94 protein-coding genes (1 of these 94 running past the window's edge) are annotated in these 115,343 nt (G+C 54.1%); 62 read left to right on the top strand and 32 right to left on the bottom strand.

The window, feature by feature from the left end:
• Positions 1-265: 265 nt before the first annotated feature.
• On the top strand, positions 266-1,564 hold the full coding sequence (locus VSR74_RS17820) for an MFS family transporter (protein WP_347795962.1): 1,299 nt from the start codon (positions 266-268) through the stop codon (positions 1,562-1,564).
• A 2-nt stretch (positions 1,565-1,566) separates the two neighbouring features.
• Here the strand turns inward: VSR74_RS17820 and VSR74_RS17825 are convergent, their stop codons facing one another.
• The 5 genes from VSR74_RS17825 to trxC all read right to left on the bottom strand — a co-directional run bounded on the left by VSR74_RS17825 (position 1,567) and on the right by trxC (position 7,283).
• Complete coding sequence (locus VSR74_RS17825) at positions 1,567-1,893, bottom strand: YfiM family lipoprotein (RefSeq protein WP_347795963.1); 327 nt, start codon at positions 1,891-1,893, stop codon at positions 1,567-1,569.
• A 45-nt stretch (positions 1,894-1,938) separates the two neighbouring features.
• Positions 1,939-3,294 carry a CDP-diacylglycerol--serine O-phosphatidyltransferase gene (pssA, locus tag VSR74_RS17830; RefSeq protein ID WP_347796161.1) on the bottom strand — a complete coding sequence of 452 codons (1,356 nt, stop codon included), beginning with the start codon at positions 3,292-3,294 and terminating at the stop codon, positions 1,939-1,941.
• A gap of 108 nt (positions 3,295-3,402) precedes the next feature.
• Positions 3,403-6,054 (bottom strand): bifunctional acetate--CoA ligase family protein/GNAT family N-acetyltransferase, encoded by a 2,652-nt coding sequence (locus VSR74_RS17835; protein ID WP_347795964.1) that lies wholly within the window; start codon positions 6,052-6,054, stop codon positions 3,403-3,405.
• A 35-nt stretch (positions 6,055-6,089) separates the two neighbouring features.
• Positions 6,090-6,788 (bottom strand): tRNA-uridine aminocarboxypropyltransferase, encoded by a 699-nt coding sequence (locus VSR74_RS17840; protein ID WP_347795965.1) that lies wholly within the window; start codon positions 6,786-6,788, stop codon positions 6,090-6,092.
• A gap of 69 nt (positions 6,789-6,857) precedes the next feature.
• The gene (gene trxC / locus VSR74_RS17845) at positions 6,858-7,283 is read right to left on the bottom strand and encodes a thioredoxin TrxC (protein WP_347795966.1); all 426 of its coding nucleotides are present in this window, start codon (positions 7,281-7,283) and stop codon (positions 6,858-6,860) included.
• Positions 7,284-7,487: 204 nt separating this feature from the next.
• Between trxC and VSR74_RS17850 the strand changes: the two genes are divergently transcribed.
• Positions 7,488-8,546: a tRNA/rRNA methyltransferase gene (locus tag VSR74_RS17850; protein ID WP_347795967.1), complete on the top strand. Its 1,059-nt coding sequence runs from the start codon at positions 7,488-7,490 to the stop codon at positions 8,544-8,546.
• 46 nt (positions 8,547-8,592) lie between these two features.
• Here the strand turns inward: VSR74_RS17850 and ung are convergent, their stop codons facing one another.
• Entirely contained in the window at positions 8,593-9,282 is a 690-nt protein-coding gene (ung, locus tag VSR74_RS17855) for a uracil-DNA glycosylase (protein WP_347795968.1), read from the bottom strand.
• 319 nt (positions 9,283-9,601) lie between these two features.
• Between ung and grcA the strand changes: the two genes are divergently transcribed.
• A complete protein-coding gene (gene grcA / locus VSR74_RS17860) occupies positions 9,602-9,985 on the top strand; it encodes an autonomous glycyl radical cofactor GrcA (protein WP_347795969.1) in 384 nt (127 codons plus the stop codon).
• A 48-nt stretch (positions 9,986-10,033) separates the two neighbouring features.
• Here the strand turns inward: grcA and srmB are convergent, their stop codons facing one another.
• Entirely contained in the window at positions 10,034-11,362 is a 1,329-nt protein-coding gene (gene srmB / locus VSR74_RS17865) for an ATP-dependent RNA helicase SrmB (RefSeq protein WP_347795970.1), read from the bottom strand.
• Between the two features lie 117 nt (positions 11,363-11,479).
• On the opposite strand from srmB, the gene trmN reads away from it, so the two are divergent.
• Positions 11,480-12,217, top strand: coding sequence for a tRNA(1)(Val) (adenine(37)-N(6))-methyltransferase TrmN (gene trmN, locus VSR74_RS17870; RefSeq protein ID WP_347795971.1), 738 nt, complete (start codon positions 11,480-11,482; stop codon positions 12,215-12,217).
• On the opposite strand, the gene nadB is transcribed toward trmN, so the two are convergent.
• Positions 12,202-13,821 (bottom strand): L-aspartate oxidase, encoded by a 1,620-nt coding sequence (gene nadB, locus VSR74_RS17875; protein ID WP_347795972.1) that lies wholly within the window; start codon positions 13,819-13,821, stop codon positions 12,202-12,204. The two genes, trmN and nadB, sit on opposite strands and share 16 nt — an antisense overlap.
• Positions 13,822-14,105: 284 nt before the next feature.
• Here nadB and rseD point away from each other — a divergent pair, with 284 nt between their 5' ends.
• The 12 genes from rseD (at position 14,106) to acpS (ending at position 23,770) form a co-directional block, all read left to right on the top strand.
• Positions 14,106-14,276, top strand: a complete 171-nt coding sequence (rseD, locus tag VSR74_RS23270) for a rpoE leader peptide RseD (protein ID WP_411914266.1) — start codon at positions 14,106-14,108, stop codon at positions 14,274-14,276.
• Positions 14,242-14,817 carry an RNA polymerase sigma factor RpoE gene (gene rpoE, locus VSR74_RS17880; protein ID WP_347795973.1) on the top strand — a complete coding sequence of 192 codons (576 nt, stop codon included), beginning with the start codon at positions 14,242-14,244 and terminating at the stop codon, positions 14,815-14,817. Before rseD ends, rpoE begins: the two co-directional genes overlap by 35 nt.
• A 31-nt stretch (positions 14,818-14,848) precedes the next feature.
• Positions 14,849-15,499, top strand: coding sequence for an anti-sigma-E factor RseA (gene rseA, locus VSR74_RS17885; RefSeq protein WP_347795974.1), 651 nt, complete (start codon positions 14,849-14,851; stop codon positions 15,497-15,499).
• Positions 15,499-16,452: a sigma-E factor regulatory protein RseB gene (rseB, locus tag VSR74_RS17890; protein ID WP_347795975.1), complete on the top strand. Its 954-nt coding sequence runs from the start codon at positions 15,499-15,501 to the stop codon at positions 16,450-16,452. The genes rseA and rseB overlap by 1 nt, the downstream gene beginning before the upstream one ends.
• Complete coding sequence (rseC, locus tag VSR74_RS17895) at positions 16,449-16,925, top strand: SoxR-reducing system protein RseC (protein ID WP_347795976.1); 477 nt, start codon at positions 16,449-16,451, stop codon at positions 16,923-16,925. Before rseB ends, rseC begins: the two co-directional genes overlap by 4 nt.
• A 185-nt stretch (positions 16,926-17,110) precedes the next feature.
• Entirely contained in the window at positions 17,111-18,910 is a 1,800-nt protein-coding gene (gene lepA / locus VSR74_RS17900) for a translation elongation factor 4 (RefSeq protein WP_347795977.1), read from the top strand.
• Positions 18,911-18,926: 16 nt separating this feature from the next.
• Positions 18,927-19,901, top strand: coding sequence for a signal peptidase I (gene lepB / locus VSR74_RS17905; protein WP_149464830.1), 975 nt, complete (start codon positions 18,927-18,929; stop codon positions 19,899-19,901).
• A 216-nt stretch (positions 19,902-20,117) separates the two neighbouring features.
• Positions 20,118-20,798: a ribonuclease III gene (gene rnc / locus VSR74_RS17910; RefSeq protein WP_015963393.1), complete on the top strand. Its 681-nt coding sequence runs from the start codon at positions 20,118-20,120 to the stop codon at positions 20,796-20,798.
• Positions 20,795-21,700, top strand: coding sequence for a GTPase Era (era, locus tag VSR74_RS17915; protein ID WP_276223675.1), 906 nt, complete (start codon positions 20,795-20,797; stop codon positions 21,698-21,700). The genes rnc and era overlap by 4 nt, the downstream gene beginning before the upstream one ends.
• Positions 21,701-21,833: 133 nt before the next feature.
• Complete coding sequence (gene recO, locus VSR74_RS17920) at positions 21,834-22,541, top strand: DNA repair protein RecO (protein WP_347796162.1); 708 nt, start codon at positions 21,834-21,836, stop codon at positions 22,539-22,541.
• Between the two features lie 117 nt (positions 22,542-22,658).
• A complete protein-coding gene (gene pdxJ, locus VSR74_RS17925) occupies positions 22,659-23,390 on the top strand; it encodes a pyridoxine 5'-phosphate synthase (RefSeq protein ID WP_231826490.1) in 732 nt (243 codons plus the stop codon).
• Positions 23,390-23,770: a holo-ACP synthase gene (gene acpS / locus VSR74_RS17930; RefSeq protein ID WP_347795978.1), complete on the top strand. Its 381-nt coding sequence runs from the start codon at positions 23,390-23,392 to the stop codon at positions 23,768-23,770. The genes pdxJ and acpS overlap by 1 nt, the downstream gene beginning before the upstream one ends.
• Here acpS and VSR74_RS17935 read toward each other — a convergent pair.
• The gene (locus VSR74_RS17935) at positions 23,767-24,027 is read right to left on the bottom strand and encodes a YfhL family 4Fe-4S dicluster ferredoxin (RefSeq protein ID WP_015963398.1); all 261 of its coding nucleotides are present in this window, start codon (positions 24,025-24,027) and stop codon (positions 23,767-23,769) included. The genes acpS and VSR74_RS17935 overlap by 4 nt on opposite strands.
• Positions 24,028-24,064: 37 nt before the next feature.
• Positions 24,065-24,988 carry a LysR family transcriptional regulator gene (locus VSR74_RS17940; protein ID WP_347795979.1) on the bottom strand — a complete coding sequence of 308 codons (924 nt, stop codon included), beginning with the start codon at positions 24,986-24,988 and terminating at the stop codon, positions 24,065-24,067.
• Positions 24,989-25,103: 115 nt separating this feature from the next.
• Between VSR74_RS17940 and VSR74_RS17945 the strand changes: the two genes are divergently transcribed.
• Both VSR74_RS17945 and VSR74_RS17950 read left to right on the top strand, forming a co-directional pair.
• A complete protein-coding gene (locus VSR74_RS17945; RefSeq protein WP_347795980.1) occupies positions 25,104-26,312 on the top strand; it encodes an L-lactate MFS transporter in 1,209 nt (402 codons plus the stop codon).
• Between the two features lies 1 nt (position 26,313).
• Complete coding sequence (locus VSR74_RS17950) at positions 26,314-27,231, top strand: oxidoreductase (RefSeq protein WP_347795981.1); 918 nt, start codon at positions 26,314-26,316, stop codon at positions 27,229-27,231.
• Between the two features lie 29 nt (positions 27,232-27,260).
• On the opposite strand, the gene VSR74_RS17955 is transcribed toward VSR74_RS17950, so the two are convergent.
• Positions 27,261-28,109 (bottom strand): MurR/RpiR family transcriptional regulator, encoded by an 849-nt coding sequence (locus tag VSR74_RS17955; protein ID WP_347795982.1) that lies wholly within the window; start codon positions 28,107-28,109, stop codon positions 27,261-27,263.
• Positions 28,110-28,339: 230 nt separating this feature from the next.
• On the opposite strand from VSR74_RS17955, the gene yfhb reads away from it, so the two are divergent.
• Both yfhb and tadA read left to right on the top strand, forming a co-directional pair.
• Positions 28,340-28,975, top strand: coding sequence for a phosphatidylglycerophosphatase C (gene yfhb, locus VSR74_RS17960; protein ID WP_347795983.1), 636 nt, complete (start codon positions 28,340-28,342; stop codon positions 28,973-28,975).
• A gap of 27 nt (positions 28,976-29,002) precedes the next feature.
• The gene (gene tadA / locus VSR74_RS17965) at positions 29,003-29,542 is read left to right on the top strand and encodes a tRNA adenosine(34) deaminase TadA (protein WP_347795984.1); all 540 of its coding nucleotides are present in this window, start codon (positions 29,003-29,005) and stop codon (positions 29,540-29,542) included.
• Here tadA and mltF read toward each other — a convergent pair.
• Entirely contained in the window at positions 29,536-31,092 is a 1,557-nt protein-coding gene (mltF, locus tag VSR74_RS17970; RefSeq protein ID WP_347795985.1) for a membrane-bound lytic murein transglycosylase MltF, read from the bottom strand. The genes tadA and mltF overlap by 7 nt on opposite strands.
• A gap of 256 nt (positions 31,093-31,348) precedes the next feature.
• On the opposite strand from mltF, the gene purL reads away from it, so the two are divergent.
• The 5 genes from purL to glnB all read left to right on the top strand — a co-directional run bounded on the left by purL (position 31,349) and on the right by glnB (position 39,661).
• Complete coding sequence (gene purL / locus VSR74_RS17975; RefSeq protein ID WP_347795986.1) at positions 31,349-35,236, top strand: phosphoribosylformylglycinamidine synthase; 3,888 nt, start codon at positions 31,349-31,351, stop codon at positions 35,234-35,236.
• A gap of 571 nt (positions 35,237-35,807) precedes the next feature.
• Positions 35,808-37,199 (top strand): two component system sensor histidine kinase QseE/GlrK, encoded by a 1,392-nt coding sequence (qseE, locus tag VSR74_RS17980; protein WP_411914267.1) that lies wholly within the window; start codon positions 35,808-35,810, stop codon positions 37,197-37,199.
• Complete coding sequence (gene qseG / locus VSR74_RS17985) at positions 37,196-37,921, top strand: two-component system QseEF-associated lipoprotein QseG (RefSeq protein ID WP_347795988.1); 726 nt, start codon at positions 37,196-37,198, stop codon at positions 37,919-37,921. The genes qseE and qseG overlap by 4 nt, the downstream gene beginning before the upstream one ends.
• A complete protein-coding gene (glrR, locus tag VSR74_RS17990) occupies positions 37,918-39,255 on the top strand; it encodes a two-component system response regulator GlrR (RefSeq protein ID WP_347795989.1) in 1,338 nt (445 codons plus the stop codon). Before qseG ends, glrR begins: the two co-directional genes overlap by 4 nt.
• A gap of 67 nt (positions 39,256-39,322) precedes the next feature.
• Entirely contained in the window at positions 39,323-39,661 is a 339-nt protein-coding gene (glnB, locus tag VSR74_RS17995) for a nitrogen regulatory protein P-II (protein ID WP_003860685.1), read from the top strand.
• Positions 39,662-39,784: 123 nt separating this feature from the next.
• On the opposite strand, the gene hmpA is transcribed toward glnB, so the two are convergent.
• On the bottom strand, positions 39,785-40,975 hold the full coding sequence (hmpA, locus tag VSR74_RS18000; RefSeq protein ID WP_347795990.1) for an NO-inducible flavohemoprotein: 1,191 nt from the start codon (positions 40,973-40,975) through the stop codon (positions 39,785-39,787).
• Positions 40,976-41,290: 315 nt separating this feature from the next.
• On the opposite strand from hmpA, the gene glyA reads away from it, so the two are divergent.
• A complete protein-coding gene (gene glyA / locus VSR74_RS18005) occupies positions 41,291-42,544 on the top strand; it encodes a serine hydroxymethyltransferase (RefSeq protein ID WP_347795991.1) in 1,254 nt (417 codons plus the stop codon).
• A 63-nt stretch (positions 42,545-42,607) separates the two neighbouring features.
• Here glyA and VSR74_RS18010 read toward each other — a convergent pair whose 3' ends face one another.
• The 6 genes from VSR74_RS18010 to hcaE form a co-directional block, all read right to left on the bottom strand.
• Positions 42,608-43,030 (bottom strand): DoxX family protein, encoded by a 423-nt coding sequence (locus VSR74_RS18010; protein WP_347795992.1) that lies wholly within the window; start codon positions 43,028-43,030, stop codon positions 42,608-42,610.
• Positions 43,031-43,151: 121 nt separating this feature from the next.
• Positions 43,152-44,354, bottom strand: a complete 1,203-nt coding sequence (gene hcaD, locus VSR74_RS18015; RefSeq protein WP_347795993.1) for a phenylpropionate dioxygenase ferredoxin reductase subunit — start codon at positions 44,352-44,354, stop codon at positions 43,152-43,154.
• Between the two features lie 9 nt (positions 44,355-44,363).
• Complete coding sequence (hcaB, locus tag VSR74_RS18020) at positions 44,364-45,176, bottom strand: 3-phenylpropionate-dihydrodiol/cinnamic acid-dihydrodiol dehydrogenase (protein ID WP_347795994.1); 813 nt, start codon at positions 45,174-45,176, stop codon at positions 44,364-44,366.
• Positions 45,173-45,493 carry a 3-phenylpropionate/cinnamic acid dioxygenase ferredoxin subunit gene (gene hcaC / locus VSR74_RS18025; RefSeq protein ID WP_347795995.1) on the bottom strand — a complete coding sequence of 107 codons (321 nt, stop codon included), beginning with the start codon at positions 45,491-45,493 and terminating at the stop codon, positions 45,173-45,175. The genes hcaB and hcaC overlap by 4 nt, the downstream gene beginning before the upstream one ends.
• Entirely contained in the window at positions 45,493-46,011 is a 519-nt protein-coding gene (gene hcaF / locus VSR74_RS18030) for a 3-phenylpropionate/cinnamic acid dioxygenase subunit beta (protein WP_347795996.1), read from the bottom strand. Before hcaF ends, hcaC begins: the two co-directional genes overlap by 1 nt.
• Positions 46,008-47,369: a 3-phenylpropionate/cinnamic acid dioxygenase subunit alpha gene (hcaE, locus tag VSR74_RS18035; RefSeq protein ID WP_347795997.1), complete on the bottom strand. Its 1,362-nt coding sequence runs from the start codon at positions 47,367-47,369 to the stop codon at positions 46,008-46,010. The genes hcaF and hcaE overlap by 4 nt, the downstream gene beginning before the upstream one ends.
• Before the next feature lie 133 nt (positions 47,370-47,502).
• On the opposite strand from hcaE, the gene hcaR reads away from it, so the two are divergent.
• On the top strand, positions 47,503-48,387 hold the full coding sequence (gene hcaR, locus VSR74_RS18040) for a DNA-binding transcriptional regulator HcaR (protein ID WP_347795998.1): 885 nt from the start codon (positions 47,503-47,505) through the stop codon (positions 48,385-48,387).
• On the opposite strand, the gene VSR74_RS18045 is transcribed toward hcaR, so the two are convergent.
• Positions 48,379-49,590, bottom strand: coding sequence for an ROK family protein (locus VSR74_RS18045; protein ID WP_347795999.1), 1,212 nt, complete (start codon positions 49,588-49,590; stop codon positions 48,379-48,381). The genes hcaR and VSR74_RS18045 overlap by 9 nt on opposite strands.
• 112 nt (positions 49,591-49,702) lie before the next feature.
• Here VSR74_RS18045 and VSR74_RS18050 point away from each other — a divergent pair, with 112 nt between their 5' ends.
• The 4 genes from VSR74_RS18050 (at position 49,703) to VSR74_RS18065 (ending at position 56,522) form a co-directional block, all read left to right on the top strand.
• The gene (locus tag VSR74_RS18050; protein WP_347796000.1) at positions 49,703-52,969 is read left to right on the top strand and encodes a DUF5107 domain-containing protein; all 3,267 of its coding nucleotides are present in this window, start codon (positions 49,703-49,705) and stop codon (positions 52,967-52,969) included.
• Between the two features lie 70 nt (positions 52,970-53,039).
• Positions 53,040-54,479 carry a sugar porter family MFS transporter gene (locus VSR74_RS18055; protein WP_347796001.1) on the top strand — a complete coding sequence of 480 codons (1,440 nt, stop codon included), beginning with the start codon at positions 53,040-53,042 and terminating at the stop codon, positions 54,477-54,479.
• Positions 54,479-55,312 carry an aldose 1-epimerase gene (locus tag VSR74_RS18060; RefSeq protein ID WP_347796002.1) on the top strand — a complete coding sequence of 278 codons (834 nt, stop codon included), beginning with the start codon at positions 54,479-54,481 and terminating at the stop codon, positions 55,310-55,312. Before VSR74_RS18055 ends, VSR74_RS18060 begins: the two co-directional genes overlap by 1 nt.
• A gap of 73 nt (positions 55,313-55,385) precedes the next feature.
• On the top strand, positions 55,386-56,522 hold the full coding sequence (locus tag VSR74_RS18065) for a 3-phenylpropionate MFS transporter (RefSeq protein ID WP_347796003.1): 1,137 nt from the start codon (positions 55,386-55,388) through the stop codon (positions 56,520-56,522).
• On the opposite strand, the gene csiE is transcribed toward VSR74_RS18065, so the two are convergent.
• Positions 56,519-57,796, bottom strand: coding sequence for a stationary phase inducible protein CsiE (gene csiE / locus VSR74_RS18070; protein ID WP_347796004.1), 1,278 nt, complete (start codon positions 57,794-57,796; stop codon positions 56,519-56,521). The genes VSR74_RS18065 and csiE overlap by 4 nt on opposite strands.
• Positions 57,797-57,918: 122 nt before the next feature.
• On the opposite strand from csiE, the gene VSR74_RS18075 reads away from it, so the two are divergent.
• Both VSR74_RS18075 and VSR74_RS18080 read left to right on the top strand, forming a co-directional pair.
• Entirely contained in the window at positions 57,919-58,557 is a 639-nt protein-coding gene (locus VSR74_RS18075) for a DUF1007 family protein (RefSeq protein ID WP_347796005.1), read from the top strand.
• Positions 58,548-59,528 (top strand): nickel/cobalt transporter, encoded by a 981-nt coding sequence (locus tag VSR74_RS18080; protein ID WP_347796006.1) that lies wholly within the window; start codon positions 58,548-58,550, stop codon positions 59,526-59,528. Before VSR74_RS18075 ends, VSR74_RS18080 begins: the two co-directional genes overlap by 10 nt.
• A gap of 81 nt (positions 59,529-59,609) precedes the next feature.
• Here VSR74_RS18080 and suhB read toward each other — a convergent pair whose 3' ends face one another.
• Positions 59,610-60,413: an inositol-1-monophosphatase gene (gene suhB / locus VSR74_RS18085; protein ID WP_108473385.1), complete on the bottom strand. Its 804-nt coding sequence runs from the start codon at positions 60,411-60,413 to the stop codon at positions 59,610-59,612.
• Between the two features lie 121 nt (positions 60,414-60,534).
• Between suhB and trmJ the strand changes: the two genes are divergently transcribed.
• From trmJ to sseB, 11 genes are all read left to right on the top strand, one after another.
• A complete protein-coding gene (trmJ, locus tag VSR74_RS18090) occupies positions 60,535-61,266 on the top strand; it encodes a tRNA (cytosine(32)/uridine(32)-2'-O)-methyltransferase TrmJ (RefSeq protein WP_347796007.1) in 732 nt (243 codons plus the stop codon).
• A gap of 241 nt (positions 61,267-61,507) precedes the next feature.
• Entirely contained in the window at positions 61,508-61,999 is a 492-nt protein-coding gene (gene iscR, locus VSR74_RS18095) for a Fe-S cluster assembly transcriptional regulator IscR (RefSeq protein WP_347796008.1), read from the top strand.
• Between the two features lie 135 nt (positions 62,000-62,134).
• The gene (gene iscS, locus VSR74_RS18100) at positions 62,135-63,349 is read left to right on the top strand and encodes a cysteine desulfurase (protein ID WP_015963424.1); all 1,215 of its coding nucleotides are present in this window, start codon (positions 62,135-62,137) and stop codon (positions 63,347-63,349) included.
• Between the two features lie 24 nt (positions 63,350-63,373).
• Positions 63,374-63,760: a Fe-S cluster assembly scaffold IscU gene (gene iscU, locus VSR74_RS18105; RefSeq protein WP_004866383.1), complete on the top strand. Its 387-nt coding sequence runs from the start codon at positions 63,374-63,376 to the stop codon at positions 63,758-63,760.
• A gap of 16 nt (positions 63,761-63,776) precedes the next feature.
• On the top strand, positions 63,777-64,100 hold the full coding sequence (gene iscA, locus VSR74_RS18110) for an iron-sulfur cluster assembly protein IscA (RefSeq protein WP_004104506.1): 324 nt from the start codon (positions 63,777-63,779) through the stop codon (positions 64,098-64,100).
• A gap of 69 nt (positions 64,101-64,169) precedes the next feature.
• The gene (gene hscB, locus VSR74_RS18115) at positions 64,170-64,685 is read left to right on the top strand and encodes a co-chaperone HscB (RefSeq protein WP_347796009.1); all 516 of its coding nucleotides are present in this window, start codon (positions 64,170-64,172) and stop codon (positions 64,683-64,685) included.
• Positions 64,686-64,700: 15 nt separating this feature from the next.
• Complete coding sequence (hscA, locus tag VSR74_RS18120) at positions 64,701-66,551, top strand: Fe-S protein assembly chaperone HscA (RefSeq protein WP_347796010.1); 1,851 nt, start codon at positions 64,701-64,703, stop codon at positions 66,549-66,551.
• A gap of 1 nt (position 66,552) precedes the next feature.
• Positions 66,553-66,888, top strand: coding sequence for an ISC system 2Fe-2S type ferredoxin (gene fdx / locus VSR74_RS18125; RefSeq protein WP_347796011.1), 336 nt, complete (start codon positions 66,553-66,555; stop codon positions 66,886-66,888).
• A gap of 11 nt (positions 66,889-66,899) precedes the next feature.
• Positions 66,900-67,100: a Fe-S cluster assembly protein IscX gene (iscX, locus tag VSR74_RS18130; RefSeq protein WP_015963428.1), complete on the top strand. Its 201-nt coding sequence runs from the start codon at positions 66,900-66,902 to the stop codon at positions 67,098-67,100.
• Between the two features lie 53 nt (positions 67,101-67,153).
• Positions 67,154-68,440 carry an aminopeptidase PepB gene (gene pepB / locus VSR74_RS18135; protein ID WP_347796012.1) on the top strand — a complete coding sequence of 429 codons (1,287 nt, stop codon included), beginning with the start codon at positions 67,154-67,156 and terminating at the stop codon, positions 68,438-68,440.
• Between the two features lie 118 nt (positions 68,441-68,558).
• Entirely contained in the window at positions 68,559-69,335 is a 777-nt protein-coding gene (gene sseB, locus VSR74_RS18140; RefSeq protein WP_347796013.1) for an enhanced serine sensitivity protein SseB, read from the top strand.
• A gap of 799 nt (positions 69,336-70,134) precedes the next feature.
• Here the strand turns inward: sseB and VSR74_RS18145 are convergent.
• Together VSR74_RS18145 and sseA are read right to left on the bottom strand one after the other, a co-directional pair.
• The gene (locus VSR74_RS18145) at positions 70,135-71,109 is read right to left on the bottom strand and encodes a tetratricopeptide repeat protein (RefSeq protein WP_347796014.1); all 975 of its coding nucleotides are present in this window, start codon (positions 71,107-71,109) and stop codon (positions 70,135-70,137) included.
• 101 nt (positions 71,110-71,210) lie between these two features.
• Positions 71,211-72,056, bottom strand: a complete 846-nt coding sequence (gene sseA / locus VSR74_RS18150; protein ID WP_347796015.1) for a 3-mercaptopyruvate sulfurtransferase — start codon at positions 72,054-72,056, stop codon at positions 71,211-71,213.
• A gap of 218 nt (positions 72,057-72,274) precedes the next feature.
• Here sseA and VSR74_RS18155 point away from each other — a divergent pair, with 218 nt between their 5' ends.
• From VSR74_RS18155 to VSR74_RS18220, 14 genes are all read left to right on the top strand, one after another.
• Positions 72,275-77,221 carry an alpha-2-macroglobulin family protein gene (locus tag VSR74_RS18155; protein WP_347796016.1) on the top strand — a complete coding sequence of 1,649 codons (4,947 nt, stop codon included), beginning with the start codon at positions 72,275-72,277 and terminating at the stop codon, positions 77,219-77,221.
• A 1-nt stretch (position 77,222) separates the two neighbouring features.
• Positions 77,223-79,547, top strand: a complete 2,325-nt coding sequence (pbpC, locus tag VSR74_RS18160) for a peptidoglycan glycosyltransferase PbpC (protein WP_347796017.1) — start codon at positions 77,223-77,225, stop codon at positions 79,545-79,547.
• Positions 79,548-79,703: 156 nt separating this feature from the next.
• Positions 79,704-80,135: a nucleoside-diphosphate kinase gene (gene ndk / locus VSR74_RS18165; RefSeq protein WP_347796018.1), complete on the top strand. Its 432-nt coding sequence runs from the start codon at positions 79,704-79,706 to the stop codon at positions 80,133-80,135.
• A 168-nt stretch (positions 80,136-80,303) separates the two neighbouring features.
• A complete protein-coding gene (locus VSR74_RS18170) occupies positions 80,304-81,470 on the top strand; it encodes a bifunctional tRNA (adenosine(37)-C2)-methyltransferase TrmG/ribosomal RNA large subunit methyltransferase RlmN (RefSeq protein WP_347796019.1) in 1,167 nt (388 codons plus the stop codon).
• Positions 81,471-81,747: 277 nt separating this feature from the next.
• Positions 81,748-82,761, top strand: coding sequence for a cytoskeleton protein RodZ (gene rodZ / locus VSR74_RS18175; RefSeq protein WP_347796020.1), 1,014 nt, complete (start codon positions 81,748-81,750; stop codon positions 82,759-82,761).
• A gap of 26 nt (positions 82,762-82,787) precedes the next feature.
• On the top strand, positions 82,788-83,906 hold the full coding sequence (ispG, locus tag VSR74_RS18180) for a flavodoxin-dependent (E)-4-hydroxy-3-methylbut-2-enyl-diphosphate synthase (RefSeq protein ID WP_347796021.1): 1,119 nt from the start codon (positions 82,788-82,790) through the stop codon (positions 83,904-83,906).
• A 239-nt stretch (positions 83,907-84,145) separates the two neighbouring features.
• Positions 84,146-85,420 carry a histidine--tRNA ligase gene (hisS, locus tag VSR74_RS18185; RefSeq protein ID WP_347796022.1) on the top strand — a complete coding sequence of 425 codons (1,275 nt, stop codon included), beginning with the start codon at positions 84,146-84,148 and terminating at the stop codon, positions 85,418-85,420.
• Between the two features lie 33 nt (positions 85,421-85,453).
• Entirely contained in the window at positions 85,454-86,074 is a 621-nt protein-coding gene (locus VSR74_RS18190; RefSeq protein WP_347796023.1) for a YfgM family protein, read from the top strand.
• Between the two features lie 10 nt (positions 86,075-86,084).
• Positions 86,085-87,263, top strand: a complete 1,179-nt coding sequence (bamB, locus tag VSR74_RS18195) for an outer membrane protein assembly factor BamB (protein ID WP_347796024.1) — start codon at positions 86,085-86,087, stop codon at positions 87,261-87,263.
• A gap of 134 nt (positions 87,264-87,397) precedes the next feature.
• On the top strand, positions 87,398-88,876 hold the full coding sequence (gene der, locus VSR74_RS18200; protein ID WP_347796025.1) for a ribosome biogenesis GTPase Der: 1,479 nt from the start codon (positions 87,398-87,400) through the stop codon (positions 88,874-88,876).
• Positions 88,877-88,927: 51 nt separating this feature from the next.
• Positions 88,928-89,146 (top strand): zinc ribbon domain-containing protein, encoded by a 219-nt coding sequence (locus tag VSR74_RS18205; protein WP_347796026.1) that lies wholly within the window; start codon positions 88,928-88,930, stop codon positions 89,144-89,146.
• Between the two features lie 246 nt (positions 89,147-89,392).
• Positions 89,393-91,582, top strand: a complete 2,190-nt coding sequence (gene sinH, locus VSR74_RS18210) for an intimin-like inverse autotransporter SinH (protein WP_347796027.1) — start codon at positions 89,393-89,395, stop codon at positions 91,580-91,582.
• 53 nt (positions 91,583-91,635) lie between these two features.
• The gene (locus VSR74_RS18215) at positions 91,636-92,631 is read left to right on the top strand and encodes a SinI family autotransporter-associated protein (protein WP_347796028.1); all 996 of its coding nucleotides are present in this window, start codon (positions 91,636-91,638) and stop codon (positions 92,629-92,631) included.
• Positions 92,632-92,792: 161 nt separating this feature from the next.
• Positions 92,793-99,980, top strand: coding sequence for an adhesion domain-containing protein (locus tag VSR74_RS18220; protein ID WP_459349928.1), 7,188 nt, complete (start codon positions 92,793-92,795; stop codon positions 99,978-99,980).
• A gap of 15 nt (positions 99,981-99,995) precedes the next feature.
• Here VSR74_RS18220 and xseA read toward each other — a convergent pair whose 3' ends face one another.
• A complete protein-coding gene (gene xseA / locus VSR74_RS18225) occupies positions 99,996-101,369 on the bottom strand; it encodes an exodeoxyribonuclease VII large subunit (protein WP_347796030.1) in 1,374 nt (457 codons plus the stop codon).
• A gap of 161 nt (positions 101,370-101,530) precedes the next feature.
• Between xseA and guaB the strand changes: the two genes are divergently transcribed.
• Positions 101,531-102,997 (top strand): IMP dehydrogenase, encoded by a 1,467-nt coding sequence (guaB, locus tag VSR74_RS18230; protein WP_149464784.1) that lies wholly within the window; start codon positions 101,531-101,533, stop codon positions 102,995-102,997.
• A gap of 69 nt (positions 102,998-103,066) precedes the next feature.
• Complete coding sequence (gene guaA / locus VSR74_RS18235; protein WP_347796031.1) at positions 103,067-104,644, top strand: glutamine-hydrolyzing GMP synthase; 1,578 nt, start codon at positions 103,067-103,069, stop codon at positions 104,642-104,644.
• 77 nt (positions 104,645-104,721) lie between these two features.
• Here guaA and VSR74_RS18240 read toward each other — a convergent pair whose 3' ends face one another.
• From VSR74_RS18240 to VSR74_RS18250, 3 genes are all read right to left on the bottom strand, one after another.
• Positions 104,722-105,261, bottom strand: a complete 540-nt coding sequence (locus VSR74_RS18240; RefSeq protein WP_347796032.1) for a DUF5384 family protein — start codon at positions 105,259-105,261, stop codon at positions 104,722-104,724.
• Between the two features lie 15 nt (positions 105,262-105,276).
• Complete coding sequence (locus tag VSR74_RS18245) at positions 105,277-105,795, bottom strand: outer membrane lipoprotein (RefSeq protein WP_347796033.1); 519 nt, start codon at positions 105,793-105,795, stop codon at positions 105,277-105,279.
• A gap of 261 nt (positions 105,796-106,056) precedes the next feature.
• Positions 106,057-106,248, bottom strand: coding sequence for a YfgG family protein (locus VSR74_RS18250; RefSeq protein WP_347796034.1), 192 nt, complete (start codon positions 106,246-106,248; stop codon positions 106,057-106,059).
• Positions 106,249-106,601: 353 nt separating this feature from the next.
• Between VSR74_RS18250 and VSR74_RS18255 the strand changes: the two genes are divergently transcribed.
• Positions 106,602-108,854 (top strand): sensor domain-containing phosphodiesterase, encoded by a 2,253-nt coding sequence (locus VSR74_RS18255; RefSeq protein ID WP_347796035.1) that lies wholly within the window; start codon positions 106,602-106,604, stop codon positions 108,852-108,854.
• Here VSR74_RS18255 and ppx read toward each other — a convergent pair.
• The 4 genes from ppx to purM form a co-directional block, all read right to left on the bottom strand.
• A complete protein-coding gene (gene ppx / locus VSR74_RS18260) occupies positions 108,831-110,375 on the bottom strand; it encodes an exopolyphosphatase (RefSeq protein ID WP_347796036.1) in 1,545 nt (514 codons plus the stop codon). The genes VSR74_RS18255 and ppx overlap by 24 nt on opposite strands.
• 3 nt (positions 110,376-110,378) lie before the next feature.
• Complete coding sequence (ppk1, locus tag VSR74_RS18265) at positions 110,379-112,439, bottom strand: polyphosphate kinase 1 (protein ID WP_347796163.1); 2,061 nt, start codon at positions 112,437-112,439, stop codon at positions 110,379-110,381.
• 205 nt (positions 112,440-112,644) lie between these two features.
• Positions 112,645-113,289: a phosphoribosylglycinamide formyltransferase gene (gene purN / locus VSR74_RS18270; RefSeq protein WP_347796037.1), complete on the bottom strand. Its 645-nt coding sequence runs from the start codon at positions 113,287-113,289 to the stop codon at positions 112,645-112,647.
• On the bottom strand, positions 113,289-114,326 hold the full coding sequence (gene purM, locus VSR74_RS18275) for a phosphoribosylformylglycinamidine cyclo-ligase (RefSeq protein WP_347796038.1): 1,038 nt from the start codon (positions 114,324-114,326) through the stop codon (positions 113,289-113,291). The genes purN and purM overlap by 1 nt, the downstream gene beginning before the upstream one ends.
• A 259-nt stretch (positions 114,327-114,585) precedes the next feature.
• Between purM and VSR74_RS18280 the strand changes: the two genes are divergently transcribed.
• Positions 114,586-115,343, top strand: the 5' portion of a protein-coding gene (locus VSR74_RS18280) for a 6-phospho-beta-glucosidase (RefSeq protein WP_347796039.1). It continues 673 nt past the right edge of the window; the window shows 758 of its 1,431 coding nt (coding positions 1-758); it begins with the start codon at positions 114,586-114,588; its stop codon lies off the right edge, out of view.

Here is a 115,343-nt window from a genome sequence, read left to right on the forward strand (position 1 = left end):
GCAGAAGGCCATCCGCAAGGATGGCCTTTTTGCGTTGCAGCGGGAAAAGCCCCGCCCACCGGGCAACACCGCGCACACAAATCCCTCACCTAAATACCCCCGCTACAGCTAATCCTAATTTGTTACCTTGCTAACAAAAAACGTGATAGATATCGCAAAATAATCAATAACAATTATATAACATTTCGTTCACTGAAAATTTATCTGCGTGACGAGTTGCGCCCGGTAAGACAGATAAAACACCTGTAGCAGGAGCATAATTATAATGACCGAAACCAGCGTAGCCGCCGAGCAGTCGCTCACCGATCATGATACCCGTCGCCGGGTCATGGCCATCGTCGGGGCCTCATCAGGGAACCTTGTCGAATGGTTTGATTTTTACGTCTATTCCTTCTGTTCTCTCTATTTTGCCCACATCTTTTTCCCAACCGGAAATACCACGACCCAGCTGTTACAAACCGCTGGTGTTTTTGCCGCAGGCTTTTTAATGCGCCCCATTGGCGGCTGGATGTTTGGCCGTATTGCGGATCGCCATGGACGTAAAAAGTCGATGCTGATCTCTGTTTGTATGATGTGCTTTGGCTCGCTGGTGATTGCCTGCCTGCCGGGATATGACACGATTGGAACCTGGGCTCCCGCGTTGCTTCTGCTGGCTCGCCTGTTCCAGGGGCTTTCTGTCGGCGGTGAATATGGCACCAGCGCAACGTATATGAGTGAAGTCGCAGTAGAAGGCCGTAAAGGCTTCTATGCCTCATTCCAGTATGTGACGCTGATTGGTGGTCAACTGATGGCGCTACTGGTCGTTGTGGTGCTGCAGAATGTTCTGAGTAGTGAGGATCTACATAGCTGGGGCTGGCGTATTCCGTTCGCGCTGGGTGCAGTATTAGCGATTGTAGCACTGTGGCTACGTCGTCAGTTGGATGAAACATCCCAAAAAGAGACCCGTACTTTGAAAGAGGCGGGTTCATTCAAAGGCCTGTGGCGTAACCGTAAAGCCTTCGTTATGGTGCTGGGCTTTACGGCTGGCGGATCGCTGATTTTTTATACTTTTACTACCTATATGCAGAAGTATCTGGTTAATACTGCCGGGATGGATCCGAAAGTCGCCAGTATCATTATGACCGCTGCACTGTTCGTCTATATGCTGGCTCAACCGCTGTTTGGTTTACTCTCTGATAAGATTGGTCGCCGTGCATCGATGCTCTGTTTTGGCTCGCTGGCGACGCTATTTACCGTTCCAATTTTATCCGCCTTGCAGAATGTAACCTCACCGTTTGCCGCATTCGCATTGGTGTTGTGTGCGTTGTTGATCACCAGCTTCTATACCTCCATCAGCGGGATCCTGAAAGCCGAAATGTTCCCGGCTCAGGTTCGTGCGTTGGGGGTTGGCCTTTCTTATGCGGTGGCAAATGCGCTGTTTGGTGGTTCAGCCGAGTATGTTGCGCTGTCGTTGAAGTCGATTGGCTTTGAATCGGCCTTCTTCTGGTATGTGACCGCGATGACGGCACTCGCCTTCCTGGTCTCCCTGATGCTACACCGAAAAGGTAAAGGATTGCGTCTGTAGGATTAGTGTTGCGCCAGTTGCCACACAGCATAGCCTGTTGTGGCACCGGCGACGTCCCACGCGAAATCTTTCCAGCTCCAGCCGCTCCCTTCTGGGCGGCTGTCCCAAAGTTCTTTTGATGCTCCAAGGCTCAGCGAAAACATCACACCCAGCATTGCGCTGCGATCGCGGTTCACTCCCTGATGTTGAAAGTATTCATTTCCGGCGGCAGAGAGCATGGCTGAACCCAGGAAATGCTGGGCTTTATCCTGTCCTGTCCAGTTGTCATTCGCCATATGGCTGCAACCACTCAGGGTCAAAAGCGAAAAGAGGAGAAAAAGGGAACGCATGAATCATCTCCTGAAAAAAAGCCCCGCACTGGACGGGGCGACTCTTTAAAGGATACGGCTGATCAAGCGGTCGATACGAATGCGTCGCAGACGGCGGATCAGTTTGCGTACTTTCACCGGGTAATCAGCAATGCTTTGCAAGTCACGATAGTGATTGACCACAGTGGTATGGGCGCGGATAAGTTTCAATTCCTTCTCGCGTTTTTCCCGCAGTTTGTGCTGTGGGTCATGGATCAGAATTGCATTTTCGAGATCCAGACGCCAGGCGCGTGGATTAAGATTGTTGCCGGTCAGCAGCATCCATTCATCATCAACCCACATCCCTTTCAGGTGATAGCTGTTATCGCCATCTTTCCACAGGCGCACAACTAACTGGTCAGTGTTGACGTAGTACTGTAAACGGCTCAGGAAACGACGTAGGTTGATTTCGTACAGATACGGCAGTGCACCGATAATTTTGAATGGTTCATTTTCCGGGATGAAGAAATCGTTCGCCGTTTTATCGCCAACGATAATTTCGACCTTTTTGCCTTCACGCAGCAGGCGAATGATATTGCGCACTAACAACGCAGGCAGGTTGAAATAGGGTGTGCAGATCGTCAGCTTATGCTCGGCGCACGGCATCAGATGGAAAATGGTTTTATTCAGCAAGCTGGTTTTACCCAGACCAACCAGCGGCGTAACGGAGAGCTGTTCGTCATCGGCGTTGCCCAGATAATGGTATCCCGTATCACGCAGTTCCTGGCGATAAAGGCGAATATCGTTTTTGATTTCCGGGCTTTTTGGTCGGCAACTGTCATCAAGGCGGTTAACACCGCGACCTTCCACTAAATTTTGCCCGACCCAGTCATACATGATGTCCGCCATTTGCGGATTACGAATGCACTGATAGCGGTCGTAACGGTATTTATCATGCTGATGGAGGTAGACATCATTGATGCTCGCGCCGCTGTACAGCACGCTGTCATCAATAATAAAGCCTTTGAAATGGAGAACACCCAGCGCTTCACGGGTGTTAATCGGAACGCCATAAACCGGCACGTCGACGCCCGGATTTTCATGCGCCATGCGGCAGTACCAGTCTGCATTGGTATTTGAGGCGGCGGCGCCGATACGGCCACGCTGCGCGCGGTGCCAGTCAACCAGTACTTTTACTTCCAGCTCGGGCCGTTGACGTTTTGCATCATACAGCGCCTGTAAAATCGCCTTCCCTGCATCGTCCTGCTCCAGATAGAGTGCGACAATACAAATGCGTCGAGTAGCGCCAGCGATTTTTGCCAGCAGCGCTTGCCGGAAATCGGCAGGCGCATAGAAAAACTCAATATCATCAACTGACTGAGAAAGCTTGGGTAGCTGGGCAAGGTGTTGTTGATGTTTATTACGCTTAAATTTTGACAACATCACAGTGCGTTTCTTCTCTGTTTTAGTGAAGGGTCCTCTGTACCAGGCAGACGACGTAAGCGGGCAATAATACCATCTCTGTCGGTCAAGGGTAACATTTCCAGCAACTTAGTCATGACTTAGCTTCAGAGACAGGCCAACGATACCGTCTTCCAGTTGGATATCGACGTCAAATCCCAGTTTACGTGCCAGCGCAATCATTCCACGATTGTTGGGCATCGTAATGCCATTTAAGCGTTGCAAACCGTGACCGCGGGTATAGTTGATCAGTTTTTCCAGTAACCGTCCCCCCAGCCCCAACCCTTTCAGATCGGAACGCACCAACACCGCAAACTCAGCATCAATGTTATCCGGGTCGGAGATCGCACGGGTAACGCCGAGGATCTCCGTCTGCTCTGCGGTCGTATGAACCGCAACGAATGCCATTTCACGATCGTAGTCGATCTGGGTCATGTTCGCTAAATCATCGTGGGTAAATTCGTTGATCTCGCTAAAGTAACGATAGTAGAGATCTTCTTTCGTCACCCTGGCGATAAACTGCTGTAAAAGGGGTTCATCCTCGGGAAGAATTGGCCGGAACAGACAGCGTTCGCCATTCTTCATCGTTATCCACTCTTCGAGTTGTTGCGGATATGGGCGTACTGCCAGGCGACTTTCACTGTCGCCTTCATATGGCGCGATATCCAGCGTAACGTCGAGGGCGGTAAATTCATTGCCCGATGCCAGCAGCGGGTGGATATCCAGACGCTGAATTTCCGGGCAATCGACGATTAAGTTTGACACCTGCACCAGCAGGCGGCTTAAGCCTGGAATATCGAGTGCTCGCAGTGCGCTGCGTCCACGGATCTTCCTGCTCTTAATCGCCTGAATAACCAGATAGCGCGCCAGCGTCATATTCAACGGTGGCAGGGCGACCACCGCTTGTTCTTCCGGCCGCCACTCAACGCCGCCTTCGCCCAGCATAATTAATGGGCCGAATACCGGGTCGTGTTCAACGACGACGCGCAGTTCCTGAGCTCCTGCACGGTTGGCCATGCTTTGCACCAGCAGGCCGTCAATGCGCGCCTGGGGCCATGTCATTTTAACGCGATCGAGAATGGCATCCGCCGCCTGCTGTACTTCTGCCGCTGTGCGTAAGTAAAGCATGACTCCCTGAACTTCCGACTTATGGGGAATGTCCGGTGAACGCAGTTTCAACGCGACCGGATAACCGATCTGCTCGGCGATATGTACGGCTTCGATGCTGTCAGAGGCGATCCAGGTGGGGAGGGTGTGCATGCCGTAAGCCTGCAGAGCAGGGCGGACTTCATGCGTATCCAGTGTGCGTATTTTATTGTTGAGCGCTTGTTGAAGCAGGTCATGCACCAGGTTGGTATTTGCTGTTGGGCTTTGCGGCAGAGCGGGGGTTTCACGTAGTTGTTTCTGGTTACGTCGATACTCCACCATATGCATGAACGCAGTAATCGTACCTTCCGGTGTGCGATAGGTGGGGATACCTGCATCACTAAAGAGTCGGCGCGCTTCAATGGAAGAGTATTCCCCGCACCAGTTCGTCAGCACACTAATGTAGTGCCCACGAGGATGGCGTTTGATGGCATCAATCAGCGCTATTGCGCTTTCAGTGCCGGTGGCTGTGGCGCTGGGAGAGTGGATCACCAATAGCGCATCCAGATCCTGGCTATCGAGCAGCGTATTGACCGCTGTAATATAGTGCTCAATGCTGGCGTTATCACGCAGATCCAGCGGGTTTCCCGCTTCGACAGGTGCTGGCAATAACGCGGTCAGTTTGGCCAGCGTTTCTTCGCTGAGCGTAGCCAGTTTGCCGTTACGCGCCCACAGTTGATCGAGTGCCAGCGCTGCCGGAGCCGCACCATTGCTGATAATCATTAATCGTTCGCCACGCAACGGCCGCATATGGCTTAAGGTTTCGACGGCAGAAAAAAGCTCATGGGTATCACGCACGCGCAATAATCCTGCACGCTGGATGGCAGCATCCCAGGCGGGATCCAGCCCTGTGCCGGCGTGAAGCAGACGCTGCGCTGCCGGACTACGCCCGCTTTTAATCACCAGTATTGGCTTATTACGAGAGGCGCTGCGGGCGGCAGAAACAAAACGCCGGGCATCACTTAAATGTTCCAGATAGAGCAGAATGGCGCTGGTTTTGCCGTCTCGGGCAAGGAAATCAAGCAGGTCGTCTACATCGATATCCAGGCTGTCGCCAAGTGCAATAAAGTAGGAGAACCCCATCTCTCGCTGCTGGGCCCAATCAAGGATCGTATTGGAAACCGCCGCTGACTGGGAGATAAACGCCAGTTTTCCTTTGCGAATCGGTACCGGGGAAAAACTGGCGTTCAACCCCTGCCACGGTGCCAGTAATCCCAGACTGTTTGGCCCCAGCAGGCGCATCTGATAGCGAGCGGCACAGGCGGTTAATTCGGCAAACTGCTCAGGAAGAGATGAGAGAATTATGCAGGTTTTACACCCTTTCTCACCTAATGCTTCCAGTAATTCGAGATTTCGCTTCGCATGGGTACAGAGCACGGCAAGATCGGGAGAAAATGGCAGGCTGGATATAGTCGGCCAGGCCAGGACGCCAAGCACTGCTTTCCAGGCTGGCGTCACCGGCATCACGGGGCCGGTAAAACCACCGGCTAATAGATTACGCATCATCAGAAAGCCAGCGCGTTGCGGCTTCATTGAGGCGCCAATCACGGCAATCGATTTAGGTCGAAGAAGTGCTTCCAGCCCACGTTGACTCATTCCGGCTTCCCTCAGGTATAAGCATCCGTATGAGTCTAAACGTTTTCCTCAGGTTGTGCTGTGATGCTTCCCTTATGCTGGGTTTTTCCTGCCAGATAACGAGTACGAAAACGCGCAAAATGTTCGCCTAACGCACCGGCGGCTTCGGTATCACCTGCGAGGTCAAGCAGCGCCATTGCGACTTCTGCTGTGCAATATTGTCCATCGGCGTGGGCTTCCCTTAGCCCATAAGCGGAAACGCGCGACAAATCGACGGAAATGACCGGGAAGGTATCCAGCCACGGGCTCTTGCGAAACATTTTTCGCGCCTCGGTCCAGGTGCCGTCGAGCATAATAAATAAAGGCGGCTTACCCACTTTTGGCGAGGTCAGTATTTCTCTATTCGCATCCGCATAGGAGGCAGGGAAAACGACAACGGGCTGATAAGCCGGGTTGTTGACCAGTTCCAGTAGCGCAGCAGGCGGTTCGGTACGCGACCATTGAAACGCGGCGGTATCCGGAAGGATATCGGCAATCAATCGTCCGGTATTGCTGGGTTTCATGGGTTCGGTATCAAACATCACCAGACAAAAACGGCTGGTGGCGCTGCGCGGTTGCAGGGTATCGCATAAACACTGCTTTAGCGGTAACAGGCAGCGTTGGCAGCGGCGAATACGATTGCCGCGGGCGAGAAAAGGGCGCGTGGCGCGGGCCAGGCGTTCTGCCCGGAGTTGCAGTACAGCGTTTGGAGTCATGGCAATAGCACTGGAAAAAGGCTATTGTCGCAGAGGTGAAAACGGGGCACAAGATGCGCCCCGCGGATGTTATGCCTCGAGAGCTTCGTTAAGCCAGCTCTCAAAGGGGGCCTTAGGTACAGCGCCATTGAGCATGTCGATCATTTCGCCATTTTTGAAAATCATAATGGTCGGAATGCTGCGGATGCGAAAACGGGCGCTAAGCTCGCGTTCCGCTTCGGTGTTCACCTTGATAAAGCGCATTTTTCCACTGCGTTCTTCCGCCACATCCTCAAAGATCGGCGCGAAATTACGGCATGGGCCACACCACGGTGCCCAGAAATCAATAACGATGGGCAGATCATCTTTCAGCAGCTTGTCCAGCGTCGCGTCAGTGGCGTTGATCACATCGCCATCAAACAGATCATGACCACAGCGTCCACATTTTGCCGCATCATTAATACGATCTTCAGGTATGCGGTTAACAGCCTGACAGTGGGCACAAACGGTATTCATAACTAACCTCTGGGTAGTAGGGTTGCTGAACGGCGAGGTCGCCGAATGTTTCTGTAATGTTACATATTATCGGCGAGACTGTTTTATTCGACAATGCGGTTTACTCAATGAGTACAATAGTCACCATCTTTGATATGAAGTAATGGCTATGCGCTACTACATCAGGTAATCTGCGCGCTTCGCGCAGCGCAGGTGGAGAAAAATATGAGCGACGAACTGAAGAACAAAAACGGCAAAGTCAAAGTGATGTATGTCCGCAGTGATGATGACTCGGATAAACGCACCCATAATCCGCGTACAGGAAAAGGCGGTGGCCGTCCGGGTACACGTGCCGAAGGTGGTCGCCGTCCTGCCCGTGACGACAGAAAAGGCCCGAACCGCGAACGCAGTCGCGATCGTGACGATCGCGGTGAACGCGATAGCTCACCGTGGCGCACGGTTTCCCGCGCTCCGGGTGATGAGACCCCGGTAAAAGCCGATCACGGTGGCATCAGCGGTAAAAGCTTTATCGACCCGGAAGTATTACGCCGTCAGCGTGCGGAAGAGACGCGCGTTTACGGTGAAAACGCCTGCCAGGCTCTGTTCCAGAGCCGCCCGGATGCTATCGTTCGCGCCTGGTTTATCCAGAGCGTCACTCCGCGTTTTAAAGAAGCGCTGCGCTGGATGGCGGCAAACCGTAAAGCCTATCATGTGGTTGATGAAGAGGAACTGGCGAAAGCGTCCGGTACCGAACACCACGGCGGCGTTTGCTTCCTGATCAAGAAACGTAGCGGCACGTCCGTTCAGCAGTGGGTTGCTAAAAGTAGCGATACCGACTGTGTGCTGGCGCTGGAAGATGTCGGCAACCCGCACAACCTGGGCGCGATGATGCGTAGCTGTGCGCATTTCGGCATTAAAGGCCTGCTGCTGCAGGACGCTGGCGTACTGGAGTCTGGTGCGGCAATCCGTACCGCAGAAGGCGGCGCTGAGCATGTTCAGCCGATCACCGGCGATAGCTTCATTGATGCGCTGGATGATTTCCGCAAAGCGGGCTATGCCATTGTGACCACCTCAAGTCGCGCCGAGACATCGCTGTTTAAAGCAGAGTTGCCGAAGAAAATGGTGCTGGTGTTAGGTCAGGAGCGCGATGGTCTGTCTGATGCCGCTCTGTCGAGCGCCGATCTGAGCGTATCAATCGACGGTACTGGTGCGGTAGAAAGCCTGAACGTCTCCGTGGCGACCGGTATTCTCCTCGGGGAGTGGTGGCGTCAGAATAAGGCCTGATAGTGAGCCATATATAAAAAATGCCAGCATTGCGCTGGCATTTTTTTTACTCACTTTCCGCCGGTAATACGGGCATCCAGTCAATCGGCGCTTCACCGCGCTGTGCCAGCCATTCGTTAGTCTGGACAAAGTGGTTACAACCGAAGAAGCCACGGTGGGCGGAAAGCGGTGATGGATGTGGCGCTTTCAGTACGCGATGACGCTGGGTATCAATAATCGCGCCTTTCTTCTGGGCATGCGATCCCCATAATAAAAAGACCACGCCTTCCCTGTGTTGGTTAATCAGGCTAATCACTTTATCCGTAAATGTTTCCCAGCCCAGACTGGCGTGGGAATGAGCCTGACCTGCACGAACCGTGAGTACTGTGTTAAGCAACAACACACCCTGACGCGCCCAGCTTTCCAGATAACCATGTGCCGGGCGGCTAAAGCCCGGAACTGAACCCTCCAGCTCTTTATACATATTAAGCAGGGAAGGCGGGGTGGCGATACCCGGGCGAACAGAAAAGGCGAGCCCGTGAGCCTGGCCCGGCCCATGGTAGGGGTCCTGGCCTAAAATCACGACCTTCACATCGCTGAGTTCAGTGAAACGAAAGGCGTTAAACACATCTTTTTGCGGTGGATAGATAGTCATACCCGCCTGGCGTTCGTTGGCGACGGTTGCCAGAGTGTTCAGAAAATAGGGTTGCTGTTTCTCATCAGCCAGCACATCGTGCCAGGTTAAAGGGGCGCTCATCTCGCTCTCCTGCGGATTATCATGCAGATAGCTTAACTGCTTCTTTCTCCATCACAAAATCGTCTGTAGAGAAAAGCACATGCACATTAAAAAAATTTGAAAATTTACAGGTAAAATGAGGCTCTGGTGCGCGGCATAACTTGATATAAAACAAGTGGAGCGCTGTATGACCATTTTTATGGTGTGGTTTTTGTTGATTTAAATCAAAGAATGCGGGGTGTTTGAGGGGTATATATACACTCAAGCAACAATGGTTTTACCAATTGGCCGGGAACTGGCCGGTTAAAAACGAATATGAATAGCCTAAGGGAGGCATCAAATGATTACTGGTATTCAGATTACTAAAGCCGCTAACGACGACCTGCTCAATTCTTTCTGGCTGCTGGATAGCGAAAAAGGTGAAGCACGCTGCCTGGTTGCCAAAGGTGGTTATGCAGAAGATCAAGTGGTTGCTGTGAAGGCGCTTGGCGACATCGAATATCGTGAAATCCCGGTTGAAGCGAAACCAGAAGTTCGCGTAGAAGGTGGTCAGCACCTGAACGTTAACGTTCTGCGTCGTGAAACTCTGCTGGACGCGGTTGAACATCCGGAAAAATATCCGCAACTGACCATCCGTGTTTCTGGTTATGCAGTGCGCTTCAACTCCCTGACGCCGGAACAGCAGCGCGACGTTATCGCTCGTACTTTTACTGAAAGCCTGTAAGGTTTCAGAGACAGGAAATAAAAACGCCGGGTTATCCCGGCGTTTTTTTTATTCTTCAGTTGACTGTGGTTCCGTCCCGCTTGGCTTGCGACGTTTACCCACATTCTTCGCATCGCGATGGCGTACTTTCACGCGCGGCTTGTCTTTATCTTTCTCTTTTTTCTTCTCTGCGCGCTTCGCCAAAACTTTCTTCGACGGCTTGCCTGTCATTTTTTCACTAGGCGCACGCGTCGTTGGGCGCAGTTCATCGATGACGCGCGCTTTCAGCGGCTCCTCGATGTAACGACCAATTTTCTGCAGCAGCAGGTGGTCGTGCGCTTCAACCAGTGAAACCGCTGTACCTTTGCGGCCTGCGCGCCCGGTACGGCCAATACGGTGCAGATAGGTATCGCCGGTGCGCGGCATATCGAAGTTAATCACGTGGCTGACATCCGGAATATCGATACCGCGCGCGGCAACGTCGGTCGCAACCAGCACGTTTACGCGGCCTTCCGTCAGACGCTTGATCCCTTCAGTACGCTTGATCTGCGCCATTTCGCCTTCGAGATAACAGTTGTTGATCCCGGCGGCACGCAGCATTTCGGCAAGCTCATGCACACGCTCACGTTTACGTACAAACACGATAGCGCGCGTCATGTCTTCTTGTTTCAGAAGGTGCTTAAGCAGCTCGACTTTGTGCTCCAGGTTATCTGCACGGTAGTACCACTGGTGAATTTTCTTGCGTTCACGGGTGGAAGGCGTGGCAGAAACTTCAACCGGATCTTCGAGCAGACGCTCGGCAAAATCTTTAATCGCATCGCCTTCAAGCGTGGCGGAGAAGAGCAGCGTCTGCTTGCGCCAGCGGGTTTCCCCGGCGATATGTTCGATATCCTGAGCAAAGCCGAGATCCAGCATACGGTCAGCTTCGTCAAGAATTAAGGTCTCGACGGCGCGGCAGTCAAAGTTTTCTTCTTTGATGTACTGCAACAGGCGACCAGTGGTGGCAACCACGATATCCTGGTTTTCGCTGAAGACTTCAGCGTGGTTCATGTACGCGACACCGCCGGTAATGGTGGCGATATCGAGATGGGTATTTTTCGCCAGTTCGCGCGCGTGGTCGGCAACCTGCATCGCCAGTTCACGCGTTGGCGTCAGGATCAAGATGCGCGGTGGGCCGGATTTTTTGCGCGGGAAGTCGAGCAGATGCTGCAACGCAGGCAGCAGATATGCCGCTGTTTTACCGGTGCCGGTGGGCGCAGAACCCAAAACATCACGTCCATCGAGCGCAGGCGGAATGGCGGCAGCCTGGATGGCAGTCGGGCGTGTAAAGCCTTTGCTCTGGAGGGCATCCAGCAGGCTTTCATCAAGTTCAAGTTCGGAAAAAGTCGTTACAGTCATTGTCTACCTCAGTGTGAGGCGGTGATTATAGACGTTACGGCTCTAATCTTCATCTGTTTGTATGGCTATCTGTTCTCAGGTATTGTGCTGAGCCAAAACCGGATACTCAAAATCACTATGTCTGACTCGAAACCCACGCTGCGTCGTAATGGATTTACCTTCAAAAAATTTTTTGTTGCCCATGACCGTTGTGCCATGAAAGTGGGGACGGACGGTATTTTGCTGGGCGCATGGGCGCCGATTGCCCATGTCACGCGCGTGCTGGATATTGGCGCGGGAAGCGGGCTGCTGGCGTTGATGCTGGCACAGCGTACCGAGACGAGTACGCACATCGATGCCGTTGAGCTGGATGAAAATGCCGCTGAACAGGCGCGTGAGAACGTCGCGCACTCCCCGTGGCCGCAAAAAATTGCTGTACACACGGCGGATATTCACTCCTGGGTTGCGAGCGTTAATAGTCGCTATGACCTGATCGTCAGCAATCCGCCTTACTACGAGCAGGGCATCGAGTGCGCCACGCCGCAGCGCGAGCAGGCGCGTTATACCACCACGCTCGATCACCAAACGCTGTTGACCTGCGCGGCGAATGCCATTACGGAAGAGGGGTTTTTCTGCGTGGTATTACCGGAGGCGGTCGGCCAACGCTTTACACAACTGGCGCTGTCGATGGGCTGGCATCTGCGTCTACGTACCGATATCGCAGAATATGAGACGCGTCTGCCGCATCGCGTATTACTGGCGTTCTCGCCGCAAAATGGCGAATGCTTTAGTGACAGAATGGTGATCCGTGGGCCAGAGCAGCAATACTCCGAAGCCTATACTGCGCTGACCCAGGCGTTTTATCTTTTTATGTGAGTGAGCGGAGAGAGCACGGATGGGCCGGAAACTGGCAGAAGATCCGGATAATCCAGCGTGTAGTGGAGGCCACGGCTCTCTTTGCGCATCATTGCGCAGCGTACAATCAGCTCCGCTACCTGCACCAGGTTGCGTAACTCCAGCAAATTGTTGGAAACGCGGAAACGCGAATAATATTCGTCGAGTTCCTGTTGCAGCATGCTAATGCGGCGCAGAGCGCGTTCCAGCCGTTTGGTGGTGCGCACAATGCCGACATAATCCCACATCAACAGGCGTAGTTCGTGCCAGTTGTGCTGAATCACCACACGCTCATCGGAGTCGTCAACCCGGCTTTCATCCCAGGCAGGGAGTTTGTCTACCTGGCGGACATTGGCGAGACGTTTATTAATATCCTCAGCCGCAGACCAGCCGTAGACCAGGCACTCCAGCAGTGAATTTGAAGCCATACGATTAGCGCCGTGAAGGCCGGTATAGCTGACCTCTCCGATGGCATACAAACCGTCCACATCACTGCGCCCATTGTCATCCACCATCACGCCGCCGCAGGTATAGTGTGCAGCCGGCACAACGGGAACTGGCTCTTTTGTCAGGTCGATGCCCAGACCCAACAGTTTTTCATAAATCATTGGGAAATGGTGACGGACAAATTCTTCTGGCTTATGGCTGATGTCCAGATACATGCAGTCTACGCCGAGACGTTTCATCTCGTGGTCGATGGCGCGAGCAACCACATCGCGCGGCGCAAGCTCGCCACGCGCATCGAAGTCGGGCATAAAACGGCTGCTGTCCGGGCGCTTCAGCATCGCCCCTTCTCCGCGCAGCGCTTCGGTGAGCAGGAAGTTACGCGCCTGCGGGTGGAACAGGGCGGTGGGGTGGAACTGATTAAATTCCAGGTTAGCGACACGACAACCCGCGCGCCAGGCCATGGCGATACCGTCGCCTGAGGAGATATCCGGATTAGTGGTGTATTGATACACTTTAGATGCGCCGCCCGTAGCCAGTACGACCGATTTCGCCGCGCAGGTTTCGACGCTTTCTTTATTACGATTCCAGATCCATGCCCCTACCGCGCGACGTGTGCCAGGCAGTCCAATTTTATCGGACATAATCAGGTCTACCGCGTTGCAGCGCTCAATCACCCGAATATTGGGATGATTCAGCGCCTTGCTGACCAGCGTGTTTTCCACTTCTTTGCCGGTGGCATCCGCCGCATGCAGAATGCGGCGGTGGCTGTGGCCGCCTTCGCGTGTCAGGTGATAGCTCGCTTCGCCGTTGCTTTGAACCTGGGTATCAAACAGAACGCCCTGGTCAATCAACCACTGGACGCAGTTTTTGGCATTGCTGGCCACGAACGACACGGCGTCACGATCGCAAATCCCGGCACCGGCGATGAGCGTGTCTTCGACGTGGGATTCGATACTGTCGGTTTCATCAAAAACGGCCGCAATTCCGCCTTGCGCGTAGAAGGTTGAGCCTTCGCTGATTGGGCCTTTACTGAGCACAATGACAGAATGCTGCCCGGCAACGCGCAGCGCGAGAGATAAACCGGCAGCACCGCTACCGATGATCAGGACATCACAGGATAGATCTGGAAGAGTGTTCATGATGGTTTGTTTAATTTACTAAACACGGTTTGGTCAGCATAGCATCATAAAGTGCGTAATCGCACACATTTTTTAGCCGGAGTTATAACGACTAAACATAACGGCGTATTCAGAGGCTTTGTAAATGATGGAAAATAATCGAATCTCTGCCTGTGGAAATCAGTATTTATGGTGAAATAAAAGGCGGGTTACGTTACTCTTGCGAGAATTGCGTTTTTCTTTCGCAACTTAGACAACGTAGTGCACGCGTAGACTTATAATGAGAGACAACGAGCAGTCTACAACTGACAAACAAAAAACAAAGGCGTAACGGAACTTTACAATCATCAGACACTCTAACTCTGTGCTTGCTCATAGTGCAGTTATGGAGTGGCGTTTTGATTACGCATTGGAATAGGGTTTGGGGAGAAATTACCTCGGATGAGCGAGCAGTTAACGGACCAGGTCCTGGTTGAACGGGTCCAGAAAGGTGATCAGAAAGCCTTTAACCTACTGGTAGTACGCTACCAGCATAAGGTGGCGAGCCTGGTTTCCCGATATGTACCGTCGGGCGATGTGCCTGATGTGGTGCAAGAGTCTTTTATAAAGGCTTATCGTGCGCTGGATTCGTTCCGGGGAGATAGCGCTTTCTATACGTGGCTGTATCGTATTGCAGTTAATACAGCAAAAAATTACCTGGTTGCTCAGGGGCGTCGCCCACCGTCCAGCGATGTGGACGCAATGGAAGCAGAAAACTTCGAAAGTGGCGGCGCACTGAAAGAAATTTCGAACCCTGAGAACTTAATGTTGTCAGAGGAACTGAGACAGATAGTTTTTCGCACCATTGAAGCCCTTCCAGAAGATTTACGCATGGCAATTACCCTGCGAGAGCTGGATGGCCTAAGCTATGAAGAGATAGCTGCAATTATGGATTGCCCGGTAGGTACTGTTCGTTCCCGTATCTTCCGTGCGCGAGAAGCTATTGATAATAAAGTTCAACCGCTTATCAGGCGTTGACGGTAGCGGAATACTGGAAAAGGTATTAGGCATGCAGAAAGAAAAACTTTCCGCCTTAATGGATGGTGAAACGCTGGATAACGAGTTGCTCACCGAGTTGACTCGTTCGCCGGAAATGCAAAAAACCTGGGAGAGCTATCATCTCATTCGTGATTCGCTGCGTGGCGACACCCCGGATGTGCTTCAGTTTGATATCTCTTCTCGTGTGATGGCTGCCATCGAACATGAGCCTGCTCGACAGACTACGCCGCTCATTCCTGAAGCCCAGCCAGCGCCTCACCAGTGGCAGAATATGCCATTCTGGAAAAAAGTCCGTCCCTGGGCAAGTTCGCTTACCCAAATGGGCGTTGCGGCTTGCGTATCGCTTGCAGTTATTGTCGGCGTCCAGCACTATAATGGGCAATCAGATTCTATCCAGCAGCCCGAAACACCGGTTTTCAATACCTTACCGATGATGGGTAAAGCGAGCCCGGTTAGCCTGGGTGTGCCGTCTGATGCCACTGCGGGAACTGGCCAGCAACAGCAGGTTCAGGAACAGCGCCGTCGCATCAACGCAATGTTGCAGGATTATGAATTGCAGCGCCGCCTGCATTCTGAGCAACTTCAGTTTGAACAGGCACAAACCCAGCAGGCTGCTGTTCAGGTGCCGGGCTATCAAACTTTAGGAACGCAATCGCAGTAATGAAGCAACTTTGGTGTGCCATGTCCCTTGTGGTTGGCAGCCTGTTCTTCTCTGTCAACGCCTCGGCTGATGTCTCGTCCGGGGCGTTGTTGCAGCAGATGAATCTGGCCAGTCAGTCCCTCAACTACGAGCTGTCATTCGTCAGCATCAATAAAACCGGCGTTGAATCGTTACGCTATCGTCACGCGCGTTTGAATAATCAGGCGCTGGCGCAGCTATTGCAACTGGACGGCCCGCGCCGTGAAGTGGTGCAGCGTGGCAATGAAATCAGCTATTTTGAGCCAGGCCTTGATCCGTTTACGCTCAATGGCGATTACATCGTCGATTCCCTGCCATCGCTGGTCTATACCGACTTTAAGCGGCTGGCGCCGTATTACGATTTTATCTCTGTCGGGCGTACCCGAATTGCCGATCGCTTATGTGAAGTGATCCGCGTCGTTGCGCGCGATGGCACACGCTACAGCTACATTGTCTGGATGGACTCTGAAAGCAAGCTACCCATGCGTGTTGATCTACTCGATCGCGATGGCGAAACCCTGGAGCAGTTCCGCGTGATTGCCTTTAATGTCGGCGATCAGGTGGGCAGCAGTATGGATAAACTGGCGAAAGCCAGCCTGCCGCCGCTGCTCTCCGTTCCGGCGGGTAATAAAGTCAACTTTAACTGGTCGCCAACGTGGGTGCCGCAGGGCTTCAGTGAAGTTTCCAGCAGCCGCCGCACGTTACCCACCATTGATACCGCCGTGGAGTCTCGTCTCTTCTCGGACGGCCTGTTCAGTTTCTCTATCAACATCAGCCGGGCCACGGCCAACAGCAGCGAACAGATGCTGCGTACCGGGCGCCGCACGGTGAGCACCACCGTGCGTAATCAGGCTGAAATTACCATTGTCGGTGAACTGCCGCCGCCGACGGCGAAACGCATTGCCGACGGGATTAGCTTCAAGGGCGCACAATGATTAAAGAGTGGGCGACCGTTGTCTCCTGGGAAAACGGTATCGCGAAAGTTCATTGCGATGTTAAAGCGTCATGCAGTAGCTGTGCTTCCCGCGCAGGTTGCGGCAGCCGCGTGCTGAACAAGCTGGGGCCGCAAACCAGCCACACCATTACCGTCCCCAGTGCTGAACCGCTGGTGGCCGGGCAAAAAGTGGAATTGGGTATCAGTGAAAGCAGTCTGTTAGGGTCGGCGATGCTGGTCTATCTGTCACCGCTTGTAGGGCTGTTTATCATGGCATCGCTTTTTCAGGTGCTGTTTTCCACCGACATCGCGGCTATGTGCGGAGCGCTGTTAGGCGGTGTGGGCGGTTTTCTGCTGGCGCGCGGCTTTTCACCGAAACTGGCGGAGCGAGAAACCTGGCAGCCTGTCATTATTAGCGTTGGCCTGCCGCCTGACCTCCTGCGTACTTCCACATCCTCTGAATTGAGCCAGTGATTGCACTGGCTTTATTTTTATTTACATCTGGTATGAGAAAGCCGTGAGCGGAACCGCTATGCTTGCTGGAAGAGCATTTCCTGGTTACGCAGTTGTAGTGTAGAATGCGGCGTTTTCGAACGACAAAAACGTCAGGCACAGAACAGCGGCCTCAAAGTATTCGTAAGGCATAATTATCTTAATATATGAAGAATATACGTAACTTTTCGATCATTGCACATATCGACCACGGTAAGTCGACGCTGTCTGACCGTATCATCCAGATTTGCGGTGGCCTTTCTGATCGTGAAATGGAAGCCCAGGTTCTCGACTCTATGGATCTGGAGCGTGAACGCGGCATTACCATTAAAGCGCAGAGCGTCACCCTCGACTTTAAAGCGGCTGATGGCGAAACCTATCAACTGAACTTTATCGACACCCCTGGTCACGTCGACTTCTCTTACGAAGTTTCTCGCTCTCTTGCTGCCTGTGAAGGCGCACTGCTGGTGGTTGACGCCGGGCAGGGCGTAGAGGCGCAAACCCTGGCGAACTGCTACACCGCCATGGAAATGGATCTGGAAGTGGTTCCGGTTCTGAACAAAATTGATCTTCCTGCTGCCGATCCTGAGCGCGTGGCGGAAGAAATTGAAGATATCGTTGGTATCGATGCGGCAGATGCTGTGCGCTGCTCGGCAAAAACCGGCGTGGGCGTCACTGACGTTCTGGAGCGTCTGGTGCGCGACATCCCGCCGCCGGAAGGCGACCCGGATGGCCCGCTGCAGGCGCTGATCATTGACTCCTGGTTCGATAACTACCTGGGCGTGGTCTCGCTGGTGCGTATTAAAAACGGCACCATGCGTAAAGGCGACAAAATCAAAGTGATGAGCACCGGTCAGGTGTATAACGCTGACCGTCTGGGCATCTTCACCCCGAAACAGGTTGACCGTACCGAGCTGAAATGCGGCGAGGTGGGTTGGCTGGTGTGCGCCATTAAAGACATCCTGGGCGCACCGGTTGGCGATACGCTGACCCAGGCGCGTAACCCGGCTGACAAAGCGCTGCCAGGCTTTAAAAAAGTCAAACCGCAGGTTTACGCTGGCCTGTTCCCGGTAAGCTCTGACGATTACGAAAACTTCCGCGATGCGCTGGGCAAACTGAGCCTGAACGATGCCTCCCTGTTCTATGAGCCGGAAAGCTCTACCGCGTTGGGCTTCGGCTTCCGCTGTGGCTTCCTCGGTCTGCTGCACATGGAGATAATCCAGGAACGTCTGGAGCGTGAATACGATCTGGATCTCATCACCACCGCGCCGACCGTAGTCTACGAAGTAGAGACCACTAACAAAGAGGTCATCTACGTCGACAGCCCGTCCAAGCTGCCGCCGCTGAACAACATCGCGGAGCTGCGTGAGCCGATTGCCGAGTGTCATATGCTGCTGCCGCAGGAGTATCTGGGCAACGTTATCACTCTGTGCGTTGAAAAACGCGGTGTGCAGACCAACATGGTTTACCACGGTAAGCAGGTGGCGCTGACCTATGAAATCCCGATGGCGGAAGTGGTGCTCGACTTCTTCGACCGTCTGAAGTCGACGTCACGCGGCTATGCGTCGCTGGATTACAACTTCAAACGCTTCCAGGCCTCTAACATGGTACGCGTGGATGTTCTCATCAACAGCGAGCGTGTGGATGCGCTGGCACTGATCACCCACAACGACAATGCGCCGTACCGTGGCCGTGAACTGGTTGAGAAGATGAAAGAGCTGATCCCTCGTCAGCAGTTTGATATCGCGATTCAGGCGGCCATCGGCAACCACATTATCGCGCGTTCTACGGTGAAACAGTTGCGTAAAAACGTCCTGGCGAAATGCTACGGCGGTGACGTCAGCCGTAAGAAAAAGCTGCTGCAAAAACAGAAAGAGGGTAAAAAGCGTATGAAGCAGGTCGGTAACGTCGAACTGCCGCAGGAAGCTTTCCTCGCCATTCTGCACGTCGGAAAAGACGGTAAATAATTCTTAAGGAGTTGGCATGGCGAATATGTTTGCCCTGATTCTGGTGATTGCCACACTGGTCACGGGCCTTTTGTGGTGCGTTGATAAATTTATCTTCGCGCCCAAACGTCGGGAACGTCAGGCTGCGGCGCAGGTCGCAACCGGAGATGCGCTGGACAAAAAAACGCTGAAAAAAGTGGGTCCGAAACCGGGCTGGCTTGAAACTGGCGCGTCCGTCTTTCCGGTGCTGGCGATTGTGCTCATCGTGCGTTCTTTTATTTATGAGCCATTCCAGATCCCATCCGGCTCAATGATGCCGACGCTGTTAATTGGTGATTTTATCCTTGTGGAAAAATTCGCCTACGGCATCAAAGATCCTATTTACCAGAAAACGATTATCGAAACGGGTCATCCGAAACGTGGCGATATCGTGGTCTTTAAATATCCGGAAGATCCGCGCCTTGATTACATCAAACGCGCGGTGGGTCTGCCGGGTGATAAAGTCACTTACGATCCGATCAGCAAAGAAGTCACGATTCAACCGAACTGCAGTTCAGGCCAGGCTTGCGGTAACGCGTTGCCGGTGACCTACTCGAACGTTGAACCAAGTGATTTCGTGCAGACCTTTGCCCGTCGTAACGGCGGCGAAGCGACCAGCGGTTTCTTTGAATTGCCGAAAGGCGAAACCAAAGAAAACGGCATTCGTTTGACCGAACGCCAGGAGACGCTGGGTGAGGTGAATCACCGCATTCTGACCGTGCCAATCGCACAGGATCAGGTCGGCATGTACTATCGCCAGTCAGGTTTACAGCCGGCTACGTGGATTGTGCCGCCGGGTCATTACTTCATGATGGGTGATAACCGCGACAACAGCGCCGATAGCCGTTACTGGGGCTTCGTGCCGGAAGCGAACCTGGTCGGGAAGGCGACGGCCATCTGGATGAGCTTCGAAAAACAGGAAGGTGAATGGCCAACCGGTGTACGTTTAAGCCGCATTGGTGGTATTCACTAAATCTTGTCAGGCGTTATGGGGAGGCAATATTGCTCCCCATAAATTATTTAGCAGTTAAATCACTCCAGACTAACGACATCCCTTGTCGTTGCGTATAGAATATCCCCCCGAAGTTACACATGTCTTTCTTAAGAGACACGGCACACGAAACCGTATTGGTATTTTCAGATCTGTTTCGTGTGCTGAATTTTTGACGCATTCATTTATTGGTATCGCATGAACCCCATCGTAATTAATCGGCTTCAACGGAAGCTGGGCTACACTTTTGTTCATCAGGAGTTGTTGCAGCAGGCATTAACCCATCGCAGTGCCAGCAGCAAACATAACGAGCGCTTAGAGTTTCTGGGCGATTCTATTTTAAGCTACGTCATCGCAAACGCGCTGTATCACCGTTTCCCACGCGTGGATGAAGGTGATATGAGCCGCATGCGCGCGACGCTGGTTCGCGGTAATACGCTGGCAGAGATCGCCCGTGAATTTGAACTCGGCGAGTGCCTGCGTTTAGGCCCTGGTGAACTGAAAAGTGGCGGCTTCCGTCGCGAATCTATTCTCGCGGATACAGTTGAAGCGCTGATTGGCGGGGTGTTCCTCGACAGCGATATTCAGAATGTCGAGAAGTTAATCCTCTCCTGGTATCAAACGCGTCTGGACGAAATCAGCCCCGGCGACAAACAAAAAGATCCTAAAACACGCTTGCAGGAGTATCTGCAAGGCCGCCATCTGCCGCTGCCGTCTTATCTGGTGGTGCAGGTGCGTGGGGAAGCACACGATCAGGAATTTACTATCCACTGCCAGGTTAGCGGCCTGAGTGAACCGGTGGTTGGCACAGGTTCCAGCCGTCGCAAGGCGGAGCAGGCTGCCGCCGAACAGGCGTTGAAAAAACTGGAGCTGGAATGAACGAAGATAAAACTTACTGCGGATTTATAGCCATCGTCGGACGTCCGAACGTTGGCAAATCTACCCTGCTGAACAATCTGCTGGGGCAGAAAATTTCCATTACCTCGCGTAAAGCGCAGACCACCCGTCACCGCATTGTCGGTATTCATACGGAAGGTGCTTATCAGGCAATTTATGTCGATACCCCGGGTCTGCACATGGAAGAAAAGCGCGCCATCAACCGCCTGATGAACAAGGCGGCGAGCAGCTCCATCGGTGATGTTGAGCTGGTGATTTTTGTCGTGGAAGGCACCCGCTGGACGCCGGACGACGAAATGGTGCTGAACAAACTGCGCGAAGGAAAAGCGCCGGTGATTCTGGCCGTAAACAAAGTCGATAACGTGCAGGAAAAAGCAGATCTTCTGCCGCACCTGCAGTTCCTTGGCAGCCAAATGAACTTCCTCGACATCGTACCGATGTCTGCGGAAACCGGGCTGAACGTTGATACCATCGCCGGGATCGTGCGCAAACATCTGCCGGAAGCGATTCATCACTTCCCGGAAGATTACATCACCGATCGCTCTCAGCGCTTTATGGCGTCTGAAATCATCCGTGAAAAACTGATGCGTTTCCTCGGCGAAGAACTGCCGTACTCCGTTACCGTTGAAATTGAGCGTTTTGTGACTAACGAGCGCGGCGGTTACGACATCAACGGCCTGATCCTCGTTGAGCGTGACGGGCAGAAAAAGATGGTGATTGGTAACAAAGGTTCCAAAATCAAAACCATTGGTATTGAAGCCCGTAAAGACATGCAGGAAATGTTCGAAGCCCCGGTTCACCTGGAACTGTGGGTGAAAGTGAAATCCGGCTGGGCTGATGACGAGCGCGCGTTGCGTAGTCTTGGCTATGGCGACGATCTGTAAGTTTCCCATACCCTATGGCTTTCATGGTGCAGGAAGGCGGCAAGAGTGTGAATCCCCAGGAGCTTACATTAGTAAGTGACTGGTGTGAACAGTCGCAGCCAACGCACCTGCGGCTTGAAAGACGACGGGTATGATGGAAGGCTGGCAGCGCGCATTCGTCCTGCATAGTCGCCCCTGGAGCGAAACCAGCCTGATGCTGGACGTCTTCACGGAAGAGTCGGGTCGCGTGCGCCTTGTTGCTAAAGGCGCACGTTCCAAACGTTCCAATCTGAAAGGCGCGCTTCAGCCTTTTACCCCCCTGTTAGTTCGCTTTGGCGGGCGCGGTGAAGTCAAAACCCTGCGCAGCGCGGAAGCGGTTTCACTGGCGCTCCCCCTGAGCGGCATCACGCTGTACAGCGGTCTCTACGTCAACGAATTACTCTCTCGCGTACTTGAACACGAAACCCGCTTCTCCGAACTCTTCTTCGATTACCTGCACTGCATTCAGGCGCTGGCGGGAGCATCCGGATCGCCCGAACCTGCGCTGCGTCGCTTTGAGCTGGCGCTGCTGGGGCATCTGGGATACGGCGTCGATTTTCTGCACTGTGCAGGGAGCGGCGATGAAGTGGATGACACCATGACCTATCGCTATCGCGAAGAGAAAGGCTTTATCGCCAGTATCGTGATTGATCATTACACCTTCACGGGTCATCAGCTTAAAGCACTGGCCAGCCGCGAGTTTCCGGATGTGGATTCGCTGCGTGCCGCAAAACGCTTTACCCGTATGGCGCTGAAGCCGTATCTTGGGGGCAAGCCGCTAAAAAGCCGGGAGTTGTTCCGGCAATTTTTGCCAAAAAAATAAAATCCTCCCTTTGAGCCGGCACCGTACTGGACACTGTGCACAACCGGTTCCCTCTCCCTCCGGGAGAGGGTTAGGGTGAGGGGAAAACGAACACCGAACTAAAAACCGAGGATTGTCATGGCTGAATTACTGTTAGGCGTCAATATTGACCACATTGCCACCCTGCGTAACGCGCGCGGCACGGCGTATCCAGACCCGGTTCAGGCGGCATTTATCGCCGAACAGGCGGGCGCGGACGGCATTACCGTTCACCTGCGTGAAGACCGTCGTCACATCACCGACCGCGACGTGCGTATCCTGCGTCAGACGCTCGACACGCGCATGAATCTGGAAATGGCGGTCACCGAAGAGATGCTGAACATTGCCGTCGACACCAAACCGCATTTTTGCTGCCTGGTGCCGGAAAAACGTCAGGAAGTGACCACGGAAGGCGGTCTCGACGTTGCGGGTCAGCGTGACAAAATGCGCGATGCCTGCAAACGCCTCGCCGATGCAGGCATCCTGGTTTCTCTGTTTATCGATGCCGATAACGAGCAGATTAAAGCCGCGGCAGAAGTCGGCGCGCCTTATATCGAAATTCACACGGGTTGCTATGCCGATGCTGAAACCGACGCAGAGCAGGCCAAAGAACTGGAACGTATCGCGCACGCCGCAACCTATGCCGCAAGCCTGGGGCTGAAAGTGAACGCCGGGCACGGCCTGACTTATCACAACGTGAAAGCCATCGCCGCGCTGCCTGAGATGCACGAGCTGAATATCGGCCACGCCATCATCGGCCGCGCGGTGATGACGGGTCTGAAAGAGGCGGTTGCCGAAATGAAACGCCTGATGCTGGAAGCGCGCAAATAATGGCGATTCTGGGGCTCGGAACAGACATTGTCGAAATTACGCGTATCGAAGAGGTGATTACCCGCAGCGGCGATCGCCTCGCTCGTCGCGTATTAACTGACAATGAGTGGGCAATCTGGGAAACGCATCAGCAACCGGTGCGTTTTCTGGCGAAGCGCTTTGCGGTGAAAGAAGCGGCAGCGAAAGCCTTTGGCACCGGCATCCGTAATGGCCTGGCGTTTAACCAGTTTGAAGTGTACAACGACGAAATGGGTAAACCGAAACTGCGCCTGTGGGGCGAAGCGCAGAAGCTGGCGGAGAAACTGGGCGTGGCGCACATACACGTTACTCTGGCGGATGAGCGCCGCTATGCCTGTGCGACGGTGATTCTGGAAAGCTAGATTTTGTCGGCGTGGTGCATCGCCACAAATTTATCCCAAAGCTGTTCTTCGCTCTCGACGTGTGCCGGGTCTTTCAAAATAGTATTGGGGATCGGGCACACTTTCTGACAGGTCGGCGTCTCATAATGACCGATGCACTCGGTGCAGCGATCGCTATTGATCTCATAGATGCTATCACCCATCGAAATGGCTTCATTCGGACATTCCGGTTCGCACATATCGCAATTGATGCATTTTTTGGTGATTAACAGCGCCATCAGGAAACTCTCAGAAACAACCTATTCGGGCCGCGCATTATACGCGCATTTTCTGCTCAGACCATACTTTTTCCGGGGTAATCGTATCGCTACCGTAGTGATCTTTGATTTGCGTCAGCAGGTCGCGCACCGGCTCATCAGGAAGCAAATCGCTGCTGTGAACCAGCATGACCTGCTGGTAAAACGTCGGTTCCTGTAGCGACATCAGCCGCACGTTTTTTGCGGGCGTGGATCGGAGCAATGAACGCGTGAGCAGCGCGATGCCAATTTCAGCCTCGGCATATTCCAGGCAGGAGTAGTGGTTATCCAGCTCGCAAATGATATTGGGTGCGATATGACGCCTGCCAAGCTCACTGGCAATCACCCCTCGCAGCAGCAATGATTCATTGAGGATGATAATGGGTTGCCCAGCCAGTTGTTCCAGATGTAACGTAGCCTGCCGCGCCAGAGGATGGGAAAGCGGTACTGCCGCCACGATCTCATCCTCAAAGAGGCGGATCGCGCAGATGTTTTCAGGCACACGGCACTGATAAACGATACCAAAGTCGATCACTTTATCGCCGATTTTTTTAATCGTCTGTTCTGTGGAAAACTCTTTTACCGTCAGGGCTATCTCCGGATATTTCGCACTAAATTGTTTGAAAATGGGCAGCACCAGATGGCTTCCCGAGACGCCGAGAGAAATGTTATCGCGAGTCTGATATTGGTAGAGCGATAATTCATTCTGGGCTTTTTTTATATCCTGCAGGATTTTTATGGCATGGGTACGTAATACTTCCCCCGCACGGGTTAACTCAATGTGACGGCCTTTACGTTGGAAAAGAATAATTTTAGATGATGATTCTAATTGTTTTATTTGCTGGCTTAATGATGGCTGCGTAATAAACAGCCGTGCAGCGGCTCGCCCGTAATGCAGTTCGTCACTAAGTATCAGAAAAGACTGTAATTGCTTAAGGTTCATTGCAGGCTTCGCAGAATAGGAATTTATTATCACCATTATAAAAATTACCAAATGGTTTGCCTATTTCATCTTTTTTAAACTGTGAGCAGTTTATTTTTATAAAGGGAAATAAAAAATGGCGAAGCCAATTAACCGCTGGGGGATGCTGGCGGCTCATGTCTGTATTAACTTTGTGCTGGGAGGCGTATACGCGTTTAGTTACTTTAAAACGCCGCTGATGGCGCAATATCACTGGGATCCGGCGATGCTGGCCCTGGCCTTCTCAATCAATATGGGCATTATTCCCATCCCCATGATTTGGGGCGGTAAGATGATTGATAATGGCAAAGGCAAGCAGGCGATTGTCGTTGGCGGCATTCTGTTTTCACTGGGGTTCATTCTCTCGGGTTTTGTCGACAACCTCTATTTGCTGTTCCTGACCTACGGCGTACTGGCGGGGCTGGGCTCCGGCCTGGCGTTTACCGGCAATCTGAATAATATCCTCAAATTCTTCCCCGACCGCCGCGGCCTTGCCAGCGGCATCGTGCTGGCGGGCGTTGGAGTAGGGACGTTGCTCTGTACCAAACTCGCTGAATTTTTTATGGCACAAACCCATGATGTCAGCCGGGCGCTGCTCTATTTGGGCATCGTTTACCTGGTGGTCATTTTTGTCGTGCAGTTTTTCATCCGCAGCGCACCGGCGAAAGACAGCGGCGGCATCGCGGCTTCGCCAATGGATAAAGATTATCGTCAGATGCTGCGCGATCCACGATTCTGGCTGCTGTTCGCCATCCTGGCGCTGGGCGTTTTCTCCGGAATGGTGATCAGTTCCAGTTCAGCGCAAATCGGCATGATGCAGTACGGTCTGGCATCCGGTGCGATGGTGGTGAGTCTGGTCTCTATCTTTAACTCGGTGGGTCGTCTGTTCTGGGGCAGCGTGGCGGATAAACTGGGCGGATATCCAACGCTTATCACCGTCTACCTCTTTCTTGCGCTGTGCATGCTGGTGTTGCTCTTTTTCACTGGCAACACCGCGATGTTCTACCTGAGTGCGTTGGGCGTCGGGTTTGGCTATGCGGGCATTCTGGTGATTTTCCCCGGGCTTACCAGCCAGAATTTCGGCATGCGTAATCAAGGACTTAACTACGGATTTATGTACTTCGGTTTTGCCGTGGGCGCGGTGATCGCACCATACATTACTTCTGCTATTGCCAAATCCAGCGGCAGCTATGATCCCGTTTTTATACTCACAACCGGTTTGCTGGCGCTTGGGGTGATCCTGATTTTGTTTACCAAAAACTATGTCGCGAAAATTATGACGCGCATGAAAATGCAAGGAATCTGAGATGAAAATTGCAATAGCGGGCGCAGGCGCAATGGGCTGCCGTTTTGGTTATATGCTGGCTGATAGCGGCGTGGATGTTACGTTGATTGATGGCTGGAAAACGCATGTTGATGCCATCAATCAGCAGGGATTATTCGTCGAAACAGAAACCGACAGCCGCCGTTACTCCCTGCCAGCGATGCTGGCTGAAGATGCTCGCGGCGCCTTTGACGTGGTGATCCTGTTCACTAAAGCGATGCAGATGGCGGAGATGCTGCAAAAAATAGCGCCGGTGCTGGCCCGCGCAAAAGTGGTGATGACGCTCTCTAACGGCCTTGGCAACATTGAAACGCTGGAGCAGTATGTCGATCGCTCAGTGATTTATGCGGGGGTGACGCTGTGGTCTTGCGAGCTGGAGGGCCCGGGTCACATTCGTGCTACGGGGTCTGGCAATATCGAGTTGCAACCGATGATGTCGGCGGATATGGCCATGGCTGATCGGGTTGTCGATATGCTGAACCTTGCGGGACTCAATGCCGAACTCAGCGCCAACGTATTGCTCTCCATCTGGAAGAAAGCGGCCTTTAATAGCGTGATGAATACCTATTGCGCATTACTGGATTGTAATGTCGGGGAATTTGGTAAGCTCCCCGACGCGCTCAATATGGCGCGTACAGTGGTGCGGGAAATTGTTCTGGTTGCCAGAAGTCAGCAAATTCCGTTGACGGAAGAGATGGTGATGCACACTGTTCAGAAAGTTTTCGATCCGAGAGAAAGTGGTGAGCACTATCCGTCAATGCATCAGGATCTGCATAAAGGTCGACTCACTGAAATTGATTATCTGAATGGTGCGGTGGCGCGCATAGGTGAAGCGCAGGGAATAGCGGTGCCGGTGAATCGCCTGCTAACCCAACTTATTCACGCTAAAGAAGCGCAATAAAGATAATGCGCGGGCGTGAGCCCGCGCATTCACACCAGTTTCCTCACCAGAGCCTCGCTGTGGCGGATACGATCCGGCGCATTTTCCAGATCCTGCTGCACCAGCCCCATAAACAGTAAATCTGTCAGCATCATTTGAGCGCTGGTGGAAGAGATAGCCGCGCTGCGCGTGGCCTGTTCTTCCGCAATGGTATAAAGGCAGTGTGTTGCGCGCTGCTGCAGCGCATTGGGTGAAAAACCGGTGATAGCGAGAATTTTCCCCCCGGCGCGCAGCGTTTCATCCGCCGCCAGGTTAATCTCACGCCGCTCGCCGGAGTATGAGATAGCCAACAGCAGATCGCCGGAATTTAATGCCTGCACGCTGGCGAGCAGCGCATGCATATCCAGCTCGGCAACGGCGTTGATCCCGATCTTCATCAACTTCCAGCTAAAGTTTCGCGCCACCAGCCCGGAAGCGCCAATCCCGGTCAGTATGATGCGCCGCGTGTCGCGCAGTAGCGTGACGGCTTCCAGCAGCTTCTCTTCGTCGTTGACGTCGAGGGAGGCATGCATGGCGGCAATATTATCTTTAATCAGCTTTTCACCCACCAGACGCAGCGGATCGTCGCCGCGAATCTGGTTATGCACCGGAATAGAGTGCGGATTCGGGTTGCTGGCCAGCGCCTCGCTGAGTGCCAGTTTCAGGGCGGGGAATCCCTTAAACCCCAGTTTTTGCGCGAATTTCACCACGCTGGATTGGCTCACGCCTGACTGGCTTGCCAGTTGCTGTGAGCTGAGATGACGCGCCAGATCGGGCTGCGCCAGAATAAAATCGGCCAGTTTTTTATCGCTTTGCGCGAGATGCGGATATCGCTGGCGAATACGGATTAAACAATTCATACGCTCCTCAAGGGCAAAATTACGCAACCTCTCCCGACAACAATTCTGCTCGCCTGAAAGAATTATTATTCGATTATAACGGAATAACCTGAATTAAATATTCCACCTGGCGCAAATTATTGAAGACTTTTTGCGAGCCAGCGTTGAGGTGATGTTTCCGGAAATCACCAGCACTATCTGTTACGCTAATTAGCAGAGCATGGAACATTCATCGTTTAAAGGAGTTCGGTTTGGCAAACGACCCCCGTCGAGTCATTTTCTTCGACCTGGATGGCACCCTGCATCAGCAGGATATGTTCGGCACGTTTCTGCGCTATCTGCTGCGGCGGATGCCGCTAAACGCGTTGCTGGTACTGCCGTTGCTGCCGGTCATCGGTATTGCGCTGCTGGTAAAAGGGCGCGCCGCGCGTTGGCCAATGAGTTTACTGTTGTGGGGCTGCACCTTTGGACACAGCGAAGCCAAACTACGCGCGAAGGAGGCGGATTTCGCCACCTGGTTCCGCGCGAACGTCATTACATTTCCGGTGGTGCATAAGCGTCTGACCGAATACCTCGTCAGTACTGATGCCGATGTCTGGCTGATCACCGGCTCGCCGCAGTCGCTGGTGGAAAAGGTCTATTTTGATACGCCCTGGCTGCCGCGCGTCAATCTTATCGCCAGTCAGATAACCCGTAGCCATGGCGGCTGGGTACTGTCACTACGTTGTCTGGGGCATGAAAAAGTAGTGCAACTGGAGCGCAAAATCGGTACGCCATTGCGTCTGTTTAGCGGGTATAGCGACAGCAAACAGGATAACCCGTTGCTCTATTTCTGCCAGCATCGCTGGCGGGTAACGCCGAGGGGTGAACTTCAGCGGCTGGAATAGTGGGTAATCGACTCACCTCTATGTATAATGCGCCCCGTTTTATTATCTGGAGTGCCCGCTTTGTCCGACAATCAATTCGACCATGAATACTGGATGCGCCATGCGCTCACGCTTGCACAGCGCGCCTGGGATGAAGGGGAAGTGCCGGTAGGCGCAGTACTTGTACTGGATAATCAGGTGATTGGTGAAGGCTGGAATCGCCCTATTGGCCGCCACGATCCCACCGCTCACGCCGAAATTATGGCGCTGCGTCAGGGCGGTATGGTGTTGCAAAACTACCGCCTGATTAACGCCACGCTGTATGTCACGCTGGAACCCTGTGTGATGTGCGCAGGTGCAATGGTGCACAGTCGCATTGGTCATGTGGTGTTTGGCGCGCGCGATGCCAAAACCGGCGCTGCCGGGTCGTTAATGGATGTGCTGCATCACCCGGGGATGAACCACCGGGTGGACGTCACGGAAGGTGTGCTGCGCGAGCCGTGCGCGAATATGCTGAGTGATTTTTTCCGCGAGCGCCGCCAGCAGATTAAAGCGTTACGTAAGGCGCAGAAAGCCGCGGATCAGTGATGCGGTTTGGCCGCGTCGACCAGTTCGCTCGACGTTGCCCCCTGCACGCTGTGCAGGTAATCACGAGGCGACAGGGAGATAAACGGCAAAAAGTCGGCGTTGTTGTGGTTTATCTCATCCATCGTCACCGCCGGATAGTCGGCGGCGATGGCCATCTGCTGCGCCACTTTCTTCTCTTTCTCCGCCAGATACCCCACGAGGCTTATTTGATACTTACGAATGTTTTCGACATACGCATAGGCTTCATGCCCGCGCGCATAGCCGTAAGTGAGTTTGCTGTAGTAAGGTTTTTGGCTTAATAGCGGCAGACGTTGTTTTACTTCCGTCCAGCTATCCGGGTTGCCTTTTTGCTTCACCGTTAACGCACGGGCGTCGAGCATATGCGCGTAGCCCATATTATACGCGGCGAGTGCAAACCAAATTTTCTCATCCTGCGGTACGGTATCCGGTACTTTATCCATCATATCCAGCAGGTAACGCATTCCGCCGCCGATGCTTTGCTCGGCATCCGTGCGGTCAGTCAGCCCCAGGCTTTGGGCGGTATTTTTGGTCAACATCATTAGCCCGCGCACGCCAGTCGGTGAGGTTGCCTGCGCATCCCAGTGCGATTCCTGATAAGAGATAGCGGCCAGCAGTCGCCAGTCGATCTCCTTTGCATATTTTTCAAACAGCGGCTGCAGGTCAGGCAGAACGCTGTCGATGGCGCGCAGGAATGAACGGGTATCGACGTAATCGAAATCTCCGCCATGGCCGAGGTATTTTTCTTCCAGCCGCGCAAGCGTACCGTCTTCATTGATGGTATTGAAGAAGCCAAGCTGGGCGGCAGAGAGCGTATCGTCCTCATCGTTAACGCTAAACCAGGTGACGGGTTGCTCATCGGTGATATCCAGCGCGACCGCAAGTTCAGGGTGCACACGCTGGAACAGGCTAATCGCGACGGAATCGGCAATGGTGTAGTTCAAACGCCCTGCCAGTACCTCTTCCATTAATGCTTCGCTACTGCGCTTTTCATCCACCCGCCAGCCGATATCCGGGAATTTTGTCTCTTTTAAGTTTTGCAGGTCGTTAATGACCGCATGCCCCGGAGCAATCGCCAGATTTTCGGCATTCAGCTCGCCGAGTGAACGCGGCCGATAGCTGCCGACGCGATACACCACCTGCTGAGAGACGGAGTAGTAGGCCGGGCCTGCATGATAGTTTTTAACGCGTTCGCTGTTATACACCAGACCCGCTGCCAACAGGTCAGCCTTACCGTTATCGAGGTCGTCGAATAGCTCGCTGATATTTTGCCGCACGGTCACTTTCAGCTTTACGCCAAGGTAATCGGCAAACTGCTCTGTCAGGGCGTAATCCAGCCCATACTCTTTGCCATCGACGCGGGAGTAGGTTAACGGAGACACGATGGTACTGACGCGAAGCTCCCCCCGCGCCTGGATGGCGGCAATACGGTTGGCCGGTTGGTTGATCCAGGAGATCGAGGGCCAGAGGGCTGCTGCTAACAGCAGTGCGACGATGCCGATAAGCAGATAATTAATCTTTAATTTTTTCAAATAGTTAATTCTCTGCACTGACAGAGCCACTGTTTCCAGTGACCATAATAAGACTATGGTTTGTTACAGAATGAGCGGCATTTTGCGTAAGATTGCGCCAGTTGGCAACTAATTAGAGATATTCGTCACATCTATTGATAAAAAAAGGAAGTGATTTTATTTCCACGCAAACGGTTTCGTCAGCGCGCAGGATTCTCTATAATAACGCCCGTTTTCCCCCCTTGCGCACACTGAAAGCTTAGAAGACGAGAGACTTATGATGGAAATTCTGCGTGGTTCGCCTGCACTGTCTGCATTTCGTATTAACAAACTGCTGACGCGTTTTCAGGCAGCCAACCTCCCGGTAAGCAATATTTACGCTGAGTATGTCCATTTTGCCGATCTGGATGCTCCGCTTCACGACGAAGAGCGAGCCCGACTTGAACGTCTGTTAAAGTATGGCCCGAGCCTCAGCAGCCATACGCCATCCGGTAAACTGCTGCTCGTGACTCCCCGCCCTGGTACCATCTCCCCCTGGTCTTCAAAAGCAACCGACATCGCCCACAATTGCGGCCTGCAACAGATCCTGCGCCTGGAGCGCGGTGTGGCCTGGTATGTGGAAGCCTCTACGTTGACGGCGGAGCAGTGGCGTGAAGTGGCGGCGGAGCTGCACGATCGCATGATGGAGAGCGTCTTCGACTCACTGCAGGATGCGGAAAAACTGTTTGCTCATCATCAACCGGCTCCCGTTTCCAGCGTCGACCTGCTGGGGCAGGGGCGTCAGGCGCTCATCGACGCCAACCTGCGTCTGGGGCTGGCGCTGGCGGATGATGAAATCGACTATCTGCAGGATGCCTTCACTAAACTTGGGCGCAACCCGAACGATATCGAACTCTATATGTTCGCGCAGGCTAACTCTGAGCACTGCCGACACAAAATTTTCAACGCCGACTGGATTATCGACGGTGAACAGCAGCCGAAGTCGCTGTTCAAGATGATCAAAAACACCTTTGAAACCACGCCGGATCACGTGTTGTCTGCCTATAAAGATAACGCGGCGGTGATGGAAGGCTCTGAAGTGGGGCGTTATTTTGCTGACCACGAAACGGGTCGCTACGATTTCCACCAGGAGCCTGCGCACATCCTGATGAAGGTGGAAACCCACAACCACCCGACGGCGATTTCTCCGTGGCCGGGCGCGGCAACCGGTTCCGGTGGTGAAATTCGTGATGAAGGCGCTACCGGGCGCGGTGCAAAACCGAAGGCTGGTCTGGTCGGTTTCTCCGTATCTAACCTGCGTATCCCGGGCTTTGAACAGCCGTGGGAAGAAGACTTCGGCAAGCCGGAACGCATTGTTACCGCGCTGGACATCATGACCGATGGCCCGCTGGGCGGCGCGGCGTTTAACAACGAATTTGGTCGTCCGGCGCTGAACGGCTACTTCCGTACCTATGAAGAGAAAGTGAACAGCCACAACGGCGAGGAGCTGCGCGGCTATCACAAACCGATCATGCTGGCAGGCGGGATCGGCAACATCCGTGCCGATCACGTACAGAAAGGCGAGATCACCGTCGGTGCAAAGCTGGTCGTCCTCGGCGGCCCGGCGATGAATATCGGCCTTGGCGGCGGCGCTGCCTCTTCCATGGCCTCCGGTCAGTCTGACGCGGATCTCGATTTCGCGTCCGTCCAGCGTGACAACCCGGAAATGGAACGTCGTTGCCAGGAGGTTATCGACCGTTGCTGGCAGTTGGGCGATGCGAACCCGATTCTGTTTATCCATGACGTCGGCGCGGGCGGCCTGTCTAACGCCATGCCAGAGCTGGTGAGTGACGGCGGACGCGGTGGTAAATTCGAACTGCGCGATATCCTGAGCGACGAGCCAGGCATGAGCCCGCTGGAAATCTGGTGTAACGAATCGCAGGAACGTTACGTGCTGGCGGTGTCGCCTGAGCAGATGCCGCTGTTTGATGAACTCTGTAAGCGCGAGCGCGCGCCATATGCGGTCATTGGTGAAGCGACAGAAGAACTGCACCTCAGCCTGAATGACAAGCACTTCGACAATCAGCCAATCGACCTGCCGCTGGACGTGCTGTTGGGCAAAACGCCGAAGATGACCCGTGACGTCACCACGCTGAAAGCCAAAGGCGACGCGCTGGTTCGCGAAGGCATTACGATTGCCGATGCGGTTAACCGCGTTCTGCACCTGCCGTCTGTGGCGGAAAAAACCTTCCTCGTCACCATTGGCGACCGTACCGTCACCGGCATGGTGGCGCGCGATCAGATGGTCGGCCCGTGGCAGATCCCGGTGGCTAACTGTGCGGTCACTACCGCCAGCCTCGATAGCTATTACGGTGAAGCGATGGCGATTGGTGAACGTTCTCCGGTTGCGTTGCTCGACTTCGCGGCGTCTGCCCGTCTGGCAGTCGGTGAAGCGCTGACCAACATTGCGGCGACGCAAATTGGCAATATCAAACACATCAAACTGTCGGCGAACTGGATGTCTGCGGCAGGCCACCCTGGCGAAGACGCTGGCCTGTATGAAGCGGTGAAAGCGGTGGGTGAAGAACTTTGCCCGGCGCTGGGGCTGACGATTCCGGTGGGTAAAGACTCCATGTCGATGAAAACCCGCTGGCAGGAAGGTAACGAACAGCGCGAAATGACTTCGCCGCTATCGCTGGTGATTTCTGCGTTTGCCCGCGTGGAAGATGTGCGTCATACCATTACGCCGCAGCTTTCTACGGAAGATAATGCGCTGTTGCTGATTGACCTCGGTAAGGGTCATAACGCGCTGGGCGCCACTGCCCTGGCGCAGGTTTATCGTCAACTGGGCGACAAACCGGCTGACGTGCGTGATGTCGCGCAACTGAAAGGCTTCTACGACGCCATTCAGGCGCTGGTGGCAGAACGTAAACTGCTGGCGTATCACGACCGTTCCGACGGCGGCCTGCTGGTGACGTTGGCGGAAATGGCCTTTGCCGGCCACTGCGGCGTTGAGGCGGATATCGCCGCGCTGGGCGACGACCGATTGGCTGCGCTGTTCAGCGAAGAACTGGGGGCGGTAATTCAGGTTCGCGCGGCTGATCGTGAGGCGGTTGAAGCGCTGCTGGCAAAACACGGCCTCGGCGATTGTGTACATTATCTGGGTCAGGCCGTCGCGGGTGACCGCTTTGTGCTCACCGCCAGCGGCCAGCCGGTCTTTAGCGAAAGCCGCACTACGCTACGTATGTGGTGGGCGGAAACCACCTGGCAGATGCAGCGTCTGCGCGATAACCCGGAAAGCGCAGATCAGGAGCATCACGCGAAAGCCAACGATAACGATCCTGGCCTGAATGTGAAGTTAACCTTTGATATCAGCGAAGATATCGCCGCGCCCTATATTGCGAAAGGCGCGCGTCCGCAGGTGGCGGTACTGCGTGAGCAGGGCGTCAACTCCCACGTAGAAATGGCAGCAGCGTTCCAGCGGGCGGGCTTCGATGCTATCGACGTACATATGAGCGACCTGTTAGCCGGGCGTACCGGGCTGGCGCGTTTTGATGCGCTGGTGGCCTGTGGCGGCTTCTCTTACGGCGACGTGCTGGGCGCGGGTGAGGGCTGGGCGAAGTCCATCCTGTTCAACGACCGCGTGCGTGAAGAGTTCGAAACTTTCTTCCATCGTCCGCAGACCTTGGCGCTGGGCGTATGTAACGGTTGCCAGATGATGTCTAACCTGCGCGAACTGATCCCGGGCAGCGACTTGTGGCCGCGCTTTGTGCGTAATACTTCCGATCGCTTCGAAGCGCGTTTCAGCCTGGTGGAAGTGACCCAAAGCCCGTCTCTGCTGTTGCAGGGCATGGTCGGTTCGCAGATGCCGATTGCTGTTTCCCACGGTGAAGGTCACGTAGAGGTTCGCGATGCCGCGCACCTGGCAGCGCTTGAAAGCAAAGGCCTGGTGGCGCTGCGTTATGTCGATAACTTCGGCAAGGTGACGGAAACCTATCCGGCGAACCCGAACGGTTCTCCGAACGGGATCACCGCAGTGACCAACGAAAGTGGTCGCGTCACCATTATGATGCCACACCCGGAACGTGTCTTCCGTACCGTGGCAAACTCCTGGCACCCGGAAAACTGGGGCGAGGATGGGCCGTGGATGCGCATCTTCCGCAATGCGCGTAAGCAGTTAGGTTAAGTAAAAAGGCCGCGTAAGCGGCCTTTTTTATGGGATGACGATGTTAAGTGTCGGGAATTACAGACAATGATGATTAATGCTGTCTCCAAAAGGCGACATTTAACATATTGATTTTAGTGTACTTTAATTAGTGTTGTATAAAGTGTTGCTAATTAGCGACGCAAAGTGCAAAAAGTAATCATTTTATAAATGATTGATAATTTGTATATAACCTTTAAATATCATGGTGTTATCATGTTTCTTTAGATGTTGGCACACATCCTGCATTAATATAATCAGTGGCTCATTCACCCTCTTATGTCAGCCCCTTCGGGACGTGCTACATAAACTTCGAATGACGCACAACAAGGTGCCTGCCGTCCAGCTTCTGATATCTTTGTATATCAACCATCGGGCGAAACGTTGAGTTAGGCACCGCCTTATTCCAGAATAAAGCCGGGTTTCGACCCGGCTTTATCATTTCTGCCTTTCCCCGCGTCACTTCCTCAGTTAGCATCCTTGCAGGTTGATTTTTTGGGAACTCCTTGTGAAACGCGTTTCTCTTTCTCCCCGTTCGCTGCGACAGTTGGTCATGCTGGCCTTCTTGTTGATTCTGCTGCCGTTGCTGGTGCTGGCCTGGCAGGCGTGGCAAAGCCTGAACATCCTCAGCGCCCAGGCGGAAAAAACGAACCGCACCACCCTGATTGACGCTCGCCGTAGCGAAGCGATGACCAACATTGCTCTGGAGATGGAGCGTAGCTATCGCCAGTATTGCGTGCTGGATAACCCAACTCTGGCTCGCGTCTACCAGAATCAACGCAAACGCTACAGCGATATGCTCGACGCGCACGCAGGCGTCATGCCGGATGAAAAGCTCTATCAGGCTCTGCGTCAGGATCTCAACGACCTGGCTCAGCTTCAGTGCCAGAATAGCGGCCCGGAAAAAGTGGCAGCCACAAAGCTGGAGGCTTTCGCCAGCGCGAATACTGAAATGGTGCAGGCGACGCGTACCGTTGTCTTCTCGCGTGGTCAGCAGTTACAGCAGGAGATTGCCGAGCGCGGACAATTCTTTGGCTGGCAGGCGCTGGTGCTGTTCCTTGTCAGCCTGGCGATGGTGTTGCTTTTTACTCGCATGATTATCGGCCCGGTAAAAGCCATTGAGAGTATGATCAACCGCCTGGGCGAGGGGGAGTCGCTGCAGGAGGGCGTCACTTTCCGTGGCCCACGTGAACTGCGCTCAGTGGGTCAGCGCATCGTCTGGCTGAGCGATCGCCTGTCATGGCTGGAGTCGCAGCGCCACCAGTTTCTGCGCCATCTCTCTCATGAACTGAAAACGCCTCTCGCCAGTATGCGGGAAGGAACCGAACTGCTGGTCGATCAGGTGGTTGGCCCACTCACGCCCGAGCAAAAAGAGGTGGTGGATATCCTGGATGAGAGCAGCCGTAACCTGCAAAAGCTGATTGAACAGTTGCTCGATTACAACCGAAAACTGAGCGACGGCGCCGTTTCGATGGACACTGTCGAACTGGCTCCGCTGGTGGAAGCTGTTGTTTCGGCGCACAGTTTGCCTGCAAGGGCTAAAATGATGCATACCCGGATATCGCTCGATGCGCCAGCATGCCTGGCGGAGCCGACGTTATTGATGAGTGCGCTGGATAATCTCTACTCCAATGCGGTGCACTATGGTACTGAATCCGGTAACATTTATATCCGTAGCCAGCAATCGCACGGACGAATAGCGATTGATGTGGCAAACACGGGGACGCCGATCCCCGATGCTGAGAAAGCAATGATTTTTGAACCCTTTTTCCAGGGCAGTCGCCAGCGAAAAGGGGCAGTGAAGGGCAGTGGTCTGGGGTTGAGTATCGCCCGTGATTGTGTGCGCAAGATGCACGGTGAGCTTCATCTTATTGACGATAGTGCGGGCGATATCTGTTTTCGTATCGAACTCCCCATCCCCGGGCCGGATAAAACAACCACATGACTACATATCGGGTGCATATGTCCCACTTCTTTAGTACGCGTGTCGTACAGGGCGTCCGTCGCTTCTGGCTGTCGGGTCTCTCCTGTCTGGCGCTCGTCGGCTGTAGCTCTGGCCTGACGCCGCATATTGGCGGCCTCAGCGACGAGAAAATTCCTCATGAACAGGTCGCTGATTATCTCTCCACAACCTGTGACGATCTCTGGTCTTTGCAGGGCGCAGTGGCCGAGAACAACCCGCTTTACTGGCTGCGCGGTATGGACTGCGCCGATCGCCTTTCGCCTGCACAGGCGCGGGCGCTGGCGAATCAACTGGGTGATGAAAGCTGGTCAGATGCCTTCAAACGCGGCGTATTACTGGCGAATGCCAAAATCACGCCGTCTGAACGTCAGCTTATTGTTTCGCGTCTGGATATGCGAAGTGCGCAAATTCCCTCGCGTATTCGTCCGCTCTATCAGGTGTGGCGTGACAATCAGATGTTGCAGTTAAAACTCACCGACGAGCGCACACGCTACAGCAAGCTACAGGAATCGAGCGATGTTGCGCTGGACGAACTGCGTCAGCAGCAGCAGGCGCTGAAAAGTGAACTCGAACTGACCACCCGCAAACTGCAAAATCTGACGGATATTGAGCGCCAGCTTTACAGCCGCAAACCATCGCCGGGTATTAATGCGGATGGTTCTCACGGTACGGATGCGCCAGCCGACACGGAGGATAAACCATGACCCCACGGAAAACCGCACGGCTATTGCTGGTGGATGACGATCCGGGGCTGCTGAAACTACTGGGAATGCGTTTGACCAGCGAAGGCTATCAGGTGGATACCGCAGAAAGTGGGCTGCAGGGGCTGCGTGTGCTGGCGAAAGAGCGTATCGATCTGGTCATCAGCGACCTGCGCATGGATGAGATGGATGGCTTACAGCTCTTCTCTGAAATCCAGAAAGTACAGCCGGGAATGCCGGTTATTATTCTCACCGCCCATGGCTCGATTCCGGATGCCGTGGCCGCCACCCAACAGGGCGTGTTTAGTTTTCTGACCAAACCGGTCGACAAAGACGCGCTCTACAAAGCCATTGATGAGGCGCTGGAGCGCTCTTCACCAGCGGTTGATGAACGCTGGCGGGAGTCTATCGTCACCCGTAGCCCCATTATGCTCCGGCTGCTGGAACAGGCGCAGATGGTGGCGCAATCCGACGTCAGCGTGCTGATTAACGGCCAGAGCGGAACCGGGAAAGAGATTCTGGCGCAGGCGATTCACAATGCCAGCCCGCGCAGCGGCAAACCGTTTGTCGCCATCAACTGCGGCGCACTGCCGGAACAACTGCTGGAGTCGGAACTCTTCGGCCATGCGCGCGGAGCCTTTACCGGCGCGGTGAGCAATCGCGAAGGGTTATTCCAGGCGGCGGAAGGCGGCACGCTGTTCCTTGATGAAATTGGCGATATGCCCGCGCCGCTACAGGTCAAATTATTGCGCGTGTTACAGGAGCGTAAAGTGCGCCCGCTGGGCAGTAACCGGGATCTGGAAATTAACGTCCGTATTATCTCCGCCACCCACCGCGACCTGCCAAAAGCGATGGCAAAGGGCGAGTTTCGTGAGGATCTCTTCTACCGTCTCAATGTCGTCAACCTCAAGCTGCCGACGCTTGCTGAGCGCACGGAAGATATCCCTCTGCTGGCGAATCATCTGCTACGTCAGTCCGCCGACCGTCATAAACCGTTCGTGCGCGCATTCTCCACCGATGCGATGAAACGACTGATGGCGGCTAACTGGCCGGGGAACGTGCGCCAGTTAGTGAACGTGATTGAACAATGCGTGGCGCTGACTTCGTCGCCGGTGATCAGCGACGCGCTGGTCGATCAGGCGCTGGAAGGTGAAAACACGGCGCTGCCCACCTTTGTCGAGGCGCGTAACCAGTTTGAACTCAACTATCTGCGCAAACTGTTGCAAATCACTAAAGGTAATGTAACGCATGCTGCGAGAATGGCGGGGCGTAACCGCACGGAGTTTTACAAGCTGCTCTCACGCCATGAACTGGACGCAAATGATTTTAAAGAGTAGCACCGTACTTTTGCGTGATTTATGATACGGTGAGCAACCGGTTACGCGACTGAAAAACAGGAACACCATGAAAAAAATTGATGCGATTATTAAACCCTTCAAACTGGATGATGTACGTGAAGCACTGGCGGAAGTCGGTATTACCGGCATGACCGTAACGGAAGTGAAAGGCTTTGGGCGTCAGAAAGGCCACACCGAGCTCTATCGCGGTGCGGAATACATGGTGGACTTCCTGCCGAAAGTCAAAATTGAAATCGTGGTTAGCGACGATATCGTCGATACCTGCGTGGATACGATTATCCGCACAGCGCAAACGGGCAAAATTGGCGACGGCAAAATCTTCGTCTTTGATGTGGCGCGCGTGATCCGTATTCGTACCGGTGAAGAGGACGACGCGGCGATTTAACGCCGCGACTCCCTCACCCCGCCCTCTCCCACAGGGAGAGGGAGAAAACAGCGCAGAGGGTTGTGTTTGCACGAACCTTCCCCCTCTCCCTGAGGGAGAGGGGGAAGGTGAGGGTGCTGTAAATCACAGCACCTTATGCGGCCCGAAGCACTCGTAATGAATGCTCTCCTGCTTCACGCCCAGCTCAACCAACTGCTTCGCGGCAAACTGCATAAACCCTACCGGGCCACAGAGATAAAACTGCATCTCCGGGTCGCTGAACGCCCCTTCCATCGCGCTTAAATCCATCAATCCTTCGCTGTTAAATGCTGCCGCCTGACGATCTGCGTCGGTCGGCTGGCGATACCAGGTATGCGCCGTAAAGCGCGGCAGGCTGGCGCCCAGGGTTCTCACTTCATCAGCAAAGGCATGCACGTCGCCGTTTTCCGCCGCGTGGTACCAGTTCACCTGCGCGGTATGGCTGGATTTCGCCAGCGTATCGAGCATCGCCAGCATTGGCGTTTGACCGACGCCTGCGGAAATCAGCGTCACCGGTGTGTTATTTTCCACGGACATAAAGAAATCGCCCGCCGGTGCCGCCAGATGCACCACATCGCCGACATTCGCGGAGTTGTGCAGCCAGCTTGATACCTGACCACCGTCTTCGCGTTTCACCGCAATGCGATAACCTTTACCATCCGCTTTGCGGGTGAGGGAGTACTGACGAATTTCCTGATGCGGGAAACCTTCCGGTTTCAGCCACACGGCCAGATACTGGCCCGGCTGATAATCCGCTACCGCGCCGCCGTCCACCGGTTCAAATTCAAAGCTGGTGATGAGCGCGCTACGCGGCGTTTTTGCCACGATGCGGAACGGGCGTGTGCCTTCCCAGCCGCCGGTTTTATTCGCATTCTGCTGGTAGATTTCTGCTTCACGGTTGATAAATACCCCCGCCAGCACGCCGTAGGCTTTACCCCATGCGTCCAGCACTTCCTGACCCGGGCTGAACATCTCATCCAGCGTTGCCAGCAGGTGCTCACCCACAATGTTGTACTGTTCCGGTTTGATCTGGAAGCTGGTGTGTTTCTGGGCGATTTTCTCCACCGCCGGGAGCAGGGCTGGCAGGTTTTCAATATTGCTGGCGTAGGCGGCAATGGCATTGAACAGGGCTTCACGCTGGTCGCCGTTGCGCTGGTTGCTCATATTGAAAATCTCTTTCAGTTCCGGGTTATGGATAAACATCCGGTCGTAAAAGTGGGCGGTGAGTTTGGGGCCCGTTTCAACCAGCAGGGGGATGGTGGCTTTTACGGTGGCAATGGTTTGAGCATCAAGCATGGCAGGTTTCCTTTTTTAAATTATTTATTGTTGCATCTTTAATGCATCTTATGAAAATAACCCTGCTTTGTAAATGGTTCTTTGTAACAATGCGTCACGTTAGTTACAACGTGAAAAATTTGCATCACAAACCTGAAAAGATATCCGTTGAAATTTGGCGAGTCTTTATTCCTCAATCCCTTGTGTAGCATGAAGGTAATCGTTTGCGTAAAATCGTTTGTCAAGACCTGTTATCGCAGAACTAATCAGTTATACTGTTGGCCGTTGTCCATCAGGGCTTAAAAAATTTACTGTTAGCTGAGTCAGGAGATGCGGATGTTAAAGCGTGAAATGAACATTGCCGATTATGATGCCGAACTGTGGCAGGCTATGGAGCAGGAAAAAGTACGTCAGGAAGAGCACATCGAACTGATCGCCTCCGAAAACTACACCAGCCCGCGCGTCATGCAGGCTCAGGGGTCTCAGCTCACCAACAAATATGCTGAAGGTTATCCGGGCAAACGCTACTACGGTGGTTGCGAATATGTGGATATCGTAGAACAACTGGCTATCGACCGCGCGAAAGAGTTGTTTGGCGCAGACTACGCTAACGTTCAGCCGCACTCTGGTTCTCAGGCTAACTTCGCGGTCTACACTGCACTGCTGCAGCCGGGCGATACCGTTCTCGGTATGAACCTGGCGCAGGGCGGCCACCTGACTCACGGCTCCCCGGTCAACTTCTCCGGTAAACTGTATAACATCATCCCTTACGGCATTGATGAGTCCGGTAAAATTGACTACGAAGACATGGCGAAGCAGGCTAAAGAGCACAAACCGAAGATGATCATCGGTGGCTTCTCTGCTTACTCCGGCATCGTTGACTGGGCAAAAATGCGTGAAATCGCTGACAGCATCGGCGCATACCTGTTCGTCGATATGGCTCACGTTGCGGGTCTGATTGCCGCTGGCGTTTATCCGAACCCGGTTCCGCATGCGCACGTTGTCACCACCACCACCCACAAAACCCTGGCGGGCCCGCGTGGCGGCCTGATTCTGGCGAAAGGCGGTAGTGAAGAACTGTACAAAAAACTGAACTCTGCCGTTTTCCCAAGCGCACAGGGTGGCCCACTGATGCACGTTATCGCCGGTAAAGCGGTCGCACTGAAAGAAGCGATGGAGCCGGAATTTAAAGTTTATCAGCAGCAGGTTGCCAAAAACGCCAAAGCGATGGTGGAAGTGTTCCTGAACCGTGGTTACAAAGTGGTTTCCGGCGGTACTGAAAACCACCTGTTCCTGCTGGATCTGGTCGACAAAAACCTGACCGGTAAAGAAGCTGATGCTGCCCTCGGCCGCGCTAACATCACCGTCAACAAAAACAGCGTGCCAAACGATCCGAAGAGCCCGTTCGTGACTTCCGGTATCCGTATCGGTTCTCCGGCTGTAACGCGTCGCGGTTTTAAAGAAGCGGAAGTAAAAGAGCTGGCTGGCTGGATGTGTGACGTTCTGGATAATATCAATGATGAAGCGGTTATCGAGCGCATCAAAGGTAAAGTTCTGGAAATCTGCGCACGCTTCCCGGTTTACGCATAATTCTGTTTTGCCGAACGACAAAAGGCCGCGCAAGCGGCCTTTTTTGTGTCATCAGGTTTTTTATCAACGGCGATCTAACGAAATCGCGCCCGGCCCGGTAATCGCCAGCAGCAGGAACCCGCCTGCAATACTGACGTTTTTATAAAAGTTAATCATGTTTGGCACCACTGCATCGCCGGTCATATCCCAGTAATGGTGGCCAATCACCGCCGTACCCAGCGTATAGAAAACGAAGATAACCGCCAGCGGACGCGTGAAGAAGCCCAGTACAATCAGAATGGCGACTGGCACTTCCATAATGATGGCGATAATCGCCGACAGGGTTGGCACTGGCGCGCCCGAGGACGCCATATACTGAACCGTGCCGTCGAAGCCCAGCATTTTCGGATAACCGAAAATAATAAACAGCAAAACGAGAGCGATGCGCGCGATCAGCAGTATCAGCGAACGTGATGTGCCAAAGTCGAAATAACGTAGTGTGTTCATAGTCTTCCATTGTGTTAAGACGTGTTCTTAAAACGTAATACACAATGTGACTCTCTGCCACGCGATGCGCCGTTATGTTTACCGATCGCTGAAAAGGTCGCCAGCGCGACCTTTTTCTGACTTACAGCGATTTAAGCGCCATGCTCTCATCGGTCAGCGCATCAACGGCAAGCGGTTTGCCCGACTGGATCAGTTTACGCAACACGCGCACTTCACGCCCCTGATTTAGCGCTACGGCTCCAGTCAACACCCCGTCGCGCAACTGGCACCATATCGCTTTTCCCGCGTCCGGATTGCCGCGATAGATCCAGTTTTCGCCCTGCATCTCACCGACAAATTGCAGATTATCGCTGAACTGATCTGTCCAGAACCAGCCTGGCGCGGCGACGGGAAGGGGTTGTTCAAGCATCGCAGCAACGGCGATTTGCGCCTGAACGTTAGCGTTTTCCCAGCTTTCAATGCGATGCAGTGAACCGTCAGGCAGACGAGTTATCGCCACATCACCGGCGGCAAATATCGCCGGGTCAGCGGTAGCACAGCGCGCATCCACCACGATACCGTTAGCGGTTTCCAGCCCGGCCTCGCGGGCGAGAGCATCGTTCGCCACAATGCCGATACCGTAGATCACCGCATCGGCTGAAAGCTGCTCGCCATTGTGTAGCGTCAACCGAAGGTCGTCGCCTGAGTCAATATGCTCAATGGCGTTGTTTAGCCGCAGGCGAACACCAGCCTGTTGGTGGCGGCGGATGAGATAGTCACGCACCGGCGGCGGCGCATTGCGGCCCATCACTGTCGGCGCGAGTTCGACGACAGTAACCAGGCAACCGCGCTGGGTCGCGCTGGCTGCCAGCTCAAGGCCAATCGTTCCTGCGCCAACTATCACCAGTGATTTCCCCGTTTCCAGCACCGGGCGCAAGCGTTCAGCATCGAGCGCATGACGCAGGGTGAAGCAGCGTTCCCCCAGCGCATCAAGCATGGGCAGTGGACGCGCCGCCGCGCCGGTGGCTATCAGTAGCTTCGTCCAGCGATAGGTCTGTCCGTCTGCCAGCACGACCATTTTTGCCTGCCGATCAATCCGGCGAATCGTTACACCGAGATGCAACTGCACATTGTTTGCCTGCCACCACCCGGCGGCAAGCACCGGCTGAAGCTGCGGATTGTCGTCCAGAAGCATTGCTTTCGACAGCGGCGGACGCTCATAGGGCAAATATTGCTCGTCTGAGAAAAGGTGTAATTCACCGCTAAAACCCTGCTGGCGCAAAGAGGCTGCCGCCATCGCCGCCGCCTGACCGCCGCCAATAATGGCAATGATTTCATCGTTCATGGTGGCTCCTTATAAATCCAGACCAGCAGCAACGTGGCGGATGCCGCGGATGGCAAGACCCGCATCGGCATTAATCATTACGCCGCTCAGCGCCCGATTATTGCGTCGTGACGCCAGCATCACGTAGGGCCCGGTAAAATCTGCCGGGTCGGGGAAGAACTGTAGCGGTAGAATGGCGGCGATTTTTTCCGGCGTCAGCGACTGCATAATTGAGGTGTCGCTTTGCCCCAGCGCCTGTGGCCCGCGCAGGTCGCTGGCCATGCCGCACGGCCCAACGCCGTTGACGCGCACTTTCGGCGCCAGTTCATAGGCCAACTGGCGAATTAACCCTGTCGCCGCATGTTTACTGGCGGTATACAGCGGGCCGCCGCCGCCTGGATACCAGGCGGCGTTAGAGAGCGTGAAAATGATGCTGCCAGAGCTTGCGATCAGCGCCTGCGCGCAGGCTTTCGCGCCCAGCAGATAACCGAGCACGTTGACGTTAAACAGCTCGTGGAAACCGCTCTCCAGCGCATCGGCGGAGGTATTCACCAGCGAGGCGTTGTGATCCCAAATCCCTGCGTTGCCAATAAAACAGTCCAGCTTGCCAAACTGTGTCAGTATCTGATCAACCGCGCGCTGGTAATCGGCGTAGCAGGTGACGTTACCCTCGACCGCCAGCACATGTTCGCCAAAACGCTGGCGCAGGCTGGCGACTTTGGCGCCCGACAGTTCGAGTGTGGCGACTTTCGCGCCCTCTTCAATAAAGCGCTCGACCAGCGCCAGACCCAGGCCGGAGCCGCCCCCGGTGATAAATATCACTTCATCTTTCAAATCGCTCATGATGCCTCCTCCGGGATGTCGACATACACGTCGTCGCCTTCTACAAATACCGGGTAGGTGGCAATCGGGTCGGTGGCAGGCAGGCACATCGCTTTACCGGTTTTCAGGCAGAAACTGGCGGCGTGCAGCGGGCACTCCACGGTGGCATCATCTTCCAGATACCCTTCGGACATCGACGCGTTGCCGTGGCTGCAACGGTCGTTGATGGCATAAAACTCACCGCCGACGTTGAACAGGGCGATGACGGGAGAGGTTTCCAGACGGAGGGCTTCCCCCTCCGGTAGCTCCGCAGTGGAGCAGGCTAATACACGGCTCATCAGAACAATACACTCAGGTTGTGGGAGGTGATCACCGCCTGATCGAGCACGATCTCACGTGCCAGCAGACGCCACTGTTCGCCATCCAGGCGGCGCACTTTGTCAAAGCGCGTTCCGATGTAAAAGGTTTCATCACGCTCTTTTTGCGCGCGATAAAGCAGATAATTGACTCGCACGGCAAACACATTCGGCTGATCTGTTTCACTCACCTGGATATTGCTTATCATGTGACGCGTGCGCGACGGCGGTTCTTCCGCCCACGCCATTCCGGTTTCCAGACGGGCTATCCGGCGCTCAAGCTGATCTTTGTTGTCGTTAAAGATCCAGGTGGTCGGCGGCTGTTTGCCTTTTCGACGATCGCGGGTTTGCGCGTTTACCGTGGTGCGCATGGTGTAGACGATCTCTTCATCAAGCTGATCCAGCCAGTCGCGGAAACGCCAGTCGTCGAGTAGTGAGGCTTCCAGATAGAGAAACTGGGCGATGCGATGATGCAGTTCTAAAGAGACAGGGTTGCTCATTTCATCACCTCCTGCTGGTATGCGGCGGTTTTCTCATCCACTTCCTGCCAGCTTTCACTGGCGAGGAGATCGGCCCAGCGCTGATACATCCCGCGCGCGGCGGTTTCCGAGAAGATGTAGTTGGTAATACCCGGAATGCCGTCTTCGCGACGTTTTTCCTGGCCGAGCCCCATTTGCAGGCAAAGCTGACTGTTACGCGCTTTGTTGCCTTTCAGCAGTTTCTGGATCTCGCACCAGTTTTCCGAGTCATCTTGCTCCAGGAAGCCCGCCGGGCCGAAGGCGCGGGTGGCGCTGTTTTCAAAGGCCGCTTTCACCTCATCAGAGGCGGCTTTATCGGTAATGCAGAAAGCCCATACTTCAACCTGATCCGGGCCGCGGGGGTGCCAGACGCGCAGTGTGGCGGTACCGTTCAACCAGGAAAGCGTCGGGAAAATGTTGTTATGGCCGGCGAGACGCAGGGCGCGTACTTTGCCCAGCCGTTGCTCCGCCTCTTCATACGTTTCGCGGTAATAGCTGGAGACTGCGCCATCCACCCACACATTGGCGTCCGGTTTTTCGGTAAAGAAGAAGCCGCTGCCGTGCCCGTCCTGGCCGAACTGGAGCGCGTCTTTAGCGGTTTCCCACACCGGGCGTGCGGTTTGCCCATCGCCAAGGTGCTTCGAGCTGTCATCATCTTTCGCGCCCAGCACCTGTACGGCGGAGGCGTGGCTGAAGAGGGCGTGATACTGGTCGCTGGCGAACTGCTCTGCCGGGAATTTCCAGTTGCAGTTGATTACCCATTTCTGCACGCCGCCGACAATTTCAGTACCGCCTTCCCGACGATCCAGCATGCCGTCGAGATACCACTTCATGTCGCCCAGATAATCCAGCAGCGGCGGGGCGGAGGTATCCCAGTTGGCAAAAATCAGACCCTTGTAGCTTTCTACGCAGGGCACTTCGTTTAAGCCCCAATGGGATTTACACAACCCCTGCGGATAGGCGCGCGGCTCCAGCGGGACATCAATCAGCTCGCCGTTAATGCCGTAAGACCAGCCGTGATAGGGGCAGGTGAAGGCCTTGGTGTTGCCGCAATCGGCGTAGCTCACGCGCATAGCGCGGTGGCGGCACTGGTTCAAAAAGGCTTTGATACTGCCGTCTTTCTGGCGAACGACAACGACCGCGTCTTCGCCCATGTAAGTGTTAAAGAAATCGCCCGCTTTCGGTATCTGGCTTTCATGGGCCAGAAACAGCCAGCAGCGACCAAAAATACGCTCAAGCTCCAGTTGGTAAATGTCAGGATCGGTGTAAATACGTGGGGTTACGCTACCGTTATGGGTGTCGATGAGAGAGTAAATGTCTACAGGTGTTTTGTTGGTCATATAGTTATCTCGCGGGTAAGAGGTATTGACCTTCTGGTTTTTGTGTCTTTACTATGTTGCTAATTGGTTGTCGTTATGTGAAATAGTTAATTTCTACCAACTGATACGTTTTATCTATGACAGGGAGAAGGGCATGGAACTGAGACACCTTCGCTACTTTGTGGCGGTCGCGCAGGAACTGAATTTCACGCGCGCGGCGGAAAAACTGCATACTTCGCAGCCGTCGTTAAGCAGTCAGATCCGCGATCTGGAACAGTGCGTGGGCGTTTCTCTACTGGAAAGGGATAAAAGAAAAGTGACGCTTACCGCGGCGGGAGAGTGTTTTCTTACCGACGCGCAGGCGATCCTTATTCAGGCCGAACAGGCGAAAGTTCGCGCGCGCAGCGCTGCCCTGCAGGGAAATCATCTGGTGATCGGTTTTGTGCCCTCGGCGGAGGTGAATTTGTTGCCCAGGGTGATGCCGCTGCTGCGGTTGCGCCAGCCAGAGACACAAATCGAACTGGTCAGTCTCATTACCACCCAGCAGGAAGAGAAATTGCGCAGCGGCGAGCTGGATGTGGGGCTGATGCGCCACCCGGTCTATAACCCGGAAATTGAGTTTCTGGAGCTATTTAATGAACCACTGGCGGTGGTGATGCCCGCGACCCATCCGCTGGCGCGCGAGCGCAAAATTAGCGCGGAACAGCTTAACGGCGTCGATTTTATCAGTACCGATCCTGCCTATTCCGGCGCACTGGCGTCCATTGTGGATGAATGGCTTACCGGGCAGCAGTGTCAGCCAAAAATTGTGCAGATGGCGACCAATATTCTGGTCACGATGAATCTGGTTGGCATGGGGCTCGGCGTATCCCTTATTCCGGGCTATATGCAGAGCTTTAATACCGGGCAGGTGGTGTTTCGCCCCCTGGCCGGTGATGCGCCGACCATCGCGCTGCTGATGGCGTGGAAAAAAGGTGAGCTAAAACCTGCGCTGCGCGACTTTATTGAGATTGTGAAGACGCGGTGTGAACTAGCCTGAACGTCGCCACGAAAGTGTGTTGAGCTGGTCTTCGGCATACAGATAGCCAATTCCTAACAGTTGCTGGGCTCGCGATAGCGTGCCAAAACCGATATGCGTGGCCCTGGCCTGTGATGTTTCTCCTCGATCGAATGGGTTGAAGCCGGTCTGACGAATAATGGTATTCAGCCACTGTTCACCAAAGGCGCAACTGCGACCATAAAAGATGATTTGATTAATATTCATTATATTCAGAAAGTTATAAATGCTTAACCCTATTGCGTTGGCGGCAGTTTCTACCCACGCCTGAATCTGTATATTTCCTTGTTGCCACGAAGCAATAAGTTCCGCTGTCGTTAACGACTCCGGACTATGGTGAGTATCGGGCTGAAGTTTCAGCCACTGGCGAGCCTGCTTTTTGAGAGCGTTCAACGAGGCCACTGTTTCGAGACAACCGTAACGCCCACAGGTACACGCGATGCCATCAGGATCCACAATAGTGTGGCCGATTTGCCCGCTGCCGTAGAGACTGCCGCGCCAGATTTGGCCGTTTATGACGAATGAGGAACCAATCCCGTAATCGACGTTAATAACGCAAAAATCATCGCGCAGTGAAGAATTTTGCCACTTCTCCGCCAGAGCCAACATCACGCAGTCGTTATCCATACGTACCTTAACATGGAGTTTTTCTTCAAGAAGATACTTAATTTCTATCGATTCTTTCCAGGGCGCTTGCGGCATCGTCTGTGATACCCCAGTAACGGGATCCACCTGTCCATGAATGGCCAGGGCGAGATTGATTTTTTTGGCCGGATAACGCTGATGATAACGTCGCCAGCAGGATTCTATAGCTGCCAGAAGAGCCTGCGGCGTAGGGGCGGCAATAGTCTGATGCGAGACGTCTTCCTGCGGCGTTAAGCAGGCATCAGCGAGTAATGTTTCAATGCTGGTGGGGGTGATATTCATACACAGTGTCCAGTCGCCATCGACGGGAAGATGGTAACTGCCACTGCTGAGCCCTCGCTGACTGAGGCTTTCAACTGAATGCGCGATTCGTCCTTCCTGAAGCAATTCATCAAGAATGTTGCTCACCGCCGGAATAGACAGTCCGGTCATTTGAGAAAGCTGAGATTTACTCAAGATTTTCTCTCGCCAGAAGCAGGCAAGAAAAACCCGCTTATTTTCCTGCCTCACTCGAACATTATTGAAGCCTGAAAGTTGCATACACTAAACACCCTTAACTGTATTGCGTGAGCATTGCGCAATTTAACGCCGTTTTAGTCGTACAGAATAAACATGTCGCTTATTTAACTTCAATTTATTTAGTGGAGAGCACATGTACGGTTCAGTTAAGGTGTGGAAAGAGACCCTCTCAATGCCAACGTGGACGGTGGGTGAAGAAGATCCTAACCCGATGTTCCTTGAAAAGCGGGTCTATCAAGGTTCCTCTGGCGCTGTTTACCCTTATGGCGTCATTGATACGCTGACCGGCAAGCGCGAGATGCGCGATTATCAGGCGGTGTGGATGGAGAACGACTTCATTCGCATTATGCTGTTGCCTGAACTGGGCGGACGTATTCATCGCGCCTGGGATAAAGTGCAGCAGCGTGATTTTGTCTATTACAACGAAGTGGTGAAGCCAGCGCTGGTGGGGCTATTAGGTCCGTGGATTTCCGGCGGTATCGAATTTAACTGGCCTCAGCACCATCGTCCCACCACTTTTATGCCCGTGGATTTTACCATTCAGTCCGGTGAGAACGGCGAGCAAACCGTTTGGATGGGTGAGGTTGAACCGATGCGCGGCTTGCAGGTTATGACCGGATTTACGCTCTATCCGGACCGCGCGCTGATTGAGATCACCGGCAAAGTGTTTAACGGTAACGCCACACCGCGCCATTTCCTGTGGTGGGCCAACCCAGCCGTGAAAGGCGGCGACGATCACCAGAGCGTTTTCCCCCCGGATGTGACGGCGGTTTTCGATCACGGCAAGCGCGATGTTTCCGCGTTCCCGATTGCTACAGGTACTTACTATAAGGTGGATTACTCTGCAGGCGTCGACATTTCTCGTTATAAAAATGTGCCGGTGCCGACCTCCTACATGGCGGAGAAATCAGATTACGACTTCGTCGGTGCCTGGCATCATGGTGAGCGTGGTGGCCTTCTCCATGTTGCGGATCATCACATCTCGCCAGGCAAAAAACAGTGGACCTGGGGCTACGATGATTTTGGTACCGCCTGGGATCGTAATCTGACAGATGAAAATGGCCCCTATATTGAGCTGATGACCGGTGTCTTCACCGATAACCAGCCCGATTTTACCTGGCTTGCTCCGTACGAAGAAAAAGTCTTTGTGCAGAACTTCCTGCCCTACAGCGAACTGGGAATGATACAGAATGCCAGCACGCAACTTGCCATGAAACTACTGCGTGAAAACGGGCAACTGGCTATTGGCGTATACGCGATTGCTCCGCTGAATGCGGTGCAGGTAACGGTAACTGAGGATGGTAAACCGCTGTATGAACAACGCGTTACGTTAAAACCCGGTGAGAGCTGGCAGACCACTCTGACGGATTGTGATTATCAACGTCTGACGATGCGTATGATTGATGAGTCTGGCAGAGAATTACTGAATTACGAGGAGCATATTCCGCAGGAAACACCGCTTCCGGCTGCCGCGACGGCACCTGCCCGACCAGATGCGTTAAGCAATAGCGATGAGCTTTATTTTATTGGCCAGCATCTTGAACAGTACAACCACGCCAGCCGATACGCTGAAGAGTACTATCAGCGAGCGCTGGGTATCGACCCTGACGATTATCGTAATAATGTTGCTCTGGGGACGCTGGCACTAAATCGTGCCGACTGGGCGAAGGCAAAATCCTGCGCAGAGGCCGCGTTGAAACGGGCGCATCGCTGGAACAAAAATCCGCGTAATGGTGAGGCCAGTATGTTGCTGGCGGCAGCGCTGGAAAGAATGGGCAATGACGCTACGGCCTGGGGTCACTACTACAAAGCGAGCTGGAGCGGCGACTGCCGTGATGCGGCGTACTGGTCGCTGGCTCGCCTGGCAATGAAGCGCGGCGATGTGGCATTGGCTCTGGAGAAAGTCGAACGCAGCTTGAGCTTTAACGCCAGTAATAACCTGGCAATGGGGCTCAAAGCACTGGCGCTGGCTGAACTGGGGCGCGAGGCTCAGGCGCTGTCATTTATCACGGCACGGTTGAAGGATTATCCGCTGAGCTATGTGCTTCACTACGCGCGCTGGGCGATAGAAAAAACGGCTGAATCGGCAGATGCATTGATAGCCATTACAGGGAGACGGGGGACCAACGCCTGTGAGCTTGCTGGCTGGCTGATGTCGATGGGGCTGAAAGAACAGACCCGGTCGCTTTTGAACCTGCTTGATAGCCAGGAGACGTTGCCACTGATGTGGCAAGCCTCACTGAGCGACGATCCTACGCCGTTTATCGAACGCGCCCGTGCGTCTCTCGGCCATCGGGTCCGTTTTCCAAACACTCTGGATGAAGTCCAGATGCTGCAAACATTGCAGGCGTTTGCCTTCGCTCGTTATTTGCTGGGGTGCTTCTGGTACAGCAAACGTCGCTACGACGATGCGGTAAGTTGCTGGCGCAGTACGCTGGAGCAGGAGCCGAATAACGCTGCTGTGCATCGCTTGCTGGGAATATATGCGTGGAACAAACAGCATGATGGACAGGCGGCGTATGCGCATTTGCAACAGGCCGTAACGCTGGCGCCTGAGAATGCCCGCTTCCTGTTTGAACTCGATTACCTCAAAAAATTAACGTCCACGTCGGCAGCGGCGCGTTTGCAAGCGCTTGAGGACAACGTTCAGGTTGCACTGAAACGCGACGATTTGACCGCTGAGTTGCTCAGTCTCTGGCATGCGCAAGGTAACTATTCCGCGGCGGCAAATGTTCTGCGTGAACGCGTCTTCCATCCCTGGGAGGGGGGGGAAGGCAGAGTGACCGGACAGTATTTGCTCAATCAAATGCATCGTGCACTGGAGAGCCTCTGCGCCAACGAGTTGACGTCAGCCACCAAACTGCTGCGTCAGGCACTGCAATATCCAGAGAACCTTGGTGAAGGACGTCTTCCGGGTCAAACGGACAACGATATTTGGTATCTGCTGGGATGCTGTGCAGCACGTCAACATGACAGACAACAGGCTACACAATGCTTCCAGCGTGCGACGCTGGGCGGTAATACGCTTGATGCCGGACGTTACTACAACGATCAGCCGGTTGACTATCTCTTCTGGCAGGGGATGGCGCTGCGTGCATTAGGTGATAATGCGCAGGCCGATAAACACTTCCAAAGCTTCCTTGCATGGGTAGAAAACCAGTCTGAAACGCCGCCGGAAGCTGATTTCTTTGCGGTATCGCAGCCGGACCTGGTTGTGCTCGACACGCCCGCGGATGCCAAACATCGCCAACATTGCCTGTTTATCACCGCCTTAGGGCAGTTGGGCCTGGGCGAGACGCGTGCCTGTGAGGCGAGTCTCGATGCGCTGCTGCGGCAGAATCCTTCCCACGATAAAGCACATCTGCTTCGCCATGTTATGCAAAGCAGAATTTTTGACTGATGTACTCCCGGCGACTGCTTTGTCGCCGGAAACCTCCTGTTCCCTGCGTTTCCCTTAAAGAGGAATCAATATGAATAACGCGCAGAAAAATTTGAAAATGGGTTATGTCTGGATGATATGTCTGGTGGCCGCCTGTGGTGGATTGCTTTTTGGTTATGACTGGGTGGTCATCGGCGGGGCGAAACCATTCTATGAGGCCTGGTTTTCCATCGCCGATCCAGCGCTCTCCGGTTGGGCGATGAGTTCGGCGCTGGTAGGCTGTATTTTTGGTGCGCTGGTATCGGGCTGGTGTGCGGATAAATTTGGCCGCAAGCTGCCGCTTATTCTGGCGGCGATTCTGTTCAGCGCCTCTGCCTGGGGCACGGCAGTGGCAAGCAACTTCGACATGTTTGTGATTTACCGTATTGTCGGCGGGGTTGGTATTGGCCTCGCTTCCGCCATTAGTCCTCTCTATATCGCAGAAGTTAGCCCGGCGGAAAAACGCGGGCGATTTGTGGCTATAAACCAACTAACGATCGTGATCGGTGTGTTAGGTGCGCAGTTGATCAACCTGATGATTGCTAAACCTGTTGAGCCGGGCGTCACCATGGAAGCGATCGCTCAGAGCTGGAACGGCCAGACTGGCTGGCGCTGGATGTTTGGTGCTGAACTGGTGCCTGCGCTGGCGTTTCTGGTACTGATGTTTTTTGTCCCGGAATCTCCACGCTGGCTCATGAAAGCCGGAAAGCGAGAGAAGGCGCGACAAATGCTGGAACGTATTGGTTCACGCGACTATGCAGAGCAGACACTGGCCGATATTGAACATACCCTTGCAAAAGATAACCATAAAGTCGCGTGGTCGACGCTGCTTCAACCGCAAATCAAACCTATTGTGATTATTGGCATGGTGTTGGCTATCTTTCAGCAGTGGTGCGGTATTAATGTTATTTTCAACTATGCCCAGGAGATCTTTGCTTCCGCCGGGTTCGATATTAACGGCACTCTGAAATCCATTGTGGCAACGGGCCTAATCAACCTTGTTTTCACTGTCGCCGCGCTACCGCTGGTCGATAAACTGGGGCGTCGTAAATTGATGCTGCTTGGCGCGTCAGGACTGACGATTATCTACGTGTTAATTGCTGGTGCTTATGCTGCGGGGATTATGGGCTGGCCGGTATTGGTACTGGTTCTGGCGGCTATCGCAATTTATGCGTTGACGCTTGCGCCTGTAACCTGGGTTTTACTGTCAGAGATATTCCCTAATCGCGTGCGCGGCCTGGCAATGTCACTCGGTACGCTTGCGCTTTGGATTGCCTGTTTCTTGCTGACCTATACTTTCCCGCTCCTCAACGCCGGTTTGGGTGCGGCGGGAAGTTTCTTGCTGTATGGTGTGATTTGCGCATTCGGATACCTTTATATCTTGCGTCATGTTCCTGAAACAAAAGGCGTTACACTAGAGGCACTGGAAGAACAGCTCGCGGCGAAGCACGGTAAATCCCCGACAGTCGCCAATACGCATCAGGCCCACTAATGGAAAGCCTGCTGCTGGAAAACGCGCATTTACGGATGCGCATATCGCCGCAAGGTGGGGCGTTGCTGGGCCTGGAATCGTTACGTTTTCAACGGCCTGTATTACAGGCACCGGCAGGGGAGGTTGCGCTTTTTCCGATGCTGCCTCTGGCTAACCGTGTTGCGGGCAATCGCTTCAGGTTCAATGAACGTGAAATTGTGTTACCGAACCACGAGTCAGATGACACTTTTTTTCTGCATGGCGATGGCTGGTTAAATAAATGGCGGGTGATGGCGGTGGCCCCGGAGCGCTGTACGCTGCAACTATATAGCCAGTTGCGTTGTGGTTACGACTACGAGGCGACGCTTGAGTACAAACTTACAGATGGCACGCTGAATGCGGAGTTAACCGTTATGCATCGAGGCACGCAGCCAATGCTTTATGGTTGCGGGTTTCATCCATGGTTCTATTTTACAAGTCAGTGCCGTGCGCAGTTCTATGCCAGCGGCTGCTGGCCAGAGGGAGAATCTCATTTGCCACTGGCCTGGCAGTCGTCTATTCCGAATGCGGCGGATTTTTCCAGCGCACAGTATGGTGAAGATGCCTGGCTCAATATGGGATATTCGGGCTGGAATGGGTGTGCGGTCATCGAAAATGATGTGATGAGGGTCACGCTTCTCGCGCAAACCCCTTACCTCATGGCGTTCAGAATGTCGGGTGGCGCGTTTCTTTGTCTTGAACCGCAAACCCATCCTGTTAACGCACATAACCTGCCCGGGCAGCCGGGTTTACAGGTTTTAGGCCAGGGCGATCGGTTGCATTTTTCTCTAAAAATTGTGGTGGAAAAGGGATAATAACAGCGATTTTTTAGCGGTTGCGCCAGCCCGTTTTTACCGCCAGACTGTCACCTCCATTCTGGAGGAAATCATGGTCTTGCACTCAACGCGTTGGCTGGCGCTCAGTTATTTCACCTACTTTTTTAGCTACGGTATTTTTCTGCCATTCTGGAGCGTCTGGCTAAAGGGCGCAGGGCTGACGCCGGAAACCATTGGTATTCTGCTGGGGGCTGGCCTGGTGGCGCGTTTTCTCGGTAGCCTGCTGATTGCGCCACGCGTGAGCGACCCCTCTCGTTTGATTCGTGTTCTGCGCATTCTGGCGTTGTTCACGTTGCTGTTTGTGATGGCCTTCTGGGCAGGTAGCCACGTCGCCTGGCTGATGGTGGTGATGATTGGCTTTAACCTGTTTTTCTCGCCGCTGGTGCCGCTGACCGATGCGCTCGCCAATACCTGGCAAAAGCAAATCACCATGGATTATGGCCGGGTGCGGTTGTGGGGCTCAATTGCCTTTGTTATTGGCTCGGCGCTCACCGGGAAACTGGTCAGTTTATTTGATTACCGCGCCATTCTGGTGCTGCTGAGTTTAGGGATTGCCTCCATGCTGCTCGGCATGCTGTTACGACCGAGCGTGATGCCGCAGGGCGAATCTCGCCATCAGGAAGCGGCGGGCTGGCCGGCCTGGCGCTCCCTTGTGACGCAGAGTTGGCGCTTCCTCGCCTGTGTATGTCTGTTGCAGGGCGCACATGCGGCCTACTACGGTTTTAGCGCGATTTACTGGCAGGGTGCGGGCTATTCGGCGTCAGCGGTGGGGTATCTCTGGTCGCTTGGCGTGGTGGCGGAAGTGGTGATTTTCGCCCTCAGTAAAAAAGTGTTCCGCCGCTTCAGCGCGCGAGACCTCCTGCTACTGTCGGCGGTGTGCGGCGTGATCCGCTGGGGGATCATGGGCTGGACTACGGCATTACCGTGGCTTATCGTTGCGCAGATCCTGCACTGCGGTACTTTCACCGTCTGCCATCTGGCGGCCATGCGCTATATTGCCGCGCGTCAGGGGAGCGAAGTGATTCGCCTGCAGGCGGTTTACTCTGCCGTAGCGATGGGCGGCAGTATCGCCGTGATGACGGTTTTCGCCGGTTTCCTCTATCAACATCTCCATCAGGGCGTTTTCTGGGTGATGGCGCTGGTCGCCCTTCCTGCGTTAATTCTGCGCCCGAAAGCGGTCGCGGCTTAAACGTCGAGGATCTTGCTGATGTGCTGCCGCTGGTGGTCACTCAGCGGCCTGTCAGCGTGGATCAACGGCGGTGAAAACAGCGGCAGGGCGGTCGCATACGGCGAGACCACCAGACTTACGCTTTTCGGCGCGCCCTCTTTCTGGAAGGTGCGCGCCGCCAGATATTTCACGTTAAGCGGTAGTAAGGTCAGTTCGCGTAGCTGCTGTTCTATCTCCTGTTCCAGCGCCGGATTATCACCCGTTAGCAGTACCACTTCTTTTTCATGTAACTCGCCCTCCTGCATTAACCCGGCGCCAAAAATAATGGCAATTAGCGCCGCCTCTTCGTGGCTGAATTGCAGGGTATAGCGCGTTTCAAAATCGGCCAGCGCTTCGCGGGTGGTGCGCATCAATCGCGGATAGAGGCGGTGGATCTCTTCGGTAAGATGAGTATCTATGCCGATTCCGAAGATGCAGCGATTAAGCGCCTGTGCCAGGTGGATGTAGAGCTGGTCGCGCAGGCTCTGTTCATCGCCAAGCTGTCGCCCGGCAAGCTGCTGAAAACGGTCAATGAGCTGGTCAATAGCCAGATGCAGTTGCCTGTCCTGGGCATGTCCATCGTAAACCGGGTTAGGCGTGCGCATCAGCATAAACAGTAGCGCGAGAAACTGCTGCTCGCTGCAGTGAGGCTGGCGATTGATACGCCTCTGCCAGTGGCGGACGATTTCCGCCGCCACCTGAAACTCTTGCGTGGTGCGGGTCCAGGTGCTTTGCAGGGAGTTGAAGGTCGGGCTCTCTCCCTGATGGTGCTGAAGCAGGCAATATTGCAGATAGAGGCGTAAAAATTGGGTGTCACGGCTCTCGAACTGACGTTGCAGGCTACGTCCGCAGCGGTTAACCAGCGCTTGTAAATTGGTGTCGTCATACAGCGTGCGGGCAATACCCTGTTGTTTAAGCTGCGTTTTGAGCGCTGGGGTAAAATGGTGCGTGACAAAATGCGGGCACAGGCGGAAGGCGCGCCGCAGCCAGTGCAGCAAGCACAGACGTAAATCGAGCGTGGTGCCTTCAATCCGATAGCTGCCGTCCGCTACGCTGGCAATCGCCAGACGATGGTAACGCTGGATCTCATCTCCCGTCTCGGCTATATCTTGCCGTGCAGTTTCTGCATCGACACCATTCACCTCGCCTATATATTCGGGCGTGATACTGTGGTCGGGGAGATAGAACATCAGCAGCACCTGGCAGCGGCGCTGTGGACTGGAAAGCACAGATGGAGGTTCCATAAGCGTCATCATCTGAAAGATTCCAGTTTGCGTTTTTGATAAGAATAGCTAAAGGGTAGCCTTTCGTAGTCGCACTTAGCCTCTTTACGTAAGGAATATCGGCGTCGGTCACAGAATTTTTCACTGAGGAACGGATGAAGAGAGTGAAACAATGCGTAAGTCTGGTATTTTTCGCGGTTTTATCGTTTAGCGCGCAATCGCATCCACACAGCTTCATTACTCTGAGCACGGAAGTGGTGGCGCAGGATGGGCAGATGAGCGGTCTGAAAATGCGCTGGGTGATGGATGAATTAACATCAGCAGACCTGTTGTATGACGCCGGAAAAGCCAAACCGGGTGATGAGGTGTGGAAAAAACTGGCGGCGGAGGTGATGGCGAACGTACTGGGTCAGCACTATTTCACCGAGGTCTGGCATGACGGTCAAAAGGTGAAGTTTGAGAACCTGCCAACCCATTACGGGCTTTCGCGTGAAGGGCATCAGGCGGTGCTGACGTTCACCCTGCCGCTGGCAACGCCGCAGCCGCTGGCAGGGCAGACCTATTCTTTCTCGACCTTTGATCCCACCTATTACGTTGATATGAGCTATGAGAATGACGGCGATGTGGTGTTACCCGCCAGCCTGAAAAGTGAGTGCAAACTGGCGGTGCATACGCCAAAACCCAGCGAGGAGATGATGTCCTACGCCTTGTCACTCGATAAAGAGGATGCGCCGGAAGAGGATATGGAATTGGGTAAACAATTTGCGCAGAAGGTGACGCTCTCATGTCAGTGATTAGCACGGTTAAACGCCCGTCCCGACGCTGGCTGGCGCTGTGGCCGCTGGCGCTGTTTTTGCTGCTAAGCATGCTGGCCGGTTTCTGGCTGTGGCAGGCGTGGCCGCAGGTGATGATGAAAAGTATTATCTGGCAGCGCGATGTGAATCAGCAGATGAGCGGGTTGCTCAAGGCCGTTGCCGAAAATCCGACGCAGGCGGGCGGTTCACTGCTGCTGTTTAGCTTTATCTACGGTGTGCTACACGCGCTGGGGCCGGGGCACGGCAAAGTGGTGATTGCAACCTGGCTTGCCACTCATCCTTCAAAACTGAGATCGAGTATTGGCCTGACGCTGGCCTCTTCATTATTGCAGGGGCTGGTGGCGATAGGCCTGGTGGTTATCGTTCTCACGCTGTTGCAATTGCCCGCTCGCCAGCTTCACCTCAGCGGTTTCTGGCTGGAAAAAGCCAGTTATGCGCTGGTAGGCGTACTGGGAGGACTGCTCTGCTGGCGGGCGCTGAAAAAGCTGCGACGCCTGCTGCGTAAACCCACGTTCACCGTCTTTAAACCGATTCACGTCCATGATGAGCATTGCGGGTGTGGGCACAAGCATCTTCCTCATCCTGACGAGGTGCAGAGTGGCGACGACTGGCGCGCGCGCCTGATGGTGGTGCTCTCAATGGGAATGCGCCCCTGTTCGGGTGCGATTATGGTTTTGTTGTTCAGTAAAGTGATTGGGGTCTTTGCCTGGGGAATGGCATCGGCGCTGGCGATGGCGGCCGGTACCTCGTTAACCATCTCGTCACTGGCGCTGTTGGTGCACAGTTTCCGTCAACTGGCGGTACGCCTGAGCGGAGATCGCGCGCCGGTATTATGGCGGCAGGTGGGATGGACGACGCTGGCATTAGCGGGGGGCGCATTTTTGATAGCCGCGGCAATCGTGATGTGGATGAGTGCGGTGCCGGTGGGACGGGGGATGAGGCCGTTTTAAAAGCCGGAGGACGGTTTCGTCTTATCCGGCCTGCAAATGACGTGTCCGGTAAACGCTGGCGCTACCGGACACCGCCGTCTCTTAGCGCTTCAGCGCTTCGCTCAACTGGTCGCGCATGTTCGCCAGCATCGCTTTCACCACGCGAGCGTTACCGGCAACCACGTTGCCGGTCATCATGTAGTTGTGACCGCCGGTGAAGTCGCACACCAGCGCGCCCGCTTCACGCGCCAGCAGTTCGCCTGCGGCAAAATCCCACGGCTTCAGGCCGATTTCGAAGAAACCATCAACGCGGCCAGCGGCAACGTAGGCCAGATCCAGCGCAGCAGAACCGGTGCGGCGGAAGTCCGCGCATTCGGTGAACAGGTTGCCGAGGATATTCATGTACGCAGGAGCGTGCTGTTTCGCTTTGAACGGGAAGCCGGTCGCCAGAATGGTGCCGTCGAGGTCGCGAGCGGTGCTGCAACGCAGACGGTAGCCGTTGAGCTGTGCGCCCTGGCCGCGGGTTGCCGTGAAGAGTTCGTTACGCATGGGATCGTAAACCACCGCGACTTCAGTACGACCTTTGATGCGTACCGCGATGGAAACCGCGAAGTGCGGCAGACGTTTAACGAAGTTGGTGGTGCCATCCAGTGGATCGATAACCCATTGAACATCCAGATCGTCGCCAACATGTTCACCGCTTTCTTCGGTGATAATGGTGTGTTGCGGGTAAGATTTGCGAATGGTTTCGATGATAATGGCTTCAGCCGCTTTATCAACGTTGGTCACGAAATCATTGCTGCCTTTCTGGCTGGTTTCAACAGAATCTGGCGTTTCGTAATGTTTGGCAATCAGGTTACCCGCCTTGCGCGCTGCGCGCACGGCGATGTTCAGCATCGGATGCATCAGGTTACTCTCACTGGATGTTAAAGAACGGGGAAAAACGGCGCACATCATAACAGCCAATTCGGACTCTGTCTCCGGTTTATGATAATATGGCCGAATAATCTTTAAACGAAGAAAGACAATGCTGCAAAATATTCGAATTGTGCTGGTTGAAACCTCTCACACCGGCAATATGGGCTCTGTCGCCCGTGCAATGAAAACTATGGGCCTGACTAACCTGTGGCTGGTTAATCCACTGGTTAAACCTGACTCGCAGGCTATCGCCCTGGCGGCTGGCGCCAGCGATGTGATTGGCAGCGCGCAAATCGTCGATACGCTGGATGAAGCGCTGGCCGGGTGTAGCCTGGTCGTCGGCACCAGCGCGCGTTCACGCACGCTGCCGTGGCCGATGCTTGACCCACGCGAATGTGGGCTGAAAAGCGTGGCGGAAGCAGAACACGCGCCAGTCGCGCTGGTGTTTGGCCGCGAACGCGTTGGCCTGACCAACGAAGAACTGCAAAAATGCCACTATCACGTCGCAATTGCTGCCAACCCGGAATACAGCTCGCTGAATCTGGCAATGGCCGTGCAGGTTATCTCTTATGAGGTTCGCATGGCGTGGCTGGCGGCGCAGGAAAGCAGCGAAGAAAAAGTCGCGCATGAAGAAACGCCGTATCCGCTGGTTGATGACCTGGAGCGTTTCTATGGCCACCTGGAACAGACGCTGCTAAGTACCGGTTTTATCCGCGAGAACCATCCGGGGCAGGTAATGAACAAACTGCGTCGTTTGTTTACCCGTGCGCGCCCGGAAAGCCAGGAACTGAACATCCTGCGCGGGATTCTGGCGTCGATCGAGCAGCAGAATAAGAAGTAAGCGGTGAAACCCCTCACCCTAACCCTCTCCCACAGGGAGAGGGGACTGGTTCAGTGCGGTGTTCACCCTCTCCCTGTGGATGAGGGCATCAGACCGCACTGAATGTTAAATACTTGACTATTTTACTCAAGTAAATAGTTGACTGATTTAGTCGGGAATGTCAGACTTGGCCCTGCTATGCAATACCCCCACATAAATTATTAAAACCCCGGGCAGGGGCGAGTTTGAGGTTAAGTAAGACATGAGACTGACATCTAAAGGGCGTTACGCCGTGACCGCGATGCTGGACGTTGCACTCAACTCCGAAGCGGGCCCGGTGCCGTTGGCCGATATTTCAGAACGACAGGGAATTTCACTTTCCTACCTGGAGCAACTGTTCTCCCGTCTGCGTAAAAATGGTCTGGTATCCAGCGTTCGCGGGCCAGGCGGCGGTTATCTGCTGGGTAAAGAAGCCAACCATATCGCAGTTGGCGAAGTGATCAGCGCAGTTGACGAATCCGTCGACGCGACCCGTTGCCAGGGTAAAGGCGGCTGTCAGGGTGGCGATAAATGCCTGACTCACGCGCTGTGGCGCGACCTGAGCGATCGCCTGACCGGCTTCCTGAACAACATTACGCTGGGCGAACTGGTGAATAACCAGGAAGTGCTGGATGTGTCTGGTCGCCAGCACAGCCATGAAACAACGCGCAGCACCCGTGCGCAAGACGCTATCGACGTCAAACTGCGCGCGTAATATAAATATCCGCGCGACGGATAATAAAGAGATTTCAGAATCAGGCCGGGGCGTACCGCGCTCCGTCTCCTCGGTCGTACATCCAGCCGATAGCCTGATTCCTTGCATTGAAGCGATGTACGGAGTTTAAGAGCAATGAAATTACCGATTTATCTCGATTACTCCGCAACCACGCCGGTGGACCCGCGTGTTGCCGAGAAAATGATGCAGTTTTTAACCCTGGACGGAACCTTTGGTAACCCGGCCTCCCGTTCTCACCGTTTTGGCTGGCAGGCTGAAGAAGCGGTAGATATCGCCCGTAATCAGATTGCCGATCTGGTCGGTGCCGATCCCCGCGAAATCGTCTTCACCTCCGGTGCAACCGAATCTGACAACCTGGCAATTAAAGGTGCAGCCAACTTTTATCAGAAAAAAGGCAAGCACATTATTACCAGCAAAACCGAACACAAAGCCGTGCTGGACACCTGTCGTCAGCTTGAGCGTGAAGGGTTTGAAGTCACCTACCTTGCCCCTCAGCGCAACGGTATCATTGACCTGAAAGAGCTTGAAGCGGCGATGCGTGATGACACCATCCTCGTTTCCATCATGCACGTGAACAACGAAATCGGCGTGGTGCAGGATATCGCGACCATCGGCGAAATGTGCCGTGCGCGCGGTATTGTTTACCACGTTGATGCGACCCAGAGCGTGGGCAAACTGCCTATCGACCTGAGCCAGCTCAAAGTTGACCTGATGTCATTCTCCGGCCATAAAATCTATGGCCCGAAAGGGATTGGCGCGCTGTACGTGCGTCGTAAACCGCGTATCCGCATCGAAGCGCAGATGCACGGCGGCGGTCACGAGCGCGGCATGCGTTCCGGTACGCTGCCTGTTCACCAGATCGTCGGCATGGGCGAAGCTTACCGTATCGCCAAAGAAGAGATGGAAACTGAGATGGCGCGCCTGCGCGGTCTGCGTAACCGTCTGTGGAACGGCGTGAAGGATATGGAAGAAGTTTACCTGAACGGCGACCTCGAGCAGGGCGCACCGAACATCCTTAACGTCAGCTTCAACTTTGTTGAAGGTGAATCACTGATTATGGCTCTGAAAGACCTGGCCGTTTCTTCCGGTTCCGCCTGTACGTCTGCAAGCCTCGAGCCATCCTACGTGCTGCGTGCGCTGGGTATGACCGACGAGCTGGCACATAGCTCTATCCGTTTCTCTTTAGGTCGTTTTACTACCGAAGAAGAGATTGACTACACCATTCAACTGGTTCGTAACTCCATCGGCCGTCTGCGCGACCTTTCTCCGCTGTGGGAAATGTTCAAACAGGGCGTGGATCTGAACAGCATCGAATGGTCACATCACTAATCGGTAGATAAGAGGAATTTAATCATGGCATACAGCGAAAAAGTTATTGATCATTACGAGAACCCGCGCAACGTCGGCTCTTTCGACAACAGCGATGATAGCGTGGGTAGCGGCATGGTTGGCGCGCCGGCCTGTGGCGACGTGATGAAGTTGCAGATCAAAGTCAACAATGAAGGTATCATTGAAGACGCGCGTTTCAAGACCTACGGCTGCGGTTCCGCCATCGCGTCCAGCTCGCTGGTTACCGAATGGGTAAAAGGCAAGTCTCTGGACGAAGCGCAGGCGATTAAAAACACCGACATCGCAGACGAGCTTGAACTGCCGCCAGTGAAAATTCACTGCTCTATCCTGGCAGAAGACGCGATTAAAGCCGCCATTGCGGATTACAAAAGCAAACGTGAAGCAAAATAAGAATTGAGGTTTTGTTATGTCGATTACATTGAGCGACAGTGCAGCAGCGCGAGTCAATACCTTCCTGGCCAACCGCGGTAAAGGGTTTGGTCTGCGTCTGGGCGTGAGAACTTCCGGCTGCTCGGGTATGGCGTATGTACTGGAATTTGTTGATGAACCTGCGGCAGAAGACACCGTGTTCGAAGACAAAGGCGTGAAGGTGGTGATCGACGGCAAAAGCCTGCAATTCCTCGACGGCACTCAACTGGACTTCGTCAAAGAAGGCCTGAACGAAGGGTTTAAATTCACCAACCCGAACGTCAAAGATGAGTGCGGTTGCGGCGAAAGCTTTAACGTGTAACTGAACGTCACCAACCCCACCGCAGGCCATCTGTGGGTGGGGTTTTGTTTTATTTACCCTGAGATTGTTATGGATTACTTCAGCCTCTTCGGGTTACCCGCCCACTATCACGTCGATACTCAGGCCCTTGCGACCCGTTTTCAGGATCTGCAACGTCAGAATCACCCCGACAAATTCGCAAGCGTAAGCGCCGCCGAACAACTGGCCGCTGTGCAACGTTCCGCAACCATCAACCAGGCCTGGCAAACGCTGCGTCACCTACTGCCACGCGCAGAATATCTGCTGTCGCTGCACGGTTTCGATTTAGCCAGCGAGCAGCACACGGTACGCGATACCGCTTTTCTGATGGAACAACTGGAACTGCGTGAAGAGCTTGACGAGATTGAACAGGCGAAGGATGAAGCGCGTCTGGAAGGGTTTATCAAACGTGCAAAATCGATGTTCGATACCCGCCATCAGCAGATGGTGAAAGAATTAGACGATGAAGCGTGGGAGACGGCGGCGGATACCGTGCGTAAACTGCGTTTTCTCGATAAACTGCGAAGCCATGCAGAACAACTCGAAGAAAAACTGCTCGACTATTAATTTCGGAAGCTCAATATGGCCTTATTACAAATTAGTGAGCCTGGTCTGAGTGCCGCGCCGCATCAGCGTCGCCTGGCGGTTGGCATCGATTTAGGCACCACCAATTCTCTGGTTGCGACGGTTCGTAGCGGTCAGGCGGAAACCCTGGCCGATAGCCAGGGGCGTCACCTGCTGCCCTCTGTTGTCCATTACCAGGCGCAGGGCCACGTCGTGGGTTATGACGCGCGCGCCAATGCCGCGCAGGATCCCGCTAACACCATCAGTTCCGTCAAACGCCTGATGGGCCGCTCGCTGGCCGACATTCAGACGCGTTACCCGCATCTGCCGTACCAGTTCCTGGAGAGCGAAAATGGCTTGCCGATGCTGGTCACTGAAGCCGGTGTGCTGAACCCGATTCGCGTCTCCGCCGATATTCTCAAAGCGCTGGCGGCGCGAGCCACCGAATCGCTGGCCGGTGAACTTGACGGCGTGGTGATCACCGTTCCGGCCTATTTTGATGATGCACAGCGTCAGGGCACCAAAGACGCGGCGCGTCTGGCGGGCCTGCATGTGCTGCGTCTGCTTAACGAGCCGACCGCCGCCGCCATTGCCTACGGGCTCGACTCGGGTCAGGAAGGCGTGATCGCCGTCTATGACCTGGGCGGTGGTACCTTTGATATCTCTATTCTGCGCTTAAGCCGCGGTGTGTTTGAAGTACTGGCGACGGGCGGTGATTCTGCGCTCGGCGGCGATGACTTCGACCATCTGTTGGCCGATCATATTCGTGAACTGGCGGGCATTGCCGATCGCAGTGACAACCGCGTCCAGCGCGAACTGCTGGATGCCGCCATCGCCGCTAAAATCGCCCTGAGCGATGCTCAGAGCGTGACGGTTGAGGTTGCAGACTGGAAAGGCGACATCACCCGCGAACAGTTTAACGACCTGATTTCAGCGCTGGTTAAACGCACCCTGATGGCCTGCCGCCGCGCGCTGAAAGATGCGGGCGTGGAAGCGGATGAGGTGCTGGAAGTGGTGATGGTCGGTGGTTCAACGCGTGTGCCGCTGGTGCGTGAACGCGTGGGTGAATTTTTTGGCCGCACGCCGCTGACCTCTATCGACCCGGATAAAGTCGTCGCCATTGGCGCGGCGATTCAGGCGGATATTCTGGTGGGCAACAAGCCAGATAGCGAAATGCTGCTGCTGGACGTTATCCCGCTGTCGCTCGGTCTGGAAACCATGGGCGGCCTGGTGGAGAAAGTCATCCCGCGTAACACCACTATTCCGGTGGCGCGCGCGCAGGAGTTCACCACCTTCAAAGATGGCCAGACCGCCATGTCGATTCACGTCATGCAGGGCGAGCGCGAACTGGTGCAGGATTGCCGTTCGCTGGCGCGCTTTGCACTGCGTGGTATTCCTGCGCTCCCGGCGGGCGGGGCGCATATTCGCGTCACCTTCCAGGTGGATGCCGACGGGCTGTTAAGCGTGACCGCGATGGAGAAATCCACCGGGGTGGAATCTTCGATTCAGGTGAAACCGTCCTACGGTCTGACCGATGGTGAAATCGCCACCATGATTCAGGATTCCATGAGCTACGCCGAGCACGATGTCAAAGCCCGTATGCTCGCGGAGCAAAAAGTAGAAGCAGCACGCGTACTGGAGAGTTTGACCGGTGCGCTGGCCGCCGATGCCGCGCTGTTAAGCGCCGCAGAACGTCAGGTGATTGACGAAGCCGCTGCGCATTTGAGCGCGGTAGCCCAGGGCAATGACACTGACGCCATAGAACAAGCCATTAAAAACGTTGACAAACAAACCCAGGAATTTGCCGCTCGCCGTATGGACAAATCTGTTCGTACTGCGCTGAAAGGCCAGTCCGTGGACGAGGTTTAATATGCCAAAGATTGTTTTTCTGCCCCATCAGGATCTGTGTCCGGATGGCGTAGTTGTGGAAGCTGAGAGCGGTGAAACCATTCTGGATGCAGCGCTGCGTAGCGGCATCGAGATTGAACACGCCTGTGAAAAATCCTGTGCCTGCACCACCTGCCATTGCATCGTGCGTGAAGGTTTCGACTCCCTGCCGGAAAGCACCGAAGACGAAGACGATATGCTGGACAAAGCCTGGGGGCTGGAACCGGATAGCCGCCTGAGCTGTCAGGCGCGCGTCACCGACGAAGATCTGGTGGTCGAAATTCCGCGTTACACAATTAACCACGCGCGCGAGCATTAACAGAGGATAGTATGGGACTGAAGTGGACTGACAGCCGTGAAATCGGCGAAGCGCTGTACGACACCTTCCCGGATACCGATCCGAAGACCGTGCGCTTTACTGACCTGCACCAATGGATTTGCGACCTCGAGGATTTTGATGATGACCCTCAGGCATCAAATGAAAAAATCCTTGAGGCAATTCTGCTAGTCTGGTTAGACGAAGCGGAATAAGTCACATCACGGGCTGCCTTCGGGCGGCCCGTTTACTAATAAGGATAAATAAAATGACCGAAGCGATGAACATTACGCTTACTACACAGCCTGCCGATGCGCGCTGGGGCGAAAAAGCGACTTATAGCATCAACGATAATGGAATCTCCCTGCACCTGACCGGAAAAGACGACCTCGGCCTGATTCAGCGCGCAGCGCGTAAAATTGATGGACTGGGCATTAAACACGTGGCGCTGACCGGAGAAGGCTGGAGTGCCGACAGCGCGTGGGCTTTCTGGGCCGGTTATAAAGGGCCGAAGGGCACACGTAAAGTGGAATGGCCGGAACTGGATGACGCACAGCGCCAGGAACTGGATAACCGCCTGACCATCATCGACTGGGTGCGCGACACCATCAATGCCCCGGCGGAAGAAGTCGGCCCATCACAACTGGCGCAACGTGCGGTGGATCTGCTGTGCAGCGTGGCCTGCGATCAGGTCTCTTATCGCATCACCAAAGGTGAAGACCTGCGCGAGCAGAACTATATGGGCATTCACACCGTTGGCCGTGGTTCAGAACGTGCGCCCGTGCTGCTGGCGCTGGACTACAACCCGACGGGCGATAAAGAAGCTCCGGTTTATGCCTGCCTGGTCGGCAAAGGCATCACTTTTGATTCCGGCGGTTATAGCCTGAAACAGAGCGCGTTCATGGACTCGATGAAGTCCGACATGGGCGGCGCGGCAATGGTAACGGGCGCGCTGGCGTTTGCTATCACCCGCGGTCTGAACAAACGTGTGAAACTGTACCTGTGCTGCGCTGACAATATGGTGAGCGGTAACGCGTTCAAACTGGGCGATATCATTCACTATCGCAACGGTAAAAATGTCGAAGTGATGAACACCGATGCGGAAGGGCGCCTGGTGCTGGCCGATGGTCTGATTGATGCCTCTGCGCAGAAGCCGGAGCTGATCATCGATGCGGCGACCCTGACCGGGGCGGCGAAAACGGCATTGGGCAATGACTACCATGCCCTGCTTAGTTTTGATGATGGCCTGGTGAATCGCCTGATGGCGAGCGCGGCAGCGGAAAACGAACCGTTCTGGCGTCTGCCGCTGGCTGAGTTCCATCGCAACCAGTTGCCGTCTAACTTTGCCGAGCTGAACAACACCGCAAACGCCACCTATCCGGCGGGTGCAAGCACCGCGGCGGGCTTCCTGTCTCACTTCGTTGAAAACTATCACGAAGGCTGGTTGCACATCGACTGTTCCGCAACCTATCGTAAAGGCGCGGTAGAGCAGTGGGCAGCCGGTGCGACCGGGCTGGGCGTGCGCACGATTGCGAATCTGCTGACTGCTGAATAAATTGTTACCCCTCACCCTAACCCTCTCCCAAAGGGAGAGGGGACTGTTCTGTGCGGTTTTCGCCCTCTCCCTGTGGGAGAGGGACGGGGTGAGGGGAACCGACATTCTGGAACCCACTATGTCCGAAACCAAAAACGAATTAGAAACCCTGCTTGAACAGGCGGCGACCGAGCCTGCGCATCGCCCGGCGTTCTTTCGCACGCTGCTGGGAGCCACCGTGTGGGTGCCCGGCACGGCGGCGGAAGGCGAGCAAATTGTGGAAGACAGCGCGCTCGATTTACAGCATTGGGAAAAGGAGGACGGCACCTCCGTCATTCCGTTTTTCACTTCTCTGGAAGCCTTGCAGCAGGCTGTGGAAGAGGAACAGGCGTTCGTGGTAATGCCCGTTCGCACGCTGTTTGAAATGACGCTCGGTGAAACGTTGTTCCTCAATGCCAAACTGCCGACCGGGAAAGAGTTCACCCCGCGCGAAATCAGCCATCTGATCGGCGAAGAGGGAAAACCGCTCAGTACCCAGGAAATTCTGCAAGGCGGTGAATCGCTGATTCTCTCCGAAGTGGCGGAGCCGCCCGCGCAGATGGTGGACTCGCTCACCACGCTGTTTAAAACCTTCAAACCGGTGAAACGGGCGTTTATCTGTTCAATCAAAGAGAGCGCAGAAGGCGAGGCGAACCTGCTGATTGGCATTGAAGCCGATGGGGATATTGAAGAGATTATTCACGCCGCAGGCAGCGTGGCGACCGATACCCTGCCGGGCGATGAACCGATTGATATCTGTCAGGTGGTGAAAGGTGAGAAGGGCATCAGCCACTTTATTACCGAGCATATCACCCCGTTCTACGAACGCCGCTGGGGCGGTTTTCTGCGCGATTTTAAACAGAACCGGATTATTTAAGTTTGAGGAAGGCCGCCCCGCAGGGCGGCATCCAGGCTTACCTGCCCATTACGTTGATTGCGTCGCGAAAAGCGTAGTCTGAAAGATTCCAGTCTTCGTTAACGTGAGCAAACAACGCGCTGGTTACAATAAGCACGATACAAACGTATCGTTTCATTGCGCGGTCCATGCAAAGACCGCATCACGGCAACACCACTGGCGATAATGACGCGATAGCAAGTACTGGGGGTACCTGCGCATACGGCCACGGAATGTCCTTCCCTTAAGCCAGCGCCCGTTTGCGAGACGGCGGAAAGGGCCGTTTAAATAGTACCCTCTTTTTGCAAGGTTAATCCATAAGTGGACTTGACTTCGGCGCTCTGAAAACGGATTATTTCATCGCTGGGGAGTACCTGCGTTGCTTTTGCAACACAACCCGCTGGAAAGGCCGCGAACCGGACCAGCAATAAAAAACCGCCTTTTTATGGGCGGTTTTTTTATTGCTGTTACAGACGAGGCCGTACAACAAAAAATTTATTCAGTCGCCAGGTTCTGCCAGCTTAGCGTATAGCTGTTCATGAAGTGATTCCAAATCCAGCAGCGCCTTATCACGCGCTTCATCTGCAGTACGGCGGTTTTTCCATTCAGTTACGAGTAATTTGTTTGATTAGTTCTAATCGTTTGGGTAAAAACAGGTGAGTTTGATAAAAAAATATTCAAAAATTTCACACGGGTGGACGCTATCGCCACCCGACATATTCAATTGATCTGCAATATGAATATTGTGATGGATTAACCCTATTTATTGCTACAGAAATCATTATTTCTTCTTCATATGAGGAGTCATGGCCTCAACCATATATTGCGAGGCACCATCTCCTTGCGCTGCCGAACGTTTATACAGTTCGTATGCCTTTTGGTAATCAGGCTCCATGCCTTTACCCTTTTCATACATAAAAGCCAGTTTGCGGATTGCATCGGTATAGTCCTGAGCCGCTGCTTTTTCGTACCAAAATTTTGCCTTCACGTAATCGATATGTTTATTACCGCCATCATCATACGAAGCGCCAAATGCAGTTTGTTCAGCGGCATCTGTAGGATTGGCAAGGTCAGGCGAAGGGGCGAGTATGCGTTTGGCTTCCGGGGTTTGTAATGCGCTTTGACAGGTTGGATCGTTTTGAATCTTTCCAACACCTCGTTGCGCTTTAGAAGTCGCCGATTTCAGGTACAGCTTAACGGCCATCAGGCAGTCCTTGTCGACTCCTGTACCAGCGTGGTACATCTCCGCCAGTTTATCTTCAGCGGGATCATAACCCTGATCGACGGCCTTTTTTAACCAGATTAATGCATTTTGATTATCATTGCCGTCCAGATATTTTCTGGCAATAATATATTGAGCCTCTGCATAGTTATGTTGAGCTGATTTCTCAATCCAACGTTCTGCCTCTGAGATGTTTTTGTCAACACCAATCCCTTCTTTATAATACCCAGAGATTTCATATTCTAATTTCGCGTTACCTTCCTTGTAATGAGACATAATGAAGCTAAATGCATCTTTTGCTACGGGGCTGTCGTATTTAATATTGTCGCCACTGGTGCTAATAATGGCGCGGTAACGCCAGGCTAAACGATTCAAGGCGTCAATATCACCTTGTTTTGCTTTTTCTTTTAGCGGTTCGATTTTTGTTTTAAAAAGTTTATCATAATCATTGGCATAACACTGAAAGGTACTAAATAAAAAGGTTGTAGCGATAAAGAATATAGAAAGCAGATGACGAAATGTTAAACATTTCATATTATTTCCTTATAATTAAAACGCATTATCCGAATGTAAAAAGGCTGCCATTTCTGGCAACCCTATTTTGATAAACGATCTGAATGAAACGAGAAGATTATCTATTTCACCGGCGCAACCGGCAAATCATCCCGCGCGCCCCATTCGCTCCAGGCGCCGTCATACAGCGTCACATCAGTAGCTCCCAGCGTCGCCAACGCCAGTACCACGACCGCCGCTGTTACGCCTGAGCCGCAACTGGCGACAATCGGACGTTTGAGAGAGACGCCTGCTCGGGTGAAAATTTCAGTGAGTTCATCCACCGTTTTCAGTTCGCCGCTGAAAACTAAATCGCCCCAGGGTACGTTGTGCGCACCCGGAATATGCCCGCGGCGTAAACCGGGGCGCGGTTCATCCACTTCAGCGTTAAAACGCGGTGCCGGACGGGCATCAACGATTTGCGCGGTGCCTTCGTGGCTTACCAACAACACGTCGGTCAGGCGTTTAATCACCTGTGAGTTGAATTTCACCTCGAACTCACCTTCAACCATATCGACATTACCCTGCTCCAGCAGGAGCCCGTCACGTTTCCAGCCTGCTAAACCGCCCGCCAGAATCGACACTTTTTGTGCGCCAAAGGTACGCAGCATCCACCAGGCGCGCGGGGCCGAGAAGAGATTGCCCTCATCGTAAACCACCAGATGTTTATCGCTGCAAACGCCCAGTTCGCGCATGGCAACGGCGAAGGCCTCCGGTCGCGGCATCATGTGCGGCAGTGGCGTGGTGTGGTCTGAAAGCGCCTCGATATCAAAAAAGATTGCGTCAGGCAGATGACCTTCTCGATATTCTGCCGCCATGTCGCGATCTTCCTGCCCTGGCGGCGCCATGCGGGCATCAATTATTTGAACTTCCGGGTCGTTAATGTGTTCTGCCAGCCAGTCGGCGGCGACAAAGAAAGAGGTGCTCATAGGGCCTCCATTGTACGGTCGTAAATGAATTGTCGGCGTTTTGCCCGGAAGTGACAAGTTAATGACTTCTTGTATGTGATAACGCCGAATTTATTACTGAATGAATAATTCGGAAAAAGACAGCAATTTAAGCCTGCACAGAGGTGGTAAAACGTCGTTCACGCGTAATACTATTGTGCATTCATGACAAACAGGCTCCAGAGCCAGAGGTTCAAAGGATGAAACCCTTCCGTTTGGCGGCACTTACGCTGCTTGCTGCATCAACGCTTGTCGGCTGTGATAATAACGATAAAGAAAAAACTGTCGCGTCAGCCCCTGCGGCGACGACTCCCGCCGCGCCAGTATCTGTGAAACCAGACACCGCAACACTCGCCAAACTGGCTCAGCAAAGTGAAGGAAAGTCACTGACGCTGCTGGATGCTTCTGAGGTGCAACTGGAGGGCGCAGCCGCGCTGGTGCTGACTTTCTCCGTCCCTCTCGACCCCAATCAGGATTTCTCGAAAACCGTCCATGCAGTTGATAAAAAGAGTGGCAAAGTCGACGGTGCCTGGGAGCTGGCTGCGAATCTGAAAGAGCTACGCCTGCGTCATCTGGAGCCAAAGCGCGAACTGATTATCACCGTCGACCCTGAACTGCTCGCCCTGAATAAAGCCACGCTTGGGAAAAGCGTTGAAAAAACGATTTCAACCCGCGACATCGCGCCAACGGTGGGGTTTGCCAGCCGCGGTTCTCTGCTGCCGGGTAAAGTCGTGGAAGGATTGCCTGTTATGGCGCTTAACGTGAACAACGTTGACGTCAATTTTTACCGTGTGAAGCCCGAGTCGCTTGCGTCGCTTGTCAGCGCCTGGGAGTACCGTAATTCGCTGAGTAACTGGGAATCTGACGAACTGCTGAAGATGGCCGATCTGGTCTATACCGGGCGTTTTGATCTTAATCCTGCGCGTAACACCCGCGAAAAACTTCTGCTGCCGCTGAAGGATATCAAACCGCTGCAACAGTCCGGGGTCTATATTGCGGTGATGAATCAGGCGGGGCACTACAATTACAGCAACGCCGCTACTCTCTTTACGCTGAGTGATATCGGCTTGTCTGCGCACCGTTATCACAATCGCCTGGATGTGTTCACCCAGAGTCTGGAAAATGGCGCGGCGCAGTCAGCGGTAGAAGTGCAGTTGCTGAATGAAAAAGGCCAGACGCTGGCACAGGCGAAGAGCGATGCGCAGGGGCATGCCACGCTGCAAACCGATAAAGAAGCGGCGCTGGTGCTGGCGCGGAAAGACGGTCAGACCACGCTGCTCGACCTCAAGCTTCCGGCGCTGGATCTCGCTGAATTTGCGATTGCAGGTGCGCCGGGATACAGCAAACAGTTCTTTATGTTCGGCCCACGCGATCTCTATCGGCCTGGCGAAACGGTGATCCTTAACGGCCTGCTGCGCGACGGCGACGGCAAACCTCTGACCGAGCAGCCGGTGAAACTTGAAGTGGTGAAACCGGATGGTCAGGTGATCCGTAGCGTCGTCAGTAAACCGGTGAATGGCTTGTACCAGTTTACCTATCCGCTCGACAGCGCGGCCTCGACCGGGATGTGGCATATTCGCGCCAATACCGGCGATAACCTGCGCCAGGAGTGGGATTTCCACGTTGAAGACTTTATGCCAGAGCGCCTTGCGCTCAACCTGAACGCCGAAAAAACACCGCTGGCGCCTAAAGATGATGTGAAGTTCGCCGTGGTGGGGTACTACCTGTACGGCGCACCGGCTAACGGTAACACCTTGCAGGGGAAACTGTTCCTGCGCCCGCTGCGTGATGCGGTTGCTGCGCTGCCGGGCTTCCAGTTTGGCGATATTGCCGAAGAGAATCTCTCGCGTAGCCTGGATGAAGCCAGCCTGACGCTGGATGAAAAAGGGCGCGGCGAAGTTATTACCTCCAGCCAGTGGCAGGAAGCGCATTCGCCATTACAGGTTATTTTACAGGCCAGCCTGCTGGAGTCGGGTGGCCGTCCGGTTACGCGTCGCGCCGAACAGGCTATCTGGCCTGCGCCGGAACTGCCGGGGATCCGCCCACAGTTCGCCAGCAAAGCTGTCTATGACTATCGCACAGACACCACGGTCAATCAGCCGATTGTCGATGAGGGCAGTCAGGCTGCGTTTGATATTGTTTATACCAACGCACAGGGTGAGCGCAAAGCGGTGGACGGCTTGCAGGTGCGCCTGATCCGCGAACGTCGCGATTACTACTGGAACTGGTCGGAAGATGAGGGCTGGAAATCCCAGTTTGACCAGAAAGATCTGGTGGAAGGCGAAGAGAGCCTTAATCTGAAAGCTGACGAAACCGGTAAAGTAAGTTTCCCGGTCGAGTGGGGGGCTTATCGCCTGGAAGTCAAAGGGCCTAACGATACGCTCAGTAGTGTGCGCTTCTGGGCGGGCTATAGCTGGCAGGATAACAGCGACGGCAGCGGCGCGGCGCGTCCGGATCGCGTGACCATGAAGCTCGATAAGCCGTCCTACAAACCGGGTGACACCATTAAGTTACACGTCGCTGCTCCGGCGGCGGGTAAGGGTTACGCGATGGTGGAATCCAGTGAAGGCCCGTTGTGGTGGCAGGAAATAAGCGTTCCAGCAGAAGGTCTGGATCTCTCTATCCCGGTAGATAAAAGCTGGAATCGCCACGATCTCTATCTGAGTACGCTGGTGGTGCGTCCGGGCGATAAATCCCGATCCGCGACGCCAAAACGCGCGGTCGGCGTATTACATCTTCCGCTCGGTGATGAAAACCGCCGACTGAATATCGCGCTGGATGCGCCAGCGAAAATGCGTCCAAACCAGCCGTTGACCGTTAAGGTGAAAGTCGACCGAAAAGAAGGTAGCGCGCCGAAACAGGTGAATGTGCTGCTTTCGGCCGTGGATAGCGGCGTGTTGAATATTACCGATTACTCCACGCCGGATCCCTGGCAGGGCTTTTTCGGCCAGAAACGCTATGGTGCGGATATTTATGACATCTACGGTCAGGTGATTGAAGGACAGGGGCGTCTGGCGAGCCTGCGTTTTGGCGGCGATGGCGATGAACTTAAACGCGGTGGTAAACCGCCAGTCAATCATGTCACCATTATCGCCCAGCAGGCGCAGCCGGTAACGCTCGATGAAAACGGCGAGGGGACTGTTACGTTGCCGATCGGCGATTTCAACGGCGAACTGCGCGTCATGGCGCAGGCGTGGACTGACGAAGATTTCGGCAGCGGTGAAAGTAAAGTGGTGGTGGCCTCACCGGTGATAGCCGAACTGAATATGCCGCGCTTCCTTGCGAGCGGCGATACTGCGCGTCTGACGCTCGACATCACTAACCTGACGGACAAACCGCAAACGCTCTCTGTCCAGATGGCGGCAAGCGGGCTGTTACGGCTGGAAGGCGCGCAGCCGGAACCCATCACCCTGCAACCGGGCGTTCGCAATATTCAATATGTGCCGGTGAGCGCGAAAGACGGCTTCGGTGACGGCCAGGTGGATATCACCGTGACCGGGCTGGAATTGCCGGGGGAAACGCTGCCGCCAATCAATAAAAGCTGGAAACTGGGCATACGTCCGGCCTACCCGGCGCAGACTGTGAACGTCGGTGCAGCATTACAGCCTGGCGAAAGCTGGAGCGTCCCTGCGGACTGGCAGGCCAATTTCTCTCCGGCGACAATCCAGGGGCAGTTGTTGTTAAGCGGTAAACCGCCGCTGAACCTGGCGCGCTATATTCGTGAACTGAAAGCCTATCCATATGGTTGTCTGGAGCAAACCGCCAGTGGCCTGTTCCCGTCGCTCTATACCAATGCAGCGCAACTGAAAACGCTGGGTATTGCCGGTGATAGCGACGAAAAACGCCGCGCGGCGGTGGATGTGGGTATCTCCCGTATTCTGCAAATGCAGCGCCAGGATGGCGGCTTCGCGTTGTGGGATAAAGAAGGGCCGGAAGAGTACTGGCTGACGGCCTATGCGATGGACTTCCTGGTTCGGGCGGGTGAACAGGGCTACAGCGTTCCCGCCGATGCTATCAACAACGGCAATAACCGCCTGCTGCGTTATTTGCAGGAGCCGGGGTTGATGACCGTTCGCTACAGCGACGATACCGCCGCCAGCCGCTTTGCTGTGCAGGCTTATGCCGCGCAGGTGCTGGCGCGTCAGCAGAAAGCGCCGCTTGGCGCGCTGCGTGAAATCTGGGGGCGACATGCGCAGGCAAAATCAGGCCTGCCTCTGATGCAACTGGGTATCGCGCTGAAGGCGATGGGGGATGCGCCACGCAGTGAAGAAGCCGTGCAACTGGCGCTGAAAACCCCTCGCGCAGACAAACCGCAGTGGATTGGCGACTACGGCAGCGCGTTGCGTGATAACGCACAGATGCTCTCCCTGCTGGAAGAGAACAAACTGCTGCCGGATGCGCAGAACACGCTGCTGCAAACGCTCTCTGAGCAGGCGTTTGGCGAACGCTGGTTATCCACGCAGGAAAGCAATTCGCTCTTCCTGGCTGGTCGCGGTCTTGCTGATTTACCGGGCAACTGGCAGGCGCAAACGTCGCTGGATAGCGCGCCGTTGCAAAGTGATAAAGCGCAGACCCGCAATCTGGATGTCGATCAACTGGGCGTATTGCAGGTGACTAACAGCGGTACGCAGCCGCTATGGTTACGCCTCGATGCTACCGGCTATCCGGAGTATTCGCCGGAACCTGTCAGTAACGTGCTGCAGATTGAACGCCAGATCCTCGGCACCGACGGGAAACCTAAAGCCATATCCTCGATGCGTAGCGGCGATCTGGTACTGGTTCGTCTGGAGATCAACGCCAGCCAGAACGTGCCCGATGCGCTGGTCGTCGATATGCTGCCTGCCGGCCTTGAGCTGGAAAACCAGAATCTGGCCAACAGCAGCGCCAGCCTTGCGGATAACGCGGGTGAAGCGCAGAACCTGATTAATCAGATGCAGCAGGCGGATATTCAGCATATGGAATTTCGCGACGATCGCTTTGTGGCGGCGGTGGCGGTTAATGCGGGTCAGTCGGTGACGCTGGTTTATCTGGCGCGCGCGGTGATGCCGGGAACTTACCAGTTGCCGCAACCGCAAGTTGAATCAATGTATGTGCCGCAGTGGCGCGCAACCGGCACGGCGGATGGCCCGCTGATCGTCACGCCGTAAGATGCGGTTGCTGGCGAAAATAAAACGCCGCTGGCTCTGGCTGGCGGCGAGTGCGGTATTGTTTTGGCTGGCAGTATTGGGGGCCGATCGTCTCTGGCCATTGCCTTTACATGAAGTCACCCCGGCACGAGTGGTGGTGGCGCAGGATGGTACGCCGCTGTGGCGTTTTGCCGACGCTGAAGGGATCTGGCGCTATCCGGTCACCATTGAGGAGGTATCGCCGCGCTATCTTGAAGCGCTGATCCAGTATGAAGATCGCTGGTTCTGGGAACATCCCGGCGTCAATCCGTTATCGATACTCCGCGCCGCCTGGCAGGATCTCTCCTCCGGGCGCGTGGTTTCCGGCGGCAGTACGCTCACCATGCAGGTCGCTCGTCTGCTCGACCCGCACTCACGCACCTTCGGCGGTAAAATTCGCCAGCTCTGGCGCGCTTTTCAACTGGAGTGGCATCTTTCTAAGCGTGACATTCTGACCCTCTATCTCAACCGGGCTCCCTTCGGCGGGACGCTTCAGGGCGTGGGCGCAGCCAGTTGGGCTTATCTTGGTAAACCTCCGGCACAATTAAGCTATGCCGATGCGGCGCTGCTGGCGGTGTTGCCGCAGGCGCCGAGTCGTTTACGTCCCGATCGCTGGCCGGAGCGCGCACAGGCGGCGCGCAACAAAGTGCTGGCGCGGATGGAAAGCCAGCAGGTGTGGTCTGCCACGGTGGTGAAAGAGGCCGCGGAAGAACCGGTTTGGCTCTTTCCGCGGCAAATGCCGCAGCTTGCGCCGCTCTTTTCCCGCAAAGTGCTTGGGCTGAGTCGGGCGGAAAAAATTACGACGACCCTGGATGCGGGGCTACAGCGTCAGCTTGAAGAGATGGCGCTCAACTGGAAATCTCGTTTACCGCCGCGCAGCTCACTGGCGATGATCGTGGTTGATAACAGCACTATGCAGGTGCGCGGTTGGGTGGGATCGGCAGATATCAGCGACGACAGCCGTTTTGGCCATATCGATATGGTATCAGCGATCCGATCGCCGGGATCGGTGCTGAAACCCTTTATCTACGGTATGGCCATGGATGAAGGGCTGATCCATCCGGCATCACTGTTGCAGGATGTCCCGCGCCGGGTTGGCGATTACCGTCCAGGTAACTTTGATAGCGGTTTCCATGGCCCGGTGAGTATGAGTGAGGCGCTGGTGCGTTCCCTTAATCTTCCCGCTGTGCAGGTGCTGGAAGCTTACGGGCCGAAGCAGTTCGCCGCCCGCCTGCGTAATGCCGGTCTGCCGCTGATGCTGCCTGCCGGTGCGGAACCTAATTTGTCATTGATCCTCGGTGGGGCGGGAGCGCGGCTGGCTGATATCACGGCAGCATACAGCGCTTTTGCCCGACATGGCAGAGTGGGGCATCTGCGTTTATTAGCCGACGATCCGCTGGTTGAGCGCCCATTATTGTCCCCGGGATCGGCATGGATCATCCGTCGCATTCTGGCGGGGGAAGATCAACCAATGCCGGATGCCAACCTGCCGCAGGTGGTGCCACTGGCGTGGAAAACGGGAACCAGCTATGGCTACCGTGATGCGTGGGCAATAGGCCTGAATGCGCGTTATAGCATCGGTATATGGACAGGCAGGCCGGACGGTACTCCTGTCGCCGGGCAATTTGGTTTTGCCAGTGCGGTGCCGCTGCTTAATCAGGTCAGCAATTTGCTGCTTTCTCGTGCCGCAGCGGGGAAAAATGGCTTGCCGACCGATCCGCGCCCGGCTTCGGTAAGCGGCGGGACAATATGCTGGCCTGGCGGGCAGTCGCTGCCGGAGGGCGATGCGAACTGCCGCCGCCGTCTCGCGACCTGGCTTCTGGATAACAGCCAGCCGCCCACGCTGCTGTTGCCCGGTCAGGAAGGGATTCGCGGTATTCGCTTCCCGGTCTGGCTGGACGCGCAGGGAAAACGCGTCGCGGCGGATTGCCCCGATGCGAGAGAAACCTCCCTGGATGTCTGGCCTCTGCCGCTTGAACCCTGGCTTCCCGCCAGCGAGCGACGTGCTGCCAGACTTCCTGCCGCCTCAACCGTTTGCCCGCCGCAAATATCGCAGGACGCGCCGCCGTTAGTGCTTTCTGGCGTGCGAGAAGGTGCGGTGATCCAACGTGCCCCTGGTGAATCTCAGGCCACGGTTGCGCTGCAAACCAGTGGTGGTGAAGGGCGGCGCTGGTGGTTCCTGAACGGTGAACCGCAGGAAGGCGCGGGAAAAAATCTGACGCTGACGTTACAAAAAGCGGCAGAATATCAACTGGTGGTGATGGATGAAGGTGGGCAGATAGCGACGGTGAGTTTTACCTTCCAATAAGATTTTTGCGCCAGCTAGCGTAAGAATGTTGCTAAAGCTAATTTTATTTTAAAAAAATGTTACCTTCGTCCATAGGCAAGGCGAGCTTGTCTCATTATAATCCGCGCCAGGTCATACGACGTATGCATAACAACAGAACACATTTTAGAGGTAATCATGGCTATTGAACGTACTTTTTCCATCATCAAGCCAAATGCGGTGGCAAAAAACGTTATTGGAAGCATCTTTGCGCGTTTTGAAGCGGCAGGGTTCAAAATCGTCGGCACCAAAATGCTGCATCTGACCGTTGAACAGGCTCGCGGTTTCTACGCTGAGCATGATGGCAAACCGTTCTTTGATGGTCTGGTTGAATTTATGACCTCTGGCCCTATCGTGGTTTCCGTACTGGAAAGCGAAAATGCGGTACAGCGTCATCGCGATCTGCTGGGCGCAACCAACCCGGCGAACGCGCTGGCAGGCACCCTGCGCGCTGACTACGCAGACAGCTTTACCGAGAACGGCACCCACGGTTCTGATTCCGTTGAATCTGCAAAACGTGAAATTGCCTACTTCTTCGGTGAAGGCGAAGTCTGCCCGCGCACCCGCTAATTCAGGCGATTTATCTTTTTTTAACGGATCCCACGTGCAGACGTGGCGTCCGTGCGCCAGAATTTGTACAATGCAACGCCCCCGGACGAGCAGACCGCTCTCCCGGGGCGTTTCTTTTTATTAACCCTCCAGGGGCCATAACGTGTAACAACGAGGCCGGTAAAGATTATGTCAGAACAAATTGTCACGCCTGAGAGCGCCATCCCGGCGGTTCCCAATAAAGATGGAAAAATTAACCTGCTGGATCTCAACCGTCAGCAGATGCGCGATTTTTTTAAAGACTTAGGCGAGAAACCCTTCCGTGCCGACCAGGTGATGAAGTGGATGTATCATTACTGCAGCGATAACTTTGATGATATGACTGATATCAACAAGGTTCTGCGTAACAAGCTGAAAGAAGTCGCTGAAATTCGCGCGCCGGAAGTGGTTGAAGAACAGCGCTCTTCCGATGGCACCATCAAATGGGCGATTGCGGTTGGCGATCAGCGCGTTGAAACGGTTTATATCCCGGAAGACGATCGCGCGACCCTGTGTGTTTCTTCACAGGTTGGCTGTGCGTTAGAGTGTAAATTCTGTTCGACGGCACAGCAGGGCTTTAACCGTAACCTGCGCGTTTCAGAAATTATTGGCCAGGTCTGGCGTGCGGCGAAAATCGTTGGCGCGGCCAAAATTACCGGTCAGCGCCCCATCACCAACGTGGTGATGATGGGGATGGGTGAACCGCTGCTGAACCTGACCAACGTGGTTCCGGCCATGGAAATCATGCTTGATGATTTCGGTTTTGGTCTGTCTAAACGTCGCGTCACCTTGTCTACCTCCGGTGTCGTTCCGGCGCTGGATAAACTGGGCGATATGATTGACGTTGCGCTGGCCATTTCTCTGCATGCGCCAAACGACGAGATTCGTGACGAAATTGTACCTATCAACAAAAAGTACAATATCGAAACCTTCCTGGCAGCGGTGCGCCGTTACCTGGAAAAATCCAATGCGAACCAGGGCCGCGTGACTATCGAGTACGTGATGCTCGACCACGTCAACGACGGCACCGAACACGCGCATCAACTGGCGGAATTGCTGAAAGATACGCCGTGCAAAATCAACCTGATTCCGTGGAACCCGTTCCCGGGCGCGCCGTATGGCCGCAGCTCCAACAGCCGCATCGACCGTTTCTCTAAAGTGTTGATGGAATACGGCTTTACCACCATCGTGCGTAAAACCCGTGGTGATGACATTGATGCCGCTTGTGGCCAATTAGCGGGCGATGTTATCGACCGTACCAAGCGCACAATGCGTAAGCGTATGCAGGGCGAAGCTATCGACGTAAAAGCCCTGTGATTTTGCCTTCGCGCACGGCAGAAATGGCGTGCGTGAAGTTAAATGGGTAAGGATTAGGCGAAACGTACTGATCTGGTTAATAATTACGGTGCGTTTCCGCCCATATTGAGGCAGTATGTAGCGCAGGAATGACAGCGCCGCTACCGTCTCAGGTGCTGTTTTGAGGTCGCTAACCGGGCAGCTTGTACTGTCTGTTCGAAGTCAACGATCGGATGTTTCGCGGTGTAGGCGTAGTCTGCATCAGAGTCTTAATTTCACGAACCAGCAGTTGTAGCGAATGAATACTGAAACCAACCCTGATCAACAAGAAGCACGTACCACGGGCTCCCGTTTACGCAATGCCCGTGAACAACTCGGACTCAGCCAGCAGGCGGTTGCTGAACGTTTATGCCTGAAGGTTTCCACCGTTCGTGATATTGAAGAAGATAAAGCGCCCGCTGAACTCGCTTCAACATTCCTGCGTGGTTATATCCGTTCTTATGCTCGCCTCGTCCACATTCCTGAAGAAGAACTGCTGCCGATGATGGAAAAGCAGGCACCGGTTCGCGCGGCGAAAGTCGCACCGATGCAGAGCTTCTCGCTGGGTAAACGCCGTAAAAAACGTGACGGCTGGCTGATGAGCTTCACCTGGCTGGTGCTGTTCGTGGTCGTCGGTCTGACGGTGGCGTGGTGGTGGCAAAACCACAAAGCGCAGCAGGAAGAGATCACCACCATGGCGGATCAATCCTCTGTGGAACTCAATAACAGCAGCAATACCGGCTCTCAGGATGTGCCATTAGATACCGGCGCAACCAGCGCGCCTGCGACAGCGGATAACACCGCGCCAGCAACGACGACGCCAGCAGATACCGCAGCGACGCAAACGCCAGCCCCGACAGCAACGCCTGCGCCAGCAGCCGACGCGCAAAATAACGCCGTTGTTGCGCCGTCCCAGGCGAATGTTGACCCGGCAGCGACCGCGCAGACGACTGCACCGGTAGCCACTGGCCTGCCAACCGACCCGGCTCAGCCTGCCACACCGGCGGCTGACCCGAATGCGCTGGTGATGAACTTTACCGCCGATTGCTGGCTGGAAGTCACCGATGCAACCGGTAAAAAACTGTTCAGCGGTATGCAGCGTAAAGACGGTAATTTGAATTTAGTCGGCCAGACACCGTACAAGCTGAAAATTGGTGCGCCGGCTGCAGTACAGATCCAGTTCCAGGGTAAACCTGTCGATCTGAGCCGTTTTATCAGAACTAACCAGGTTGCGCGTCTGACCGTGAATGCCGAACAATCACCGGCACAGTAACAGACGGGCAACGCGGGAGATTTTTCATGCACAACCAGGCTCCAATTCAACGTAGAAAATCGAAACGCATTTACGTTGGGAACGTGCCGATTGGCGATGGGGCTCCCATCGCCGTACAGTCGATGACCAACACGCGCACCACCGATGTGGAAGCGACGGTCAATCAGATTAAAGCGTTAGAACGCGTCGGGGCGGATATCGTTCGCGTCTCCGTACCGACGATGGACGCGGCTGAAGCGTTCAAACTCATTAAACAGCAGGTCAGCGTGCCGCTGGTGGCTGATATTCACTTCGACTACCGTATTGCGCTAAAAGTCGCGGAATACGGCGTCGACTGTCTGCGTATCAACCCAGGTAACATCGGAAACGAAGAACGTATCCGCATGGTGGTGGATTGCGCGCGCGACAAAAATATCCCTATCCGCATTGGCGTTAACGCCGGTTCTCTGGAGAAAGATCTCCAGGAAAAATATGGCGAACCGACTCCGCAGGCGCTGCTGGAATCGGCGATGCGCCATGTTGATCACCTCGATCGTCTGAACTTTGATCAGTTCAAAGTGAGCGTGAAAGCTTCCGATGTTTTCCTCGCCGTCGAGTCGTATCGTCTGCTGGCGAAGCAGATCGATCAGCCGCTGCATCTGGGGATCACCGAAGCGGGCGGGGCGCGCAGCGGTGCGGTGAAGTCGGCGATCGGCTTAGGCTTGCTGCTCTCGGAAGGGATCGGCGATACCCTGCGCGTGTCACTGGCGGCCGATCCGGTCGAAGAGATCAAAGTCGGTTTCGACATTCTGAAATCTCTGCGTATTCGTGCGCGCGGCATCAACTTCATTGCCTGCCCGACCTGTTCACGTCAGGAATTTGACGTTATCGGTACGGTCAACGCACTGGAACAGCGTCTGGAAGATATCATCACGCCGATGGACGTTTCCATTATCGGTTGCGTGGTGAATGGCCCAGGTGAAGCGCTGGTATCAACGCTGGGCGTGACGGGCGGTAATAAAAAAAGCGGCCTGTACGAAGATGGCGTGCGTAAAGACCGTCTGGATAACAACGATATGATTGACCAACTGGAAGCCCGCATTCGTGCGAAAGCAACCATGCTGGATGAAGCCAATCGTATCGATGTTCAGCAGGTCGAAAAATAACAAGATGGGAAGTTCGCGTTCTCGAGGTATACACAAAATCATTCAGGTTGCGTCAAGGCGGCAAGCGAGTGAATCCCGATGAGCTTACCAGGGTAAGTGATTCGGGTGAACGAGCGCAGCCTTTGCTCCGGCAACTTGAAGGATGAAGTGTATATGACGACCCGAACTTCCCGTGTATGATTGAACCCCTGCGGGAATACCGCTGAGGGTTCATTTTTATATTTATAAAGAGAATAAACGTGGCAAAAAACATTCAAGCCATCCGCGGCATGAACGATTATCTGCCTGGCGAGACCGCCATCTGGCAGCGCATTGAAGGCACTCTCAAGAACGTGCTCGGCAGCTACGGTTACAGTGAAATCCGTTTGCCGATTGTAGAGCAGACCCCGTTATTCAAACGCGCGATCGGTGAAGTCACCGACGTGGTTGAAAAAGAGATGTATACCTTTGAGGATCGCAACGGCGATAGCCTGACGCTGCGCCCTGAAGGTACTGCGGGCTGCGTTCGCGCCGGCATCGAGCATGGTCTTCTGTACAATCAGGAGCAGCGTCTGTGGTATATCGGGCCGATGTTCCGTCACGAACGTCCGCAGAAAGGCCGCTACCGCCAGTTCCATCAGTTGGGTTGTGAAGTGTTTGGCCTGCAAGGGCCGGATATCGATGCCGAGCTGATTATGCTCACCGCTCGCTGGTGGCGTGCGCTGGGCATTTCTGAGCACGTTGCGCTGGAGCTGAACTCTATCGGTTCCCTGGAAGCGCGCGCGAACTATCGTGATGCGCTGATTGCCTTCCTCGAACAGCATAAAGAGAAGCTGGACGAAGACTGCAAACGTCGTATGTACAGCAACCCGCTGCGCGTGCTGGATTCAAAAAATCCGGACGTTCAGGCGCTGCTGAACGACGCGCCTGCGCTGGGCGACTATCTTGACGATGACTCTCGCGAACACTTTGCCGGGCTGTGCGCTCAACTGGACGCGGCGGGCATCGCTTATACCGTGAACCAGCGTTTGGTGCGCGGCCTGGATTACTACAACCGCACCGTTTTTGAGTGGGTGACGAATAGCCTGGGCTCGCAGGGTACCGTTTGCGCCGGTGGGCGTTATGACGGACTGGTTGAGCAATTGGGCGGTCGTGCTACCCCGGCGGTGGGCTTCGCGATGGGTCTCGAACGACTTGTTTTGTTAGTTCAGGCAGTTAATCCGGAATTTATTGCCTCTCCTGTTGTCGATATATACCTGGTAGCCTCAGGTGCTGATACTCAGTTCGCCGCAATGCGTCTGGCTGAAGAGGTACGTGATGCAATTCCGGGTGTGAAACTGATGACAAACCACGGCGGCGGCAACTTCAAGAAACAGTTTGCCCGTGCGGACAAATGGGGGGCGCGCGTTGCTCTGGTGCTAGGTGAGTCTGAAGTCGCACAAGCGAATGTGGTCGTGAAGGATTTACGCTCTGGCGAGCAGACAACCGTAACGCAGGACGGCGTTGCCGCACATTTGCGCACTATTCTGGGTTAATCTCCCGGACATTTTTATCAGGAGAAGGACTGCGTGGAAATGTACAATAACGATAACGACCAGGTTGACGCGCTTAAGCGTTTCTTTGCCGAAAACGGTAAAGCGCTGGCCGTTGGGGTCATTTTAGGGATTGGTGCGCTGGTTGGCTGGCGTTACTGGACGTCCCATCAGCTCAATACGGCGCGTGAATCTTCACAGGCCTATGAAAATGCCGTTTCTTCTCTTAGTTCAGGGAAACCGGAAGCGCTGGCCGGAGCAGAGAAATTTGCTGCCGAATCGAAAAATACCTATGGTGCTTTTGCATCACTGGAACTGGCTCAGCAGTATGTTGATAAGAATGAACTGGATAAAGCGGAAAAACAGCTTAACCAGGGCTTAGCAGCGGCTTCTGATGAGAACTTGAAATCAGTAATCAGCATGCGTCTGGCACGTATTCAGTTGCAAATGAAGCAGCAGGATGCAGCGCTGAAGACCATTGAAAGCATTAAAGGCGAAGGCTGGACGGCTATCGTCGCCGATTTGCGCGGGGAAATTCTGCTCAGCAAAGGTGACAAACAAGGCGCTCGCGCGGCCTGGGAAGCAGGGGCGAAAAGCGATGCTTCTCCTGCGCTCAGCGAAATGATGCGCATGAAAATTAATAATTTGTCCATCTGAGAGGGACCCGATGCAATTGCGTAAATTACTTTTGCCAGGACTGCTTTCTGTCACTCTGTTGAGTGGTTGTTCCTGGTTTAGCGGCGAAGAAGATATCGTAAAAATGTCCCCGCTGCCGACGGTTGAAAACCAGTTCACACCTTCTACCGCATGGGATGTGTCGGTGGGTAACGGAATTGGCAACTTCTATTCCAACCTGCACCCGGCTTATGCGGATAGCGTGGTTTATGCCGCCGACCGCCGTGGTACGGTGAAAGCGCTGAATGCGGATGACGGCAAAGAAGTCTGGTCTGTAGACCTGGCGGAAAAAGATGGCTGGCTGTCGCGTAAACCGGCACTGCTTTCCGGCGGTCTGACTGTTTCCGGCGGCCGCGTTTATGTCGGCAGTGAAAAAGCGAGAGTTTACGCGCTGGACGCTGGCGATGGTTCCATTGCCTGGCAGACTGCTGCGGCAGGGGAAGTTTTATCTCGCCCGGTTGTTAGCGACGGTCTGGTTCTTGTTCACACCAGTAACGGTCAGTTACAGGCGTTGAATGAAGCCGATGGCGCTATCAAATGGACGGTAAACCTGGACATGCCTGCGCTCTCCCTGCGCGGTGAATCTGCTCCGGCTGTTGCTTACGGCGCAGCGATTGTGGGCGGTGATAACGGACGCGTCAGCGCCGTGCTGATGCAGCAGGGCCAGTTGATTTGGCAGCAACGTATTTCTCAGGCGACGGGTAATACCGAAATTGACCGTCTGAGCGATGTCGATACCACCCCGGTTATCGCCAATGGCGTGGTTTATGCGCTGGCGTACAACGGTAACCTGACCGCTCTGGATCTGCGCAGCGGCCAGATCCTGTGGAAACGTGAGCTGGGCTCGGTGAATGATTTCATCGTTGATGGCAATCGCATCTACATGGTCGATCAGAACGATCGCCTGCTGGCGCTCACCACTGATGGCGGCGTGACCCTGTGGACGCAAAGCGACCTGCTGCACCGTCTGCTGACTTCACCTGTGCTCTATAATGGCAGCCTGGTGGTTGGCGACAGCGAAGGTTACATGCACTGGATCAACACCGAAGATGGCCGCTTTGTTGCGCAGCAAAAAGTGGACAGCTCTGGCTTCCTGACTGAGCCAGTCGTTGCCGATGGCAAACTGCTGATTCAGGCGAAAGACGGTACGCTGTACGCGATTACGCGTTAAAATATCGCGGTGATTCAGTGAATAACGGCTCCTGTTCAATCAGGGGCCGTTTGCTATTTTTATTATTATTGTTTTTGTGCCCGATGGCGATGCGCCACCCGGCAAACCAAATTTTGAGTTAATGAGGCTTTAACATGATTCCTGTGGTCGCGCTTGTCGGGCGCCCTAACGTTGGAAAATCCACGCTATTTAACCGCCTGACGCGTACTCGTGATGCGCTGGTTGCGGATTTCCCGGGTCTGACTCGTGACCGTAAATACGGTCGTGCTGAAGTGGAAGGCCGTGAGTTTATCTGTATCGATACCGGTGGTATCGACGGTACGGAAGAGGGCGTGGAAACCCGTATGGCGGAACAGTCGCTGCTGGCGATTGAAGAAGCTGACGTGGTGTTGTTTATGGTCGATGCGCGCGCCGGGCTGATGCCTGCGGATAAAGCGATCGCCAAACATCTGCGTTCTCGTGAAAAACCGACCTTCCTGGTGGCGAACAAAACGGACGGCGTTGATGCCGATCAGGCCATCGCGGATTTCTGGTCGCTCGGTCTGGGGGATATCTACCCAATTGCGGCCTCCCACGGTCGCGGCGTGACCAGCCTGCTGGAACACGTGCTGCTGCCGTTTGTTGATGACGTCAACCCGCCGGAAGAAGTCGACGAAGACGCAGAATACTGGGCGAAATTTGAAGCTGAGCAGAATGGCGAAGAGTTGGAAGAGCCGGAAGATGATTTCGACCCGACAACGCTGCCTATCAAGCTGGCGATTGTCGGGCGTCCGAATGTAGGTAAGTCCACACTTACTAACCGTATTCTTGGCGAAGACCGTGTGGTGGTCTATGACATGCCGGGCACTACGCGTGACAGTATCTACATCCCGATGCAACGCGACGAGCGTGAATACGTGCTTATCGACACCGCCGGTGTGCGTAAACGCGGCAAAATCACCGATGTGGTCGAAAAGTTCTCCGTTATCAAAACATTGCAGGCGATTGAAGACGCTAACGTGGTGCTGCTGGTGATTGATGCCCGCGAAGGCATCTCCGATCAGGATCTGTCGCTGCTGGGCTTCATTCTGAATAGTGGGCGCTCACTTGTTATCGTGGTCAACAAATGGGATGGCCTGAGCAATGAAGTGAGAGAGCAGGTGAAAGAGACCCTCGACTACCGTCTGGGCTTTATCGACTTCGCGCGTGTGCACTTTATCTCTGCGCTGCACGGCAGCGGCGTCGGCAACCTGTTTGAATCTGTACGTGAAGCCTATGACAGTTCGACCCGCCGCGTAGGCACCGCCATGCTGACTCGCATCATGACGATGGCGGTGGAAGATCACCAGCCGCCGCTGGTGCGCGGTCGTCGCGTGAAGCTGAAATATGCACATGCCGGGGGTTATAACCCGCCGATCGTGGTGATTCACGGTAATCAGGTAAAAGACCTGCCGGATTCCTACAAACGTTATCTGATGAACTACTTCCGCAAATCGCTGGATGTAATGGGGACGCCAATCCGCATTCAGTTCAAGGAAGGGGAAAACCCGTATGCGAACAAACGCAATACGCTGACCCCAACCCAGATGCGTAAGCGTAAACGTCTGATTAAGCACATTAAGAAAAGTAAGTAATTTATTGATTCCGGCCTCTGTTTGCAGAGGCCGATTTTTTAAGGAGCGTATATGGAACTCATCTGTCCGGTTTGCCATCACCCACTGGAACGCCAGGGGGAGACAGCGCATTGCGCAACCTGTGAGAAAGATTTTTCCCTTGAGGCGCGCTGCCCTGATTGCCATCAACCATTGCAGGTCTTAAAGGCCTGTGGCGCGGTAGATTATTTTTGCCAGCATGGGCATGGGTTGATATCTAAAAAACGCGTCGTGTTTACACTCATTTCCTGAATTTAATATTACCTGAACAAGTAATTGGAGATTAAATATTTATTCTTTAAATGTTTAATCTCTTTCTATCTATCAATAAAATAGAAGTGACTAATAATTACTCCGCCTTTAATCACATTAAGTGATTTTTAAGAATCCATTTAGTTTTATTTCAGTGTATTTCTCTCTCTTTGATAATAAAATGTCGCCGGATAATTTTTCTTTTTTTTACGCCAGTTTTTGCACTATTCCCGGAGCAAAAAAACAATGGCCCCATGGAAGTGGTTTGCTTTTTTTGTATTAATTACAGGCTCGGCCACTTCTGCGGCAGGGGAAGGTGCGGCCCAAAGCAAAACGTCATCAGAACAGCCATTACCGGATCTGGGCAGTGCCGCAGCGCAAGAGGAAGAAGCCAGCAACAACGGGAAATCAATTAAAGAACAGGGGGCTGACTATTTCATTGGCTCCGCCACTCAGGGGTTTGAAAACCTTACGCCAGAAGCCCTCCAGTCCCAGGCCAGGAGCTACCTGCAGGGCCAGGTGACCTCCACCACCCAATCCTGGGTTGAAGGCTTAATGTCTCCCTGGGGCAAAGTGCGCAGTAATCTTTCGTTGGGTGAAGGCGGCGATCTCGATGGTAGCTCTCTGGATTATTTTGTTCCTTTATATGATAACCAACGCACCCTCTTATTTAGTCAATTATCAGCCCAGCGAAAAGAGGAACGCACCATCGGAAATATTGGTGTAGGGCTTAGATATAATTATGATAAATGGTTATTGGGCGGGAATATCTTTTATGATTATGATTTTACCCGTGGGCATCGTCGTCTCGGCCTGGGAACGGAAGCCTGGACCGATTATTTAAAGTTTTCCGGCAACTATTATCATCCCCTTTCTGACTGGAAAGATTCTGAAGATTTTGATTTTTATGAAGAGCGCCCGGCCCGCGGCTGGGATATTCGCGCTGAGGCGTGGCTACCTGCCTATCCGCAGATTGGCGGTAAAATTGTTTTCGAACAATATTACGGTGATGAAGTCGCACTGTTCGGCAATGATAACCTACAGAAAAACCCGCATGCCGTAACGCTTGGGCTGAATTACCAGCCGGTGCCGTTACTGACCATTGGTACGGATTACAAAGCTGGAACCGGCGACAACAGCGATCTCTCCATTACTGCGACGGTGAACTACCAGTTCGGCGTGCCATTAAAAGATCAGCTTGATGCAGACAAAGTGAAGGTGGCGCATTCGTTAATGGGCAGTCGGCATGATTTTGTCGATCGTAACAACTTTATTGTTCTTGAGTACCGGGAAAAAGATCCGCTCGATGTCACGCTATGGCTGAAGGCGGATGCAACTAACGAACATCCGGAGTGCGTGATTAAAGATTTGCCGGAAGAAGCGATAGGCCTGGAAAAATGCAAATGGACTATCAATGCGCTGATTAATCACCACTACAAAATTGTTGCCGCCTCCTGGCAGGCGAAAAATAACGCGGCGCGCACGTTGGTGATGCCGGTGGTAAAAGCCAACACGATCACCGAAGGGAATAACAACCACTGGAATCTGGTGCTGCCAGCCTGGCAATATGCCGCCACTGAAGCGGAACAGGAGAAGCTCAACACCTGGCGGGTTCGTCTGGCGCTGGAGGATGAAAAGGGTAACCGACAAAATTCCGGTGTGGTGGAGATAACCGTTCAGCAGGATCGCAAAATAGAGCTGATCGTCAATAACATCGCTAATGTGCCGGATGAAAACAACCACAGCCATGAAGCCAGCGCCCAGGCGGACGGGGTGGATGGCGTGGTGCTGGATCTCGACGTCACCGATAGCTTTGGCGACAGCACGGATCGCAACGGCAATGCTCTACCGGAAGAGAATCTGTCGCCAAAACTCTATGACGCGCAGGATAAAAAAATCACCCTCAGCGACAAGCCCTGCGCCACGGAATCCCCTTGCGTCTTTATCGCCAACAAAGATAGCAAAAAGGGCACCGTCACGCTCGCCAGTACGCTGCCCGGCACCTTTCGCTGGAAAGCGAAAGCGGCGCCTTATGACGACAGTAACTTTGTCGATATTACCTTCCTTGGTGCTGAAGAGGGGGCACTGAATGGGTTTATTTATCGGATTAACGATCCCAGCCCGCACAACCTGGCGGGTGACGAAAAACCCATCCCCATCAATGCCGCCTACCGCTTCGTACTCTGGCAGGATAAAAACCGTGATGGTGCTTTCCAGCAGTCGGAAAAACTGACTGACGAAGAGATGGCGCAATACGACTACCAGTGGGAGTTTGCCGGAAAGAGCGTTCTTGGTAATACCGGCGCGCAAACCAACACAGGCAACGAAGATTTAGTTATCCCGGCAACCAATAAGGAAGCGGTGGAAAAGTTTGGCGCTCAGCAAGCCGACGGAGTGCAGGGTTATCAATTGCAGGTGAAGTACGGCAAGAAATAAGATCGGCGTAGTGGCCGATCGGCCAGTCGCTGACGTTTACTAAGGAGAGTGTTATGAAGCAGGAAACAAAACGCGGTCTGACGAAGATCGCGCTGGCGTTGATGCTGGCAGGGTACTGTGCTGTTCCGGCAGCGCTGGCGGCAAATGAGTCTGGCGGTAATCTGAGATCGGGACAATGGACCAGTATTACCGAAACCACGGGCACGTTGCAGGGTACCGTACCATGGATTAACCGTAGCAGCACCGAGACTGCGGTGGGCGATAAAGACCATGTGACAGTTACGATTGACCGTGGAACGCGTAGCCCGGTGACCAGCGATTCAGATAAACAGTTCCACATCGGCGATACTGTGACCGTGAACTGGTCGGTTGGCGATACGGAAGGCGATGCGGACAATGGTGCCAATAATACGGGGACGCTTAACGATCTGACCAAAGCGACCATCATCTGGACGCGTTCTGACTCGCAGGATGGCACACCGGTTGAGATTGGCGGTTCAGAAGGGAAAACCTCCTATACGATCACTGACGCTGATGCTGATAAATACATTGGTATCAAAATCACGCCGACCACCTCGACCGGTGATCCCAACGTGGGTACACAAATCATCCTGAAAGACCTGTCTACCAACGCAGGCGGTGGCTCTGACAGCGATGATATTCCTGAAGGGCCGGTTGTGGATAACAAACTGAACGTGGTTATCTATAAAGAAGGTACACAAACCAACCTGCTGGGTACGTCGACGAAAATTGACGTCAATACCACCTATAAAGTGCTGTTGTGGTCTGATAAGAACGGCAACGACACCTACGACGCGGGTGAAGACGTCACCGCAAATTACAACTATCGCTGGAAATTCACCGGTACCAGTGCGCAACTGCATACGGCTGGCGGTATCGTCAACTCCAGCTTCAACAACAACGATTTGGTCATTCCGCAAACTAACGCCGAGGCGAAAACCGCATTCGACAACGCAAGCGGCAACCTCACGCTTGGCGCAGACGGCGTCCAGGGTTACGGGCTTACCATCGATTATCAACGCAAATAATGTGCACCACGCCATTCCCGCAAGGGAATGGCGTTTTCCGCATGTTTTGCTTAGGGCAAACCTAAGCAAAATGTGTTGAAGATACAGTGATACTTAACGGGCGGGTTTCTTTCATGGATGGGTTATTGAAACTGAAAAGCAAGATCGCATTTTTACTGCTGATGATACTGGTGGTAATGCCCGTGCACGCGATATTAAAGGGGGGGCAATGGCAGCCTTCTGGCGCATCAACCGGCGCCATTAACGGCACTGCGCCGCTGGCCGATAGCGCCAGCGTTCCCGTCTATCAGGGCAGCGTTCAGCTCGATCCCGCTACTGAACATGCTGTCCAGTTCAGCGCCAAACCCGGCGAGTTCAGCGTTGATTCCACCGAGACCAGCCTGATTTTGAGCAATCAGCGCGATACAGAAGGTGACCTCTTCGACACGCCGCCGCTGTTACGCTGGGAAAATCAGACGCCACCTGCGGTAGAGCTGGTCTGGGCGGAGGCCGCGACGCCTGATACGCCGCTTAATCCGCAGCCCCGGCCCGACAGAACATTTTGCGCACAGGGTCTGGCTGGCCATCAACTGGTGGCGATCCCAACATTTACCCAGGCGAGCGCGCTGCCCGCGCTGGATCTCTTTACGCTGACAGGAACCCCCAACCAGGGCACGGTATCCGTCAGCGAGCAGCGGGTCACGATTAATGTTGCCGCTTCCGCCTCTGACTTGATTACCGCCAGCGCCAGTCACTATATCGATACGTTAAAAGCCGCGAAAACAACCGTCGGCGATACCATTACGCTGACGGTCACCACCAAAGATTGTCAGGGAAATGCGGCAGGGAATATTCCGTTTATTATTACGCGCGGTGATGCGGTGAATCGCCAGGGCGGCGTTAATAACGCTGCGCCGGTCACCGTGGAGACCACCGAACTGACCACTACCGCGACGGAATACCATGGCACAACCGATGCCAACGGTGTGGCGACTGTGTCGGTGGCTCAGGCGAACGGGCCTGGGGTGAAAACACCCTTGACGGTAGGGATTACGGGGATTACGCAAACCAGCGTGGTCAATGTGATTTTCACCACGCTGACCAGCCCGGATACGCCGCAGGCCACCATGTGGGGACATATGGCGGAAACCGTCACCGCTCATGGTTACACCTTCAGCCGCCCGGTGCTGGCGGCGGAAGCCGGAGGGAATAAGCAGGGAACGATTGAGGATCACAATGAAAGCTGGGCGACGTTTGACTGGCCCGGCGCAGATAACCATTGTACGGTGCTGCCCGGTATGCGCCAGTTTGGCGCACTGGCGACGGTGATTTCCACTACAGTCCAAAGCGAACTGGGCTGGCCGATTGCGGGCAACTATTACTGGTCTTCGCTGGCCGGAGCCAGCGGTCAACACCATGCCGCTGATATGTCTAACCGCAGCGAAGCGCAGAAGTCAGACGGCACGACATTTATCGTAAGCTGTGTGGATAAACCCGCGCCGGACGTTGATCCGGTTATCACCCTCACGCCGGATCACTTCGACACCACGCTACAGGCAGCAAAGGCCCGTGTCGGCGAGGATATTATCGCTCGCGTTACTATTACTGATGCGAAAAATGGCGACCAGCCTCTGCCCTACTACTACTTTACGCTGACGCTGGGCGAACCGGTCAACCGCAAAAAAGAAAAAGACTCCGCGTGGGACGCGCACCCGCTGCTGATCGAAGGCGACAGCAATCTGCGGAAAATTGATGCCTGGCATTATGAAGGGATCACCGATGTGAATGGCCAGGCAACGCTTATCCTGACCCAGCCTGACGGCGCAGGCGTTAAAACGCATGTCACCGCCGCGATGCGCCAGGGTTACAACACCACGGATGAAAAAGATTTTATCTTCACCACGCTCACCAGCCCGGACAGCGACAAAGCGCGGATGTGGGGCCATATGACGGGGATTATTGAAGATGGCAGTATCTTTAAGCGTCCGCGGCTGGTAGATGAAACCCGTTATGCGCTCGGCAGCGTTCGGGAAAATAACGAAGACTGGGCGTTGTTCGATCAAAACACCAGTATGCAGTCAGAATGCGGGATGGGGCATATTCCGTCGCAGCGGTCACTGGAAGCGCTGTACGCCTCATACCCTTCTAACGAGATTGCCACCGATTTCGGCTGGCCAGTGGTGAAACAAAGCTACCTGACGGCGGCAGAACAGGCAGACAACCATACCTCGGTAAACCTCGGCAGCGGGGATGTTGACAGCTATAGCGGGTTTAAACAGAACTATCTCTCCTGCTCCGGTAATGAAATGGTTACGCGTGTGTCGGTGACCACCGATAAAGACACCTCTTCCGGCACTATGGCAAAGGCAAAGGTGGGGGAGCAAATCACCATGACAGTTCATACCTGGAATGCGATTAACAATACTCCGGTCGCGTATGCGGGTTTCACCATTACCAAAGGGATTGGCCTCAACAAGAAGGGGAGAGCGACAGACTTCACCGACGCGACGGAAGGCGCTCTGGAGATGAACGGTGAGATGTACGGTACACAGCAAGGGGAGATGACGCTGACCGGTACCACCGATATTAATGGTAATGCGACGATTGTGATTAAACAGCCCCAGGGGGTTGGGTTAAGAACGCCGCTCACTATCACCCCAAGCGGTTCTGAAATCCCCAATACGGTGAACTATAACGTTGTTTTTACTGTTCCCACCAGCCCGGATGTTCCGCAAGCCCTGATGTGGGGCCATATGGATGAAACGGTCAGCGCAGGCGGGTTGACCTTTACCCGCCCTAAGCTGGCGGCTGAACTTACAGGCGAGGCGGACCAGTCGCGAACGGAAAACAACGAAACCTGGGCGATGGTCAATAAAGAACACCTTACTGTGACCGATTCCGGCGGCTGTGAAAGTGGGAAAGTGCCGCGAAAAGCGCAGCTTGAAGCGCTGTATGCGGCGAACAGCGGCAATGCGATGTTAACAACCCACGGCTGGCCGACGCTGCTGCAGGCCTACTGGTCGACCACGCCTGCAGACAAAGTGCCTAATTATTACGCGACGTGGTTGAACGACGGAGACTCGGTAAATAACAGCGCAGCGACCTATCTGAGCTGCCTCACCACGGCGAACGAGCCGCCCGCCGCTATTACGCTGGAGGTTGTGAATCCGGCCCAGTGGGATGCCGGGCTCAACGCCGCGAAGCTGAAAAAGGGCGAAACCCTGCAAGTCAAAGTAACGGTGAAAGACGCGGCGGGCAATGCGATGCCGGATATGCCCTTTGTGCTGTCGCGCGGTGATGGCTATACCCGCTCCGGCGAGAGACATAGTGCGGGGAGCGGTGATGGTATCGTGTCGTCCGTAGTGGTAGACGGAGAATCGCTGAATGACACCGCCACGCGACATGGCGCTGAGACCGGCGCTGATGGCACGAAAATTATCGAGATTACCCGCCCGGACACACACGGTACGAAAACCACTATTACGGCCGCGCTCTATCCGAATACCAGCGTAAGCACCGGCCTCGACACCATTTTCACCGTGGCGACCAGCCCGGATAGCATTAATGCGAAGATGTGGGGCCATATGCCGGAAACCCTCGAAGCAGACGGCATGGTGTTTAAACGCCCCCGCCTGCTGGCGGAACTGAGCTACCGCACCGGGCACGGGAATAACATTGAGTCAAATGAAACCTGGGCGGAATATACTTACACTCAGGCGCAGAACAGCAGCGACGGTTGCGGCAGCGGCTACGTGCCATCGCAGGCCGCGTTGACATCACTGTACGGCGCAAACGCGGCAGGCCAGGGCTGGCCGTTAGCAATGAATTACTGGAGCAACTCGGCGGATGGCGACACCTCCACCTCTCGCGCCTATAAAACCGTAAATTTACAAAATGGCGGTAGCCGCGGGGAGGCCTCTGCCCAGTCGTTCTATCTGACCTGCCTGAACGATCCTCAGCCGGTAGTCAGCCAACTGGAGCTGATGCCATCGTCGTGGGTCGATACGCTCCAGGCGGGGAGAGTGAAAAAAGGCGATACCGAGGTGCTGAAAGTCATCACCAAAGATGCGCAGGGCAACCCGGTGGGCAATGCGCCTTTCACTCTGCAGTACACGAAGAGCGCAAATCGTGCCAATAGCCTCAATTATCAGGCAATACTGGGTATAGGAACCGCCCCGGATGCCGCTGGCGTATTGCTACAAAACAGCCGCTATTACGGTGTGACGGGCGATTCGGGCGAGGTGGATTTATACCTGACGCAAAACGACACTCTTGGACTGAAAAACACTCTGCGGGGCTCGCTCGATGATCTCCCCACTGTCATCCAGGATACGGCTGTTATCTTTACCGTCGTGACCAGCCCGGATAGCATTAAAGCCAGCTATTGGGGGCATATGCCGGAAACCTACACCACTGACGATGGTATCGAGTTTCAGCGGCCCAGGTTATTTGGCGAACTCTCTTCTACCTCCGGTATTGGCTCCTCTACTATCAATAATGAGAAGTGGCCGCTGTTTAGCACTTCGCAGAGAAAAGCCAGCGCCAGCCCTTGTGAAGTGGTTTATCAACCTTTGATGAGCGAACTGCAATCCTTGTATACCTCAATGTCGGAGGAAAGCGTCACCAGCAAGATTGGCTGGCCGACCAATAACACCTGGTGGTCGGCGGATCAAAAGCCGAGCGATGATCGGACCAGTTGGGTAGATCAGTCGCTGGATTTATCCAGCAACACTATCGTAACCAACAAAACGACTGCCTATCAGGCCTGTGTCACAACGGCGCATGCCACGCCTGCGTCCATTGAGCTGACCTCAACATTGCTGAATGCGGATAAAACCACCGCCAATAATGGCAACCCCACCGCGTGGGCGAAAAAAGGCGAAAGTATTCCGCTGACCGTTACGGTAAGAGACAGTGCGGGCAATCCGCTGCCGAATGCCGCATTTAAGCTGTCGCGTAGCTTCTCTAACCCCCGTGTGGGTACGGGGGTTAACAACAGCATGGTACTGATGCCGCTGACGCCTGCTGAAGGTTCGGTAATCCTTGCAGGTAACGGTAGCAAATGGATGGGGACGACGGGTAACGATGGTACGGCAACGTTTACCATCAATCAGGACGCTACCACCGGCCAGACGACCAAATTAACCGCCTCGCTGGTGCAGGATACCAGCAAAACGTCGGCGCTGGATGCGATGTTCACGGTGATCACAAGCCCCGATACGCCGAAAGCTAAGTACTGGGGGCATATGCCGGAGACCTTTACCGTCGCCGGGACGACATATAAGCGGCCATTATTGAGGGACGAACTCACGTCAACCGACAGCACGAACACGGTCAGGGCCAACAATGAAGAATGGTATACCTGGATCAACTATACCCAGATTAAAACGAACCCCGCAGCGCAGTGCAAACGCTACGGGCTACCGTCGCTGGCACAGCTGAAGTCGCTGTATGACGAGTATGATCAGGGCAAACTGATGGAAGCCTTCGGTCTGCCGATATCAATTTCCAACTGGGCAGCGTCGGATACGGTGGTTGCTGGCGACCACCGTTCGGAACGTGAACAATATATCAATCTGAACACCGGCAATACGACGACAACCTCAACGTCTACTGCGACCTCTGAGCTGTGTCTGGAGACGCCTCGTTCACTGAGTCTGACCTTCACCTCTCCGGCGCTGGATGAGAGCAAATCGGCATTTGTGGCGAAGAAAGGCGAAGCGATACCGATGACCGTGACGGTAACTGACAGTTCAGGCGCTTCGGTCGAAGGGCTGACGGTCAAGTTGCAGCGCGACTATTCATCTGATCGTAAAGGAATACGGGGCTATACCGCGGATGGTGCTGATACCGCGATGGTATTGAAACCGACCGCGCCAGCATACGATGATGTTCCGTTCATTCAAAATAACTCGTCGGGCGCCGAGAAGGCTGTCTGGCTTGACCTGACGGGGCCTGATGGCGTTCTCCACTTTGAAATCACCCAGGACGGTACGTTTGGGTACAGGACGCCCATTTCAGCCCTGATCATAGAAGACACCAGTGCGAAGGTGGGCATAGCGACAATCTTTACCGTCGTCACCAGCCCGGATACGGATAAAGCTAAGTACTGGGGGCATATGCCGGAGACGGTTACCAGCAGCGATGGCACGGTATTCCAGCGCCCACTGCTGGCGGAGGAGACATCAGGGGAAAATTCTACGTTTCAATCGTCCCTGGCCGGTGGGAAAGAGTCGTGGCCGTTATTCAACCATAGTAGCCCTGGCCTGGCGGCGAAGTCCGGGTGTGATGACGACAAACAGCCGACCTTAAGCGAACTACAGACATTGTATGGTGATGCGAGGTCGGCAGGAAGTGACATTGAAACGCTGTATGGTTGGCCGGTATCGAACACAACCTATTACTGGTGGGCGTCCGAATACTCGGGCTCCTATTATGAAGGGATGCAGCTTTATACGGGCAATGTCTCGACCAAATTGGGTGGCACGGCCAACCACGCGCTGGTCTGCCTGAAGGAGCCACGAGCCTCTCTCTCTGCTGTTACGTTGACCTCGTCTGCTTTTGATGCCAGCGTCCAGGCTGCGAAAGTCGCGAAGGGCGAGGCGATGCCGTTGACGGTTACGGTGACCAACAGTGCCGGCAAACCCGTTCCGGACGTGGCGTTTACCTTAACGCGTGGCGAGGCCGCACCGCGTAATAGCGGAGGAACGCTCTATGGCAACGTGGACGCAATGGATGATTTAACCATCCAGCCCGTCCTACCGTCGGGCAGTGCAATCACAATGAACGCCAGCGGTGGAAGCATTCAGGGCGTCACGGGTGCTGATGGTACAGCAACCTTTACGCTCCGGCAGGATAATACTCCCGGTTATAAAACGCCGCTCATGGTGACGCTTGACGAGCACACGAACCTTTCATCGACGCTGGATACCATCTTTACCGTCCATACCAGCCCGAATGTAGCGAGCGCTTATTTCTGGGGCGATATGCAGGATACGGTAACGGTCAACGGTAAAACGCTGCATCGTCCGCTGCTGAATACTGAACTGCCCTCCGACGTGACAGCGGAGGGGGCGGGGACGGGGTACGTAAATAATGAGCTCTGGGCCACCGCTTACACGAAGTATCCGGGTCATTACGATCTGGAAACGCAGTGCGGGAACTTCTCCAGCAATGCACCGACGGTTTCCGATCTTCAGGCCTTACATGGCGTTATTAGCTCAACGGGCTGGCCGGTGACAGGGTTCAAATATCTGTCGCAGACGATGAATGGACATTACTATTGCGCCTATGATGAGAACGCCAATGTGAGTGACTGCACTTACGACACCTCGACGTCGAAAAGAGGCTTTGCCGCCTGCGTTCAGTAGCGGTGCTGCCGCCGTTTAGCGGGTTGAACGGCGGCGTGGTTTCTTCACTGACGTTATTTTGGTCACTTCGCTCTCCACCCAGCCATCGCTCAGGCGGGTGGTGAGCGTATCGCCCGTTTTCACCTGTTTCGCCTGTTTAACGGCTTTGCCGTCGCTGGCGGTGGTGACGCTGTAGCCGCGCGCCAGCGTGGAAAGCGGGCTGACCGCCTCCAGATGGGCCACCAGAGTGGCAAAACGTTCGCGTTGTTCGCTGACGCGCCCACGAATGTTTTCCGCCAGACGAAACTCAAGCTGCTGAATACGTGTACCGGCCCGATGTATTCGCGGTTGCGGATTTTGCTGATTCAGGCGCTGGGCGAGACGTTGCTGCTGTTGAGCCGCACGTTTTAGCTGGCTATCCAGGGCAAAACGCATGCGTTTTTGCAGGCGTTCAAGCGCGGTTTGCTGGCGGGCCAGGCGAAGCTGCGGATGCTGCTGTTGTAAGCGATGATGCAATTGGGTAAAGCGTCGTGTCCGGTTAGCCAGATAGTAATCCATCGCCATTTCCAGGCGCTGTTGCCCTGACTGCATCTGGCGCAGCAACTCCTGTTGATTACGACTGACGATCTCCGCGGCGGCGGACGGCGTTGGCGCACGCAGGTCGGCGACAAAATCGGCGATGGTCACGTCGACTTCATGGCCCACGGCGCTGACCACCGGAATGGTGCTTGCAAAAATCGCCCGCGCCACCCGTTCGTCGTTAAAGCTCCATAAATCTTCCAGCGAGCCGCCGCCGCGCCCGACGATTAATACGTCACACTCTCCGCGCGCGTTCGCGCGCTCAATAGCGCGGACAATCTGCCCCGGCGCATCATCACCCTGTACCGCCGTGGGATAAATAATCACTGGCAGAGAAGGGTCACGACGTTTTAAAACGTGCAAAATATCGTGCAGCGCTGCGCCGGTTTTAGAGGTGATGACCCCAACGCAATGTGCGGGCGAGGGAAGGGGTTTTTTGTGTTGTTGATCGAACAGGCCTTCCGTCTGTAGCTTCGCTTTTAGCTGTTCATACTTCTGCTGAAGCAGGCCTTCGCCCGCAGGTTGCATGCTTTCAACGATGATCTGATAGTCGCCGCGGGGTTCATAAAGCGTGATATTGGCGCGTACCAGCACCTGTTGCCCATGCTGTGGGCGGAAGGTGACCCGGCGGTTGCTGTTGCGGAACATTGCACAGCGAACCTGTGCATTGTCATCTTTGAGCGTGAAGTACCAGTGGCCCGATGAAGGCTGGCTGAAGTTGGAGATCTCGCCGCTGATCCACACCTGTCCCATCTCCTGCTCCAGCAGTAGACGCACCGTCTGGTTGAGTCGGCTAACCGTAAAAATTGAGGGGGATTGAGATGGTAACATGTGAGCGAGATCAAACTTTAAATCAGCAGGTTATTCAATCGATAGTAACGTGCTGACCAGCGAGCGCAAGCATTATTTGCAAAAAAAGGTAGATGCAACCGATTACGCTCTGTATAATGCCACGGCAATATTTATTACCCACTCTGGTCGAGATATTGCCCATGCTACGTATCGCTAAAGAAGCTCTGACGTTTGACGACGTCCTCCTTGTTCCCGCTCATTCCACCGTTCTGCCGAATACTGCTGACCTCAGCACCCAACTGACGAAAACAATTCGCCTGAATATTCCTATGCTCTCTGCGGCAATGGACACCGTGACTGAAGCACGCCTGGCTATCGCGCTGGCGCAGGAAGGCGGCATCGGCTTTATCCACAAAAACATGTCCATCGAGCGCCAGGCTGAAGAAGTGAAGCGCGTGAAGAAACATGAATCCGGTATCGTCACCGACCCGCAGACCGTTCTGCCGACCACTACGCTGCGCGAAGTGAAAGAACTGACCGAGCGTAACGGTTTCGCAGGCTACCCGGTTGTGACCGAAGATTACGAGCTGGTGGGGATCATCACCGGTCGTGACGTGCGTTTCGTTACCGACCTCAGCCAGCCGGTCAGCGTATACATGACGCCGAAAGAGCGTCTGGTTACCGTGCGTGAAGGCGAAACCCGCGAAGTGGTTCTGGCGAAAATGCATGAGAAACGCGTTGAGAAAGCGCTGGTCGTTGACGACAGCTTCCATCTGCGTGGCATGATCACCGTTAAAGATTTCCAGAAAGCGGAACGTAAACCGAACGCCTGTAAAGACGAGCATGGCCGTCTTCGCGTTGGTGCGGCTGTGGGCGCGGGCGCGGGCAATGAAGAGCGTGTTGATGCGCTGGTTGCCGCGGGCGTTGACGTCCTGCTGATTGACTCCTCACATGGCCACTCCGAAGGCGTTCTGCAACGTATTCGTGAAACCCGTGCTAAATATCCTGACCTGCAAATCATTGGCGGTAACGTTGCAACGGGCGCAGGCGCTCGCGCGCTGGCGGAAGCCGGTTGCAGCGCGGTTAAGGTAGGTATCGGCCCTGGCTCCATTTGTACTACCCGTATCGTTACTGGCGTAGGTGTTCCGCAGATCACCGCTGTTTCCGACGCGGTTGAAGCGCTGGAAGGTATGGGGATTCCGGTTATCGCCGACGGTGGTATCCGTTTCTCCGGCGATATCGCGAAAGCTATCGCCGCTGGCGCAAGCGCGGTAATGGTGGGTTCCATGCTGGCGGGTACTGAAGAATCCCCGGGTGAAATCGAACTTTACCAGGGCCGTTCTTACAAATCTTACCGCGGTATGGGTTCCCTGGGCGCGATGTCCAAAGGGTCTTCTGACCGTTACTTCCAGAGCGATAACGCCGCCGACAAACTGGTACCGGAAGGTATCGAAGGCCGTGTGGCTTACAAAGGTCGCCTGAAAGAGATCATTCACCAGCAGATGGGCGGCCTGCGCTCCTGTATGGGTCTGACCGGTTGTGGTACGATTGACCTGCTGCGTACTAAAGCTGAATTTGTACGCATCAGCGGTGCGGGCATTCAGGAAAGCCACGTTCACGACGTGACCATCACGAAAGAATCCCCGAACTACCGTCTGGGTTCCTGATTTTCTTCGCCCGACTCCACGTCGGGCGATTTATTTTATTCTGTTTCACTTGCCTCGGAATAATCGTCAATGACAGACAACATTCATAAGCATCGTATTCTTATTCTCGATTTCGGATCGCAGTACACCCAACTGGTTGCACGTCGCGTGCGTGAACTGGGCGTCTACTGCGAACTGTGGGCATGGGATGTTACTGAAGCACAAATCCGTGAGTTTAATCCAAGCGGTATTATCCTTTCCGGTGGCCCGGAAAGCACCACTGAAGAAAACAGCCCGCGCGCGCCGCAGTATGTCTTCGAAGCAGGCGTACCGGTATTTGGCGTGTGCTATGGCATGCAGACCATGGCCATGCAGCTTGGCGGTCATGTAGAGGGTTCTTCTGAACGTGAATTTGGTTATGCGCAGGTTGAAGTCCTGACCGACAGCGCCCTGGTTCGCGGTATCGAAGATTCACTGACGCCGGAAGGCAAACCGCTGCTGGACGTCTGGATGAGCCACGGCGACAAAGTCACTGCGATCCCGGCAGACTTCGTTACCGTTGCCAGCACCGAAACCTGCCCGTTCGCGATTATGGCGAACGAAGAAAAACGCTTCTATGGCGTACAGTTCCACCCGGAAGTGACCCACACCCGTCAGGGTATGCGCATGCTGGAGCGCTTTGTTCTGGAGATCTGCCAGTGTGAAGCTCTGTGGACTCCGGCTAAAATCATCGACGACGCTGTTGCCCGTATTCGCGAGCAGGTTGGCGACGACAAAGTGATCCTCGGTCTTTCCGGCGGTGTAGACTCCTCCGTGACCGCGATGCTGCTGCACCGCGCTATTGGCAAAAACCTGACCTGCGTCTTCGTGGATAACGGCCTGCTGCGTCTGAATGAAGCTCAGCAGGTGATGGATATGTTTGGCGACCACTTCGGCCTGAACATCGTGCACGTCGAAGGGGAGAAACGCTTCCTTGATGCGCTGGCAGGTGAGAATGACCCGGAAGCGAAACGTAAAATCATCGGTCGCGTGTTTGTTGAAGTGTTCGACGAAGAAGCGCTGAAGCTGGAAGATGTGAAATGGCTGGCGCAGGGCACTATCTATCCGGACGTCATCGAGTCTGCGGCTTCCGCCACCGGTAAAGCGCACGTCATCAAATCTCACCACAACGTGGGCGGCCTGCCGAAAGAGATGAAGATGGGCCTGGTTGAACCGCTGCGTGAACTGTTCAAAGATGAAGTGCGTAAAATTGGCCTGGAACTTGGCCTGCCGTACGACATGCTCTACCGCCACCCGTTCCCGGGCCCAGGTCTCGGCGTTCGCGTACTGGGCGAAGTGAAGAAAGAGTATTGTGACCTGCTGCGTCGTGCCGATGCTATCTTTATTGAAGAGCTGCACAAAGCTGACCTGTACAACAAAGTGAGCCAGGCGTTCACCGTGTTCCTGCCGGTTCGTTCTGTGGGCGTGATGGGCGATGGCCGTAAGTACGACTGGGTTGTTTCCCTGCGCGCTGTCGAAACCATCGACTTTATGACCGCACACTGGGCACATCTGCCATATGACTTCCTGGGGCGCGTGTCCAATCGCATCATCAACGAAGTGAACGGTATTTCCCGCGTGGTATATGACATCAGCGGTAAACCGCCAGCAACGATTGAGTGGGAATAATTCCCCGGGTTGACATGAATCAGTAATACAAAAGCCCCTGATTTAATAAAATCAGGGGCTTTTTTTCGTTTAAGCGTTTAGTTAAACCAACTATCCGATTTATTTTCTTCCGCTTTTCCGGCGCTTTTCATGAGATCGCGACCACCCTCAGAAATGTTGCGGTTGGCGTCAGCTTCAGACTGAACCACGTCAGTTTGTGCCGCCTTATGCTTCAGTTCCTGATCGATATATTCGTTTTCTCTTTTTACGCGCGCCTCTTCTTTTGCGAGAGCCAGTTTCTGCTTCTGAATTTCTAAACTACGAAGTTCATCTTCATAGCTCTGATCGCGATGTTTATCTTTCGCTGCTTCGGCATCCAGCTTGTCTTGTCGGGCCTGACGTTCTGCCGCTGCTGCTGCCGCTTTTTTATTTGCCGCGGCAGCGGCGTTAGCGCGACGCTGTTTCTCCTGCTGAATTTCTTTGTTGCGCTCTGCTACCCAATCATCATGCCTTTTTTGCTCTTCCGCTTTACCTTGCTGTTCAGCCTGGGCGACAGCAGAAAGCTGATCCTGCAAGGAAGAGGACAAGGCATTACCGCTTAATGCAGACAGTGCGATAAACAGAAAGATTTTTTTCATGAAATCTCCTGATTATTATCTTTTTTCAGGGCATTTTGCGTTAGGTTGAATACGGGTTTCGTTGTAGGAGGTGGAGATCACAACAGCCAGACCGGTAGTAAACTGGCACTGCTTACCGACCTGCGTTGAGGTATAGACTTTGGTTCCTTCCTTATAAGTAAGGGAAACGCCTTCAACCAGCGTTTTATCATTGACCATGGATCCTGCGGCGGCACCTGCAACACCACCTGTAGCGGCTCCGGCCGTTGTATTCAGACCACTTCCTGAGCCCACATTGTGGCCGATAACGCCGCCGGCAACCGCACCGAGAATCGCCCCGGTGGTCTGCGCTGCACGTTTGTTCGCGGTATTATCTACAGCAACTTTTGCTGGCAGCACGGAAATGATGTTAACCGTCTTCGTTTCCTGCTTCGAATTTAACTGGTCCGTCTGGTAAACATCGGCAGCGTGATCGTCTGCGTTGGACTGGCATCCTGTGAGAACGAATGACGCGGCAATCGCCAACGGAAGAAGGCATTTTTTAAAATTCATCACTATTCCTTGTCAATAAAATTGTAAAAGCAATACATTTAAGATCATTGGAATAGAAAAGTAAATATCTGTTTTTATTGATAAATTTAGTGAATATCTGCTTTGGTAGAATAAATATAATATATAAATATCGAGCGTTATCAGGCAGGAATATATTTGGATGGAGATTTTATGCGTTCACAGCAAAGCTGATAAATGGCAGGTAATCTGCCATTCAGGAAATAGGGCAGTGCGGCGAACGTCCATGGGGGGATGTTCGTGCAATTAGGTCTGCGAGGGGGCCTCAACCGTCAGGGTCGTTGATTGTGATTCTTTTTTGTCCTGATGATGGTGCCATGCACCGATTGAAGAGTAGATAAAACGTCCAAAGAAGAACATCAAACTGATGAGTAGTATGATTCGAATCATTCGACCGTTAAATCGGTGTCGTTTTCGCATACTGGTAACCTGGCTCACAAAGGGGTCCTTTAACAATACCCACAAACGGGGTGATGTCTACATTAAGGCATAGGGAGCAACGGGGGTCAATCGAAGACAATGTAAAAAATCGTCAAATGAATCATTAATTAATGTTATATAAGATAATAATATTATTTACAAACTATATTAAATAATCTGCCCAACCGCAAAAAAATGAAATTTTATGTTTTTGTGCGCATTGTTTCTTGATTTGCATCAAGCGATATCCCCCGCTGATCTCTAGAATCCCCAGTCCGAACCGCACGGTGACTCACTTTGCGGGCCACTAAGCCAGGTTGGATGCCTGTCTGAATATACCCAGCAGGATTTGGGGTATCCGTAGAGCATCTATGTATTTCTGTAAAACATATAAAAAATATCGCGATCGCTGGTGGGCATTACCGCTCGCTTTGCCCTTGGTTTTATTACCAATCATAAAACTTGCTAATACGTATGCATGGATTGATGGTGGAAAGGTATCGCTTTATTACCTGCCGCTTCCGTTTATGCTTTGTCTGATGCTCTTTTTTGGCTGGAAAGCGGTTCCCGGCATTGCTGCGGCCACCTGGATTTACCTGAGCAGAGATGTCACTTTTTATGAAAAAATCGGTATCGTCCTGCATTTCATCATACCCCTGGTGCTTGCGTGGGGCGGGTATCGCATTTTTATTCCTCGTCGGCAAATGGTGTCTCATGGCGACTCTGGCCTGATGGCGCACCGGTTGTTCTGGCAGATGTTTTTCCCGGCCACTGTTTTCCAGTTGCTTTTCCAGTTCGCTATCTATGTTGGGCTATACCCCAGTCGCAGTGAATTTCAGTGGGTCTCACCGTTGACGCTACGTAGCCTGATTAACTATCAGTCGCTGCTGGTCAGTTGCTTAACCGGTGTACCGTTCTGCTACATGTTGATTCGCCTGGCACGTAACCCATGTTACATCCGTGGATTAATCTCACAGATGCGCCTCGACTTCGACCCGAAAGTGAAATGGGGGGAGGTCGTCGTCTGGGTAGCGGCCCTGACGACTCTGCTTGTCCTGCTATTGATGCCGTTGACCAGCCAGAGCACGATTTTCAGCACCAATTATACCCTGTCGCTGCTCTTGCCTGTGGCCTTGTGGGGCGCAATGCGTTTTGGTTATCGCTTTATCGCGCCGCTGTGGACTTTGCTGCTTATTATCGCGATTCACTTTCACTATCACTATTTGCCGATTCATCCGGGCTATAGCACTCAACTGGCGATCACCTCGTCCAGCTATCTGGTGTTCTCTTTCATCATTGCCTATATCGCAGTGCTTTCTACCCGAGAGAGAACCATTCATGCCAGAGTACGGAGAATGGCGTTTCTCGACCCGGTGGTGCATTTACCTAATCTCCGGGCATTGAATCGGGCAATCGACACCGCGCCCTGGTCCGTCGTTTGCTTCCTGCGCATGCCCGATCTGGAAGTGCTTGGGCGTCACTACGGCGTGATGTTGCGCATTAACTACAAGCAAAAAATGGCCGAGTGGCTAAGTAGTATGTTACGGCCTGGAGAGGATGTGTATCAACTTTCAGGTCACGATCTGGCGCTGCGATTGAACACTGAAGATTACCAACAGCACATTGCTCGTGTCGATGCGCGCGTGAAGCAGTTCCGCTACCTGTGGAATGGAATGCCGCTACAGCCGCAGGTTGGGATGAGTTATTGCTATATTCATTCGCCAGTGTCTCATCTTTCCCTTCTGCTGGGTGAGCTGAGTACCATCGCCGATTTGTCGCTGATATCCCAGCATCCGGAGAATTTACAGCGTCGGGGCGCACTGCATTTACAGCAGGAATTGAAAGATAAAGTCGCGATGATGCTGCGTGTACAACAGGCACTGGAATCCGACCGCTTCTGCCTGATGGCACAGCCGATTATCGGTATCCGCGGTGATGATTATCATGAAGTATTATTGCGGATGATTGGTGACGACGGTGAACTTATTTCACCCAATGAGTTTCTCCCGGTGGCTCATGAGTTTGGTATGGCGTCACGTATTGACCTGTGGGTGCTGGAAAATACGCTGCACTTTATGGATAAATGCCGTGAGCACCATCCGGGGATGCGCTTATCCGTCAATCTCTCGCCGTCTACCGCCTGCGGTTCTGAGTTTTCTCAGCAGGTGGCTGACTTACTGGCGAAGTACAATATCGAAGCCTGGCAACTGATATTTGAAGTCACGGAAAGCCATTCGCTGAGCAATCCGGATCAGGCGCGGCATACGCTCTCTGTACTACAGGATATGGGCTGTCGTGTGGCGATTGATGACTTTGGTACCGGTTATGCCAGCTACGCGCGACTCAAGCATGTGAACGCTGATATTCTTAAAATCGATGGCAGTTTTATTCGCAACATTGCGACCAGTAGCCTCGATTACCAGATTGTGGTCTCTATTTGCCATCTGGCGCGGATGAAAAATATGCGGGTGGTGGCGGAATACGTCGAAAGCGAAGAGATCCGTAAAACGGCGATTGAACTGGGTATTGATTACTTACAGGGGTATTGCATTGGCAAACCAGCGCCCCTGGAGACGCTGGTCGCCGAACCGGTAGCCCGGCTACCAGGTAGCGACTTCCGGTAAACTCTCTTCGGTGATTTTTAAGCACCAGCCGGAAACGCCTTGCCAGTATTCCTGCTCCTTTTCCAGGTCAAGCAGTACCAGCGCATTCTGGCTAAACCAGCCGTGAGGGAAACAGAGTGTCCAGTGATGGGCCTCTGTTTTCAGCGTCAACGTTGGCGGTTTGGTCGTGGCCTGGCGTTGATTGTTCAGCAGCACCCCCAGACGCAGGAGCTGAATCATCGGCAGGAACTGTTTCTTTTTGAACAGCGTAAAGCGCGGAATATCATCCAGCTTGATGGCCTTGCGATGGTAGCGCACAAGCGTAGCCATCAGCGATTGCTGTTCCTGATTAAACCCTGGCAGGTCGCTGTTTTGCAGGATATAGGCGGAATGGCGGTGCATGCCGCTGTGGTTGATATTCAACCCCACTTCATGCAGCAGGGAGGCCCACTGAAGCAGGGCCGCCAGTTGTGGATGCCCAAGCTTTGTATTCTGCTCCAGCCACTGTTGATAAATATGATTTGTGGTTTCCAGCACCCGTTGCGCCTGTTCACGATCGATGTGGTACTGGTTTGCCAGGCTTTGCGCCGTGCGGCTTCGGACATCCTGATGGCGAAAACGACCTTCCATTTCATAGAGTACGCCTTCGCGCAGTGCGCCATCGGACAATCGCAGCTCTTTGATTGCCAGCGAGTCGAATACGCCGCACAGAATAGCCAGCCCAGGAACAAAAACGTTTTTGCGCTCTTCGGAAAGTCCTGGCAAGCTGAGTGCTGAAAAACGCTTATTTTTCAGCACCGCTTCAACCAGCATCTCCAGTCGTTCCGGAGTAATAAACCCATCTTTTTCACCCATTTCAATCAGTACTTCATGGGCGGCTTTGATCGTCCCCGAAGCCCCCATCGCCACATTCCAGCCCTGAATGCGGTACTGCCAGGAGAGGGTTTCCAGTTTTTGTACCGCTGCCAGGCGCGCGCGCTGGAAGTTTTCCCGGGTGATGACGCCACCAGGGAAAAACTGTTGTGCAAAACTGACACACCCCATTCGGCGGCTTTCGACCAGTTTGGGTTCGAAGTCTTCGCCAATGACCAGTTCCGTTGAGCCACCGCCAATGTCGATCACCAGCTTGCGGCCTTTTTCCGGCTGAGTGTGTTCTACGCCCATAAAAATCAGACGAGCTTCTTCGTTGCCTGAAATTATCTCGATTGGGTAGGGGATCACTTTTTCGGCACGGGTTAAAAATTCCCTCGCGTTGGCCGCCTGGCGAAGTGAGTGTGTACCCACAATACAGACGCTGGAAGACGAAAATCCCTGTAGACGTTCGGCAAACAGCGCAAGGCAGCTTAATCCACGTTCCATGGCCTCTTCGCTGAGCATGTTGTTTTCATCCAGACCATCGGCCAGATGGACGCGCTGCTTCAGGCGGCCGATAATCTGCATTGCGCCGTCAACCACACGGGCAATGACCATATGAAAACTGTTCGAACCGAGGTCGACCGCCGCAAATTCCTGCGGACGGGGGGTTTTGCTTTTTATGGGCATAGGTTATTCAGGTTGTTCAAGTGATTTTATGTAGTCATAGATCGCCTGCTGGGCACGAACTTTACGTCGGTTGCCGCGCGGAACATAGCGATTACTCAGTTCTTTGTCGAGATAGCGTGCTTTCACCGTATCGCTGAACAGGATCTCGATAATATCGAGAATGCGCTGTTTCAGGCGCGGATCGAGTAACGGTGTTGCCACTTCAATTCGGTAGTCAATATTACGCGTCATCCAGTCGGCGGAGGAGAGATAAACCTGCTTGTCGCCGCCGTTATCGAAGATATAGACGCGATCGTGTTCCAGGTATCGGTCGACGATGCTGATGACGCGAATATTATCGCTCAAACCATCCAGTTCAGGGATCAATGAACACATGCCGCGAATCAGCAGGTTAACCTGTACACCGGAGCCGGATGCAGCATACAGCCTGTCTACCAGTCCCTTATCAACCAGATTGTTCAGTTTCAGCGTAATGCCTGCTGGTTTACCGTTTTGCGCGTTGGCAATTTCCCGGTCGATCATCTCGTAGAGAAGACGGCGGGAGTTTTGCGGTGAAACCATCAGATAATCGAAAGTGACTGGTCGGTAAGGGTTTTCAATGAAGTTAAACACCCGACGCACTTCGTTGGTGATGCGCGCATCGGCAGTCAGCAATGAGTAGTCGGTATAAATACGGGCGGTTTTTTCATTGAAGTTCCCGGTGCCAATATGGGCGTAGCGCACCACATCTTCACCCTCTTTACGCGAGATAAGGAACAGCTTGGCGTGAATTTTCAGCCCCGGTGCTGAGAAGATGACGTGCACACCGGCTTCCGTCAGACGCCTGGCCCAATGAATATTTGCTTCTTCATCGAATCGCGCCTGCAATTCCACCACCACGGTGACTTTCTTACCGTTATGGGCGGCGTGGATCATCGCATCAATGATGCGGGAATCTTTAGCGACGCGGTAGATGTTGATTTTGATAGCCAGTACGTTCGGATCGAACGAGGCCTGACGAAGCAGTTCCAGTACGTGTTCAAAGGTATGGTACGGGTAGTACAACAGCACATCGCGTTCGCGAATGGCATCGAAGCCGTTACGGAATTTGTCGAACCAGATATGGCGCAGACGCGGCATCGGTTTGTTAACCAGATTGGCTTTGCCGACGTTCGGGAAGCCAATAAAGTCTTTAAAGTTGTGGTAGCGGCCACCCGGAACGATGGAGTCGTAGCGGGAGATGGTGAGTTTTTTACGCAGCATTTCGACCATCGCGTCCGGCATATCACGCTGATAGACAAAACGTACCGGTTCGGCGGTCAAACGCTGTTTCAGACTGGAGGACATCAACTCCATCAGGCTCGATTCCATCTCGTGCACCAGATCGTACTCGGCGTCACGGGTCATTTTCATCGAGTAGGCATTCAGCGCATCGTAATCAAAGAAGCCTTTGAAAATATCGTCGAGACAGTAGCGAAGAATATTATCCAACAAAATCATTGGCTTGCGACGACGCGGCGTTTCCGGCGGCAGGTTCACAAAGCGTGGCACTTTATCTGATGGGATTTCCAGCAGCGCGTAGTTGGTTTCGTCGCCGCGAATAATCTCTACTGCCAGGTAGGTGTAGTCATCCTTCAGGAACTGCACCAGATCCGTTTCCCGGTTTAGCAAAATCGGGGTGATATGCTGGCGTAACTGATGTTTGAAGTAGTGGCGTAGCCAACTCTGCTGATTAACAGAGAGCTGACGTTCGTTGATCAGGAAGATCTGATTACGCGCCATCTCCAGCAGCAGTTCGTTATAAAGGCCGTCAAATTCCTGATCGGCTTTGAGTACGCGGGACTGGATCTTGCCCAACAGATGACGAGAGTGGGCGGTGGTGCCCTGTTCTTCGCTGATAATAATGCGCCGCTTCAGTTCGGCGAAACGCACTTTGTAAAATTCATCCAGGTTATTGGAGTAAATTCCCAGAAAACGCATGCGTTCTATCAATGGATTACTTTTATCCGCGGCTTCCTGGAGAACCCGCTCATTGAAGGATAACCAGCTTAGCTCTTTCTCGATATACAGTTTGTCCTGACCCATTACTACTTTCACTCCGTTCCATCCACGCGATATGGCCTGGCTATTATGGCGAGCATTGCAGTTGAATGTCCAACTGTGCCAAAAGAGTATGACACTTATTAAGCAATGGCAGGGACATTCATGACCAGAAAAATGTCTGCCGGGGGGCTTTGGCGGGTGGGATTGATTGTATGAAAATCACCGCAGAAAACTGCGGTGATTAAGATCACTCGTCTTCTGAAGCATAACCACTGGCAGGCAGTTTGACACCATCCAGCCACGCGGAGTTATCACACATTGTCAGACGGCCCTCGACAAACCAGCCTACCACTAGCGGATAAATGGCATGCTCCTGAGCCTGCACGCGCGCGGTAATATCGGCTTCGTCGTCACCGTCAAAAACGGGCACTTTGGCCTGTAAAATCACCGGCCCGCCGTCCAGCTCTTCGGTAACAAAGTGCACCGAGGTGCCGTGTACCGCGTCACCGTTTTCCAGCACCTGGCGATGGGTATTGAGGCCGGGATATTTTGGCAACAGGGAAGGGTGGATGTTCAGCAAACGCCCCTGATAGTGGCTGACAAACTCGGCGCTCAGAATACGCATATAGCCTGCCAGCACCACGATATCCGGCGCATAAGCGTCGATTTCGTGCATCAGCTCGCGGTCAAACGCTTCCCGGCTGGCGTACTGGCCGGCGGTTAATGCATGCTGTGGGATCCCCGCTTCAAGGGCGCGCTCAAGGCCGAACGCGTCGGCCTTATTGCTGAATACCGCACGAATGGTGCCCTTTATTCTCTTCTGCGCACAGGCGTCGATAATGGCCTGTAGGTTGCTTCCGTTGCCGGAAATGAGCACCACGATATTTTTCATTATTCGATGACCACACGCTGTTCGGAATCAGTGGCTTTGATATAGCCGATTTTCCACGCGTTTTCACCTTTTTCGTTCAGCAGGGCAATGGCTTTATCCGCTTCATCCGCTGCCAGCGCAATCACCATACCCACGCCGCAGTTGAAGGTACGGTACATTTCATGACGACTGACGTTGCCTGCGTCCTGCATCCAGTTAAAGATGGCAGGCCACTGCCAGGACGATTCATCGATAACCGCCTGAGTGTTCTCTGGCAATACGCGCGGAATATTTTCCCAGAAGCCGCCGCCGGTCAGATGCGCGATAGCGTGAACGTCAACGTTACCGATAAGCTCCAGAATAGATTTCACATAGATGCGGGTCGGGGCTAACAGATGGTCGGCGAGAGACTTGCCTTCCAGTTGTGTGGTTTCCGGATCGCAGCCGCTGACTTCCACAATTTTACGTACCAGCGAGTAGCCGTTAGAGTGCGGGCCGCTGGAGCCGAGCGCAATCAGCACGTCCCCGCCGGTGACTTTGGAGCCATCAATGATTTCTGATTTTTCCACTACGCCGACGCAGAAACCGGCGACATCGTAATCTTCACCGTGGTACATACCCGGCATTTCCGCTGTTTCGCCGCCCACCAGGGAACAGCCTGACTGCAAACAGCCTTCTGCGATACCGTTAATCACGCTGGCTGCCGTGTCGACATCCAGTTTGCCTGTCGCGTAGTAGTCGAGGAAGAACAGCGGTTCCGCGCCCTGAACAACCAGATCGTTTACGCACATGGCGACCAGATCGATCCCGATGGTGTCGTGACGTTTTAAATCCATCGCCAGACGCAGCTTGGTGCCAACGCCGTCAGTGCCAGAGACCAGCACCGGTTCACGATATTTTTGCGGCAGCGCGCACAATGCGCCGAATCCACCTAATCCACCCATCACTTCCGGGCGACGGGTTTTCTTCACCGTACCCTTGATTCGGTCAACCAGAGCGTTTCCTGCGTCAATATCAACACCGGCATCTTTATAGCTGAGAGAGGTTTTGTCGGTCACTGCTAAGTCTCCACGCGTTTGCGTTAGCAAGAAAAATCGGCGCAATTCTAACAGTCTAAGCAAACGTTTGCGAGCCCATTGTGCACCCATTTTTTAAGACTTCATTTTTTAGCGTTTCGCTTCCGGGGAGGGGCAACTTTGATACCGTTCACGAAAATGAAACCGGGTACATTTTTGTCCTTGCATCGCCGCCGGGGAATGCACATCATGCCACTGAAACCGGTTTCTGTTTTGTCCAAAACGAGAATGAGGGACGACTATGTCTGGATTTAAAGCGGGATTTCTGTGGGGCGGTGCGGTTGCTGCGCACCAACTGGAAGGCGGCTGGCAGGAGGGCGGGAAGGGGATCAGCGTGGCGGATGTCATGACTGCAGGCGCACATGGTGTGCCGCGGGAAATCACCGATGGCGTATTGCCCGGCAAAAATTACCCCAATCATGAGGCGATCGATTTCTATCATCGCTATAAAGACGATCTCAAACTGTTTGCTGAGATGGGTTACAAATGTTTCCGAACTTCTATCGCCTGGACGCGTATCTTTCCAAAAGGCGATGAACATGAGCCGAATGAAGCCGGTTTACAGTTCTATGATGATCTCTTTGATGAGTGCCTGAAGCTCGGCATTGAGCCGGTGATCACCCTGTCGCACTTCGAAATGCCGTATCACCTCGTCACCGAATATGGCGGCTGGCGAAACCGTAAGCTCATCGACTTCTTCGTGCGCTTTGCACAGGTGGTCTTCACGCGCTATCAGCACAAAGTGAAGTACTGGATGACCTTTAACGAGATCAACAACCAGGCCAACTTCCATGAAGATTTCGCCCCGTTTACCAACTCCGGGCTGAAATATCAGCCGGGGGAAGATCGCGAACCGGTGATGTATCAGGCGGCGCACTATGAACTGGTTGCCAGCGCACTGGCGGTGAAGGCGGGGCGTGAAATTAATCCGTCCCTGCAAATTGGCTGCATGATTGCCATGTGCCCCATCTATCCACTGACCTGCGCGCCAAATGACAT

Source organism: Pseudocitrobacter cyperus, from assembly GCF_039889165.1.
GTDB lineage: Bacteria > Pseudomonadota > Gammaproteobacteria > Enterobacterales > Enterobacteriaceae > Pseudocitrobacter > Pseudocitrobacter cyperus.

Bases quoted from the DNA above. Each gene is read 5' to 3' on its own strand.
- VSR74_RS17820 (WP_347795962.1), top strand. From the start codon at position 266: ATGACCGAAACCAGCGTAGCCGCCGAGCAGTCGCTCACCGATCATGAT.
- VSR74_RS17825 (WP_347795963.1), bottom strand. From the start codon at position 1,893: ATGCGTTCCCTTTTTCTCCTCTTTTCGCTTTTGACCCTGAGTGGTTGC.
- pssA (WP_347796161.1), bottom strand. From the start codon at position 3,294: ATGTTGTCAAAATTTAAGCGTAATAAACATCAACAACACCTTGCCCAG.
- VSR74_RS17835 (WP_347795964.1), bottom strand. From the start codon at position 6,054: ATGAGTCAACGTGGGCTGGAAGCACTTCTTCGACCTAAATCGATTGCC.
- VSR74_RS17840 (WP_347795965.1), bottom strand. From the start codon at position 6,788: ATGACTCCAAACGCTGTACTGCAACTCCGGGCAGAACGCCTGGCCCGC.
- trxC (WP_347795966.1), bottom strand. From the start codon at position 7,283: ATGAATACCGTTTGTGCCCACTGTCAGGCTGTTAACCGCATACCTGAA.
- VSR74_RS17850 (WP_347795967.1), top strand. From the start codon at position 7,488: ATGAGCGACGAACTGAAGAACAAAAACGGCAAAGTCAAAGTGATGTAT.
- ung (WP_347795968.1), bottom strand. From the start codon at position 9,282: ATGAGCGCCCCTTTAACCTGGCACGATGTGCTGGCTGATGAGAAACAG.
- grcA (WP_347795969.1), top strand. From the start codon at position 9,602: ATGATTACTGGTATTCAGATTACTAAAGCCGCTAACGACGACCTGCTC.
- srmB (WP_347795970.1), bottom strand. From the start codon at position 11,362: ATGACTGTAACGACTTTTTCCGAACTTGAACTTGATGAAAGCCTGCTG.
- trmN (WP_347795971.1), top strand. From the start codon at position 11,480: ATGTCTGACTCGAAACCCACGCTGCGTCGTAATGGATTTACCTTCAAA.
- nadB (WP_347795972.1), bottom strand. From the start codon at position 13,821: ATGAACACTCTTCCAGATCTATCCTGTGATGTCCTGATCATCGGTAGC.
- rpoE (WP_347795973.1), top strand. From the start codon at position 14,242: ATGAGCGAGCAGTTAACGGACCAGGTCCTGGTTGAACGGGTCCAGAAA.
- rseA (WP_347795974.1), top strand. From the start codon at position 14,849: ATGCAGAAAGAAAAACTTTCCGCCTTAATGGATGGTGAAACGCTGGAT.
- rseB (WP_347795975.1), top strand. From the start codon at position 15,499: ATGAAGCAACTTTGGTGTGCCATGTCCCTTGTGGTTGGCAGCCTGTTC.
- rseC (WP_347795976.1), top strand. From the start codon at position 16,449: ATGATTAAAGAGTGGGCGACCGTTGTCTCCTGGGAAAACGGTATCGCG.
- lepA (WP_347795977.1), top strand. From the start codon at position 17,111: ATGAAGAATATACGTAACTTTTCGATCATTGCACATATCGACCACGGT.
- lepB (WP_149464830.1), top strand. From the start codon at position 18,927: ATGGCGAATATGTTTGCCCTGATTCTGGTGATTGCCACACTGGTCACG.
- rnc (WP_015963393.1), top strand. From the start codon at position 20,118: ATGAACCCCATCGTAATTAATCGGCTTCAACGGAAGCTGGGCTACACT.
- era (WP_276223675.1), top strand. From the start codon at position 20,795: ATGAACGAAGATAAAACTTACTGCGGATTTATAGCCATCGTCGGACGT.
- recO (WP_347796162.1), top strand. From the start codon at position 21,834: ATGGAAGGCTGGCAGCGCGCATTCGTCCTGCATAGTCGCCCCTGGAGC.
- pdxJ (WP_231826490.1), top strand. From the start codon at position 22,659: ATGGCTGAATTACTGTTAGGCGTCAATATTGACCACATTGCCACCCTG.
- acpS (WP_347795978.1), top strand. From the start codon at position 23,390: ATGGCGATTCTGGGGCTCGGAACAGACATTGTCGAAATTACGCGTATC.
- VSR74_RS17935 (WP_015963398.1), bottom strand. From the start codon at position 24,027: ATGGCGCTGTTAATCACCAAAAAATGCATCAATTGCGATATGTGCGAA.
- VSR74_RS17940 (WP_347795979.1), bottom strand. From the start codon at position 24,988: ATGAACCTTAAGCAATTACAGTCTTTTCTGATACTTAGTGACGAACTG.
- VSR74_RS17945 (WP_347795980.1), top strand. From the start codon at position 25,104: ATGGCGAAGCCAATTAACCGCTGGGGGATGCTGGCGGCTCATGTCTGT.
- VSR74_RS17950 (WP_347795981.1), top strand. From the start codon at position 26,314: ATGAAAATTGCAATAGCGGGCGCAGGCGCAATGGGCTGCCGTTTTGGT.
- VSR74_RS17955 (WP_347795982.1), bottom strand. From the start codon at position 28,109: ATGAATTGTTTAATCCGTATTCGCCAGCGATATCCGCATCTCGCGCAA.
- tadA (WP_347795984.1), top strand. From the start codon at position 29,003: ATGCGCCCCGTTTTATTATCTGGAGTGCCCGCTTTGTCCGACAATCAA.
- purL (WP_347795986.1), top strand. From the start codon at position 31,349: ATGATGGAAATTCTGCGTGGTTCGCCTGCACTGTCTGCATTTCGTATT.
- qseE (WP_411914267.1), top strand. From the start codon at position 35,808: ATGCTGGCCTTCTTGTTGATTCTGCTGCCGTTGCTGGTGCTGGCCTGG.
- qseG (WP_347795988.1), top strand. From the start codon at position 37,196: ATGACTACATATCGGGTGCATATGTCCCACTTCTTTAGTACGCGTGTC.
- glrR (WP_347795989.1), top strand. From the start codon at position 37,918: ATGACCCCACGGAAAACCGCACGGCTATTGCTGGTGGATGACGATCCG.
- glnB (WP_003860685.1), top strand. From the start codon at position 39,323: ATGAAAAAAATTGATGCGATTATTAAACCCTTCAAACTGGATGATGTA.
- hmpA (WP_347795990.1), bottom strand. From the start codon at position 40,975: ATGCTTGATGCTCAAACCATTGCCACCGTAAAAGCCACCATCCCCCTG.
- glyA (WP_347795991.1), top strand. From the start codon at position 41,291: ATGTTAAAGCGTGAAATGAACATTGCCGATTATGATGCCGAACTGTGG.
- VSR74_RS18010 (WP_347795992.1), bottom strand. From the start codon at position 43,030: ATGAACACACTACGTTATTTCGACTTTGGCACATCACGTTCGCTGATA.
- hcaD (WP_347795993.1), bottom strand. From the start codon at position 44,354: ATGAACGATGAAATCATTGCCATTATTGGCGGCGGTCAGGCGGCGGCG.
- hcaB (WP_347795994.1), bottom strand. From the start codon at position 45,176: ATGAGCGATTTGAAAGATGAAGTGATATTTATCACCGGGGGCGGCTCC.
- hcaC (WP_347795995.1), bottom strand. From the start codon at position 45,493: ATGAGCCGTGTATTAGCCTGCTCCACTGCGGAGCTACCGGAGGGGGAA.
- hcaF (WP_347795996.1), bottom strand. From the start codon at position 46,011: ATGAGCAACCCTGTCTCTTTAGAACTGCATCATCGCATCGCCCAGTTT.
- hcaE (WP_347795997.1), bottom strand. From the start codon at position 47,369: ATGACCAACAAAACACCTGTAGACATTTACTCTCTCATCGACACCCAT.
- hcaR (WP_347795998.1), top strand. From the start codon at position 47,503: ATGGAACTGAGACACCTTCGCTACTTTGTGGCGGTCGCGCAGGAACTG.
- VSR74_RS18045 (WP_347795999.1), bottom strand. From the start codon at position 49,590: ATGCAACTTTCAGGCTTCAATAATGTTCGAGTGAGGCAGGAAAATAAG.
- VSR74_RS18050 (WP_347796000.1), top strand. From the start codon at position 49,703: ATGTACGGTTCAGTTAAGGTGTGGAAAGAGACCCTCTCAATGCCAACG.
- VSR74_RS18055 (WP_347796001.1), top strand. From the start codon at position 53,040: ATGAATAACGCGCAGAAAAATTTGAAAATGGGTTATGTCTGGATGATA.
- VSR74_RS18060 (WP_347796002.1), top strand. From the start codon at position 54,479: ATGGAAAGCCTGCTGCTGGAAAACGCGCATTTACGGATGCGCATATCG.
- VSR74_RS18065 (WP_347796003.1), top strand. From the start codon at position 55,386: ATGGTCTTGCACTCAACGCGTTGGCTGGCGCTCAGTTATTTCACCTAC.
- csiE (WP_347796004.1), bottom strand. From the start codon at position 57,796: ATGATGACGCTTATGGAACCTCCATCTGTGCTTTCCAGTCCACAGCGC.
- VSR74_RS18075 (WP_347796005.1), top strand. From the start codon at position 57,919: ATGAAGAGAGTGAAACAATGCGTAAGTCTGGTATTTTTCGCGGTTTTA.
- VSR74_RS18080 (WP_347796006.1), top strand. From the start codon at position 58,548: ATGTCAGTGATTAGCACGGTTAAACGCCCGTCCCGACGCTGGCTGGCG.
- suhB (WP_108473385.1), bottom strand. From the start codon at position 60,413: ATGCATCCGATGCTGAACATCGCCGTGCGCGCAGCGCGCAAGGCGGGT.
- trmJ (WP_347796007.1), top strand. From the start codon at position 60,535: ATGCTGCAAAATATTCGAATTGTGCTGGTTGAAACCTCTCACACCGGC.
- iscR (WP_347796008.1), top strand. From the start codon at position 61,508: ATGAGACTGACATCTAAAGGGCGTTACGCCGTGACCGCGATGCTGGAC.
- iscS (WP_015963424.1), top strand. From the start codon at position 62,135: ATGAAATTACCGATTTATCTCGATTACTCCGCAACCACGCCGGTGGAC.
- iscU (WP_004866383.1), top strand. From the start codon at position 63,374: ATGGCATACAGCGAAAAAGTTATTGATCATTACGAGAACCCGCGCAAC.
- iscA (WP_004104506.1), top strand. From the start codon at position 63,777: ATGTCGATTACATTGAGCGACAGTGCAGCAGCGCGAGTCAATACCTTC.
- hscB (WP_347796009.1), top strand. From the start codon at position 64,170: ATGGATTACTTCAGCCTCTTCGGGTTACCCGCCCACTATCACGTCGAT.
- hscA (WP_347796010.1), top strand. From the start codon at position 64,701: ATGGCCTTATTACAAATTAGTGAGCCTGGTCTGAGTGCCGCGCCGCAT.
- fdx (WP_347796011.1), top strand. From the start codon at position 66,553: ATGCCAAAGATTGTTTTTCTGCCCCATCAGGATCTGTGTCCGGATGGC.
- iscX (WP_015963428.1), top strand. From the start codon at position 66,900: ATGGGACTGAAGTGGACTGACAGCCGTGAAATCGGCGAAGCGCTGTAC.
- pepB (WP_347796012.1), top strand. From the start codon at position 67,154: ATGACCGAAGCGATGAACATTACGCTTACTACACAGCCTGCCGATGCG.
- sseB (WP_347796013.1), top strand. From the start codon at position 68,559: ATGTCCGAAACCAAAAACGAATTAGAAACCCTGCTTGAACAGGCGGCG.
- VSR74_RS18145 (WP_347796014.1), bottom strand. From the start codon at position 71,109: ATGAAATGTTTAACATTTCGTCATCTGCTTTCTATATTCTTTATCGCT.
- sseA (WP_347796015.1), bottom strand. From the start codon at position 72,056: ATGAGCACCTCTTTCTTTGTCGCCGCCGACTGGCTGGCAGAACACATT.
- VSR74_RS18155 (WP_347796016.1), top strand. From the start codon at position 72,275: ATGAAACCCTTCCGTTTGGCGGCACTTACGCTGCTTGCTGCATCAACG.
- pbpC (WP_347796017.1), top strand. From the start codon at position 77,223: ATGCGGTTGCTGGCGAAAATAAAACGCCGCTGGCTCTGGCTGGCGGCG.
- ndk (WP_347796018.1), top strand. From the start codon at position 79,704: ATGGCTATTGAACGTACTTTTTCCATCATCAAGCCAAATGCGGTGGCA.
- VSR74_RS18170 (WP_347796019.1), top strand. From the start codon at position 80,304: ATGTCAGAACAAATTGTCACGCCTGAGAGCGCCATCCCGGCGGTTCCC.
- rodZ (WP_347796020.1), top strand. From the start codon at position 81,748: ATGAATACTGAAACCAACCCTGATCAACAAGAAGCACGTACCACGGGC.
- ispG (WP_347796021.1), top strand. From the start codon at position 82,788: ATGCACAACCAGGCTCCAATTCAACGTAGAAAATCGAAACGCATTTAC.
- bamB (WP_347796024.1), top strand. From the start codon at position 86,085: ATGCAATTGCGTAAATTACTTTTGCCAGGACTGCTTTCTGTCACTCTG.
- der (WP_347796025.1), top strand. From the start codon at position 87,398: ATGATTCCTGTGGTCGCGCTTGTCGGGCGCCCTAACGTTGGAAAATCC.
- VSR74_RS18205 (WP_347796026.1), top strand. From the start codon at position 88,928: ATGGAACTCATCTGTCCGGTTTGCCATCACCCACTGGAACGCCAGGGG.
- sinH (WP_347796027.1), top strand. From the start codon at position 89,393: ATGGCCCCATGGAAGTGGTTTGCTTTTTTTGTATTAATTACAGGCTCG.
- VSR74_RS18215 (WP_347796028.1), top strand. From the start codon at position 91,636: ATGAAGCAGGAAACAAAACGCGGTCTGACGAAGATCGCGCTGGCGTTG.
- VSR74_RS18220 (WP_459349928.1), top strand. From the start codon at position 92,793: ATGATACTGGTGGTAATGCCCGTGCACGCGATATTAAAGGGGGGGCAA.
- xseA (WP_347796030.1), bottom strand. From the start codon at position 101,369: ATGTTACCATCTCAATCCCCCTCAATTTTTACGGTTAGCCGACTCAAC.
- guaB (WP_149464784.1), top strand. From the start codon at position 101,531: ATGCTACGTATCGCTAAAGAAGCTCTGACGTTTGACGACGTCCTCCTT.
- guaA (WP_347796031.1), top strand. From the start codon at position 103,067: ATGACAGACAACATTCATAAGCATCGTATTCTTATTCTCGATTTCGGA.
- VSR74_RS18240 (WP_347796032.1), bottom strand. From the start codon at position 105,261: ATGAAAAAAATCTTTCTGTTTATCGCACTGTCTGCATTAAGCGGTAAT.
- VSR74_RS18255 (WP_347796035.1), top strand. From the start codon at position 106,602: ATGTATTTCTGTAAAACATATAAAAAATATCGCGATCGCTGGTGGGCA.
- ppx (WP_347796036.1), bottom strand. From the start codon at position 110,375: ATGCCCATAAAAAGCAAAACCCCCCGTCCGCAGGAATTTGCGGCGGTC.
- ppk1 (WP_347796163.1), bottom strand. From the start codon at position 112,439: ATGGGTCAGGACAAACTGTATATCGAGAAAGAGCTAAGCTGGTTATCC.
- purN (WP_347796037.1), bottom strand. From the start codon at position 113,289: ATGAAAAATATCGTGGTGCTCATTTCCGGCAACGGAAGCAACCTACAG.